General features: G+C 37.8%; 86 protein-coding genes, 8 tRNA genes, 3 rRNA genes and 1 pseudogene (1 of these 98 running past the window's edge). 92 read left to right on the top strand and 6 right to left on the bottom strand.

Translation table 11 applies throughout. The annotated features are described in order from the left end of the window. The 21 genes from ENH66_03585 to ENH66_03485 all read left to right on the top strand — a co-directional run. A partial coding sequence (locus ENH66_03585) for a hypothetical protein (protein HDZ54751.1) occupies positions 1-518 on the top strand: 518 nt, incomplete at its 5' end. Between the two features lie 298 nt (positions 519-816). Continuing rightward, positions 817-1,782, top strand: a complete 966-nt coding sequence (gene murB, locus ENH66_03580; protein ID HDZ54750.1) for a UDP-N-acetylmuramate dehydrogenase — start codon at positions 817-819, stop codon at positions 1,780-1,782. A 490-nt stretch (positions 1,783-2,272) separates the two neighbouring features. Then, the gene (locus ENH66_03575; protein HDZ54749.1) at positions 2,273-2,815 is read left to right on the top strand and encodes an arginine decarboxylase, pyruvoyl-dependent; all 543 of its coding nucleotides are present in this window, start codon (positions 2,273-2,275) and stop codon (positions 2,813-2,815) included. Positions 2,816-2,853: 38 nt separating this feature from the next. Then, positions 2,854-4,011 carry a deoxyhypusine synthase gene (locus ENH66_03570; protein ID HDZ54748.1) on the top strand — a complete coding sequence of 386 codons (1,158 nt, stop codon included), beginning with the start codon at positions 2,854-2,856 and terminating at the stop codon, positions 4,009-4,011. A gap of 28 nt (positions 4,012-4,039) precedes the next feature. Beyond that, positions 4,040-4,207 (top strand): hypothetical protein, encoded by a 168-nt coding sequence (locus ENH66_03565; protein ID HDZ54747.1) that lies wholly within the window; start codon positions 4,040-4,042, stop codon positions 4,205-4,207. A 131-nt stretch (positions 4,208-4,338) separates the two neighbouring features. Further along, positions 4,339-5,193 (top strand): agmatinase, encoded by an 855-nt coding sequence (gene speB, locus ENH66_03560; GenBank protein ID HDZ54746.1) that lies wholly within the window; start codon positions 4,339-4,341, stop codon positions 5,191-5,193. Positions 5,194-5,269: 76 nt separating this feature from the next. Continuing rightward, positions 5,270-7,756, top strand: coding sequence for a preprotein translocase subunit SecA (gene secA, locus ENH66_03555; GenBank protein ID HDZ54745.1), 2,487 nt, complete (start codon positions 5,270-5,272; stop codon positions 7,754-7,756). A gap of 70 nt (positions 7,757-7,826) precedes the next feature. Then, positions 7,827-8,099: a hypothetical protein gene (locus ENH66_03550; GenBank protein HDZ54744.1), complete on the top strand. Its 273-nt coding sequence runs from the start codon at positions 7,827-7,829 to the stop codon at positions 8,097-8,099. A 17-nt stretch (positions 8,100-8,116) separates the two neighbouring features. Continuing rightward, positions 8,117-8,656, top strand: a complete 540-nt coding sequence (gene yjjX / locus ENH66_03545; GenBank protein ID HDZ54743.1) for an inosine/xanthosine triphosphatase — start codon at positions 8,117-8,119, stop codon at positions 8,654-8,656. Positions 8,657-8,986: 330 nt separating this feature from the next. Then, entirely contained in the window at positions 8,987-9,505 is a 519-nt protein-coding gene (locus ENH66_03540; protein HDZ54742.1) for an NUDIX domain-containing protein, read from the top strand. Between the two features lie 37 nt (positions 9,506-9,542). Next, positions 9,543-10,034, top strand: coding sequence for an NUDIX domain-containing protein (locus ENH66_03535; GenBank protein ID HDZ54741.1), 492 nt, complete (start codon positions 9,543-9,545; stop codon positions 10,032-10,034). 174 nt (positions 10,035-10,208) lie between these two features. Then, positions 10,209-11,669, top strand: a complete 1,461-nt coding sequence (secD, locus tag ENH66_03530; protein HDZ54740.1) for a protein translocase subunit SecD — start codon at positions 10,209-10,211, stop codon at positions 11,667-11,669. 80 nt (positions 11,670-11,749) lie between these two features. After that, positions 11,750-12,904, top strand: coding sequence for a methionine adenosyltransferase (locus tag ENH66_03525; protein HDZ54739.1), 1,155 nt, complete (start codon positions 11,750-11,752; stop codon positions 12,902-12,904). 1 nt (position 12,905) lies between these two features. Further along, entirely contained in the window at positions 12,906-13,796 is an 891-nt protein-coding gene (secF, locus tag ENH66_03520; protein ID HDZ54738.1) for a protein translocase subunit SecF, read from the top strand. A gap of 142 nt (positions 13,797-13,938) precedes the next feature. Then, the gene (locus ENH66_03515) at positions 13,939-14,967 is read left to right on the top strand and encodes a hypothetical protein (protein ID HDZ54737.1); all 1,029 of its coding nucleotides are present in this window, start codon (positions 13,939-13,941) and stop codon (positions 14,965-14,967) included. Between the two features lie 99 nt (positions 14,968-15,066). Continuing rightward, on the top strand, positions 15,067-16,371 hold the full coding sequence (locus ENH66_03510) for a hypothetical protein (GenBank protein HDZ54736.1): 1,305 nt from the start codon (positions 15,067-15,069) through the stop codon (positions 16,369-16,371). A gap of 78 nt (positions 16,372-16,449) precedes the next feature. After that, positions 16,450-18,087 (top strand): hypothetical protein, encoded by a 1,638-nt coding sequence (locus ENH66_03505; protein HDZ54735.1) that lies wholly within the window; start codon positions 16,450-16,452, stop codon positions 18,085-18,087. Further along, a complete protein-coding gene (locus tag ENH66_03500) occupies positions 18,084-19,124 on the top strand; it encodes a phosphoglycerate kinase (GenBank protein HDZ54734.1) in 1,041 nt (346 codons plus the stop codon). Before ENH66_03505 ends, ENH66_03500 begins: the two co-directional genes overlap by 4 nt. 440 nt (positions 19,125-19,564) lie before the next feature. Beyond that, positions 19,565-20,725: a hypothetical protein gene (locus tag ENH66_03495; protein HDZ54733.1), complete on the top strand. Its 1,161-nt coding sequence runs from the start codon at positions 19,565-19,567 to the stop codon at positions 20,723-20,725. Positions 20,726-20,750: 25 nt separating this feature from the next. Beyond that, positions 20,751-22,616 (top strand): glycoside hydrolase family 15 protein, encoded by a 1,866-nt coding sequence (locus ENH66_03490; GenBank protein HDZ54732.1) that lies wholly within the window; start codon positions 20,751-20,753, stop codon positions 22,614-22,616. A 20-nt stretch (positions 22,617-22,636) separates the two neighbouring features. Further along, on the top strand, positions 22,637-23,077 hold the full coding sequence (locus ENH66_03485; GenBank protein HDZ54731.1) for a ribonuclease HI family protein: 441 nt from the start codon (positions 22,637-22,639) through the stop codon (positions 23,075-23,077). Between the two features lie 57 nt (positions 23,078-23,134). Here the strand turns inward: ENH66_03485 and ENH66_03480 are convergent, their stop codons facing one another. From ENH66_03480 to ENH66_03470, 3 genes are all read right to left on the bottom strand, one after another. Further along, on the bottom strand, positions 23,135-24,076 hold the full coding sequence (locus ENH66_03480) for a hypothetical protein (GenBank protein HDZ54730.1): 942 nt from the start codon (positions 24,074-24,076) through the stop codon (positions 23,135-23,137). A gap of 133 nt (positions 24,077-24,209) precedes the next feature. After that, on the bottom strand, positions 24,210-24,590 hold the full coding sequence (locus ENH66_03475) for a metallopeptidase family protein (protein HDZ54729.1): 381 nt from the start codon (positions 24,588-24,590) through the stop codon (positions 24,210-24,212). Next, positions 24,587-25,612, bottom strand: a complete 1,026-nt coding sequence (locus ENH66_03470; protein HDZ54728.1) for a magnesium transporter — start codon at positions 25,610-25,612, stop codon at positions 24,587-24,589. The genes ENH66_03475 and ENH66_03470 overlap by 4 nt, the downstream gene beginning before the upstream one ends. A 136-nt stretch (positions 25,613-25,748) precedes the next feature. Here ENH66_03470 and rpsB point away from each other — a divergent pair, with 136 nt between their 5' ends. The 55 genes and pseudogenes from rpsB to ENH66_03195 all read left to right on the top strand — a co-directional run bounded on the left by rpsB (position 25,749) and on the right by ENH66_03195 (position 69,808). After that, positions 25,749-26,594, top strand: a complete 846-nt coding sequence (gene rpsB, locus ENH66_03465; protein HDZ54727.1) for a 30S ribosomal protein S2 — start codon at positions 25,749-25,751, stop codon at positions 26,592-26,594. A gap of 61 nt (positions 26,595-26,655) precedes the next feature. Beyond that, on the top strand, positions 26,656-27,240 hold the full coding sequence (locus ENH66_03460) for an elongation factor Ts (protein HDZ54726.1): 585 nt from the start codon (positions 26,656-26,658) through the stop codon (positions 27,238-27,240). Between the two features lies 1 nt (position 27,241). After that, positions 27,242-27,628, top strand: coding sequence for a hypothetical protein (locus ENH66_03455; GenBank protein ID HDZ54725.1), 387 nt, complete (start codon positions 27,242-27,244; stop codon positions 27,626-27,628). Between the two features lie 95 nt (positions 27,629-27,723). Then, a tRNA-Thr gene (locus ENH66_03450) sits at positions 27,724-27,795 on the top strand. 148 nt (positions 27,796-27,943) lie between these two features. Beyond that, positions 27,944-28,252 (top strand): divalent-cation tolerance protein CutA, encoded by a 309-nt coding sequence (locus tag ENH66_03445; GenBank protein ID HDZ54724.1) that lies wholly within the window; start codon positions 27,944-27,946, stop codon positions 28,250-28,252. Then, positions 28,249-28,704, top strand: coding sequence for an N-acetyltransferase (locus ENH66_03440; GenBank protein HDZ54723.1), 456 nt, complete (start codon positions 28,249-28,251; stop codon positions 28,702-28,704). The genes ENH66_03445 and ENH66_03440 overlap by 4 nt, the downstream gene beginning before the upstream one ends. Positions 28,705-29,220: 516 nt before the next feature. Next, a 16S ribosomal RNA gene (locus ENH66_03435) occupies positions 29,221-30,716 on the top strand. Positions 30,717-31,351: 635 nt separating this feature from the next. After that, positions 31,352-31,900 (top strand): YbaK/EbsC family protein, encoded by a 549-nt coding sequence (locus ENH66_03430; protein ID HDZ54722.1) that lies wholly within the window; start codon positions 31,352-31,354, stop codon positions 31,898-31,900. 20 nt (positions 31,901-31,920) lie between these two features. Beyond that, positions 31,921-32,526, top strand: coding sequence for a class I SAM-dependent methyltransferase (locus ENH66_03425; protein HDZ54721.1), 606 nt, complete (start codon positions 31,921-31,923; stop codon positions 32,524-32,526). A 183-nt stretch (positions 32,527-32,709) separates the two neighbouring features. Beyond that, a tRNA-Ile gene (locus tag ENH66_03420) sits at positions 32,710-32,786 on the top strand. 174 nt (positions 32,787-32,960) lie between these two features. Next, a tRNA-Ala gene (locus ENH66_03415) sits at positions 32,961-33,032 on the top strand. Between the two features lie 53 nt (positions 33,033-33,085). Further along, positions 33,086-35,359: a DUF3352 domain-containing protein gene (locus ENH66_03410; GenBank protein ID HDZ54720.1), complete on the top strand. Its 2,274-nt coding sequence runs from the start codon at positions 33,086-33,088 to the stop codon at positions 35,357-35,359. Positions 35,360-35,533: 174 nt separating this feature from the next. Next, entirely contained in the window at positions 35,534-36,223 is a 690-nt protein-coding gene (locus ENH66_03405; GenBank protein HDZ54719.1) for a hypothetical protein, read from the top strand. A 564-nt stretch (positions 36,224-36,787) separates the two neighbouring features. Beyond that, a 23S ribosomal RNA gene (locus ENH66_03400) occupies positions 36,788-40,380 on the top strand. An 82-nt stretch (positions 40,381-40,462) separates the two neighbouring features. After that, positions 40,463-40,571 (top strand): 5S ribosomal RNA (gene rrf / locus ENH66_03395). Between the two features lie 362 nt (positions 40,572-40,933). After that, on the top strand, positions 40,934-41,347 hold the full coding sequence (locus tag ENH66_03390) for a transcriptional repressor (GenBank protein ID HDZ54718.1): 414 nt from the start codon (positions 40,934-40,936) through the stop codon (positions 41,345-41,347). Continuing rightward, on the top strand, positions 41,316-41,645 hold the full coding sequence (locus tag ENH66_03385) for a hypothetical protein (GenBank protein ID HDZ54717.1): 330 nt from the start codon (positions 41,316-41,318) through the stop codon (positions 41,643-41,645). Before ENH66_03390 ends, ENH66_03385 begins: the two co-directional genes overlap by 32 nt. A gap of 19 nt (positions 41,646-41,664) precedes the next feature. Beyond that, a complete protein-coding gene (locus ENH66_03380; GenBank protein HDZ54716.1) occupies positions 41,665-42,276 on the top strand; it encodes a redoxin domain-containing protein in 612 nt (203 codons plus the stop codon). A gap of 241 nt (positions 42,277-42,517) precedes the next feature. Continuing rightward, the gene (locus ENH66_03375) at positions 42,518-42,805 is read left to right on the top strand and encodes a glutaredoxin family protein (protein ID HDZ54715.1); all 288 of its coding nucleotides are present in this window, start codon (positions 42,518-42,520) and stop codon (positions 42,803-42,805) included. 87 nt (positions 42,806-42,892) lie between these two features. Then, positions 42,893-43,315, top strand: coding sequence for a ferritin-like domain-containing protein (locus tag ENH66_03370; protein HDZ54714.1), 423 nt, complete (start codon positions 42,893-42,895; stop codon positions 43,313-43,315). A 49-nt stretch (positions 43,316-43,364) separates the two neighbouring features. Beyond that, positions 43,365-43,838: a superoxide dismutase, Ni gene (sodN, locus tag ENH66_03365; GenBank protein ID HDZ54713.1), complete on the top strand. Its 474-nt coding sequence runs from the start codon at positions 43,365-43,367 to the stop codon at positions 43,836-43,838. Continuing rightward, on the top strand, positions 43,774-44,151 hold the full coding sequence (locus ENH66_03360) for a hypothetical protein (protein ID HDZ54712.1): 378 nt from the start codon (positions 43,774-43,776) through the stop codon (positions 44,149-44,151). Before sodN ends, ENH66_03360 begins: the two co-directional genes overlap by 65 nt. A gap of 4 nt (positions 44,152-44,155) precedes the next feature. Continuing rightward, positions 44,156-45,361: an NADP-dependent malic enzyme gene (locus ENH66_03355; GenBank protein ID HDZ54711.1), complete on the top strand. Its 1,206-nt coding sequence runs from the start codon at positions 44,156-44,158 to the stop codon at positions 45,359-45,361. Between the two features lie 86 nt (positions 45,362-45,447). Then, entirely contained in the window at positions 45,448-46,119 is a 672-nt protein-coding gene (locus tag ENH66_03350) for a ribonuclease HII (protein HDZ54710.1), read from the top strand. Positions 46,120-46,154: 35 nt separating this feature from the next. Further along, a complete protein-coding gene (locus ENH66_03345; GenBank protein HDZ54709.1) occupies positions 46,155-46,448 on the top strand; it encodes a 50S ribosomal protein L32 in 294 nt (97 codons plus the stop codon). A gap of 4 nt (positions 46,449-46,452) precedes the next feature. Then, positions 46,453-46,875, top strand: coding sequence for a transcription antitermination factor NusB (nusB, locus tag ENH66_03340; GenBank protein HDZ54708.1), 423 nt, complete (start codon positions 46,453-46,455; stop codon positions 46,873-46,875). Between the two features lie 85 nt (positions 46,876-46,960). Further along, complete coding sequence (gene rnc, locus ENH66_03335; GenBank protein HDZ54707.1) at positions 46,961-47,659, top strand: ribonuclease III; 699 nt, start codon at positions 46,961-46,963, stop codon at positions 47,657-47,659. A gap of 23 nt (positions 47,660-47,682) precedes the next feature. Continuing rightward, positions 47,683-47,943, top strand: coding sequence for a GIY-YIG nuclease family protein (locus ENH66_03330; protein HDZ54706.1), 261 nt, complete (start codon positions 47,683-47,685; stop codon positions 47,941-47,943). A 6-nt stretch (positions 47,944-47,949) separates the two neighbouring features. Further along, positions 47,950-48,588, top strand: coding sequence for a 30S ribosomal protein S16 (gene rpsP, locus ENH66_03325; protein ID HDZ54705.1), 639 nt, complete (start codon positions 47,950-47,952; stop codon positions 48,586-48,588). A gap of 506 nt (positions 48,589-49,094) precedes the next feature. Continuing rightward, positions 49,095-49,361 (top strand): hypothetical protein, encoded by a 267-nt coding sequence (locus ENH66_03320; GenBank protein ID HDZ54704.1) that lies wholly within the window; start codon positions 49,095-49,097, stop codon positions 49,359-49,361. Positions 49,362-49,475: 114 nt separating this feature from the next. Continuing rightward, positions 49,476-49,730 carry a hypothetical protein gene (locus ENH66_03315; protein HDZ54703.1) on the top strand — a complete coding sequence of 85 codons (255 nt, stop codon included), beginning with the start codon at positions 49,476-49,478 and terminating at the stop codon, positions 49,728-49,730. Positions 49,731-49,951: 221 nt separating this feature from the next. Next, complete coding sequence (locus tag ENH66_03310; GenBank protein ID HDZ54702.1) at positions 49,952-50,209, top strand: hypothetical protein; 258 nt, start codon at positions 49,952-49,954, stop codon at positions 50,207-50,209. Positions 50,210-50,864: 655 nt separating this feature from the next. Beyond that, positions 50,865-51,191 carry a KH domain-containing protein gene (locus ENH66_03305; protein HDZ54701.1) on the top strand — a complete coding sequence of 109 codons (327 nt, stop codon included), beginning with the start codon at positions 50,865-50,867 and terminating at the stop codon, positions 51,189-51,191. Positions 51,192-51,280: 89 nt separating this feature from the next. Continuing rightward, positions 51,281-51,976: a tRNA (guanosine(37)-N1)-methyltransferase TrmD gene (gene trmD / locus ENH66_03300; protein ID HDZ54700.1), complete on the top strand. Its 696-nt coding sequence runs from the start codon at positions 51,281-51,283 to the stop codon at positions 51,974-51,976. An 83-nt stretch (positions 51,977-52,059) separates the two neighbouring features. After that, positions 52,060-52,145: transfer RNA gene (locus ENH66_03295), tRNA-Tyr, on the top strand. 10 nt (positions 52,146-52,155) lie between these two features. Continuing rightward, positions 52,156-52,227, top strand: a tRNA-Thr gene (locus tag ENH66_03290). A 30-nt stretch (positions 52,228-52,257) separates the two neighbouring features. Then, positions 52,258-52,416: a 50S ribosomal protein L33 gene (rpmG, locus tag ENH66_03285; GenBank protein ID HDZ54699.1), complete on the top strand. Its 159-nt coding sequence runs from the start codon at positions 52,258-52,260 to the stop codon at positions 52,414-52,416. A gap of 8 nt (positions 52,417-52,424) precedes the next feature. Continuing rightward, positions 52,425-52,497: transfer RNA gene (locus ENH66_03280), tRNA-Trp, on the top strand. Between the two features lie 58 nt (positions 52,498-52,555). Next, complete coding sequence (gene def, locus ENH66_03275) at positions 52,556-53,050, top strand: peptide deformylase (protein ID HDZ54698.1); 495 nt, start codon at positions 52,556-52,558, stop codon at positions 53,048-53,050. A gap of 334 nt (positions 53,051-53,384) precedes the next feature. Continuing rightward, on the top strand, positions 53,385-53,864 hold the full coding sequence (locus ENH66_03270; GenBank protein ID HDZ54697.1) for a hypothetical protein: 480 nt from the start codon (positions 53,385-53,387) through the stop codon (positions 53,862-53,864). Between the two features lie 38 nt (positions 53,865-53,902). Next, positions 53,903-55,261, top strand: a complete 1,359-nt coding sequence (locus ENH66_03265) for a hypothetical protein (protein HDZ54696.1) — start codon at positions 53,903-53,905, stop codon at positions 55,259-55,261. Positions 55,262-55,414: 153 nt separating this feature from the next. Next, positions 55,415-56,035 carry a protein-L-isoaspartate O-methyltransferase gene (gene pcm / locus ENH66_03260; GenBank protein HDZ54695.1) on the top strand — a complete coding sequence of 207 codons (621 nt, stop codon included), beginning with the start codon at positions 55,415-55,417 and terminating at the stop codon, positions 56,033-56,035. A 29-nt stretch (positions 56,036-56,064) separates the two neighbouring features. After that, positions 56,065-57,111: an endolytic transglycosylase MltG gene (mltG, locus tag ENH66_03255; protein ID HDZ54694.1), complete on the top strand. Its 1,047-nt coding sequence runs from the start codon at positions 56,065-56,067 to the stop codon at positions 57,109-57,111. 284 nt (positions 57,112-57,395) lie between these two features. After that, entirely contained in the window at positions 57,396-57,941 is a 546-nt protein-coding gene (locus ENH66_03250; protein HDZ54693.1) for a DJ-1/PfpI family protein, read from the top strand. Between the two features lie 228 nt (positions 57,942-58,169). Then, positions 58,170-58,700, top strand: coding sequence for a 50S ribosomal protein L10 (locus tag ENH66_03245; GenBank protein HDZ54692.1), 531 nt, complete (start codon positions 58,170-58,172; stop codon positions 58,698-58,700). Further along, positions 58,681-59,058, top strand: a complete 378-nt coding sequence (locus tag ENH66_03240) for a four helix bundle protein (GenBank protein ID HDZ54691.1) — start codon at positions 58,681-58,683, stop codon at positions 59,056-59,058. The genes ENH66_03245 and ENH66_03240 overlap by 20 nt, the downstream gene beginning before the upstream one ends. A 44-nt stretch (positions 59,059-59,102) precedes the next feature. After that, entirely contained in the window at positions 59,103-59,540 is a 438-nt protein-coding gene (locus ENH66_03235) for a 50S ribosomal protein L7/L12 (protein ID HDZ54690.1), read from the top strand. A 1,368-nt stretch (positions 59,541-60,908) separates the two neighbouring features. Next, the gene (locus ENH66_03230) at positions 60,909-61,580 is read left to right on the top strand and encodes a hypothetical protein (GenBank protein ID HDZ54689.1); all 672 of its coding nucleotides are present in this window, start codon (positions 60,909-60,911) and stop codon (positions 61,578-61,580) included. A gap of 155 nt (positions 61,581-61,735) precedes the next feature. Beyond that, positions 61,736-62,872, top strand: a complete 1,137-nt coding sequence (locus ENH66_03225) for a hypothetical protein (protein ID HDZ54688.1) — start codon at positions 61,736-61,738, stop codon at positions 62,870-62,872. Between the two features lie 101 nt (positions 62,873-62,973). Continuing rightward, the gene (locus ENH66_03220; protein ID HDZ54687.1) at positions 62,974-63,438 is read left to right on the top strand and encodes a hypothetical protein; all 465 of its coding nucleotides are present in this window, start codon (positions 62,974-62,976) and stop codon (positions 63,436-63,438) included. A gap of 58 nt (positions 63,439-63,496) precedes the next feature. After that, positions 63,497-63,928, top strand: a complete 432-nt coding sequence (locus ENH66_03215) for a signal peptidase I (GenBank protein ID HDZ54686.1) — start codon at positions 63,497-63,499, stop codon at positions 63,926-63,928. Between the two features lie 806 nt (positions 63,929-64,734). Continuing rightward, positions 64,735-65,034: pseudogene (locus ENH66_03210) on the top strand (peptidase). A gap of 49 nt (positions 65,035-65,083) precedes the next feature. Continuing rightward, on the top strand, positions 65,084-65,692 hold the full coding sequence (locus ENH66_03205; protein ID HDZ54685.1) for a hypothetical protein: 609 nt from the start codon (positions 65,084-65,086) through the stop codon (positions 65,690-65,692). 262 nt (positions 65,693-65,954) lie between these two features. Beyond that, positions 65,955-66,413 carry a hypothetical protein gene (locus ENH66_03200; protein ID HDZ54684.1) on the top strand — a complete coding sequence of 153 codons (459 nt, stop codon included), beginning with the start codon at positions 65,955-65,957 and terminating at the stop codon, positions 66,411-66,413. Then, positions 66,338-69,808: a hypothetical protein gene (locus ENH66_03195; protein HDZ54683.1), complete on the top strand. Its 3,471-nt coding sequence runs from the start codon at positions 66,338-66,340 to the stop codon at positions 69,806-69,808. Before ENH66_03200 ends, ENH66_03195 begins: the two co-directional genes overlap by 76 nt. 78 nt (positions 69,809-69,886) lie before the next feature. Here ENH66_03195 and ENH66_03190 read toward each other — a convergent pair whose 3' ends face one another. After that, complete coding sequence (locus ENH66_03190; protein ID HDZ54682.1) at positions 69,887-71,875, bottom strand: hypothetical protein; 1,989 nt, start codon at positions 71,873-71,875, stop codon at positions 69,887-69,889. A gap of 156 nt (positions 71,876-72,031) precedes the next feature. Between ENH66_03190 and ENH66_03185 the strand changes: the two genes are divergently transcribed. Next, positions 72,032-72,106 (top strand) — tRNA-Val (locus ENH66_03185). 175 nt (positions 72,107-72,281) lie between these two features. On the opposite strand, the gene ENH66_03180 is transcribed toward ENH66_03185, so the two are convergent. Beyond that, complete coding sequence (locus ENH66_03180; GenBank protein ID HDZ54681.1) at positions 72,282-73,124, bottom strand: mechanosensitive ion channel family protein; 843 nt, start codon at positions 73,122-73,124, stop codon at positions 72,282-72,284. Between the two features lie 223 nt (positions 73,125-73,347). On the opposite strand from ENH66_03180, the gene guaA reads away from it, so the two are divergent. Continuing rightward, positions 73,348-74,946 carry a glutamine-hydrolyzing GMP synthase gene (gene guaA / locus ENH66_03175; GenBank protein ID HDZ54680.1) on the top strand — a complete coding sequence of 533 codons (1,599 nt, stop codon included), beginning with the start codon at positions 73,348-73,350 and terminating at the stop codon, positions 74,944-74,946. Positions 74,947-75,135: 189 nt separating this feature from the next. Here guaA and ENH66_03170 read toward each other — a convergent pair whose 3' ends face one another. Beyond that, positions 75,136-76,314 carry a hypothetical protein gene (locus ENH66_03170; protein ID HDZ54679.1) on the bottom strand — a complete coding sequence of 393 codons (1,179 nt, stop codon included), beginning with the start codon at positions 76,312-76,314 and terminating at the stop codon, positions 75,136-75,138. A 112-nt stretch (positions 76,315-76,426) separates the two neighbouring features. Between ENH66_03170 and ENH66_03165 the strand changes: the two genes are divergently transcribed. The 14 genes from ENH66_03165 to ENH66_03100 all read left to right on the top strand — a co-directional run. Further along, entirely contained in the window at positions 76,427-76,828 is a 402-nt protein-coding gene (locus tag ENH66_03165) for a hypothetical protein (protein HDZ54678.1), read from the top strand. 3 nt (positions 76,829-76,831) lie between these two features. After that, positions 76,832-79,417 (top strand): ATP-dependent Clp protease ATP-binding subunit, encoded by a 2,586-nt coding sequence (locus tag ENH66_03160; GenBank protein HDZ54677.1) that lies wholly within the window; start codon positions 76,832-76,834, stop codon positions 79,415-79,417. Between the two features lie 99 nt (positions 79,418-79,516). Beyond that, positions 79,517-80,239, top strand: a complete 723-nt coding sequence (locus tag ENH66_03155; GenBank protein ID HDZ54676.1) for a hypothetical protein — start codon at positions 79,517-79,519, stop codon at positions 80,237-80,239. A 541-nt stretch (positions 80,240-80,780) separates the two neighbouring features. Continuing rightward, positions 80,781-81,212: a transcriptional regulator MraZ gene (gene mraZ / locus ENH66_03150; GenBank protein HDZ54675.1), complete on the top strand. Its 432-nt coding sequence runs from the start codon at positions 80,781-80,783 to the stop codon at positions 81,210-81,212. Positions 81,213-81,236: 24 nt separating this feature from the next. Beyond that, entirely contained in the window at positions 81,237-82,292 is a 1,056-nt protein-coding gene (gene rsmH / locus ENH66_03145) for a 16S rRNA (cytosine(1402)-N(4))-methyltransferase (protein ID HDZ54674.1), read from the top strand. Positions 82,293-82,309: 17 nt separating this feature from the next. After that, positions 82,310-83,119 (top strand): hypothetical protein, encoded by an 810-nt coding sequence (locus ENH66_03140; protein ID HDZ54673.1) that lies wholly within the window; start codon positions 82,310-82,312, stop codon positions 83,117-83,119. Between the two features lie 55 nt (positions 83,120-83,174). Further along, complete coding sequence (mraW, locus tag ENH66_03135) at positions 83,175-83,273, top strand: 16S rRNA (cytosine(1402)-N(4))-methyltransferase (protein HDZ54672.1); 99 nt, start codon at positions 83,175-83,177, stop codon at positions 83,271-83,273. Positions 83,274-83,355: 82 nt separating this feature from the next. Then, positions 83,356-83,709, top strand: coding sequence for a hypothetical protein (locus ENH66_03130; GenBank protein HDZ54671.1), 354 nt, complete (start codon positions 83,356-83,358; stop codon positions 83,707-83,709). Positions 83,710-83,739: 30 nt separating this feature from the next. Beyond that, the gene (locus ENH66_03125) at positions 83,740-85,434 is read left to right on the top strand and encodes a penicillin-binding protein 2 (protein ID HDZ54670.1); all 1,695 of its coding nucleotides are present in this window, start codon (positions 83,740-83,742) and stop codon (positions 85,432-85,434) included. A gap of 647 nt (positions 85,435-86,081) precedes the next feature. Then, on the top strand, positions 86,082-86,306 hold the full coding sequence (locus tag ENH66_03120) for a hypothetical protein (GenBank protein HDZ54669.1): 225 nt from the start codon (positions 86,082-86,084) through the stop codon (positions 86,304-86,306). A 174-nt stretch (positions 86,307-86,480) separates the two neighbouring features. Continuing rightward, a complete protein-coding gene (locus ENH66_03115) occupies positions 86,481-86,834 on the top strand; it encodes a hypothetical protein (protein ID HDZ54668.1) in 354 nt (117 codons plus the stop codon). 22 nt (positions 86,835-86,856) lie between these two features. Continuing rightward, positions 86,857-86,932, top strand: a tRNA-Glu gene (locus tag ENH66_03110). Between the two features lie 145 nt (positions 86,933-87,077). After that, positions 87,078-88,562, top strand: a complete 1,485-nt coding sequence (locus ENH66_03105; protein HDZ54667.1) for an NAD(P)/FAD-dependent oxidoreductase — start codon at positions 87,078-87,080, stop codon at positions 88,560-88,562. A gap of 195 nt (positions 88,563-88,757) precedes the next feature. Next, positions 88,758-89,706, top strand: the 5' portion of a protein-coding gene (locus tag ENH66_03100) for an HAD family hydrolase (protein HDZ54666.1). The gene runs 1,766 nt beyond the window's last position; only the first 949 of its 2,715 coding nucleotides appear in the window; the start codon lies at positions 88,758-88,760; its stop codon lies off the right edge, out of view.

Genomic DNA, 89,706 nt, shown 5'->3' with positions numbered 1-89,706 from the left:
TTTTCTGGGACAAAAAGGTCTCCTCCTGGAAAGTCCTAAAATCAGAAGTCAACATACTCACCAATGCCGTCACTGCTTATACCTCGCACTTTTCTTTGTTTGCCGTAATGGGTGAAACTAAAGAAAAACCAATTTCTGAGATGACCATCGAGGAACTTAAAGTTAAGATTGTTGAAATCTCAGCCAAGATTGCTCAATTAAAAGCCCAGATAGCTCAACTCCTGGAAAAGGAGGTCACCGAAGAAATCCCAGCTAATTACAGATTCATCATTAATCTTGAATATGACCAGACAAATGATGACGTCAGATACTTACAGATTTTCTTAAAAGCTCAAGGGCAAGAGATTTATCCTGAAGGCATAGTTTCTGGTTGGTTTGGCCCTTTAACTAAGAAAGCCGTTATCCGCTTCCAGGAAAAATATGCCTTAGATATTCTTTCTCACTGGGGACTAACCAAAGGTACCGGTTATGTTGGTCCAAAGACTAGAGTTAAGATGAATGAGATTTTGGGAAGATAAAAATAACTTGACAAAAGGCCTCGGGTTTGCTAATATTTAATCAGTGAGTGTTCCCTTTCAGGGGACTTTACTAAGTCGGTAAAAGACCTTGCTTTGCGAGGTTTTTTACTTTTTTATATACTTTTGATATAGTTAAATTGGGTCAGGAGCCAGCACTCACTAAAGACTTAGCATCGGAGTCAACTCTCCTGGCCTTTTTAATTTGGACGTTTAGAGTTTAGTTTTTAGGTTATTAGGCTTGCTTGAGGTCTCCAAAATTTGTATACAAATTTTGGAGGAAGAGTTAGAATATAAAAAAATGGTAAAGATAAATTATCAGCAGTTAAAAAAAATATTACCGGGATTAAGGAGAAATATTTTGTTGAAAAATTACACTACTTTTAGAATTGGCGGACCAGCTCGATATTTTTTTAAAGCTGAGACAAAAAAAGATTTAATTCAAGCTGTCAAAATAGCAAAAAGATATAATCTACCGTTTTTTATTCTGGGCGGGGGGAGTAATTTGTTAGTTTCTGACAAAGGATTCAAGGGTATTGTAATAAAAATTCAACTTTCAGATTATCGAATTAAAGGCTCAGAGATCCTTACTGAGGCCGGCACACCTTTATCTCTGTTGGTTGGTAAATCAATAGAAAAAAACTTGACCGGTTTTGAATGGGCGGCTGGAATTCCAGGAACAATCGGAGGGGCTGTCAGGGGCAATGCAGGAGCTTTTGGAGGAGAAACAAAAGATGTAGTTAAGGAGGTAGAAGTTTTTAATCTTAAAAACTTAAAAACAGAAAATATAAAAAATTCAGACTGTCAATTTGGTTACAGAGAAAGTATTTTTAAAAAGAAAAGAAATTTTATTATTTTTTCTGTTGTTCTGAAGCTTGAAAAAAACAGCAAAAAGAAAATAAAAGAAACAACTAAGAAATATTTGATTTATCGGAAAGAAAGGCACCCTCAAGAACCGTCGGCAGGAAGTGTTTTTAAAAATATAGGAATAGATAAATTAAAAAGAGATTTTTTGAAGAAATTTCCTAAAGCTAAAAAAGTCATTAAGGGAAAAACTTTACCCGTCGCTTTTTTGATCAATCAATGTCAGCTTGCCGGAAAAAAAATCGGAAAAGCTCAAATTTCAAGGGATCATCCTAATTTTATCATTAATATAGGAGATGCTCAGGCAGAAGATGTTAAAAAATTAATCAATTTAACAAAAAAGAAAGTAAAAAGTAAATTTGGAATAATTTTAAAAGAAGAAGTTTATTTTTTAGGATTTTAGCAGTTGAATAATTAAAATTTTTGTTTTTTTCTTTGCTCTCCAAAATTTTTGCAAGAAAAAAAACTTAGGAGGGCTTGACATCAATTCTTGAAATGAAATAATAAAGTAATAGAATTAACACTTCAAATTTTTTCAGAACTTTGGAAACCACAGTAAAATTTTTTACAAATAGTTGGTCGACTATTTGCCAGTATTCTTAAAATAATATGTTTCTTTAAAAAATGGCAAAGAAAAAAGCTGCAAAAAAGAAAAAGAAAGTTGTTAAAAGAAAGAAACCAAAAAAGAAAGGAAGACGCAGATAATAAAATTTTCTTTTCCTGTCCCTTTTCAAAAAGGGACAGTTTTTTTAATTTTTCCCCATTTTTTTTCTTGCCCCCCAAATTTTTACAAGAAAAAGATTTAGACGGGGGTTGACACAGTTTCTTGAAATGAAATAATAAAATAACCTTTTTTTATTCTTTTAAAAAATTAAAGTATTTTTTAAGAAATTATGATTCCTCAAAAGTTTTTTTTCACAAAGGGAACAGGAGTAGCCAGAGAACAATTAAGCGCTTATGAATGGGCCTTAAGAGACGCCGGCATTGCCCAATTTAATTTAGTTTCAGTTTCCAGTATTCTGCCCCCTGGCTGCAAAAAGATTTCCAGAGATAAAGGAGTGGCTGTTTTAAAACCAGGAGAGGTTGTTTTTTGTGTGATGGCTCGGAACGAAACCAATGAACCAAATAGATTAATAGGAGCTTCTGTTGGTTGTGCCATCCCTGTCGGAAATAAAAGATATGGCTATCTTTCCGAACATCATTGTTTTGGTGAAACCGAAGAAAAAGCCGGAGATTATGCCGAAGACTTAGCAGCCTCTATGTTGGCCTCTACTCTTGGAATGAAATTTAACCCCGACGATGCTTGGGACACCAGGAAACAGGCATATAAATTAAGCGGTAAAATTGTCTATACCTTCAATAGTACTCAAACTACTCGGGGCAACAAAGATGGTCTTTGGACCTCGGTGGTGGCGGCAGTAGTTTTTGTTCCATAAGGCGTTTGGATCCCGTTTATCTAATTAATATGAAAAAAATGAATAACAGACTTTCAAAAAAAGAGAAGCATCTTTCTAAACTCGTTTCTCAATATGCAAAAATAAATCTGAAAGAGTATAGAAAAGTAAGGAAAGCTACCGGTAAGTATAAAACAAAAAAATTAGAAGCCATTAATGTTGATGCGAAAAGTATTTCTGAACTCCTTTCTGCTATGGCAAAGACAGGTTTTCAGGGCAGGAAGCTTGGTGAAGTGGTTGATGTATGGGAAGAAATGATAAAAGACAAAAATGTTACTATCATAATGGGTTACGCTGGCTCTTTGAGCACAACCGGACAGTGGAAAATAATAAATTGGCTGATAGAGCAAAGATTTATAGATGTTTTAGTTTCGACAGGCGCGAATGTATCTGAGGATATTATTGAAGGCATGGGATATTATTATTACAAAGGAAGCCAAAATGTGGATGACGTTAAATTATTAGAAAGCGATATCAACAGATATTACGATGTTTTTGGAGATGATGTGGAGTATCTGGATATGATCAACCTGATAGCTGAATTTATTATGACCCGCAAGGAAGGCTATAATTATTCTACAATGGAGTTCCTGCGCGACTTTGGTTTGTGGCTGAATAAAAGGAAAATAGGCAGCATTATAGGGACGGCAGCTAAAGCAAAAGTCCCTGTTTTCAGCCCTGCTTTGGTGGATTCGGCTTATGGAGACGCTGTATTGATAGCAAAGAGCAGGAAGTTTAATTTGATTCTTGACCAGGCAAAAGATTATGTAGACTTTATGGGTTTAACAAAAAAAGTAAAAGATATCGGAGTAATCTACATAGGAGGCGGTGTGCCAAAAGATTTTATACAACTGCTTGCCGTTTCCTCTCCTTTAGAATACGACGACAAAAAGATTCCTGGCAGACCCGGAGGGGTTTTCAGGCCAGCCACAAATGAATATTTCTACCCTCACAAATATGCAATTCAAATTACTACTGATTCTCCGCAGTGGGGAGGTCTTTCGGGCTGCACTTTCGAAGAAGCTACGAGCTGGGGAAAGGAAGCGGTTGATGCCAAGAAAGCTCAATGCTTTTGCGATGCAACAATTGCTTTACCTATCGTCACCCATGCCTTAAAAGAAAGGATTAAATCAAAAAGAAAAGGCACTGATTTCTCTTCTCTTTTTAAAAAAAAATGAACCTCCACACCATAACGAGCTTTGAATTATGTTCTTTGTTTATATCCTGAAAAGTAGAAACGATGCAAGTTTGTATATTGGATATACTAATGATCTTAGGAAAAGATTAAAAGAACATAATTCAGGTCTCGTTAGGCCAACAAAATCAAAAAGACCACTGTATCCTGTATATTATGAAGCTTATGCTTCAAAATAAGATGCGGTCAAACGAGAACATAACCTAAAACTACGAGCGAAAGCTTTAAGGCAACTCAAAAATAGGATCAAGAGTAGCCTTGAAACATAAGCTCGTTTGGTGTGGGGGTGAAAGGATTTTCTTACCCAGCATTGGAGCCTTATAATTTCGGAGGTTTGGAAAAGCAAAATTACAGAAGCTCAAAAGTAGTTATTATTCCCGTACCTTATGAATCCACAACTTATTACATCTCTGGGACGAAAGATGGTCCTTGGGCAATCATAAATGCCTCCCGCCATATGGAGCTTTATGATATAGAAAAAAAGAAAGACATCAGTAAAATTGGCATTTTCACCTTAGAGGCATTAGAGCCTTCTAAGAACTCTCCGAAAGAAACAACTTTAAGAATTGAGAATGTGATAGCTCGAATTTTAAGCGATGAGAAGTTTCCTTTGATGTTAGGAGGGGAGCACTCGATTACCCTGGGAGCAGTCTCTGCTCTTAAAAAGAAATATTCTGCATATAATTTTTCAGTTTTACAGCTTGACGCTCATGCTGATTTGCGGAATGAATTTGAAGGGACAAAATACCACCATGGATGCGTGATGAGAAGAATATCCCAAGATTTAAAATTACCGATAACGCAAGTTGGCATTAGAAGTATGAGCGAAGAAGAAACCAAATACATAAAAGAAGCAAAAAAGAATAATATCTTTTACGATAAAAAATTTTCTAACGAAGAAGTTGTCAGTACCCTAAAAGAAAACGTTTATCTAACTTTAGACCTCGATGTGTTTGATCCTTCTTTTATGCCATCTGTTGGTACGCCAGAACCTAGTGGCCTTGGGTGGAATGAAGTCCTAGATTTAATCAGAGAAGTTGCAAAAAATAGAAAAATTGTCGGAGCAGACGTTGTTGAATTATCACCCATACCAAGCTTTATTGCCCCTGATTTTTTAGCCGCCAAGCTGGTTTACAAAATTATTAGTTATGTTGTAAATAAATAATCTTTTAAAGCTAAGTAAAAAAGGGGACTTAAAGCCGCCCTTTTTATTTTTGGCAATTTATTATATAATTTATTCTATGAAGATTTTATCTAAAATTTTTGGCGATGCCAATGAAAAATATTTAAAAAAGTTTCAGCCGATAGTAGAGAAAATAAATAGCCTTGAAAGAGAATTTAAAGACCGAGCACTCAACGATTTGAGTGCTCGGACCTTAGAATTTAAAGAAAGATTAAACAAAGGCGAGAATCTTGACGATATTTTACCAGAAGTTTTTGCTTTGGTCAGGGAATCAGCGAAAAGGACCTTAAAACAGCGGCATTTCGATGTCCAGCTGATTGGTGGAATAGCTTTGCATCAAGGAGAAATTGCCGAAATGAAGACCGGCGAAGGCAAAACCTTGGCAGCCACTTTGCCGGTTTATTTAAATGCCTTGGAACAAAAAGGGGTTCATGTCATTACTGTTAATGATTATCTGGCTAGAAGAGATACGGTCTGGATGGGGCAAATTTATCACTTATTAAGCCTGAGTATCGGTTGTTTGAATCATGATCAGGCTTTTTTGTATGATCCTGATTATAAAAAGCCGCAAGAGCAGGAAGAAAAAATCAGGGACGAATTAGGCGGTTTTAAGGTGGTCGAGGACTTTCTAAGGCCTTGTTCTCGAAAAGAAGCCTATTCAGCTGATATTACCTACGGCACCAATAATGAATTTGGCTTTGACTACCTAAGAGATAATATGGTCTATGACTTGAAAAATCAAGCTCAGCGAGGACTAAATTATGCCATCATCGACGAAGTGGATTCGATTTTAATCGATGAAGCCAGAACTCCTTTAATAATCTCAGCACCCGATAAGGAATCTTCTAAAATGTATGGAGAGTTTTCTCAAATCACCCCACTCTTGAAAGGAAACGATGATTATAATATCGATGAGAAAATAAGGGCTGTTATTTTAACTGAAGAGGGGATCGATAAAATAGAGAAAATTTTAGGGCTAGAGAATATCTACCAAGAAAAAGGGATGAGGTATCTGCATCATTTAGAACAGGCCCTTCGGGCAGATTTTTTATTTAAAAGAGACAAAGACTATGTCGTAAAGAATAATCAGGTTATTATTGTTGATGAATTTACGGGTAGACTTATGCCGGGCAGAAGGTGGTCTGGCGGCCTTCATCAAGCAGTCGAAGCAAAAGAAGGTGTTCAGGTACAGCCAGAATCTATTACCTTAGCTTCAATTACTTTCCAGAACTATTTTCGACTTTACAAAAAATTAGCCGGGATGACAGGAACAGCTGTTACCTCGGCTGAGGAATTTGATAAAGTCTTTGGTTTGGAGGTGGTGATTGTTCCGACCGATCAACCAATGATTAGAACCGATCTGTCAGACCGCATCTATAAAACTGAAGAAGGAAAATTTAAATCAATCATTAAAGAGATTAAAACCAAGAATCAAAAAGGACAGCCGGTTTTAGTTGGAACAAGATCCGTAGAAAGAAATGAATATTTAGGGAAATTACTTGAAAAAGAAGGAGTTCCTCATCAGATTCTTAATGCCAAACACCACCAAAAAGAAGGAGAAATTATTGCTCAGGCCGGGAAAGTGGCGGCTATCACCATAGCCACCAATATGGCCGGCAGGGGAGTAGATATAGTTTTAGGAGGTAATCCGTCAAGCCCCGAAGAAGCTCAAAAAGTGAAGGAGCTGGGAGGGCTTCATATCATTGGTACAGAAAGGCATGAGGCCAGAAGAACCGATAATCAGCTACGGGGAAGGTCGGGCAGACAGGGAGATCCGGGTTCTTCTCAATTTTTTGTTTCTCTGGAAGATGAACTTTTAAGAATTTTTGGTTCTGAAAAGATCAAATCTTTAATGGGAATCTTAAAAATTCCAGACGACCAGCCAATTGAAGCCAATCTGGTTTCTTCGGCCATTGAACAGGCCCAATCCAAAATCGAAGGTTTTAATTTTGACGCAAGAAAACATCTTTTAGAATATGATGACGTAATGAATAAGCACCGGGAAACGATTTATAAAAAAAGACGAGAAATCCTTCAAGCTTCTCCTCAAGAATTGAAGGAAAAAATTCTCAGCCAATTTTTAAAAGGAGGGCATTCAAAAGAAGATTATGAAAAGAAAGAAAAAGAAACGGGGGACGAGAAGATGAGGCAGATTGAAAAAATTCTTTCTTTAAGAACCTTAGATATGTTATGGATGAATCATTTAGAGGAAATGGATTATTTAAGAGATTCAGTCGGGCTAAGGGCTTACGGCCAGCGGGATCCTTTAATTGAATACAAAAATGAAGGCCACAGAACGTTCCAGAGATTACTTAGTGAAATCGATTCAAGTATCGCCAATACCATTTTGAAAGTTAATCTCGTCAGGGAACCAGTTTCCATCCCGCAATCTACAGATTATAACTTAAATAGAGAAAAGGCATCAGCCGGTAGTCGATCAACTACGGCCAACAAAAAGAAAATTGGCAGAAATGATCCTTGTCCCTGTGGGGCGAAAAAACCCGATGGCCGTTCAGTAAAATATAAACACTGCCACGGTAAGTAAAAAAAAACGAAGTCCCGTAGCGAAGCAAAGCTTCTGCTACTGGGGTATAAGAAATGCCATGGGAAATAACATGGAAAATTTAGAACAACGAGTCCAAAAAATTGAAGAAAGGAACAAGCGGGTTGAGATAGATAAATCATGGGAAACAAGCTGGACGAGGCGAATTTTATTGACTGTATTTACCTACTTAGCTATCGGAGTTTATCTTTGGGTGATAGAGATTTCTAAACCATGGATTAATGCAGTAGTTCCTGCAGTGGCGTTTATGTTGTCCACGCTCACAATGCCATTTTTCAAAAAAATGTGGCTGAAAAAGAAAGAAAAGCTCCCGCGTGACAGTTAAGAAAGCGAGAAAATGCCATGGGAAGTAAAATTATGAAAATTAATATCGGTTCAAAAAATCAAGTCAAAATAGACGCTCTTAAGGAAATCCTACAGGATTATCCCCATTTGAAAGATGCTGAGATTATTCTTACAGAAGCACTGTCGGAAGTGAACGACCAACCTAAGTCTTTGGAAGAAACTGTATCTGGCGCGACGAATCGGGCAAAAAATGCTTTTAAAGATTGTAATTACAGCTTTGGCATTGAGTCGGGTTTAATGGCAGTACCGAATACAAAGACAGGGTACATGGATGTATGCGTATGTGCGATTTTTGACGGAAAAGAATATCATTTAGGCCTTTCTTCTGCGTGGGAAGCGCCGAGAGAAGTTATTAATTATATACTCAATGACGGATTAGATATGGACGAGGCTGCCTATAAAGCAGGAATAACAAAAAACCGTAAGATTGGATCTGCCGAAGGATTAGTTGGTATTATGACAAAAGGCAGATTGATGAGAAAAGAATATACGAAAGAGGCTATCAGGATGGCGTTAATTCATGTGGATGTGGGATGAAATAAAAATGCTTTGCCCGTCCGTAGTCCTGAGCTTGCCGAAGGACGAAGGGAGATCATGGCCAATGAAGATAATAAAAAAATAGACATGCCCCGTAGGAAACAAGAGGGTTTTCGTGGATAAGACAAGATGGTGCGTTCAATATTAGATTTCCTTGGGACATAGACATTTTCAAATATTTTCCATTCAGAAACCCTTGATTATGTAAATAACAATATCTATCAAACCAGTCGTCGCTCCGCGTCTCCTTGTAATTCCTCCAGAATTAATAAAGATGTCCAAAGGTCTAAATCTAGTAGCAACTAAAAATATTTAATTTCCTAACGGGGCATGCCAGCTAAGAAAATAAGCCTCCAAAACGCAAAAGAAAACAAGTTATTCTATTTTGTTGCCAATGTAGTCATATATCGGGAAAATGACGGGCGTTGTTTGATTTTGAAAAGAAGCGACAGAGAAAAGGTGCATCCGGGAAAATATGGAGTGCCGGGAGGAAAACTCGAATGGCAGGATTTAGACATTGGTCATCCTACCCGTTTAAACGATGATGTGCTTGATTATGAAGCAGCCATCGAGAAATTATTAGTCAGAGAAACGAAAGAAGAAGCGGGTATAGAGATCGATAAAAAGTTATTATACGTAAATAGCGTCGCCTTTATAAGGCCAGATGAAATCCCCGTGCTTCTTGTGAAGTTTGCAGCGAGATATAAAAGTGGCGAAGTTCAATTAGAACAAGGTGCCTTTACGGACTATGTCTGGGTGAACACTGAGGAGGTAAAAAATTACAATTGTATTAAGGGAATCACCGAGGAGATTGCAGCCACGATCAGATTCTTCAAGAAAGCGCAATGATTCCCGTGAGTTATCTTTAAGGAAATTAGAAAGTGCTATGGAAAATAAAAATAAATATCTTCATGAGGTCGCGATTACGGCAATTATCGTAAAAGACGGTAGATATCTCATTACGAGACGTTCGCCAAACAAGGAACGGTTTCCCGGGATGTGGACCTTGCCCGGAGGCAGGATGGAAACCGATGATTATCTTCAATTACCGAAAGATACGGAGCAATATTGGTACAATGTTCTTGAACGAACATTACGCAGAGAAGTAAAAGAAGAAGTAGGAATCGACATAGATAATATCGAATATGTTACAAGCCTTGCGACAATCCACCAAGATGGCAGTCCGTCGCTTGTTATCTCCTGTATGGCAGATTATGTTTCAGGTGATATAAAGCTTCAGAAAGAGGAATCGGATCAATTTGTCTGGGTAGGATTAGAAGAAGCAAAAAAATACAGCCTTATTGACGGAATTTATGATGAGCTGGTAATGGCAGAGAAAAAGAAAAGGGGCGAGAGAGAAGAATGGAAAAGAGCTTAGCTATTTTCAAATAGAAGAAATTGATTTAGAATAAAAAAAACATACCCCGTAGTAGAATTTCGACAGTTCGTCCGGAGGACGGCGGGGTATAGAAAAGAGAGAAAAATCCTCATTATATAAATCATAAACAGAGATTTCGTTTCATTGATTTAAGCCGGAATTTCACTACGGGACATGCCAAAAAAGAAATTAAACTTAATCATTATTTCAATCCTGGTTTTAGCTTTTTTAGCCGGGAATTTGGTCTTCCCAAAATATTTTAATTCTGGAGTCGATTCTCTGAATTCTCGTCTTCGCCAAAGCTTTGGCGAACAAACCAAATTTAATTTACCTTATTTCCCAGAAATATCCTTCAGATTAGGATTAGATTTACAGGGAGGAAGCCATCTTGTTTATGAGGCTGATTTGTCTAAAGTTGAAAAAGAAAGATACGTAGAAGCCATGGAGGGACTAAGAGATGTTATCGAAAGGAGGGTCAATCTTTTTGGAGTACAGGAACCCATTGTTCAGACCCAGCAAGCGGGAGAAAATTACCGGTTGATTGTTGAATTGGCCGGCATAAAAGACGTTGGAGAAGCCATTAAAATAATCGGCGAAACTCCTTATCTTGAATTTCTAGAGCAGAGAGCTAATGAAGAAACTCAAATTATTTTAGATAAGCAGAAAGAATTAGAGGGAAAAGACCCTGAGGAATATCAGCAGATTGAAAATTGGTACCTGGCTTTCCAAAACCCTTATTTTAAACCGACCCAACTTACTGGAAAATATTTAGAAAAGGCTCAGCTTTCTTTTGATCAAACTACCAGTAAACCCCAAATTCAACTTCAGTTTACCGAGGAAGGGACTGAATTATTCGAGGAAATAACCGAAAGAAATATAGGAAAACCTTTAGCTATTTTTCTAGACGGAATGTCAATTGTAGATACAGACGGTGATAATGAAATTACGTTCAATGATTTTTATGCTCCCATTGTTCAAGGAAAAATCACCGGTGGCCGGGCAGTCATTACTGGAAACATGAATATAAGTAAGGCCAAAGAAATTATCCAAAGATTAAATTCAGGGGCCTTGCCCGTTCCTATAAAGTTAATCTCTCAGCAGACAGTGGGCCCTACTCTGGGGGCAATGTCTTTACAAAAAAGCTTGAAAGCGGGAATCATTGGCGCATTAGCTATAATCTTATTTATGATTCTTTTTTATAGATTGCCCGGGGTTTTGGCATCTTTGGCTTTGGGGATTTATCTTGTTTTAATCTTGTCCATTTTTAAACTAATTCCTGTTACTTTGACTTTAGCTGGAATTGGTGGATTTGTTCTGTCAATTGGTATGGCAGTTGACGCCAATATTCTGATTTTTTCCAGAATGAGAGAAGAACTGAGAGAAGGAAAAGATCTCGTTATAAGCATTGAAGAAGGAGTAAGAAGGGCTTGGCCATCAATTAGAGACGGTAATATAACCACCATCCTTGTTAGTTTGATTCTGTTTTTCTTTGGAACGAGCTTTGTCCAGGGATTTGCTTTAACCTTGATATTTGGAGTTTTGCTTAGCATGTTTTCTGCTATTATTATTACCAATCATTTTCTAAAATTCTTTGCCCAGACTAAATTTAGAGGAATAACCTGGCTCTGGAAATAAATAAGTAATCAGCATTTAGCAGACAGCAGACAACAAGTTTAATTTATGTTTACTGTTTACTGTTAATTGTTAATTGAACTGTGAAAAACTTTCTTTTTACTTCTGAATCTGTAACAGAAGGTCATCCAGATAAAGTTTGCGACCAGATTAGCGATGCGATTTATGATGATATGCTGAAACAAGATTTAGACACACATGCTGGAATAGAATGTTTCTGTACAACCGGGCTGATTTTAGTTGGGGGAGAGGCGAAAACAAAAGCGTATGTAAACATTCCGGTAGTGGTGAGGAACGTGTTAAAAGATATCGGCTACGATAAACCTGAGTACGGTTTTTGTTATAATGATGTTGGCGTTATAGTGACCCTACACGAACAAAGCCCAGATATTGCCCAAGGAGTTGAAGAAGGGGCAGGTGAGTTCAAAGAGCAAGGCGCTGGTGATCAAGGGCTTATGTTTGGATATGCATGCAACGAAACACCCCAGTTAATGCCTTTGCCAATTATGTTGGCACACAAACTAACTATGAGATTGGCTGAGGTGCGAAAAAATAAGACTTTACCTTACCTAAGGCCCGATGGAAAAAGTCAGGTCACCGTACAGTACAATAATAGTAAACCAGAAAGAATTGAGACGGTGGTGATAGCTGCGCACCATTCAGAAGATGTTAAGCTGGAAAAACTCCGCGCAGATATAAAAGAATTTGTTATAAATCCGGCGCTAGGAGATATGTTAGACGATGAAACAAGAATCTTTATAAATTCTACAGGAAGGTTTGTGTTGGGAGGCCCCCCGGCTGACGCAGGTTTGACGGGAAGGAAAATTATTACTGATACTTACGGGGGCGTTGGAGCACATGGTGGTGGTTGCTTTTCTGGTAAGTGTATTACAAAAGTTGATAGAAGTGGAAGTTATATGGCAAGATATGTTGCAAAGAACATAGTTGCTGCAGGGTTAGCAGACAAGTGTGAAATCCAGGTTGCATACTCTATTGGGGTTGCAGATCCTGTAAGCATCTTCATTCAAACTTTCGGAACTAATAGAATTTCTGAGGAGCAGATTCTCAAGGCTGTAAGGGAACATTTTAGCTTTAGGCCAGACGATATTATAAAACAGCTAGATCTTAAGAGACCAATATATCGTAAAACCGCTTGTTATGGCCATTTTGGCAGAGAAGAGCCAGAATTTACTTGGGAAAAAACAGATCAAACTAAAGAACTATTAAAATATCTCTAGGATGAACATCCCTTTTATTAAATATCGCAAGTTTTATTATTTTTTTTCCGGAGTTCTAATTTTAGGAAGCATTTTTTCTTTGGTTGTTTTCGGTTTGAGGCCGGGGATTGATTTTACCGGAGGGAGTATTTTAGAAATAGAATACCGGGCAGAGCGCCCTTCAAATCAAGAAGTCCAGGGGAAATTAGCCGATTTGGATTTGGGTTCTATTGTTTTACAGCCAACCGGAGACAGAGCATTAATTTTGAGGATGAAAGATATTGATGAAGAAACCCATCAGGCAATTCTTCAGAGGCTGGGCCAGGTGAAAGAACAACGTTTTGAATCAATCGGACCAGTTATTGGCCAGGAATTAAAACAAAAAACTAAATTTTTTACTGTTTTGGCTCTATTAGCAATTGTTCTTTATCTGACCTTTGCTTTCAGGAAGGTGTCCCGACCCTTATCTTCTTGGCAGTACGGACTCATTACTGTTTTTGTTGCTTTTTTTCATAATCTTTTGATTCCTTTGGGAATTTTTTCTATTCTAAGTCAAATCTATCCGATCCAGATAACCATTCCAATAGTTGTAGGATTACTGACAGTCTTGGGTTATTCAATCAATGACACTATTGTTGTTTTCGACAGAGTGCGAGAAAATCTTTTGAGGGGTAGAGAAGAAAATTTCCAGGACACAGTAAATTCGAGCCTAAATCAAACCTTGGTGAGGTCTATTAACACTTCTTTAACGGCTCTTTTTGTTTTGGTGGCAATCTTCTTTTTTGGCGGAGAAACATTAAAATATTTTTCTTTGATTTTAATCCTGGGAATTATCTGCGGAACTTATTCATCAATTTTTATTGCCAGTCCTCTTTTAGTAACCTGGTTTAACTTTAAACAAAAGAAGAGATAGGGTATTTATAGATGAAGGTGAAGGGGGTTGACCCCCCGCCACTTTTCTGGTAGTCCATCTGGCCAGACGAATTTCACAAAAAGTGGTGGTGGGGTTGATATATTCTACAAATATGGTATAAACATTAGAAAAGGTTACAATTATGTCAAATCCCATTAATTATTCAAAAATTTGTCAGGATTTATTAAGAGATCTTTCACCCCGAACTAAAGAGGTAATTTCTCGACGTTTTGGTTTTAGAACCGGGCAAAGAGAAACTTTAGAATCAATCGGCCAGAGCCATAATATCACCCGTGAAAGAACCCGCCAGATTGAAAAAGACGGACTCTCACGAATAAAGCGAAGAACGGATAGATGCCAGGAAGCTTTTAAATATTTAACCCACTATTTCAAAAATTCTGGCGGCCTAAAAAGAGAAGATATTTTACTTTCTCAACTGGGAGGAAAAAGATTTCAACCAAATCTTTTTTTTCTTCTGAACCTTAACGATCAATTTTATCGTTTTGGTGAAACAGAAGAGTTTTATCCTTTCTGGACTATCGATCAAAAAATCTTAAATTTAGTTCAAGGAACTATTAATTTTTTAACCAAGAAACTTGCAGAAAAAAAAGAGCCTCTCTTCTTCAAACAAATTTATAAAATTTTTCAAAAAGAGAAACCCCTTGATTCTAGGGCCTTTTTGGCTTTCATTGAAATCTCAAAAAAAATTGAAAGAGGGATAGATAATTTTTATGGTCTGAAAGACTGGCCGGAAATAAACCCTCGGGGACTGAAAGATAAGGCCTTTTTGGCTTTAAGAAAAGAAGACAAGCCCCTCCACTTTCGAAAGGTGGCTCTCCTTATTGATCAATTAAAGTTTTATCAAGAACCTGAGAACCAAAAGAGAGCTCTTTCACAAACCGTTCATAATGAACTTATCAAAGACCCAAGATTTATTTTGGTTGGTCGGGGGGTTTACGCTCTTCAGGAGTGGGGGTATGAACCGGGCTATGTTAAAGACATAATCAAGAAACTCTTGGAAGAAAAAGGCACATTTTTGGGCAAAGAAGAAATTGTTAAAGAAGTTTTAAAACAGCGTTTAGTTAAAACAAGCACAATTTTATTAAATCTTCAGAACAAACAATATTTTCTAAAAAATTCTGAAGGCTGCTATTCTATAAAAAAGGCTTAAAAATTGACAAGGTCAATTTATGACCTCCGGTCGCCCACTTTCAGTGGGACCCCCAGGAAGCGTTTAAATTGACAAAGTCAATTTACAAGAAGTTACTACATGCCTGAATCTCTATCCTTTTTTTTAAACTCTGCCCGGCAAATTATTGAAACTTGGTGGTGGTTAGTTCTTCCTTTTCTTTTATTTGGGCCATTTTTGTCTTTTTTTCTTTGGTGGAGAAATACAGTTTGGCTTAGCAAGATTAAATGGGTTTTACTTGAGATTAAACTTCCCAAAGAGACCATGAAGCCAATAAAAGCAATGGAGTATGTGATGGCTGGTTTTCATGCAATTTATGATCCTCCTGACTGGCGGCAAAAATGGATCGACGGCCAATATCCTCTTTGGCTATCTTTAGAAATGGTTGGCCTTGGAGGAGATGTCCGCTTTTTTATTAAAACCCCAGATAGAACACGCGCCCAGATTGAAGCTGCTATTTATGCTCAGTATCCAGACGCTGAAATTACCGAGGCCAAAGATTATGTTAATAATGTTCCTTACGATCTTCCAAACGAGGAATGGGACATGTGGGGCCGTGATCTTAGATTGTGGAGTCATGATGTTTATCCAATTAAAACCTATCCAAAATTTGAAGAAGCCAGAGAAATTAAAGAAGAGAAAAGAGTAGATCCTTTGGCGGCTTTTCTGGAGGGCTTGAGCAGGCTTCGGCCAAATGAGCAGTTGTGGTTCCAGATAATGATTTGTCCTTTTATGGGAGAATTAGACTGGAAACAAAGAGGAGAAGCTTTGATAAATAAAATAGCGTTAAGGCCAGAGAAAAAAGCTCAAAGACCCATGATTCAGGAAGCAGCTGATGTTTTGATTTTTGGACAACCGGCAGGAGAGCGGGTTCAAGAAGAAAGAATGAGCATGCCAGAGATGCAGCTCACTTATGAAGAAAAAGAGAGGGTTAAGGCAATTGCCGATAAAATTGCCAAACCTCCTTTTGAGGTCAGCATGAGAATGATGTATCTTGCAAAGCGGGATATTTTCTTCCCGGCCCCGGCAGTCCAGGCAGTTTACGGGCTTTTAAGGTCTTTGACTGTTATGAACCTTAATAGTTTTGCTCCTTGGGCAAAAACCAGAACAAGAATTATGTTTTTGTTGGTTAAAAGACGAACCTATCTGAGGAAAAGAAGAATGTTGAGGTTTTATAAGAGCCGGGATCCGGCTCCCGGCCACAGATGGTGGCGAAGATATTTCAAAGGAGGCATTCACCCGAGTAAAAAAGGAATTTTTGTTCTGAACACCGAAGAAGTCGCCACTTTATTTCATTTTCCAAGCAAAATAGTAGCTCCCGCTCCCCGTGTTTCCAGGACAGAAGTCAAAAGAAAAGAAGCTCCTCCCGAACTACCCACAGAGTAGGCGTAAATAGTTTAATTAGAGCTTTAAAGACATAGGTGAGAATCAAATTGCAGCTTTTTTAAATGACGAAAAATCATTATGAATAAAATAGATCAGCCAATTCTTTTTGCTGAAACCACTTTTAGGAATATAAGGAAGAAGTTTGGGATTAAACAAGATGACAGAAGAAGACATGTTTATGTTATCGGGAAAACCGGTATGGGTAAAACAGTATTACTTGAGAATATGGCAGCTCAGGATATTCAGAAAGGCCGGGGGGTAGGCTTTGTTGATCCCCACGGAGAGGCTGCAGAAAAGTTACTTGATCTTATTCCTTCTTCTAGAATTAACGACGTAGTTTATGTTAATCCGGCCGATATAGAATGTCCCATTGCTTTCAACATTATGGAGAAGGTTAGTCCCGAGAACCGTCATTTAGTTTCTGCTGGTTTAATGGGAGTTTTTAAAAAAATCTGGCCGGATGTTTGGTCGGCCAGAATGGAATACATTTTAAACAATTCTATTTTAGCTCTTTTAGAATATCCAGGCTCAACTATATTGGGAATAAATCGGATGTTGGCTGATCCGGACTACAGGAAAAAGGTGGTGGAAAGGATTACAGACCCCATAATTAAAACCTTCTGGACCCAAGAATTTGCTCGCTACACTCAACGTTATGAAGTTGAGGCGACAGCTGCCATTCAAAATAAAGTTGGCCAATTTATTTCTGCTCCTTTGATTCGGAATATTATTGGTCAGGTCAAATCATTGCTTGATATGAGGGAAATTATGGATAAAGAAAAAATTTTAATTTTGAATTTATCTAAAGGAAGAATTGGAGAAGATAATTCTAGGTTGTTGGGAGCCCTTTTAATTACCAAGCTGCAGTTAGCTGCTATGTCTCGGGTGGACGTACCAGAAGAAGAAAGGAAAGATTTTTATCTATATGTCGATGAATTCCAAAACTTTGCCACAGAATCTTTTGTTAATATTTTATCTGAGGCTCGGAAATATAGGCTGGATTTAATTTTAGGTCATCAATATATTGCCCAAATGGAAGAAGAAGTCAGAGATGCTGTTTTTGGTAATATCGGAACTTTAATCGCTTTCCGAGTTGGAGCAGAGGACGGTGAATTTTTGGAAAAAGAGTTTCTTCCTGAATTTACCGTTCAGGATTTAGTTAATTTAGCCAAATACAATATTTATATAAAATTAATGATAGATGGAGTAGCCAGTGCTCCTTTTTCGGCCGAAACGCTTCCTCCTATCCCAAAGATGGAAAAATCGAATAGAGAAAAGATTATTAAAGCTTCTCGAGAAAGATACAGTATGCCACGAGATAAAGTCGAGGATAAAATCGGTCGCTGGGTAAGTTCGGTAAAATTATCAGGGATTTCTTCTCCTGCCGCTTCTCAGCCTCTTTATGATGCCCAGTGCTCAAAATGCGGGAAGCGAACAAAAGTTGTCTTTCCTCCTGATGGCAAGAGGCCTGTTTACTGTAAATCTTGCCGAGGAAAAATAGAGAAAGAAAAGGCCAAACCAGAAGAACAAAAAACCCCTCCTCTTTCTCTCGATGAAGTCCTGAAGAAAGAACCAATTTCTTTTTCTTCTTTTAGAAAAGAACAAAAAAATTCTTCTAATACTCCGAGAAAAAGGAAAGAGGTGAATCTGGAAGAATTAAAGAAAACTTTAGGAGAAGCTTTAAAAAAAAGAGAAAATAAAGATTCCCAAGAATGAAGACAGTAAAGGATTTCGATTTCAAGAATAAAAGAGTTCTGGTAAGGTGTGATTTCAATGTTCCCCTGGATAAACAAGAGAACATTTTAGATGACCTTAGAATAAAAGCAATAATTCCTACCGTTAAATACCTGCTCAAGAAAGGGGCAAAAATAATTTTAATGGGTCATTTGGGAAGACCAGACGGTAAGGTGGTAGAAGAATTACGTTTAGATCCCATAGCCGTTAGGTTGTCAGAGTTGTTGTTTCTATCCGTGAAAAAACTAGAAGACTGCGTCGGGAAAATAGTAGAGACAGAAATAGAAAAAATGAAACCGGGAGAGGCGATTTTATTAGAAAATGTCCAGTTTCATCCCGGAGAAAGGAAGAATGATTTAGAATTTGCAAAAACATTGGCTGGTTATGCCGATATTTTTATAATGGAGGCTTTTGGGCAGGCTCACAGGGATTATGCTTCTATTGCCAGTATTTCAAAATATATTCCATCAGGAGCCGGGATTCTTTTAGAAAGAGAGATTAACAATTTAGAGAAACTACTGGAAGATCCCTCAAGGCCATTGGTAGCTATTGTCGGTGGCAAAAAAGTAAAGACAAAAACAAAATTGATTGATAAGATTTCAGAGAATGCTGATTTTGTGCTTATTGGAGGATTAATACAGAAAGAATTAGAAGAAAAAAATATCAAATTAAAATATCCTGAAAAGATTATAAAACCAGTAGATAAAATAGGCGGAGGACAGGATATTGGACCTGAAACCATAAAGCTTTTTCAAGAAAAAATTTCTTTGGCTAAAACTATTTTTTGGAATGGTCCTTTGGGAAGAATCGAAGAGAAAAGTTTTTCTAAGGGGACAGAAGAGATTGCCAAAGCCATTGCCCAAAGCCGGGCCTTTTCGGTTGCTGGCGGGAGAGAGACCGTTGAATTTATCGGAAAACTTGATCTGACAAGTAAATTCACCCATGTTTCTACCGGTGGCGGAGCAATGCTAACTTTTCTTTCGGGCGAGAAATTGCCAGGAATAGAAGCATTGAAATAATCGTTCAGCAATCTGCTTCAAAGGACCGTAGAATTTCCCACCGAGAAATTCTACCTAGTCCTCGGCTCGCTCGTCGCCGAAGGCGACACCGTGGCCGCGAGCCTGTGGATGTCCTTTTCAGCAATTGCCTCACTTAATGGTTTTCGTTTCCTGTAATCAGTTGCCTCGCTTTAGATAAAAAAATAATGGGCCAAAATGGCTTTTTTAGCTCTTCGACAAAAATTCGTATTATTCGTATGTTATTCGCCCTATACCAATCCTCACTTCGTTCGGATGGTACTCCGCACCAATCCTTCGTTATCGCTCAGGATGGTGCGGGGCAGGCGGGACAAGCGCTCGAGGATATGCCCCGCGTGCCCCGTACTTCCGCCGGAGGCGGATAGTATGGGGTACTCAAATCCTGAGGATTTGTAGTACCAGGGTAGATTGGTACCGCGTTTATGGAAATTAAAAATTTAAAAAAAACTGCCGATAGGATAATAATCGCAATAAAAAATAAAGAGAAAATCATTTTATATGGCGATGCTGATTTTGACGGGATAGCATCGGTTATTATTTTAAAAGAGGCAATCAAAAGTTTGGGGGGAAAGATTGAAAACATTTATTTTCCTGACAGGGGAAAAGAAGGATATGGAATCAACAAAAAAGCTTTGGCTTTTTTATCAAAGTCAGCCCCGGCTCTTTTTATTGCTTTAGATTGCGGAATAAGCAATTTCGAAGAAACGGAAATAGCAAAAAAATTAGGTTTTGAAGTTATTATTATTGATCACCATGAAATTTTAGAGAAATTACCCAAGGCTTCTATTATCGTTGATCCCAAGCAGAAAGGCGATAAATCTTTTAAACAAGTTGCTACGGTCTTAATTGCTTTTAAGCTTTCCAAACTTCTTTTAAAGAAGAAGGATAATCAGAGCTTGATTGAAAATTTTTTAGAACTTACAGCTTTAGCCACCATAGCTGATATGATGCCAGAGATTGAAGAAAATAAAGATATTATTGAAGAGGGTTTGAGGCTGTTAGAATCAAGCTGGAGGCCGGGTTTAAAAGTTTTTTTTGAAATAGATTCGATAAAAGATTATAAATCAACGAGACAAATTGCTCAAAAAATTATTTTTGCCGTTAATGCCGGAGGATCCCAGAATCATCTTCACGAATCTTATGCGCTTTTAAGCAGTTCTTCTCAAGAGGAGGCCAAAATCTTAGCCATAAATCTTCTTGAAAAAGCTAAGCAGAAAAAGATAAAAACCCAAGAAATAGTTCAGGAGATAGAAGAAAGGATCTCCGAGAATTTAACGAATATTATTATTTTTGAAGGAGATTCCTCCTGGCCGTCTTTTCTAGTTGGGCCGATAGCTTCAAAAGTTTATGCTTCCTTCCGGAAACCTACTTTTATTTTCAAAGAAAACAAAGAGGAAAGCCAGGGAGCGGTGAGAACGCCAAAAGGAGTAAATGGAGTAAAGGCCATGCTTGAATGCCGGGAATTTTTAAAGACTTTTGGGGGACATCCTCAGGCGGCCGGTTTCAAATTAGAAAATAAAAACCTAGAAAAGTTTAAAAAATGCCTAATTAATCATTTTACTCACCAAGATTTTGAAAAGTAAATCTTAAAGAGCTTATAATAAAGACATGGATCGAGAATCATATTACGGCATTATAGGTAACGGAGAAACTTGCGCCTTAATCTCTCCCACGGGGAGTATTGATTGGCTTTGTTTGCCAACTTTTGACGGCAATATGATTTTTTCTAAAGCCTTGAATCAGAAATTAGGCGAGTCTTTGTATATAGAAATATTAGACGGCGAGGAAAAAATCTTACCCAAAGAGTTTAGTCAGAAATATATTAAGAATACAAATATTTTAGTGACAGAAATAGAATACAGGCCAATAAAGCTAAAGATTACAGATTTTATGCCTTGGAAAGGAATTTCAGAGACTATTCGAGACAAAAGATACATATTCCGGATCATAGAATTACAGAACAAAACGAGGCGGAAAAAGAGCATTAAAATAAGCTTGGCTACAGAAAAGAGGGGAGAGCTGAAAGAGAAAGATTATATTGAAGGCAAGGGTTTTGTTCTTGGAGTTTATATAGAAAAGAATTTTATCGAACTAAGAGCGAGAAAAAGTAGAGAGGTTTTTATGGCGTTGTCTTATGGAGAAACTAGATCTAGGGCAGAATATTTACTTAGTAAGGTTAAAAAAGTTAATATAAAAAACGAACTTGAGAAAACTGAAGATTTTTGGAGAAATTGGTTGTCAAGAGGAAAAAGAATATTGTTCAAAGACAAAGAATATGATGGCATGTATTACCGTTCTTTGTTGGTTTGTAAGCTTTTGACATATCACAAAACAGGAGCTTTTCTGGCCGCTCCCACAGCCTCTTTTCCCGCAGCGTCTACCACGGCCGAAAATTGGGATTATAGATTTTGTTGGCTTCGTGATAGTTATTTTATATCCCGCGCTTTTCTAAAAACAGGCCACTACGAAGAAGTTAGGGATTTGTTAGAATTCTTATATTCTATTCAGGGATCAGATGGTAGTTGGCTGCCACTATATACGATAGAAGGTAAAAGACTTAAAAAAGAGATTATAATAGAAACAGGAGAAGAAATTATGAGGATAGGCAATGCCGCCAGAAATCAACTTCAGCTGGATAATGAAGGCAGCGTTTTATACCTAACATATTTATATTATCTTTTCACCAAAGATAAGAGGTTTCTTCGAGAATACTGGAGAAAGATTACCAGGGCTGCTGATTGGATTGCGCAGAACTACAGGAGACCCGAAAATGGATTATGGGAACTAAGAGAAAGAGAGCACAAAAAGAGAGCCCAATGGGTTTATGGAAAGGTGATGTGTTATGCAGGCATAGAATCTGCATTAAGAATTAGAGAAATTTTAGGAAAAAGGCTAAGACCAAGATGGGAAAGAGCCAGAGATTCTCTTAGGGGCGATATCTTAAAAGAAGGATGGTCAAGTCAAAGAAGGTCCTTTTTACAACTCTATGATAATGATTCCCAGATAGATATCTCTGTCCTTGCCATAGAAGATTACGGTTTTTTAGATCCGCGTCACTCAAAGATGCGCAGAACAGTAAAATTGATAGAAGAAAAGCTGGTGACCAAGGGGTTTGGGGTAAAGAGATTTGAAGATGCGAGCTTACCTTTCTATCTGCCGACTCTGTGGCTTGCTTCCCATCATATAAGAACAGGAAATATACAAAAAGCAAAAAAATATATAGATGCCTGCATAAGATCAAGCACCGACCTGTATTTATGTGCAGAGCATTTCGATCCCATCAAGGGAGAGCAGCACGGTAACTTCCCTCAGGCTTTTAATCACTCAATGTTTGTAGAAATACTGTTAAGTTTAAAGGAAAGGAGATATACTCTTGGATTTTTGAATGTTCTTAATCTTCCCTTGAAAATATTTTTGAATTTTTTTGATAAACTGAAATCCAAAAGAAGATTTTATCTTCGAGTAAAATTATAAACTGTAATTAGTATAATTTTATGAAGAAAATAATAATCTATATAGACGGTGGCTCTCGTGGTAATCCTGGGCCCTCAGCTATCGGAGCTGTCTTTTGTAATCAAAAAGGGCAAAAGATTAAAGAATATTCTGAATATTTAGGAGAAGCGACCAATAACGAAGCTGAATACAAGGCTTGTATTTTCGCTTTGAAAAAATTTAAAGCTCTTTTCGGAAAAAAATTAGCTAAAAACACAGACATTGAGATAAAATCAGATTCTGAGCTTTTGGTAAAACAATTATCTGGCAAGTATAAGATTTTAGATCCTAAAATTCAACTCCTTTTTCTGGAGGTCTGGAATCTGAAACTCGATTTTAAAAAAGTGAATTTCAAATCAATTCCAAGAGACAAAAACAAAGAAGCCGACAGATTGGTGAATGAGGCTTTAGACGCTTCAAAAGCCGTTCAAAAATTGCTTTAAATTACTTCTCGAATTAAAAAGAAGCCTTGATCGTTACTAAATCAAGGCTTTTTCATTTTAGGCTTCGGCTGGTTCTAGCTTACTCCACAACAGCCTTAGCCAACTGTCCAAGTTTTTCAAAAAGTAGGGAGCGTAAACCACCTCAATCAACCGACGGGTATTGTTTTCAATATCTTTCTTCATGTTGCCAGTTCTGATTAGTCGGAAAGGTGAACCAATCTCTATTTGTGTTTTATTATCCTTTGTTAAAGAAGGAAAGATAGGAATAATGGTAGCTTCTTCTTCAAGAGCTAATTTTACTGCCCCTACCGGAAATCTTGCCTGGGCATTGCCAATTCTGCAAATTACTCCACTGTCGTCTTGCCTTGTCATATCGATGGCCAGGACCACAATCCTTCCATCAAGCAAGTGATGAGCTGCATTGGGAAGGATTTTTCCTTTTTTCACTTCTTCATAAACAATATCGCCAAAACGAAGCCTTAGGCGCATCATTAAGTTAAAAAGCCATTTTGGTTTGATAGGTTCAGCTGGAATGTAAACCTTTACCCCAAAAAGAGGAATTACTCCAAACATTTCATCAATCGGTCCTACGTGAGCTACTGCTACGACGATTTTTTCACCTTTCTTATAACGATCAAGCAGAATTTCAGAGTTTTTAGTTTTTATTCTCCTTGCCATCTCTTCCAGGCTTGTAAACTCATTGCCGAGCATAGCCCCCCAGGAGCGAGCCAATGTTCTTGCAAGTTGCCAGGCGATTCGGTTTCTTTCCTTCTCGCTCAAATCGGGACGAATCAATGATATATTGCTTCGAATTCTTTCTCTGCCTTTTTTATAACATAAGAAAATTAAAATCGTGGCGAAAACAGCAAATTTTATTCTAACGCTAAAGGAACGTTTACGAAAAACCAGATAGATTATCCGAACCAATAGAAATAATGATAGACCCTTAAGCAGCTTGATGAACCAGGCAGGCGCTTTCAAAATTCTCACGAGTTTGATCTCCCTTCGTGTTTTTAACGTACAGTAAGAGCTAACTTCCTTATTTTTGTTGTATCATCTTAGAGAAAATCCGTCAATTTAAAAAATGCCTCAGTCTTTGACCGGGGCAAACGATTTTATTAAAGATTTATCTTTATTTCGACTTTCGTTTTTTCTCCAATGTCCTTATTGCTTTTTCATCAAAGCCGAAATGATGAGCAATTTCATGGAGAATAGTATTTTTGAGAATTCCTAAAATTTTATTTTCAAAACGGGCTAATCTTTCGACCGATTCTTGAAAAATAGTGATTTTATCTGGCAGAATATTGCCAAACCCTCGGCCCCAAGTAGTTTTTGGAACTCCTTGATACAATCCCAAAAGAAGATTACCTGCCCTTATTTCACTTTTCTTGAGTTGTTTGGAGGAGGGTTTTTTTTCAATAACAATTGCCACATTTTCCATTCTCTCAAAAATTTCTTTTGGCATTTCTTTTAGAGCCCGACCAACTAATTTTTCGAAATCTTCTTTTTTCATATTGAAAAGAACTTCGTCATTAAAGAGACTATACTGAAATAAATAATGAGAGTTGAAATATCATTGGCAATCGTGCTGAAGGGACCTGAGCCGATTGCCGGGTCTTTTTTAAAGCTTCGTAAGAGCCAGGGAATAATAATAGACAGAGCTACTGCCCAAGTAGTAGAAATAAACATTGATAATCCTAAAATAACTCCGATGAAAGGAGAAGTTTGCCAGAAAAAAGAAATTAAGGTAAACAGTAAGGCACATACTAAGGCAATAAATCCGCCAATCTTGATCTCTTTTGAGAAATAAGTTGTGGTTTTTAACTCAGGATTCAATGTTAGACTTCTAATAAATATTGTCTGACTTTGAATTGCTACAGCATTTGCCATATAAAGCATTACCGGAATGAAGAAAGCGAAAATGATTTGAGCCTCCAAAGTTGTCTCAAAAAACCCCAGGATTTTGGCAGCAAAAATACCGCCCGTTAATCCTACTAGCAGCCAGGGAAGTCGAGCTAAAATAATTATTCTGCTCGGTTGTTTAGTAATATCAAGTATGTTTTCATTAAACCGTTCAACACCGGCAAGTCTTAAAATATCTTCGGTTGCTTCTTTATACAGAATACCCAGAATAATATCAGAAGAAACTACTCCCAATAATTTTTCGGTTTTATCAACCACCGGAATTGCCTTTAAATTATATTTGACGGCCAAGAGGGCAACTCTTTCTTGATCAGTCCGGAGGCGGACTCTTACTAATTTTCTATCCATTATTTCTGAAACTACAGTTTCTTTCGATTTTAGGAAAATTTCTTTGATGGAGATTACACCCTTTAACTTCTGCTCACTATCTACAATATAAATATAATTAATGGTATCCAAATTTTCTATCTTTTTTAAAAGATTCTTTTCTATCTCAGAGATTGTATCGGTAGTCTTCACCACAGGAACCTTAGAAATAGGGAGCATAATGACTCCAGCCATGTCAGATTTTAGATGAGAGCTCCTTATAAATTTTGGAGTTGAGTTTTCCATTAATTTATTATACCCTTGCCTTCTAAAATTTCAAAAGAAACTTAGGAGGGCTTGCCCTCCCAAATTCGCCGCAGAGGTGAACTTAGGAGGGCTTGCCATTCCAAAAAATAGATGCTATCTTAAAAGAACTGTTATTATGGAAAAGATCAAAGAAAATTCAAAAAAGACTAAAGAAAACCCAATAAAAGATATCGAGAAAAAGATAAATCTTAAGAAAAAGACCAAAGAGAATGAATTTAAAATTGATCCCGAAGAGATGCTTCGGGCTGGCTTGCAATTTGGCCACCAGACCTCCAGAACCCATCCCAAAATGAAACCCTATCTATTTGGAGTAAGAAGTTCTATTCATATTTTTGATCTGGAAAAAACAGCAGAAAAACTAAAAGAAACTTTGGGCTTTATTCAAAAGCTGATTCTAGAAAATAAAACCATACTTTTCGTAGGAACAAAAATTCAGGCTAAAGATTTGGTCAAGGAAATGGCAGCCGAAACTGGTTTTCCTTATGTTGTTGAGCGCTGGCTGGGAGGAACTATGACAAATTTTAAAGTGATTAAAGATAGGGTCGAATATTTTAAAGATTTGGAAAGAAAAAAAGAGACAGGAGAACTTGAAAAATATACGAAAAAAGAAAGATTAGAGTTTGATAAAGAACTTCAAAAGCTGAGGATAAAATTTGAAGGAATTAAAGAAATGTCTCGAATTCCAGACGCCATTTTTATTGTGGATATAAAAAAGGATGCTTTAGCCATTGAAGAGGCTAGAAAGAAAGGATTAAAGGTGATTGGAATCTGCGACGCTAATACTGATCCCACTTTAGTTGACTATTCAATTCCTGCCAATGATGACGCTATCTCTTCGCTGAAATACATTTTTGGAAAGGTTAAAGAAGTGATATTAAAGGCAAAGCAAGAAGTAAAGGATAGAGAGCAGAAAGCAGAAAACAAAGAACAAAAAACAGGAAGCAAAGAACAGGAGATTTAATTACAATATTGATTGCCTGCTGTCCACTATCTACTGTTCTCTGTTTACTGTTTTTTTAACTATGGTTTCAATTGAGAAAATTAAACAATTAAGAGAAGAGACCGGGGTTTCTATTGCTGAATGCAAGAAAGCCTTAATGGAAACTAGAGGCGATATCGAGCAAGCTAAAGAAACTTTAAGGAAGTGGGGGGGAGAATTGGCCGGCAAGAAATCAAAAAGAGAGGCGAAAGAAGGAACTATCGAAAGCTATTTACATCCCAACAAAAAAATTGGGGTTTTATTAAATATCCATTCTGAATCTGACTTTGTAGCAAAATCATCTGAGTTTCAGGGATTGGCCCATGAGATTTGTCTTCAAATTGCGGCCATGAAACCTCTTTATCTTAAAGTTGAAGACATTCCAGAAGAATTTATTCATGGTGAAAAGAATATATACCAGGAGCAACTAAAGAATTCTGGTAAGCCTCAAAAAATAATCAATGAGATTGTTGAAGGGAAATTAAACAAATACAAAGAAGAAATTTCTCTTCTTTCCCAGGCTTGGATTAAAGATCAAAATAAAACCATCAAGAGTCTTATTGATGAGCATATTGCCAAATTTGGCGAAAATATTATTATTAAAAAATTCGTAAGATACGAAATATAAAATGGCAGAAATTTTCGCATTAATCGTGTTCATTCTTAGTTTTTTTGGAATGCTGTTAATTTTTTTGAAAAAAATTCCGATCCTCATTTCTTTATCTCCAAACACTCAGGATTCTCAAGAGAATTTATTTCTTAAATTAAAAAATAAAACCCTAGAAATTCGTTTTTTAAAGCCTTTTTCTTCAGAAGTTTTTTTACAAAAAATTCTTTCTAAAGTTAGAATTTTAACCTTGAAAACTGAAAATAAAACTTCATACTGGCTTCAACAGTTAAGAAAGAATGCTCGAAAGGAAAAAGAGATAGAGAATGACAATTATTGGAAAGAATTAAAAAATTCAACCAGCCAAAGAGGCAAAGATTCTCCACGCGATCTGGGAGAAAGTGACTGATGTCAGGATAGTTCAACGGAAGAGCAACCCCGCCCTTTTTGTGCTGAGGTGGCTCAATAGCAGAGCAGCGGTTTTGCCCGCCCCGTAACAATTTTGCCTGGGTAGCTCAATGGCAGAGCAATGGTTTTGTAAACCATAGGTTGGGGGTTCAAGTCCTCTCCCAGGCTATGAAAATTTGTTACGGGGTAAACCGCAGGTCGTGGGTCTGCCTCGAACCAAAGCACCGAAGCACCGAAGCACATAACGCCTTATGGCTCGGTGCTCGGCCGAGCACTAAACTTTTTAGTGCTCTGGTCTCTCCCCCTGGCTCTTCAAATGATTCTTATTTATATCACTTGCAAAAATAAAGCTGAAGCTAAAAAAATTGGATTGGCTTTAATAAAGAGAAGACTGACTGCCTGCTGTAATATTTTTCCGATTGCATCAATCTATTGGTGGAAAGGGAAAGTCATCAAAGACAAAGAAGCGATTTTAATTGTTAAAACTTTAAAAAGGAATTTTCAAGAAATTGAGCGTGAAGTTAAAAAACTCCATAGCTATACTGTCCCTTGTATTCTGGAAATACCCGTAAGAGAAGCTAATCGCAAATATTTAAGCTGGCTCAAGAAAGAGTTACTGAGATGAAAATTAGAAAAGCTACCTTTAAAGATATCCCTCAAATTCATAAGATAGTTAATAGTTTTGCTGCCCAGGATTTGATGCTTCCTCGTTCTTTAAACCAGCTCTACGAAAATATTAGAGATTTTTGGGTCTGTGACAAAAATGAAAAAGTTTATGGCTGTTGCAGTCTTCATATAATCTGGAGAGATTTAGCCGAGATAAAGTCTTTAGCAGTTGTCCCGTCAGAGCAAAATAAAGGGATAGGGACAAAGTTAATTGAGACTGTCTTAAAGGAAGCCGAAAGCTTAAAAATTGAAAAAATTTTTACGCTGACTAAATTAACAAAGTTTTTTGATAGGTTTGACTTTAAAAAGGTTTCAAGGAAATCATTGCCTCGAAAAATTTGGGTAGAATGTATTGATTGCCATAAATTTCCCAATCATTGCGATGAAGTCATTTTGGTGTGTGAACTGTAAAAATTAAGATGGTTTTTAAATAGGAACTTGACCCCCCACCACTTTTTGTGAAATTCGTCTGGCCATCTGGACTACTAGAGAAGTGGTGGGGGGGGTTGACCCTTCGATTGACTCAAGGGTCAAGGCTGAGCCTGCCGAAGCCTTGACAAAGGTCTTTAGAAAGAGCTAAAATGAAAATAGATTGATAGAAGGGATTTAATGATTATGAGGAAACAAGATTTTAGAAAGTAAAATAGAAAATAAAAAACGAAGACACATAACTTAAATCAGGAAGTGTCTTCCTGATTTTTTGTTCGCCGACAGAGAAAAAAAGGAAAGGTCTTTCAAAATTGAAGTCGAACGAGGTGAGACTGAAACCCAGCCCTCTATGCTTTATTTTATTTGAATAAAGTATTTTATAGAGTTTAGAGGGCTGGGTAAATTCACTATCGTTCATTTAGTTTTTTAGAGTTATCCCGATTCACAGAGTGGGTCGAGGCTCGCCCAAAATATTTTGGCGGCTCGACTCTATTCTAATTACTGAGGATTTGATCCTGGTCCAGGATGAACGCTAGCGGCGTGGATAAGGCATGCAAGTCAAACGGCCCCACCTTTCTTTGAAAGATGGGGGAGTGGCGAACGGGTTAGTAACACGTAGATTACTTATCCCTTACACGGGCATAACCCACCGAAAGGTGGATTAATTCCCGATAGTATCGCCGGATGAGGCGATTAAAGGAGTAATCCGGTAAGGGGAAGGTCTGCGGCCTATCAGCTTGTTGGTAAGGTAATGGCTTACCAAGGCTATGACGGGTAGGCGGAGTGAGAGCTTGACCGCCAACATTGGCACTGCGATACTGGCCAAACACCTACGGGTGGCTGCAGTCGAGAATATTGGACAATGCGCGAAAGCGTGATCCAGCGACGCCGCGTGCTTGAGGAAGTTCTTCGGAATGTAAAGAGCTTTTCTCCGTGAACAAGTTTTTATATTGAGCGTAGCGGAGGAATAAGGGGGTGCTAATCACGTGCCAGCAGCCGCGGTAAGACGTGATCCCCAAGTGTTATCCGGATTTATTGGGCGTAAAGCGTCCGTAGGCGGTTTAATAAGTCGAGTGTTAAAAGCCAAGGCCTAACCTTGGAGATGCATTCGAAACTGTTAGACTAGAGGTCGTTAGGGGCTGATGGAACGCACGGTGTAGGGGTGAAATCCGTTGATATCGTGCGGAACACCAAAAGCGAAGGCATTCAGCTGGGGCGATCCTGACGCTGAGGGACGAAAGCGTGGGTAGCAAAAAGGATTAGATACCCTTGTAGTCCACGCTGTAAACGATGGACACTAGCTATTTGGAGTGTCGACCCTCTAAGTGGCGAAGCTAACGCGTTAAGTGTCCCGCCTGGGAATTACGGCCGCAAGGCTAAAACTCAAAGGAATAGACGGGGACTCACACAAGCGGTGGACCATGTGGCTTAATTCGATAATAAGCGAGGAACCTTACCAGGGCTTGACAGACTAGTGAAAGCCTGCAGAAACGTAGGCCTACCCACAAGGACACTAGCCCAGGTGCTGCATGGTTGTCGTCAGCAGGTGCCTTGAGGTGCTCCCTTAGATGGGGTAACCTGCGCAACCCTTACTCTATGTTTCATGTGTCATGGAGAACTGCCTCAGACAACGAGGAGGAAGGTGAGGATGACGCCAAATCAGCATGGCCCTTTGATGCCCTGGGCTGCACACGTGGTACAATGGGACCGACAATGGGTCGCTAAGCCGTAAGGTGGAGCTAATCCCATCAAACGGTCTCTCAGTTCGGACTGAGGTCTGCAATTCGACCTCACGAAGCCGGAATCGCTAGTAATCGCCAATCAGCAACGTGGCGATGAATACGTACCTGAGTCCTGTACTCACCGCCCGTCACGTCAAGCGAGCTGGGAACAGCCGAAGTCCTCACGAAGTGGGGCCTAAGCTGGATTCAGTAAGAAGGACGAAGTCGTAACAAGGCACCGGTAGCGGAAGCTGTCGGTGGAATACATCATTTTACTATTTTTTAAAATAGTAAACCCAAGCGTCGACTAAGGTTGAGAAGCGAGAATTCTCTTCTTAACTGTAAGGTATTGGTCGAAAAGCCTTATAAATTTCGACTGTATCGGGATAGCTCTAAGAAACTGATTCGAGCGTAGCGAAGAATCATCCTGAGCAAAGCCGAAGGATGAATATCAGAGAATCTACGTAAAAAACCTGTCCTCAAAAATTGAGATTGACAAATTTTTAGCGGTATGTTACAATACAATTGTTAAAGAGGTTAAAGTAATATTTTGTTCTTTCAATAAAATTCTGCCAGTTGTTCGGCAAATTGGTCACCAGCCCTCAATTAATTCAGGAGGATAAGAAATGGTGATCAGTTTGCTGGACAACTGGTAGAGTGCGGGAGGTTACTCTCTTTGGGCCATCGAGATGGTGGATACGGTGGGGAAAGCCCGAGGAGGTACCTACCTCAACCTGCCAGTTGTTCGGCGTCACGTGCTGGACGACTGCGGGGCATATGTCGGGAATATACTCGACTTGGAGAAGGTGTTCTTCAGTTGTCCAGCTCCATAGAATACCAAGAGTTACCATTGCGGTAGCTCTTTTATTATGTTTGATTTTTGCTTTCCCGTTTGTTAATATAAATTAATGTCAATTTCAAAAAAATTGCAAAAATTTTTGGATAATAACAAGGTCAAATACGAACCAATCGAACATCGAATAGTTTATACCGCCTTTGATAAAGCCCAAACCTTAAAGATTCCTCAAAAGATTGTCGGAAAAACTTTAATAGTAAAATTTAACCCCATAGGAAAATCTGCGGCTTCTTACGGCGTAGGCAAGAATTATGCATTAGTCTTGATACCAGCCAACAAAAATTTGGACAAAAAGAAACTATTGAAAATTGCAAATAAATGGCAGAGATGTTTAATACCCGACGTTAAGCATAAAATAAAAACTGTTAATTTTGTTAAGGAGGCCTGGATAAAGAAAAATTTAAAAGGCGTGAAAATCGGCGCTGTTCCACCTTTCGGGAATTTATGGAAATTACCAACCTTTATAGATAGGTCTTTAATAAAACAATCAAAGATTATTGTTAATGGCGGCAATTGGAATTGGTCAATAAAAATTAGCCCAGCTGTCTTTAAGAAGGCAATCAGCGATTTTATTATTGGTAGCTTGAGTAAAGCTCGATAAAATGAAGTTTTTTTAATAAAATGGATTTTAGTCAACTTATTGGAACATTTATTCTGGGAAAGATATTCTATTCTGTCTACAAAAAAGAGGCAGAGAGAATGTGTCAAGAATGCGAACCTTTCATTAAAAAAGGTGCAAAAATTTTAGATTTAGGTTGTGGGAGAGGTATAACAACCGAAACTTTTAAAAATTTTTTTCAAGCTAAAATATATGGCGCTGATATTCAAGACCAAAGAATAGTTAATTTTCCCTTCAAGATCATAAATGGTAAAAAATTACCCTTCCCAGATAATTCTTTCGATGTAGTTTTAATAAATTATGTTCTCCATCATACTGAAAATCCTTTAGAGATCATAAAAGAAGCGAAAAGAGTCTCTAAAAATGAGATTATCATTCACGAAGACTTAGAAGAAGAAGGATTATCTAGGATTGTTTGTTGGTTCCATAGAGTTACTTATAAAATTTCAGCATCTTTTCAAAAGAATCCCATCAAATTTCATAATGAAGCGAATTGGGAAGAATTGTTTAATCGGGTTGGATTAAAGACTACTTTCAAAAAAAGAACAACAGTAAAGCTTAGTTGGTTTTACCCGGTACAAAATATCCTTTTTGTTTTAGAAAAATAATTTGGGCACGCTCCGTTAGGAGTTGTGTAGCCTTACGGTAATTTCCAAAGAATTTTTAAAAAATCTAGATCCCACATAAAGAGTATAAAAATCACAGAACTTCTAACGGGGCACGTAGTTCAGCTTGCCCCGCCAGATTTGGCGGGGTGAAGTTAGAACGCTTCTCTGACCCCGCACAGAAATGCGCGTGTAGCTCAGTTGGTGAGAGCGCAGCTCTGATAAAGCTGAGGTCCGTGGTTCGAGTCCACGCACGCGCACAATACGTATTTTATGCAGGGCAAGTGCCGAAGGGGTGGCAGGCGCCTCGCCCCGCACCGAACTTCGTTCTGGTACGGGGTTCGATTCCTGCCATGCCTACCTCGGAAACTTTCGGTTTCCTCGGCATAAACGGTTTATTCCGAGCAGCTCGCAGTGAACTCGCTGTGAACTGAGGAGGGCCCTTAGCTCAATGGTAGAGCACCACATTTGCAATGTGGGGGTTACCAGTTCAAGTCTGGTAGGGTCCACATTTTTACACAGGATAGATTATTTCAAAGGTGATATAATGAGTTAATTTATTATGGCAGACCAAAAAGCTATTGATTATATCAAAAGTGCAAGGGAAAAAGATGGTCTTTCGAATGAAGTGATTAAAAGAAACCTTCTTTCTGTTGGTTGGGAAGAAGAAGAGATTAATGAAATCTTCCAAGCATTAGATGGCGTCAAAGATGGGCCAGTTGCAGAATTTCCAAGGGAAGAAAAGCATAGAACGGATTTGCCTAGAGTAGAAGAGCCGGCAGAGAAATTTTTTAGAGAAAAAGGTTTTATCGAAAAACCAAAGAAACTTCAATTTAATAAAAAATATCTAATACCACTAATAATCTTAGTGGTTTTTATTTCTTTGGTTTCAGCCTCTGCCTTTGTTTACAATCAATTTTTTAGAAAGATTGATCCAATTTCTTTATTGCCCCAAGAGACCGCTCTTTACTTGAGAGTAAAGATTAATCCCGAAAATAAACAGGTCGAAAACTTTAAAGAGCTTTTGAATAAATTTCCTTATTATGAAAAATTCTCTCAGAAAATTAGCGATGGATTTGAAATATTGAAAGAGAAAGAACCAAATCTAAAACATTTTGATTTTACTATTTCAGATGAAATAATATTTGCTATTATTTCTCCTTTCGAAGAAAGAATGGAACAATTTCCTTTAATTTTTATTTTACCCGATCCCGATTTGAAAAAATTAGAAAAGCTGTCAAAAGATATTCAAAACGAGATTGAGAGAAGTGGTGCTTGGAAAATAGAAAAAGAAACTTACAGAGGGAGAATAATCGTTAGGGCAGTGCCTACATATCAATCTAATTTAAGTGGCCCTCGGCTTGAACCCTCCACTACTTTAACCGATGGTCATTTTATTTTAGCCACAAAACCGGAAGATATTAAAAAGATTATTGATATTGCCGAAGATCAAAAGATAATCAATATTTTCAGAGGCGGGAAAGAAAAAAATATTTATTCAAATGCTGCTTATAGAAAAATTAAAAAATATCTACCAAAAAATTATTTAGCTCTTTTCTATGGTGAACTCGATTTCTCAAAAATGATGAAGATACCAGGAGTAATCGGAGTAGTAGCCAAAACAGAAGATTTTTTTGGTCCACTCGCTGATTCTCTGAAAGCAGCCCTGGATTTGCCTTTTTTCAAAAAGAAAGAATCCGAGGAATCTGAAAAAATAGCTATGGCCTGGGCAATAATCGCTGAGAAAAATGAATTAACAACAGAAACATATTCTTTGGATTTAAGAGATAATATTTTTATATCTTCTCAGTTCTCTTTTGAAGAAAGTTTAGCCGGCTTTATTCCGGAAAAAATCGAGAATAAAGAAATTGTTTTTTATGGCGAAGGAAGAAACTTAAAAAGTTCCTTTGAATATTTGGAAGAGACTTTGACCAAACAAATGACAACCGAAGAAAAAAGAGAATATAACGATAGTTTAAAGTTCTTAAGAGAAACTTTAGGCATTGATATAAAAGAAGACATCTTAGCTTTATTTGATAAGAACTATGCCTTCTTTTTAGCTTCTGAACCTACCGGCAAAGAGACGCCAATAGTTGCTTTTATTCTTGAAGTTGATGATGAAAATAAAGCTAAAGGAAATCTTTTAAAAATCAGTATTTCTCCCATTCCTCTTATTTCACTTACTTCTCCCTCTCTTCCTTCTTTATCCCCGGAACAAATTCCTCAAGAAAAAATAGGCTTTAAAAAAGAAATCATTGATGGTTTTGAAATATATTCTCTTCCTGTTTATGAAGAATTTGGCTTAAACTTTTCAATAAAAGAAAGAAAGGCGATATTCACTTTTACTAAAGAAGGATTAATCAGTACTCTTAAAAGCTTAAGTGATTCTAAGCAAAGAAGATTAAAAGACTCTAAGCTTTTTGCTGAACAATTCGAAAAAGTTCCTAAGCACATAACTGGAATTTCTTATTCTTATCCTTATGGATATTTAGGAACATTTAAATGGGTCGCGAATTTTATTCTAGACTTTTATAAACAAAGGTTTGAATCTGCGCTGGGAGGAGGGATTCTTGTTTTCGAGGCCGAAAAACTGCAGACTCCGATTTCCGAATTCTTAGATAAAGGAATTACTCCTTATTTGAAAGTTTTGAAGTCTGTTGGCTCATATTCTTATTCTCCAGAAAGTGGTCTATCCATAAGCAAAGGAAGGTTTATTATTGAAGAATTATCAGTTAAAGAGAAAGAAACAACTGAAGAATTTTGGGAGAATATAGGAGGGTGGGTTGAAGAAAATTTTGGTCCAATTTTTGGTTTTCCTATGGTGCCAATATATTAAAGTTTTCCACAGGACAGCTTCTGATTGTTTGTTATAATATCCTAATACTTCTTAAACTCCGATAGAAGTTCTGTGTTTTGTGCGTATATGAAAATTGTTAGGTAAAACTCTTAAATCTTTCAAACTTCTAACGGAGTAAAGGTCGAATTTTTAAACTCATTTTAAAACAAAACAATGCTTGAAAATTTAGCCCTAAGGACTTACGATTCTTTAGTAGAAATATGGCCAGGCCTCGTTGGTGGAATTATTAATGGCATTATTACGTTGGTTTTTGCTTTAATAATTCTATTCATTGGCTGGTTGATTGCATTAGCAGTTGGTCAACTGGTTACCAGAATTTTAGGTGTCATAAAATTTAATCAATACATTGAAAGAGCGGGCATAAAGGAAGCTTTAGACAAGGCAGAATTAAAGGTGGATGCAGCTGCTTTCTTGGGCACAATCTTTAAATGGATTATATTTGTTGTTGTCTTGTCGGTAGTGGCAGAGATTCTTGGGTTAGTTCAGTTTGCCGGACTTTTGCAAAGTATTTTAGGTTATCTCCCTAATGTCATTGTTGCCGTCTTGATTTTCGTGGTGTCAGTGATTGTGGCTGAGATTCTAGAGAAAATAGTTAGAGCTGTTGTGGAGGGGGTCAAGGTAGGATATGGTTCTCTGGTTGGAGCGATTATTAAATGGTCAATCTGGATTTTCGCGATTTTATTGATCTTGGACCAGTTGAGAATTGGCTCAGATTTGATTAGGATTTTATTTGCCGGCATAATTACCATGTTGGCTGTTGCCGGAGGAATTGCGTTTGGACTGGGCGGAAAAGATGTGGCAGCTGAGATTCTACGAGATTTAAAGCAAAAAATTTTAAAATAGAATCCTAAGCCTGAAATTGAATGCAATTCAAGGGGGTTTGTTCCCTTTGTTTAGTGTTTATAATTTTGAGACTCGTCATCCCAGCCGAAACATATAATTTCTTATGTGTTCGGCTTGGGAGGGCAAGCCCTCCCAAATTCGCCGCAGAGGCGAACGGGAGGGCTTGACAAACCGCTTTGAGTTTCATAAAATAGAATTGTTATGATTAATTTATATCAAACCTTAAATAAAGGAAGCGGATAATTTCTTTGTTTTTTATCTTTACGGAAAGGCCGCTTCCTTAATAGCGGTTTTTAATTTTTGACCGAATCGAGATAACATGATCAGTCACCTTACATTCCTTGCAGTTATTTCGCAATTAAGAAAGAGAAGCGAAGTGGCGACTGATTTATATCTAGGTGATTAGTGATTAGCGTTTAAAGAACGAAGAAAAGAGCAGGACATTAAGCATTGATCGTCTAATCATCTAAACGCTAAAAGCACTTTGTCAATTAAATATGTAGTAGTTATTAATTACTAGCTAAGAGGTTATTTTGCACATAAATTTTATGTGCAAGATAATTGCAATTAAAATTAAGGGCGGATGGAGGATGCCTTGGGATATCGAGGCGATGAAGGACGTGGCGTGGCTGCGATAAGCCTCGGGGAGGTGCTTAGCAACCTTTGATCCGGGGATTTCCGAATGGGGAAACCCAATTTCGTGATAAACGAAATTACCGAGTGCATTAATTATGTACTTGGAGCGAACCCGCTGAAGTGAAACATCTCAGTAAGCGGAGGAAAAGAAAAAAACAACCACTAATATACTCACGAATTAAAATCACTTTTAATTACGGAGTAATTACAAAGAGCCGAGCGACTGATTTGTATTTTCACGAATTTGAATTTGTTATTATTTGTGAAAGATTCGTGTAATTATTAGTGGTACCATTCCCTTAGTAGGGGCGACCGAAAAGGGAGAAGCCTAAACCTTGTCCTGTCTACGACAGGACGGGGGGTTGTAAGAAAGTAACGTCGGGAGTCAAGCACATAATTATTTATGTGCTCGGCTCAAGAGGGAGAACACTTAGACGGAGTTTGGTTAGGAGAATTACCCTGGAAAGGGAAGCCAAAGAGGGTAATAGCCCCGTATCTAAAAATCACTTCGTGCTCCTTGTTATTTGTCTTGAGTACCACGGGAAACGATAGCCCTGTGGGAAGCATCCGTGACTAAAACGGAAAGGCTAAATACTCGATATCACCGATAGTGAACTAGTACCGTGAGGGAAAGGTGAAAAGTAGGGAGGTGATCCCGGTGAAATAGAACCTGAAACCATCTCGCCCACAAAGAGTCGGAGCTCGTCCTACGCTCTTTGCTTCGCGTCGAGCTTCGGAACGACAAGCTATATAAAAATATTGAATATTATATGTAGGGCTTGCCATTCCGTAGCTCCGAACGAAGTGAGGAGCGTAGGGTGGGTGACGGCGTGCTTTTTGCAGAACGAGCCAACGAGTCTAAGTACTCAGTTTAGTCTAAGGGGTTTTGCCCCGAAGGCACAGCGAAAGCAAGTGTTAAAAGCGCAACAATACTGAGTGTTTAGGACCCGAAGCCAAGCGAGCTTACCATGGCCAGGGTGAATCTTTCCGAAAGGCGAGAGGAGGCCCGAACCCGTGAGCCGTGCAATACTCTGGGATGAGCTGTGGTAAGAAGTGAAAAGCTAATCGAGCTTGGTAATAGCTGGTTCTCCCCGAAATAGCTTTAGGGCTAGCCCGAGTTTATACTACCTGCAGGGGTAGAGCACTGAATGGGTTATCTTGGGTTTTACTCAGACAATTCAATCAAACTCCGAATACTGTAGGTATGCGCTCGGAGTCAGACTATGGGGGCTAAGCTCCGTGGTCGAAAGGGAAACAGCCCAGACCTTCATCTAAGGTCCCTAAACTTCCACCTTTACGGTGGATCAGCCGATGAGGCTGAGAGCTAAGTGTTTTTAAGGAAGTGGGGTTTCATTGATAATTAGGAGGTTAGCTTAGAAGCAGCTATCCTTTAAAAAGTGCGTAACAGCTTACTAACTAAGAAGCCCTGCGCCGAAGATTTACGGGACTCAAGCTCGGTACCGAAGATAAGGATGCCATTGTTTTTTGCAGTGGCGTGGTAGGGGAGCGTCTTCTTGGCAGCGAAGCCCAACCGCGAGGAAAGGTGGAGCCAAGAGGAGTGAGAATGTTGGCATGAGTAACCGCAAGGCGGGTGAGAGCCCCGCCCACCGAAAACCTAAGGTTTCCTTGGCAATGACAATCAGCCAAGGGTTAGGCGGACCTAAGACAAACCCGAAAGGGGTAGTCGATGGACAGCCGGTTAATATTCCGGCCCCCGTGTACGTAATTCTAAAAAGGGACGGAGTTCAGTAATTCGAGCAGATTATTGGATTTCTGTTGTTAGTCTAAGATTTTTTCAAGGGCTAACAGGAAGCTGAGCCTCGGCTCAGTGAACTCGAATGAGCGGGCTCCCCAGAAAATCTTTTTAGGAGTTATTTATGTGCTCGGTCCGTACCGTAAACCGACACAGGTAGGTAAGTGTAAGTGCACTAAGGTGAACGAGTGAAAGCTTCTGAAGGAACTCGGCAAAAAAGTAGGCGTAACTTCGGGATAAGCCTTGCCCCGGTGATGAATCGGGGCCGCAGTGAAAGTACCCCTGGCGACTGTTTACCAAAAACACAGGTCCCTGCTAAACTCGTAAGAGGATGTATAGGGGCTGAGGCCTGACCAGTGCTGGAACGTTAAGCTCGCCGGTCTCTGTCCTTTTGGATGGAATGCTGAGTGAGTGAAGCGCCAGTGAACGTCGGCGGTAACTATAACCGTCCAAAGGTAGCGTAATCCCTTGCCAGGTAAGTTCTGGCCCGCATGAAAGGTTTAACGACTAGGGGACTGTCTCCAGAAGCAGCTCGGTGAAAATGCAATACCGGTGAAGATGCCGGTTACCTGCGGCTAGACGGAAAGACCCCGGAAGCTTTACTATAGCTTGGTATTGGATTTTGAGTTTGGATGCGTAGCATAGTGGGGAGGCTTTGAAAGACAGATCTCGGTCTGTCTGGAGCCACCAGTGAAATACCCATCTTCTAAATTCTTTATCCTAATCTGGTTGTTTCAAAAGCAACTGGATACAGTGCCAGGTGGGTAGTTTAAGTGGGGCGCTTGCCTCCTAAAAGGTAACGGAGGCGTTTAAAGGTCGGCTAACCAAGGATGGAAATCTTGGTGATAGGGCAAAGCCAAAAGCCGGCTTTACTGCGAGCAGGATATTGCGAGCAGTTGGGAAACCAGAACTTAGTGAACCGATGGTAGTTATTAGGACCGCCAGAGATCATCAGCTAAAAGTTACTCCGGGGATAACAGGCTAGTAGGGCCCGAGAGTCCACATCAACGGCCCTGTTCGGCACCTCGATGTCGGCTCATCACATCCTGGGGGTGAAGCAGCTCCCAAGGGTTTGGCTGTTCGCCAATTAAAGTGGTACGTGAGCTGGGTTCAGACCGTCAAAAAAAGAATCTTTAGACATCGGGTAGACGCGGCGGCTTTCACGAGTAATCGTGATCGAACAAACCGACTTATATCGGTGAAACCCTTATATTTTTTCCTGTCGGAATAAGGGCAATACCGAGGAAACCCTATTTTTAAACAAAAAACAGGGGTTCCGTAGAGACTTCCGAGCACATAGAATTTTATGTGCTTGGGGATGGAAGTGTTTTAACTTTCCATAATACGTCGGTCCCCAACCCCAATTTTGAAAAATTGGAGCTGGGTGGTGATATAGTCCATACACTTAGTAATAAGTGAGAAACCAAAGCACAAAAAATGAAATTTTTGTGCTCGGTCGAGCATATAAAATATTATATGCTTTGATATGCGTGAGACAGGTTGGTCCCTATCTACCGCAGGCGTTGAACCTTGAGAGGAGTTGTCTCTAGTACGAGAGGACCGAGATGAACCAACCTCTGGTCTACCAGTTGTCCTGCCAAGGGCATAGCTGGGTAGCTAAGTTGGGAAGGGATAAGCGCTGAAAGCATCTAAGCACGAAGCCCACCTCGAGATAAGGGTTCTTAGTTTCCTCAGAGATTATGAGGTTGATAGGATGTAGGTGTAAGTCCTGTAAAGGATTAAGCCGAGCATTACTAATCAAACGATTATATACTCTTAGCTAGTAATTAATAATTGCTAACCCTATGTTACTCGAATCTACGAATAAAAATTTGAGCTCGAGATCTGTATAAGGCGACGATATCGGAGGTGCTCCACCCGATTCCATATCGAACTCGGAAGTGAAATCCTCCAGAGCCGATGGTAGTTCTTCGGAGCGAGAGTAGGTCGTCGCCCTATACATCTCTCGAGATTTTTTATTGCTCAAATCTGTGTTCAATTCAAAGAAAAAGTAGGTCTGCCCTGCAAATGCAAACGAAGGTACTAAGCAAGGAAAGAACATTGCCTGGGGCGGTGCGCGATTCCGCGGCAATTACCCTGTGTCGAAGATTATGGCCCCGGCTCATCCGCCCTAGCTATGATGACGTATTGGCTGTCATCTTCTGTCTGTAGTTAGCAAGGTTTCCGGGCCGTCCCTGAAATTTTTATATTATCTCTACAAAAAACCTGTTTAAGTAGTTTTCCACTTGACAGGTTTTTTCGATGGAGCTATCCTGTAAATAGGAATAATTATTAATTAATAATTACTATTAGTAAATAATATGGTGGTCAGAGCAAAGAAACCAAAAGAACAAGTATGCAGAACCACTTGTCAAAAACAAGCTATTTTAGGTTATCTCAAAAGCGTTACAAGTCATCCTTCAGCAGAAGATGTTTACTCGGTGATAAGGAAAAAATTACCGAGAATAAGCCGAGCAACAATTTACAGAATTTTAAAGGACTTCAAAAGAAGAGGAGAAGCTCAAGAAATTATTTCTAAAGGAGTAGCTCATTTTGATGCTGATATTTCTTCTCACGCTCATTTTATATGTTTAAATTGCGATAAGATTTTTGATATCTTTGAAGACATTTGTAACAATTGTTCTATGTTAAAAAATAAAAGAACAAAGGTCGGCAAAATAGAAAGTTATAAAATCAATTTTTATGGTTACTGCAAAAACTGTCAAAACAAATAATAAATTTATGGCGAGCCCGTTGAACCATTATTGCCACGATTGCCAGGCAAAAATCGATATCAAGAACAAAGAAATTAAAAATGGAGTTCTGCTTGCATTCGAAGATGGGGGAGAAAAATTTACAGTTTTAAAGTGCGATAAATGTTTTAAAGAAAATCCTGGTTTAACTAATTTTAGGAAATGTGAAGTTTATTCAAGGATAGTTGGCTATTTGAGGCCGGTTCAGCAATGGAATTTAGGTAAAAAACAAGAATATAAAACAAGAAAAGAGTATAAATTGCCAAAAGAGCGCTGTTAGGCTAAGACACGTTTAAGATATGAAAAAACCAATAAAAAGCCCAGATGGACAGGAAGGTACTGCTTTTTTTCCTCTAGTGGGAAAGACCATTCCTGATTTAGAATTTGAAGCATTTCATGAGAATAGAGTTAAAAAGATTAGCCTTTCAGATCATAAGGGTAAATGGTTAGTTCTATTTTTTTATCCAGCCGATTTTTCTTTTATTTGCCCGACAGAATTAGAAGAAGCTGCTTATTATTATAAAGAATTCAAAAAATTGGGAGCTGAAATTTTAAGCGTGAGTACAGATACTGTTTTTGTCCATAAAGCCTGGCATGATAATTCTCCAGCTATTAAAAAAATTAACTTTCCCATGCTGGCTGATCCCACGGGAAAGCTCTGTCGGGCTTTAGGTACTTATATCGAAAACGAAGGAATCTCTTTAAGAGCGACTTTTATCATTGATCCTGATAGAATAATTAAAGCTTATGAAGTACACGACAATGATATTGGTAGAAATATACAAGAAATCTTAAGAAAGCTTCAAGCAGCTAAATTTGTTAGAGAGCATAAAGGCCAGGTTTGTCCAGTCAATTGGAAGCCGGGCAAGAAAACTTTAAAACCAGGCCTTAAATTAGTAGGTAAGATTTAACTATAAATTTAAATAATAATCAACGAGAAACTGAAGGTTAAAATATGAGCGTTAAAAACTACAATAAATTTAAATCAGAATGTATTACTTGTAAAATTAAGTTTGATATCTGGGTTTCAATGTCCAGTTTCAGTCTAGAGCAAGAAACAATTATTAAAAGAAATTTCTATTATCATTGTCCAACTTGTAGAGTAATCGAAGAATTTAAAGGACAGTAATAAATAAATTATTTATTCAAACTATGCCAAATGTAACTATTTACACAACGCCAACTTGCCCTTATTGCACGATGGCTAAAGAATTCTTTAAAGACAATAAGATTGAATACACAGAAATTGATGTTTCTAAAGACAGCGAAGCAGCTAAGGCGATGGTTGAAAAATCCGGCCAAATGAGTGTACCCGTAATTACCGTTGGAAACAATGGCGAAGAAAATGTCATCGTTGGTTTTCAACAGGAAGAACTTTCCAGGGCCCTGGGAATTAGTTCATCAGCGAAGATAGACATAGAAGTCGGAGATAAGCTATAATAATTTCGGCCTTACGGAATATTAGTAATATCAATTTATTTTAGAATATAAAGGTCGATTTAATCGCAACTAAAAAGATTTATAAAAATGGAGATAAATAAAGACAAATTAATTGAATTATTAAATAAAGACTTAGAGCTTGAATATTCAGCTGCCATTCAGTATATTCAACACGCTGCCGTAATGACCGGCGCTGAGTTTGGAGACATTATAAAAGAGCTTAGGATTCACGCAAACGAAGAGATTGCTCATGCTATAATTCTTTCAGACCAGATTGATTTTTTAGGAGGAGTTCCTTCAGTTGATGTCGGGCAAATAAGAACCTCTAACGACAACAGAGAAATGCTTCAACAGGATTTAGACGGAGAAGAAGATGCCATAGCAAGGTATAAGACAAGGATAGAGCAGGCAGAACAAATGAAAGAGTTTGCCTTAGCTCAACAGCTTAGGAATATATTGGCCATGGAACAGGAACACGCAATGGACCTAAAGCAAGCTTTAGGAAAATAGATTATCTAAACGAAAAATGTCGAGTGATATTTTAAAAACTACTTCAAGTATGATAAATTTTTTTCCAAAAATTACAGCTCAAGCTCACTGTGATATTCCTTGCTCAATTTATGAGCCCACGCCTGCCAAAATAGCCGCCAAGACCGTTTTAAGAATGGTTGAGCAATTAGAAGTGTTCAGGCCACCTAAAGATTCGAGTGACGCTAAAGCTATACTGCAGTATCATAATACTATTTCCCGTAGGATCGCTATTAAAGAAGAACACGCTCAAATTTGCAAAAAAGAGCTTTACACTTTATGGTCTGATTTTTTTAAGCCAGAGCATCTTGAGAAATTTCCTAATCTGCATGATCTTTTTTGGCAGGCGACAAAACTTTGTTCTAAAAATAAACAGGAAATAAATAAAGGGGCAGCCGAGAAATTAGTTGGGGCCGTTGATGAGATCGCTAAAATTTTCTATGAAGTCAAAAATACTCCAGCAAGATATCGGGCCTACAAAGAGCTCACCGACAAACTTTACTAACCCCGTAAGAAATCTATCTATTTTTAACGGGGTGAAGGGGTTGATTTTTTTAGTTAAAGTTGAAGGAGAGAGCGCTTGGCCGGAACTAATCCCGGAGAAAATTTATTTTGCGACTAATTTATTGAGACTGAAAATCGGCGATTTCGTCGTTTTTAGAAATCCGAAAGATCAAAGAGAAATTTTAATAAAAAGAATAAAATTCATTAGAAAAAGCTTTTATTTTCTTGAAGGAACTCTTCCCTGGTCAAAATCAAGTAAAAATTTCGGGTTAGTCGATAAAAGTTTAATTTTAGGTAAAATAATATCTATTTAATGGAATGGATTACAATAAGAAGTCATTAGAGCTTCATAAAAAGAAACACGGAAAGCTTGAGATAAAATCAAAATTTCCAATCAGGAATCGCCACGACTTAAGCATCGCCTATACTCCCGGAGTTGCTGCTGTAAGTAACGAGTTAAAAAAACACTTTAAAAAGGCCTTTGAGTACACAATAAAAGGAAATACAGTTGCTATTATTTCAGACGGTTCAGCGGTGCTCGGACTTGGTAATATTGGTCCTTATGCCGCCTTACCGGTCATGGAAGGCAAGGCAATACTTTTTAAAAAATTCGCCAATATCGACGCTTGGCCTATTGTTCTGGCTACCCAAAATACAGAAGAGATTATTGATATTGTGAAAGCTTTGGCTCCGGGATTTGGAGGTATTAATCTGGAAGATATAGCAGCTCCGCGTTGTTTTGAGATTGAAAAACTTCTGCAAGATATCGGTATTCCTGTTTTTCATGATGATCAGCATGGGGCAGCAATTGTTATTCTGGCTGCTCTTATTAACGCCGTGAAAGTGGTCAAAAAGCGCTTTGAAAATTTAAAAATCGTTATTCTTGGAGCCGGAGCAGCCGGTACCGCAACTGCCAATCTTTTGTTATGTTTAGATGGTGTTCTTGGGGAACGCTCAATACCAAAAAATGTATGTACTCGGGTGCGAGAAATTATTGTGGTAGATAGACAAGGAATTATTTCTCCTTATGATCGGAAGATGAATCTTTATCGCAAAGCTCTTCTTTTACATACTAATTCTGAGAAGATTAAAGGGGGGATTCATACAGCCCTTAAGGGCGCGGATGTTCTGATTGGAGTATCGGGACCCAATATTGTAACCCAGAAAATGATTCGTTCTATGGCAGAAAATCCCATTGTTTTTGCTTTAGCAAATCCTGTTCCCGAAATTATGCCAGACAAAGCCTTACAAGCTGGGGCCAAAGTGGTAGGAACAGGACGAAGTGATTTTCCTAACCAGATTAATAATGTTCTGGCCTTTCCCGGAGTATTTCGAGGAGCCCTTGATGCTCGGGTAGCACGCATTACAACCGACATGAAAGTTGCCGCCGTCTATGCTTTGGCTAATATGGTCCGTCATCCTTCAAAAGAGCGCATTTTGCCGTCTATCTTTCAAAATAGGGTGGCAGACGTTGTAGCTAAAGCCGTGGAAAAAGCAGTAAAGATAAAACCTAGAAGCCTATAAATATGTCTTCAAAAGAAGCTAAAGGAGAAACTTCAGAGAGCGGTCAGCTGGCCGCCCTTTTTGTTTTAAAATGATATAATGAATAAATGAGAACCCCTTACCTGAAAGAGGAAAAAAGATTATGGAAAAAAGGATACAAAAGGGTGGCCTGTTTAGACGAAGCGGGCCGTGGTCCTTTGGCGGGACCCGTAGTGGCAGCCGCGGTGACATTAAAATCAATTCGGGGAATTGGCGATAAATTGGTGCAAATTCATGAACTCAAGGATTCCAAGAAATTAACATCAGCTAAAAGAGAAAAACTCTACAAGCTTATAACTAAGAATCCAGTAATAGAGTGGCAAACAGCCAGGGTTTCAGAAAAAGTTATTGATAAAATCAATATTAAAAACGCTGCAGAGTTGGCCATGTTTCGAGCTGTCCAGAAATTGAAGCTTCTTCCTGATTTTTTAATCATTGATGGCAAGTTTTTAAAAAATAATGGACTAAAAAATATAAAACACAGGCTAATTATAAAGGCTGATGAGAAAGTATTTTCTTGTATTGCAGCTTCAATTGTTGCCAAAGTTACCCGCGATAGAATAATGCAAAAATACCATGAAAAATATCCTCGTTACGGATTTAATCAGCACAAAGGTTATCCGACAGAGTATCACAAAAGAATGCTGAAAAAATACGGCATTTGTAAAATCCACAGGAAGACATATAAACCAATTGCTAAATTGTCAAATAGTTCAATAGAACTTGATTTTTTGAGTTAACAATGTAACAATGTAGCCATGTAACCACTTTTAATATGGCGGTTCCTAAACAAAGACATACAAAATCTAGAAGAAATAAGCGCCGAATGCATCTTTTTCTTGAAGCGCCAAATTTATCTCTTTGCCCGAAATGCGGCAAAGAGGTTTTATCTCATACCCTCTGTTGGAATTGTGGATTATATAATAACAGAGAAGTAATTGATGTTTTGAAGAAACTGACTAAAAAAGAAAGAAAGCAACGAGAAAAAGAGGAGAAGACAAGAGAGAAAGAAGGAAAAGAGAAGATAAAAGAAAAATCCTTAACTTGGGAAGGATTATCAAAGAAATAGAAAAATGGCCTCTCGACATTTATCACGTTCAATTGCCATACAATCTTTATATGAGTGGGATTTCTCCGGGCAAAAATCCAAAGCCCTTGAGAAAATTGTTGAAAGAAACATTAAAGAATTTGGCCCGGGATTAGAGAATCAGAGCTTTGTCTGGCAATTAATTACAGGAGTTGTCGGGCATCTTTCTCAAATTGACAAAATTATTGGACAGGCAGCTCCTGAATGGCCGATAAATCAGATAACAATTGTAGACCGGAACGTTTTAAGGATTGGACTTTCTGAATTGTTATATGGTAATAAAGAAGAAGTCCCGCCAAAAGTAGCGATAAATGAAGCCATTGAATTAGCAAAGACTTTCGGCGGCGAATCTTCTGGGAAATTTATTAATGGCGTTTTGGGAACAGTTTACAAAGAAATAGAGAAGTAAAATTGTTACATTGTCGAATTGTTACATTGTTACATCGCCGGCTCTTTATATCGGTTTAACAATTTAACAGTTTAGTAATTTAGCAATGAATTTTGTGCACGACTTTTCTCAGCTAGAAAAAAGACTAAACCTTAAATTTAAAAACAAAGATCTTTTAATCCAAGCTTTCTGCCACAGATCTTATTTAAATGAAAATCCAAAATTTCATTTAGAGCATAATGAAAGATTAGAGTTTTTAGGGGACGCTGTCTTGGAATTAATCATTACTGGACATCTTTATCAAAATTACCCCAAAAAATCAGAAGGAGACTTAACTAACTGGAGAGCAGCTTTGGTTAACTCAAAAATGCTAGCCCGGGTTGCCCAAGAGATTGATTTGAACGGTTTTCTCTTGCTTTCCCGAGGAGAAGTTAAAGAAATGGGGAAAGCTCGTCAGTGTATTTTAGCTAACACTTTTGAGGCGTTAATAGGCGCTCTTTATCTTGATCAAGGATACGATGTTTGCCAAAAATTTATTACCAAACATTTAACAGGAAAGCTTCCCCATATCATTGAGGCCGGTCTTTATAAAGATTCGAAATCTCTTTTCCAGGAAGAAGCCCAAGAAAGAACGGGAATTACTCCCATTTATCAAGTTTTAAAAGAGCGGGGGCCAGACCATACCAAGCATTTTATAGTAGGCGTTCTCCTTAATAAAGAATTAGTCGCTGAGGGAGAGGGCTTTTCAAAACAGGAGGCAGAGGAGGCAGCAGCCAAAAAAGCTTTAGAAGTTAAAAAATGGTAATATGCCCCGTTAGAAGCCCGATTATATGGTACGTATATTTATTATCTAGTAAAAAGACTGACCGTTGGTATATTGGTTCAACTAAGGATTTACGAAAAAGAATTTTAAGCCACAATTCAAGTAAAAATAAATCGACAAAATACGGGGCACCATGGAAATTTATATACTGCGAAATTAATCTAAATAAGAAAGATGCCCGAGCGCGAGAAAAGTATCTAAAATCTGGAATGGGCAGAAGATACCTAAAGAACAGATTAAAATTCTTTTTCGCCAAGGGCTTCTAACGGGGTATGTTAGTTATTAGACTCTTAAGAGTTGGTAAAAAAAATCAGCCAGTTTTCAGGATCGTAGTGACAGAAAAAAAGAATGCACCAAAAAGTGGCAGTTTTCTTGAGATTGTCGGTTTTTATAACCCCATAACTAAAGAAAAGAATTTAAAGGCAGAAAGGATTAAATACTGGCTGTCAGTTGGAGCCCAGCCTTCGGGTACGGTTCATAATTTATTGGTAACTGGTAAAATTATTGAAGCAAAGAAAGTTTCTGTGCACAAGAAGAAGAAAGTGGAGGCCGAAAAATCCGCAAAAGAGCCGGCGAAAGAAACCTTAACTAAGAAAGATGAAGCTGAAAGCCCAAAGAAAGAGAAAGATAAAAAACCGGAAGAAGCAAAACCAGAAGACTCCAGGAAAGAGGAGAAACCAGCCGTTTCAGCAGAGGCGAGCCTCGCCCCGAAAGGGCGGGAAGAAAAACCGAAAGAAGAGCCTAAAAAAGAGGAAAAACCAGAAAAGGAAATAAGGGAGAAACCAGCAGAAAAACAAGAGGAAAAATCAAAGAAAGAAAAACCCGAGGAAAAACCGAAAGAGGGAGCAAAAGAAGAAAAAAAAGAGGGAGAACCAGAGAAAAAAATAGAGAGGGAGTCAAAAGGGGAGTGAATAATAAAAATAAATAGGACTAATTAGAAAGCGCCCTAATGATAGGGTGCTTCTTGGTTAAAATGGGGTTCTTGGTCCCGCACCGGCGAAAATTAGTATGGGGGTTGACAAGTTTGATAGGGTATGTTACAATACCATTGTAAGTGAATAAACATGATCTTTTCATACATAGTAAATCTGCTTATTTATTACGTAAATAAGCAGATTGAGGAGAGAGTTAATAATCATCGAATTCGATGATTGGTTATTGCTTTAACAATTGATTGGATAAAGCGCTCTCTTCTCGAGAGCGCTTTATTATTTAGAGGCAGGGAAGTCGCCTCATTGGCGACCTGCCGACGAGGCAAGCACTTTGTAAATTTAATAAGGATTGAAACGATTGTGACGAGAGAATTGGAAGGAAGAAAATTTCTTTCTAATTCTCTTCTCACTATTCCGCAAAATCGGCTTCGGCCAATTGCGGTTCCGGCCACATGCTGGAGAAGTGAAGAGAAAGGAGAATCCAGATGGATTTTTTTGAGATAATGAGGGCGGTGGTGGATCGATTCGTCACCGAGACGAGGCGGGTTGTCGGGGATAATGTTCAGACGAGGGGGACGGCAATACTAAGCTCTATACTCGTCTTCCTCATGGGCGCCGGTGGAATCATGATAGCGAGAGGTTTTGGCAGCCCTATGGTTGCATCAGCATTCTCGATCATCAGCATTCTGGGACTCATGTCCATCGTCGTCCTCTTCCTTTTGCCGGGCAAGCAAGAGGAGAAGCGGCGCTAGCCCGAAATCCCGGGCAATAGTCTCGCCTGAGCGAGACAAGGTAATACTGTTAAGGAGGACCAACAACAACATCAGGTCCTCCGCCACTCAGAGTCCATTAAACCTTAGTGGATTGTGAGTGGAAGGAAATTCAAGAGATTCAAAAGGAGGTGTAGAATGGAATTTCTTCCCGGTATTGCGGCCGCAATCGCGGTCGCGGCGGCAGCGGTGGGAGCAGCAATAGCCGCCGTTGCAGTTATGGCTGTAGTCTCTGAACCCTTCGGGGGATGGAGAGAAGCGATCAAATATCCTCCGGCTCTTGTCGGTTGGATTATAGCAGCCAGTTTCGCGGCATGGCTTGCCGCGAAAATAGTTCTTTTGAATCTGTAAGACGGACAGTCGCTGTTTTTCTTGCAGAGGGGAGGAGGGCTTCATGACTCGAAGCCTCCGTGCAGGACGATGGTGAATCGTTCTCGATGGAGGTCTAGATCTAGCCTTCCTCCCCCCACCAACCCTTTTAAATAAAACTAGTCCTTCCGAAATTTTTCTTGTGCTGAGTTCATCGAAGTACGAGGGAAGCTTCGACGGGAGTAGTAAGAAGGGAGATCTGAATGAAGCATTCTGTCCATGCCCTTGGTGGAGGAGAGACGGAGTTCGAAGAGAGGACTCTTTTCGGCCTTCGCCGGAGAAGGGTTCTCTGTTTAGCGCTTGATCCCGACGAAGACGAAACCATTATGGCAGCCCTGGTAGAAGGGATTATCGTTAACGGGATCCCTTTGCCGTCGGGAACCGCCATGGCGGTTCACCTTGGGGATAAGATCATTCTCCCGGGTGGCAAGGCCTATTTCATGGTTAAACCCGTGGAGTAGGCTGTCTCGTGTCCCACGAGGAGGGAAGATGCGTAATAGTTAGCCCTACCGGCCGGCGGGGCAAAACAACGGCGGGGCCGGTCTCAGTGCTTATTTCCCCGTCTACATAGTGAGGAGGCCTGTCGGTAACACTCATAGCAGGCCTCCTCACAACCCAACTTTATAGCGATGAGAGAATTGGAAAGAAACCCTTCGACCCATTCGATTATACTCAGGGTCGCCCTGAGTTAAACCGAAGGGCGACAGGCTCAGGGTAAACAAATTCTTTCTAGGTCTCTCCTTACTACAAGGAGATAAGGTAGATGAGTTAAATTGTGGCTTCCACGATTTACTCTTGCCAAAATACGAAATGAGTGACCTGCTGCTCGAGAGCCTATCTCACGGGCAGAGGCGCTCTCGTAACAGAAGATAATCTCTCTCTTCGCTATTCTTGCGATTTCTCGCGAGAATAGTTTCTCTGTTATGAGAGCACCTTTGTCCTACAAGATATTGACAAGTATAAAAATATAAGTAAAATAGTAGAATAGTAGCTTTTTACAGTCTTTTTGATTCTCTATTTTCTTGAAGGAAAGAATCGGAAGCAAAGGTCGAGCTACTGACTAAACTGATTGAAACGTTTTAGACGTTTGAGGCGTTTGGAACACAGAAAGATATTATGGCTAAAGTAAATGACAAAGATTTCCTTGAGCACATTGTTAAGTCTTTAGTTGATAATCCTGATGATGTTAAAGTTGACCGAAAGGTTGACGAAATGGGAGTCTTGCTTTCTTTGAAAGTAAACCCAGAGGACATGGGTCAGATTATTGGCCGAGAAGGATCAACTGCTAGAGCAATTAGGAATCTGGTTCGGATTGTCGGGCTAAAAAATCACGCCAGAGTCAATCTTAAAATCGAAGAGCCAGAAGGCGATAAAGCTACTCGAGGAAGAAAAATAACATCAGCTCCGAGCGGAGGAGAAGAGCTGGAAGATTTGAAACTGTAAAATCCGAATAAAAAGGATTTACGACGATAGAAAACGGTGCTACCATATAAATTAAGTAGCGCCGTTTTCGTTTATTTCTCTAATGATTTATGATTAAATTTGATATTATTACTATTTTTCCTGAAATTTTTGATTCCTATTTTCAGGAATCACTTATTAAGAGGGCCCTTAAAAAAGATTTAATTAGAATTAAAATTCATAACTTAAGGAAATGGACAGCTAATCGCCATCAGATTGTTGACGATCGGCCTTATGGCGGCGGAATGGGGATGGTAATGAAAGTGGAGCCGATTTATAAAGCGGTAAAAGATATAAAAAAACTAAAAACTAAAAACTATAAATTAAAAACTGTTTTATTTACGCCTCGGGGAAAGAAATTCAACCAGAAGATGGCCTATCAATTTTCTAAGTTTGACCAGTTGATTTTGATTTGCGGCCGTTATGAAGGCATAGATGAAAGAGTGGCAAAATATATTGCAGATGAGGCAATTTCAATCGGCGATTATGTTTTAATGGGCGGAGAATTGCCGGCAATGGTGGTAGTAGAAACAGTGGCTAGGTTGATCCCTGGAGTTTTAGGAAAACCACAATTTTTGAAAGAAAGAGTACCGGCTCTTCCGGGAAGAGCTGGCAGGGGATTTATTGAATATTTTCAGTATACTCGACCGGAAATTTTCTCGCCCAGGAAGGGAGCAAAATGGCGAGTACCTAAAGTTTTATTATCTGGTGATCACAAAAAGATTATTGAGTGGCGGAAAAAACACAGAAAAATAATCTCGTCCTGAACCTGCTTGCCCTGAGTTTACCGAAGGGATGAAAGATTGAAAAATAATGATTTTTGTGGTAAAATAGTTTTGATTTGATAAAAGGGTAGGTACCTAAGTAGTCAAAAGGGGCTGACTGTAAATCAGCTGGCGTTTGCCTTCGGGGGTGCAAGTCCCTCCCTACCCACTACTTTAGTTATGCCACCCTAGCTCAGAGGCAGAGCAACTCCATGGTAAGGAGTAGGTCGTGGGTTCAAGTCCCACGGGTGGCTCATAATTTAATAAAAATAGATTTCAGATTTATGGCAAAAAAACCTTTTGTTAAATTTAAGTGCCAAGAGTGCAAGAAAATTAATTACTTTGTCCACAGGTCTCGGGGAATAGCCGAGAAGAAGTTGGAATTGAAGAAGTTTTGCAAGTGGTGCAGGAAGCATACTCTGCATAAGGAAGGAAAGAAATAATTATTGATAGGCCCGTAGTTCAATTGGTAGAATGACGGTCTCCAAAACCGTTGGTTCCAGGTTCGAGTCCTGGCGGGCCTGCACTTCGACTTCGTGGAACTTCGCTCAGTGTGAACTAGACTATAATACTAATTTTAAAATGGCTATTTTAGAAATTAAAAAATATCCTGACCCAATTTTACGTAAGAAAGCTCAACCGGTTGAGAAGATAACTGACGAGATTGAGAAGCTTAAAAAAGATATGGTAGAGACGATGATAAAGAATGAGGGAGTAGGATTGGCTGCGACCCAGGTGGGGCAATTAAAAAGGATAATTATTATTCAAACCGAAAAAGACCCTCTCGAGCTTATTAATCCGAAAATTATAAAAAGAAGTAAGAAAACCGAGATTACAGAAGAGGGTTGTTTAAGCTTTCCCGGCCTTCGGTTAAAAATAAAGAGAGCAAAAGAAGTTGAAATTAGCGCTCGAGATAAAGTAGGATTGGAAGTTCAAATTTCAGCTCAGGGTCTTCAAGCTCGAGTGTTCCAACACGAGATTGATCATTTAGATGGAAGATTATTCATTGACAGGCTTAGCTTTTTTCAGAGACTGAGGATAAGGAAAGAACTGAAAGAACTTATGAAAAGATTTTAAAAAGGGGATAAAAACAAGAATCCTTTCTTTTTCTGATTACCCTATATTAGGGTAATTTTTGTTTTTCAGGTTAAATTTCGAGCAAAATAAGAGTAAAAAAATGAACTACCCTTATTACACAGATTATCCACAGGTTGTATTGACAATATTCTCTACGATTATATTATATAGGGTTGCGGCAAAGCCATTAGAAGACAGGAGTAAAGGTTAATTTTCATTCGAAATATCAACCAACCTTGACAAGATCATCTTAGAGATTAAGATTAATGAAACTATCCTAGCCTTTGTTTTTAAAACATTTCGGCAGATAAAAAATAAATTTAAGCTACAATTAATGCCAGAAGAAAAAAATTTCTATCTAACCAAAGAAGGATCAATAAAATTAAAAGCAGAGTATCAACATCTAAGAAAGATGAAATCTCTTATGATTCGAGGAGAATCTCCCAAGGTTTGGCATTCAGAAGATTTAAATCCTGAATATCTTTCTTTTCAAGAAGATATAGCTTTTCTTGAAACCAGGTTGATTGAATTGAATAATATCTTCAAGAACTATCAACTAATAAAGTCTCCACCAAAAGCGAAAAGAGATATTGTTAATCTTGGGGCAACAATTTTAATTGAACTCAATGGTCAAATAGAAGAATTTACCCTTGTTGGAAGCCTGGAGGCTGATGCGTCAAATAACAGAATTTCTGATGAATCACCGGTAGGGAAAGCCCTGATGGGGAAAAGAGTAGGGGAAACCACAAAAATAGTTACCCCGATTGTTAATCATTCCTGTAAAATATTAAAAATAAAATATAATCTACAATAAATAATAATTATCAAAATCCGACTATATCATAAAAAATTATGAAGAGTATTAAAAAATTCAAAATTAGCACAAAAGAACTTTCTCGAAAAGAGAAAGCTCTTTTTCAGAAATTAGTTAAGACGGCTGAACTTATAGCTCCTCTTTATTTAAAACAGAAGAATAATAAATATTTGGGAGCTAATTTTTATCCTCACGATGCTAAGGTTGGGGAGATTAAGAAAGCTGCCAAGAAAGATCCCGCCATTTTGAGTCCTTATACTTTTGTAGAAAGGAATAAATCTGGGAAACTGATAGCTATTCCTTATCACATGAAGTTTAGAAAAGAATTAAAACCGATTGCTAAACTTTTGATCGATGCCGCCGGCCTTTCAGATGACTATAATTTTTCTCAATATCTTATAAGCCGGGCTCATTCTTTGCTTAATGGAAAATATGAAGAGAGTGAGATTTTTTGGCTTAAAGCAGAGCCATTTAAATTGAGTTTTGTTATAGGTCCCCTTGAACGTTATCTAGACAAACTTTTTTTTACAAAATGCGCTTATCAGGCTTGGGTGGGGATTTTAGATGAAAAGCGAACTAAAGAGGCTGAGAAATCTAAAAATATAATTCTAACTGGTCGAAGAAAAATTTTAGCTGGATCAGAAAAAGTCGATATTTCTAAGGTAGGGATAAGGGTTGATAAAACGGCTATTTTCTCTGGCTTAATTGCTGATTTTCTGTTTATTGGAACCAATCTTCCTAATAGCGTTGATTTGATGGAAAAATACGGATCAAACCTTAGTATATTTGATGGTTCTTTAGACTTAAAGTTTAAGAACAGACATTTCCCAATTTTTAAGACAGTTTTTGGCAAAAATTTCCAGAAATCTTATTCTAAAGATCTTCTTCACAAAGGATCTTTAAGATGTATCCTTAGTCACGAGATTTGTCATTCTTTAATACGATATCGAGATGCCGAGAAAAGATTAGGAAGGTTTTTTCCAATACTTGATGAGCTTTATGCTAATATTCTGGGCATTAAGAGTTATGGCCCTCTTTTATTGAAAGGAGTTATTACCCAGAAAGAATTAGAAGCCATTTTGATTATGCATATTTGTTGGAATTTTACCTTGTGGTTTAATTCGTTAAAAAACCCCGAGACTTCACATTCTGCGTTCGGTTCAGCTATAGCTCAAAATTTCTATTTAAAAGAAGGAGCAATAGAGATAAAAAAAGGCATCTCCTGGCCTAATTTTACAAAACTTTTTATTTGTATTGACGAACTTTCTCATATTCTTGAGTATCATTTAGCTATAGGGAATTATAAGGAGGCTAAAGAATTTATAGATGAATATGGTTCTTTTGATATTTTTAAACTTTTCCTTCCCGGATTGAAGAGAGTTTTAAAAAAGAATTAATTATAAATAAGCAATTATCAAGAGTGAGTATAAAAAGCGTTTCAAAGCGTTTTTTTTATTTACCCCGTTAGAGATTTGTTTGCTTTGTGCTTTTTCTCTGCCCTTATAATCTTTAACGGGGTTTATACTAATATTTCATGCTATAATTAGAAAATGTATTTAATAGATTCTTTAATCAGAGAAGGTTACTTAAAAACTCCCGGGATAATTGAGGCTTTTCAGGAAATTAAAAGAGTCGACTTTTTACCGGAAGATATGAAGGACCTATCTGAGATAAACGAGGCTTTGCCCATAGGCTTTTCCCAAACTATTTCCCAGCCCTTAGTGGTGGCTTTTATGTTAGAACATTTACAGCCGGAACTCGGAAATAAAATTTTAGATGTAGGGTCTGGATCTGGCTGGACGACCGCTTTGTTGGCTAATATAGTCGGAGAGAAAGGCAAGGTTTTTGCGATTGAAATAGTGCCAGAATTAAAGGAATTTGGCGAAAGGAATATCTCCAGATACAATTTTATTGAAAAAGGAATAGCTAAATTTATCGTAGCTGATGGTTCAAAAGGCTATCGGGAAGAAGCTCCGTTTGATAGAATTTTAACTTCTGCTTCGGCAAGAGAAGTTCCTCAAGCCTGGAAAGAACAATTGAAAATTGGAGGCAGAATTGTTGCCCCCATTGGTTCTTCAATCTGGTTATTAATAAAAGAATCAGAGAATAGTTTTAAAGAAGTCGAATATCCCGGCTTTACCTTTGTCCCGCTAATTGAAGAAAAAAATTAAGACCACTTGCACAAAATTGATTGAATCTTATGAAAAAAAATTTTCTTTCATTTCTTTTATTTTTATCTCTAATATTAATTTTTATTGGTTTTTTGTGGTACGGAATTTATTCACCAAAAGACGTTAATTCCCAAATAGAAGAAATATTTATAATTAAAACAGGAGAAGGAACAAAAGAAATCTCTTTTAATTTAGAGAAACAGGGCTTTATTAAATCAGGGCCTTTTTTTCGTTTTTATACTCTTTACAAAGGAATCTCAGGAGATCTTCAGGCTGGCGAATATTTACTTTCACCCTCGATGGCTGTTCCCGAAATTACAGAGAAATTTGTTTCAGGTAAAGTGATCAAAAAAGAGATTACTATTATTGAAGGTTGGAATTTAAGAGATATTGGTTCGTATCTTGAGAATAGGGGAATGTTTCAGGCAGAAGAGCTCTTTGAGATAGTTGGTTTTCCCTTGATTGATTATTCAAAAACAACCGATCTGCCAAAGCCAGAAGATTTTTCGATTGAGTTCAGTTTTCTGAGAGATAAGCCAAAAAATTTAGGATTGGAAGGCTATTTATTCCCGGATACTTATCAGACCCAGAAAGGAGAGAGCTTGGAAAGTATTATCAGAAAAATGTTTAATAATTTTGACAAAAAACTGACTCCAGACTTAAGAAATGAAATTTCTCGGCAAAAAAAATCTATTTTTGAAATAATTACCATGGCCTCTTTAATTGAAAAAGAAGTAAGAACTTTTGAAGACAAAAAGCTGGTTTCCGGGGTTTTATGGAAAAGATTAAAGGCGGGAATTCCTTTGCAAGTTGATGCCACTATCGCTTACATTACCGGGAAAAAGACAACCAGAATTTCGAAAGAGGAAACCAAAATTGATTCTCCTTATAATGCTTATAAATACCCGGGGCTTCCCTTGGGTCCAATCTGTAATCCCGGACTTGAAAGCATTGAGGCTGCGTTGTATCCTAAAGATAGCGATTTTTGGTATTATCTGTCTACACCAGAAGGCCAAACCATATTCAGCAGGACCTTAGAAGAGCATAATATCGCCAAAGCAAAATTTTTAAAATAATACCAAAAATCGGTTTCCCCCGTGTAGGAAAACAGTGAGCGAAGTGAGCGTTAGAAATCCTTCGACACTGAGCTCAGGACGAAGTGCCGTGGGTTTCTAAAAGAGGGGGGTCGGGGGAAACCATGTGATCGTGTTTTGGTATTATCTGTCTACACCAGAAGGCCAAACCATATTCAGCAGGACCTTAGAAGAACACAATATCGCCAAAGCAAAATATCTTCAATAACAGATAATAATGAATAACGAATACTATTCTTTGTTTACTGTTTACTATTTTCTGAATTATGCCTAAACCATTAGAAAATAGGGAAATTGCCATGATTATTGCCTTCAGGGAATTTCGAGATGAAGAATATTTTATTCCCAAACAAACCCTGGAAATGGCCGGAGCTAATATTACTACGGTTAGCACTTCTTTGGGTGGGGCCATTGGCAAGATGGGCGGGGAAGTAAAAATAGATTTAACTTTAGATGAGCTCAAGGTTGGTGATTACAACGCCGTTTTATTTATCGGCGGACCGGGAGCTGCAAAATATATTGATGATCCTCAGGCTCGCCAGATTGCCAGGGAAGTTGCTGACAGTGCTATGGTTTTGGGAGCAATTTGTATAGCGCCTGCCATTTTGGCAAGAGCTGGAGTGCTTTCCGGAAAACAGGCCACTGTTTGGTCAAATATAATGGATAAGTCGGCCGTTAAAATTCTAAAGGAAGAGGGCGCCGAATATCATTCAGAACCGGTAGTGATAGACGGAAAAATTATTACGGCCGATGGCCCGGCTTCTGCCAAAAAATTTGCCGAAGCTATAATTGAAGCACTAAAAAAAGAATAATTGGGCTTGCCCTTCACCTTTAGCCAAAGGTGTGGGGGGTTGACAAAAGAATAAGAAAGCTTATACTCAAATTAGTATCCACAGACAGTAGGTCTGCCTCTACGGCAGATAAATCCTACCGAGGATTAAAAAGTTAACAGTTAGCAAATAACAGTTAGCAATTTTGTCTGCGGAAGCAGGCATTTTTTATTTTTTGTTCTCTGTTCTCTGTTCTCTGTTAATTAACTTATGGCCTTAACTAAAGCTCAAAAACAAAATATTATAGATGATTTAAAAGAAAAAATTGATCACCAGAAATCAATTGTTTTTGTCGATCTTAAAGGCCTGAAAGTTAAAGATTTATTTGTTCTCAGAACAAAGATAAAAGAGGTTGAGGGTCAGCTAAAAGTGGCGAAGAAAACCTTGATTAAATTAGTTCTGGAAAAGGCCGGTTTAAAATTAGAGAAAGATTTAAAGGGAGAGATTGCCTTAGTTTGTGCTTTCAAAGATTCACTTTCTCCTCTAAAAAAGACTTATCAGTTTTCCCAAACTAATGAAAATCTAAAGATTTTATCTGGTTTTTTTGATGGAAAATTTATCGACCAGGAAGAGATTATGACTTTAGCCCAATTGCCAAGCAGAGAAGAGTTATTGGCAAGATTGGTCGGAAGCATTTCTAATCCAATTTCTGGTTTAGTAAATGTTTTACAAGGGAATTTAAGAGGATTAGTTTATGTCTTAAAACAGTTAACAGTAAACAGTGAGCAAGGAGCAAACTAAAAATATTTTACTAGAAAAGGCAGATAAATTAGCTTTCCAGGTCTATCAGGTTTCTAAAAAGTTTCCAAAATCAGAACTTTTCGGCTTAACTTCTCAAGTCCAAAGATCAGCACTTTCAATTCCTTTAAATATTATTGAAGGTTTCGCTCGACAGAGACCAAAGGAATATGTGAGATTCTTAGAAGTATCTTACGCATCATTAAAAGAAACAAAATACCTTTTATATTTTGCCCACAGAGAAAAATATATTACAAAAATTGATTACGAAAAAATTATACAATTAGCCGAAGAAATAGGTAAAATCATTTGGTCGAAAATAAATAAACTAAAACAAGGAATAGCGGATAGTAGTAACTAACGAAAATTTTGTTAACTGTTGTCTGTTCCTTGTTTACTAATATTATGGTCGAAGAAAAAAAAGAGGAGTCAAAAGAAGAAAAGAAAAAGGAAGTTAAGGTTCCGGAGAAATTTAAGAAATTAGTCGAAGAAATCGAGAAAATGTCGGTTTTGGATTTGGCCGAGTTAGTTAAAATTTTAGAAGAAAAATTCGGAGTTTCTGCTCAAGCTCCGGTTATGGCTGTAGCTCCCTCAGCAGGTGAGGCCCCGGCCGTAGAAGAAAAATCTGTATTTAATGTTGAGCTGAAAAGCATAGGCAGTCAAAAAATAGAAGTGATTAAAGTAGTCAGAGATGTTACCGAGAAAGGCCTAAAAGACGCTAAAGATTTAGTTGATGCTGCAGCTTCTGCTCCCCAGATGGTTAAAGAAAATGTTAAAAAAGAGGAGGCAGAAGAGATGAAAAAGAAATTCGAAGCAGCAGGAGCCCAGGTTGAATTAAAGTAAATTTTCTTGGAATAATAATACAAGACCCTTCACCTTTAGCTAAAGGTGAAGGGTCTTTTGTGTTTTTCTATTATGAAGCCTTGACAAGGTTCTTTATATTTGATATATTAAAAAATCGTTTTGTTTTCGAAGGTTTTGTATCCTATCAGAAAGGGGGATTAGTATGAAGTAAGAAATTTCGGCCCACAACTCCACGAGAAACCCGCGTTAGAAGCCTTGAAAGGGATCTGTCGGTAATGAGAAGAGCTCAGCGGTCCTGTGACGTCTGTGGTCTTGTGCTGGAGGTGTTCAAGAATCCTTCTGGCCAGAGGGTGGAACGGTGTATCACCGACAACTGCCCTCGCGCTGACAATAAACCAGTTCTACTACCGACGAACGGAAGAAGACCCCGGACACCAGGAAGAATTGTCTCGATGGGGACGAGAGCAACCCATGTGATGCAGGCCGCCGGAGAGGCGACAAGAGGAAGAGGAGGATACCGCCTCTAAAGATAAACGAAAGAATTGTACATTAATATATCCCAAATGGGACATCAAAAGGGACATCTTCGGGTGTCCCTCTTGTTTTAGGATTCTTCGCCCTTCACCTTTAGCTAAATGTGCGGGGTCAAGGCTGAGCCCGTCGAAGCCTTGACAAGGTTTCTTGGTCTGGTAGAAAATAGATATGGGATTAAACCCATTTAACCACCAAACAATGGTAGGTCATTACAGGTAGGACACTTAAAGAATTAAGGAGGGATAAGAGTAACTACAGACTATAATATTGAGAATAGACGTGAAAGGAGGGATAGAGGAGAGCGGTGGTTTTTTCATTTAGTTTAAGATATTTCTAGGAATTAAAAAAAAGAGAGATTTTCTTTGGGCACCGAGTTAGTGTGATTTCCTCCCTAACAAGTGTGCCCAAAGAAAATCTCTCTTGAATAAAGCGAATAATCTGTGGATAACTTTTTATTGACTTAACCGATAAAAAGTGATTATATTATTATAGTCTTGTAAAGTATTTCTGCAACCTATCTAGAGGAGGAACTAGATAGATAAGTAATGCTGTTTTTATATCAGATAAATAAATTTCCTCAATTCACTTCCTCAAATTTTGTTTTTTGTTAGCGGAGCTTAGGCTTCGTTTTTTTTATTTTAAGAAAAGCGAAGCTTGGGCTTTGTCCTGGGCCGTGCCCCGACTCAAAAGAGTTCGGGGCCAAGGTCCCGAACCGAGCATATAACGAGTTATGTGCTTGGGTCGGAGTAGGGTTCAGGTTTAAAAACCAAGCCCTCCCAAGTTTTTCTCAAAATTTGGGAGGATAAATAAAGGTCGAATCATAATAAACCAATTAATAAAAACACAAAAATGAAAAAGAAAATTCTATTAGGTTTGGTTGCTGTCGTGGCCGTAGCTGGTGGAGTAGCAGCTCTTTCAGCTTATGAGGCTCACATCATCAACGTAACAGCCAAGATTGAGAATGCTTTATATGTTGACACGACTCCAATTGACTTTGGTACTGTATTCCCACAGGAATATCTTGAGAAAGAAATTCTTATTTCTTTGAGTGATTCATTTCTAGCGCAAGATAGATTAGATGATGTAAAATATGTCATTAAACAGAAGCCAAAGCCAAAAAATCCTGACAATCCAGTACCAGAAGGATTTGACACTTGGCATGACTATTGTGCCGCAAGCGTTCTTGACCTAGACAACTGTTACCCGACTTTGTGTCCTTATCTTTCGAAACATAAAGCAGAAACTGACAATAGTATGGCAACAGATCAATGTGCCGGAGTACTCGCTGATGGAACTTCATATTATGACTGTGGTATTGATGCTTTCCATAACCCAGACGAAATGGCCTATGGTTATTTAGTTCAGTCAGTAAATGACGACGCTGATCTATGGGTAATTGACTTGGATGTTCCATGTTTTGACGGAGAATGTGCTCAAGACTGGACACATTTTGGTTGGGAACTACCAGCTCAATTAAATGGTGAAGTGTTTGGTTGTGATTTGTGGATTGAAGTATACGATTTTAGTGAATGGACAGGATCATAGGATTAACCTTTGATTGTTAATGGATTCCGCCGGATTCCTTGCCGGCGGAAGGATTAGCGATTAACCCTTCACCTTTAGCTAAAGGTGAAGGGCAGGAAAATAAAAATCTAAAGGTCGAAAAGAAGTTAAAATATTAATTGAAAATTTTAAAAATTATGAAAAAGAAAATTATATTAGGTTTGGTCGCTGTTGTGGCCGTAGCTGGCGGAGTAGCAGTTCTTTCAGCTTACGAGGCTCATGTCATCAATGTCACAGCCAGGATTGAGAATGCACTTTCGGTAGCGGTGGAACACATAGATTTCGGTACTGTGTTTCCTCAAGAATATTTAGAGTTTCCTTTAGAAATTGCTTTGAGCGGTTCTTTTCTGGCGGAAGATAGAGTTGATGACGTTGAATATGTCATCAAACAAAAACCAAAACCAATGCCTATTACAGCACCCACTATTGATGGCGTAATCGACGCAGGAGAATGGGATGAGGCATCAGTAGTAACTGTAGCAAATGGAAAAGGAACTGTTTCCATGATGGCAGATACCAATTATCTGTATGCCGCATTTGATATTCTTGATTCCACAGATGCTCGTTTGGGACAGAATACTAGTGGTAATGATCAGCAGGGTCTTAATATCAATCCTGGCCCTGGTCCATGGGGCAAGCCTTATGACATTGTGTTTCAAACAGGCGCAGATGCTTGCGCGTTTACAACTCCTGTTCCTGATAATCCTTGCGTAAGTTCTGGATTAAGTGATGGCTGGCAAACAGAATGGGTTATAAATGGAACACAAGTGATGAGTTTACCAGGAGACCTTGAAACAAAGACTCTTTTCGGTGGAGGTCGTAGAGTTTCCGAATGGAAGATACCTTTAGCTTCAATAGCTCCAGAAGCAGGAGATGAGCTTAAAATAGGGGGAGCAGCAAATGTAGATGGGACTTATAATCCATATCCAGTAGGATTGGATTGGAATGATGTTAACACCTTTTATGTTCTGTTAATTCCAGCCTATCCTGATTTATGTGCTTATTTGTCAAAAACTCCTGACGGTACTCCAGATAACGACACTGGTGTTCCAGCTTTCCATGACCCAGGACAAGTAGCCATTGGTCGTTTAGCTGAATCAGAGCAGGATATCATAGATAACTGGATCATTGATTTAAATGTTCCTTGTTTTGAAGGGATGTGCGCCCAGGATTGGACTCATTACGGTTGGGAACTTGATCCTGAATTAGAAAGTCAAATTTTTGGTTGCGATTTATGGATCGAAGTGACTGGAATTAGTGAGTGGATAGATTAAGCTTAGTTGATTGTTAATGGATTCCGTCGGATTCCTTGCCGGCGGAGTGATTAACAATTAACCCCCACCTTTTATAAAAGAAATGAAAAAGACATCTCTGTGTGATAGAATGGAATGGTAAAAGGTCGGAGGGAAGAATTAAAAATATTAAAGTGAATATGTCTATAATAAAAAAAATATTAATAGTTATTGGGGTAATTTTATCTTTGATTGTTGTTGTTCAGGTTATCAATGCCGCCAAATACAAAATGGTGATTAATGTGGTGGAAGGGGAGAATATAATGGGATTGAATCCTTTGGCAGATAAATTGGATTTCGGAGATTTATCCAGGAACAACGGCATGACAAGATATGTAACCCTAAAGAGCGGAGGAGGGATTTCAACTTTTGTTGTTGTCTGGCAGTTTGGCGAAATAACTGATCTGGTCAAAGTAAATAAAAACCTATTTACTTTGAAACCCGGAGAAGAAGTGAAATTATCTTTTGAGATTCAAATCCCACCTTCAGCTGAAATAAAACAATATTCAGGCCGGGTTTGGATTTTCAGACTGCCAAAACTATTCTAACCATAAAAAACAGAGACCGGGCCTCTGTCAGCTAAAAATTTAAAGGTTGCGAGGGTCTATGAAAAAGTTTTTGAAAAATATAGCAGGTTGGATTTTATATATCGCCATTTTAGTTGGTTTGGTTTATGGAATTCCTAAGGGTTTAGCTTTTGTCTTAAAAACAGAGCATCCGATGGCTACCATTACTTCTGGCTCTATGTGGCCTTCTTTAAAGAAAGGAGATTTTATCTTAATAAAAGGAATTAATAATAAAGAAGATATTAAAGTAGGAGACATAGTCGTTTATAAAAATCCAAAGGGTTTTACTATCCACAGGATTATACAAATGGATGAGGATACTTTCGTGACTAAGGGCGATGCCAACAACACCAACGATCCTCCCATAAAATACGAAGAAATTATTGGCAAACCGTTAGGCTCTAATCAAAAACCATTTAGAATCCCCATATTAGGAAATATTGGTATTTTCATTGGTCAAAAAATACTATAATGCCAAAGAAAAAATCCCCAACAAGCCAATATTATCAGGAAGTAGAGATTCCGATAAGGATCATTAAGAGCACTAAGAAAGCATTAGATGCAATAGACATGTTAGGTACAGCTTCAAATAAAATAAGACTGGGTTTATCTAAAAGATTCTTGAAAAAGGCCGTTATCTTTGGCTTAATTCTTTTTGCATTTCTTGCCCAAGCTTTTGCGTTATCTGCTTTTGAGGCTCACGTAATTAATGTCACTGCTCATATATGTACACCCTTAGAGACCCGGACAATTGGCTTCTGGAAGAATCACCCCGAAATTTATGTTGATAATAATTATCTGCCTCAATTGCTGGGAGATGATGTAATCGATACACAAGAGAAGGTTGATGAAGTTTTCGAAAATGCTAATGCCGATGAAATGAGAGATATGTTAAAAGCTCAGTTATTAGCAATGAAATTCAATATTGCCCATTTTGGAGTAGGAAATTATGTTGTCGAAAGCGAGAATATAACTATATATGAACTCGTAGTCAGGGCAGATGATATTTTGCGAGACCCTAATTCAACCAGAGAAGAACAGGCGGAAATAAAAAATACTTTAGACTATTTAAATAATCTTGGCCATACGAGACAATGTTTAGGGGCAACTCTTGCGTTTGATACTCCGCAGCCAGAACTAGTTTTTGAATCATTTTTATTAGCAGGAGATAACTTTTTACTAGGAACGCAATCAGCCCAATTAATTAATGATAATCCCGGGGAAGAAGCTCCAAGCGAAGAAATGCCTACCGAAGAACCCTTCGACCCGGCTCAGGGCGAGCCACTAGCAGAGGAACCCCCTGCAGAGGAACCTCCACCAGCCGAAGAGCCTCCAGTTGAAGAAGAACCACCTACTGAAGAGCCTCCAGCTGAAGAACTTCCAGCCGAAGAACCAACCCCAGCAGAGGAACCGTCGACAGAAGAACCGCCAGTTGAAGAGCCTTTAATTGAAGAAGAACCGCCTGTTGAAGAGCCTCCAGTAGAGGAACCCTTCGACCCGGCTCAGGGCGAGCCACCAGTAGAGGAACCTCCTGCCGAGGAATCACCATCAGTAGAAGAGCCACCAGAAGAAGAACCCTTCGACCCGGCTCAGGGCGAGCCACTTGCCGATGAGCCACCACCAGCCGATGAATCTACTTCAGAATCTACCCCAGAACCTAATTAATTTAATAACGAACCTGTTAACGATGAACCTGCTGTTAAGCAATATATTAAAAAAACCAGGAAGGACGATAATTCTACTAACAATAGTAGTTGGTTTCATTTTGGTTTTAGCAAGTTTAGTGGCAGATACTACAAAAGTTTCTGCTCAGATTTTACCAATCTTAGTCCAGGAAGAGAATTTAGATTTTGGTACGGTTTTTCCTGGAGAAGAACATCAGGGCAATTTTACTATTTATTTTGTTGAAGAATACGAGGAAGACGGGATAAATTATAGAATTATTCAAAAGAGAAAACCATTACCGCCAGAACATCCAGAATATCCAAATGGCGGTGATCCGGCAATGCCAGGTTTTTACCGCAACCTTTGCCCTTTTTTAACTAAAGTAAGCATTGAAGGAGAAGGGGATACTGAAAATCAAGCTTTTGTTGGAAACAACGACTTATCTGATGTTTGGATAATCTATTTTGAGGTGCCGGCCATTGTAGGCCATGTTGCCCAAGATCATATTGGTGGAGTTATTGCTTCTAACGGTGAATACGGCTGCGATGTTTCAATTGATATTTTAGAGTGATATCCTGTTGATTTTAAGGGGGGGGGCGACTATTGACGAAAATATTATAGTATATTAAGTTTTATTATCCCGTTAAAGGATAAATTTTTTATAAAAAAGTTTGTTCTTCAGGATATCTAAGGAGGTAATTGTTCTTTATTTGTTCTTTCATAGAGGAGAGAGAAATCATTAACATATAACTCAACGATTAAAAACTAAGCACATTTCACCTTAGCCTTTTTTTGATGTGTTCGAGTTATTTCGTGATTTTATGAACAACTATATGAACGACTTTCTTGTTTTTACCTCCGATGCAAGAACATATTATCTTCAAAAAACTCTTAAATTAATATTTGCTGTAATTTTGGCGGCAGGTCTTGGTTTTACTGTCCTTAGCGTTCCTTCTTCTACGTTAGCTTCCGATAATCCGTATAACGTTGTATTCAACGAGCGGACAACTGACAGCCAAAACAACACTTCAACATGGAGCTATACCGTTGATAAGACGAGTGAGGGTCCCGACCTTTCTCATTGGATTTGGGAGCCCTGTTTTTCTGAATCTGAAGGGGAGCGCGTTGTAAGCACAACTCCAGAGACCCAGTGGGTTGATTCTGACGGATCTACTGGCCATTACGGCGTCAAATGGAACATTGAAGATGGTTTTGAATGGGACACGAATCAGATGCAACATTTACTGTTACTATCACAGGCCAGCCAGCCGTTGATTACATCGGCGCTGTAGCTGTTATTAAGGCCGGCCAAGCAGGAGATCATGATGAAGATCATGAGTATGGTAACCAGCCTCATTTTGATTTAACTGTTCCCGGGCCAAGTTGCCAAGAACCACCCGAACCAACCTATGCTATTTCAGGAATGAAGTTTAATGATGAGAACGAGAATGGCGTCAATGATGAAGAACCAGGCCTCGAAGGTTGGACTATAAACATTGAAGGCCCTGACCAACTTAACGACTCTACTACCACTAACGAAGAGGGTAATTACAACTTCTCTGACTTGTCTTCTGGCAGTTATACGGTTTGTGAAACCCAGCAAGAGGATTGGGAACAAACTTATCCTGCCGATAATAATGGCTGTCATATTATAGAAATAGAAGATGAAGATGCGGACGGAGTAGATTTTGGTAATTATCAGGCACCAATCGAAGAAGAACCTGAAACACTTGGTTCAATAACTGTTTGTAAAATTATTATTGATTCTGAGGAAAATATAGTAGATGGTTCTGAGCTTTTTGGCGCTGAATTTAATATCTCTGGACTTACGCCAGATCCTGAACTTTCAACCGGCTCACCGGCAGGCGAAATACCAACTTCAACATTTACAACTCCATTATTATTCACTGATGATTTAATTGGTGATGATGAAGCTAATGACGCCCAATGTATTACCTACACTGATCTTACCCTGGGCGGTTATTATTATGGAGAGGAAACGAGTCCGGATTCTGGCTGGGAAGAACCTTTATATAATGACCAATTTACTATACAAGTAACAAGCTTGGATGATTTCTTCGAATATGATGATAAGCTCTTTGATGAAGATTATTCAAATGACGGTTCCCGTGATAAAAATGTTGATGGCCACATTGTTTTAACTGAAAACTGGCCAGACAGAACATTGGTGGTTCTTAATCAATATCAAGAGATTCAGCAAGAGTCTTTAACTATTCTTGCCTACAAGGTAGTTTGTGAGAGCGAAGAGGATCTGCCGAATTGGGCTACTTTGGGAGTCCAGTCAGGAAAGCCGGACATAATTACCGAGAACACTGCTCAAGATTATGTGACAGCCAGTAATGGTAAATGTTGGCTTGAAGCTGATTGGGACTTTCAATGGGGATTTAACGGACAAGCCCAAAAGCAGGCAGGCGACCATATTGGTCCAGCTCCCGAAGGAACAGGATGGAATGATTTTAGTTTTTCAACAGGAATAGATATTCCTGCCCAAGTTCAGATTAATGAGATAGAAGAAGGTGTTTCAAAAATTTGGGTTAGAGAGAATCTAAAAGAAAATTATAGTCCTTTTGCTAATTTTTACGGTGGCTTACAAGACGATGTTTCAGCAGAAATGTTATGCCATGATGATATACTGAATTATGATAATTATGACTATATTAGAGCTCCGCAATTAGGAGAAACATATTACTGTATAGCTTTCAATGCTTCCGAAGAAGAAGAGCCAGAAGAAGGCGTTCAACCCGGTGATATTGTCATTAATGAAATAATACAAAATCCAGATACTGTTTCTGATTCGGATGGAGAGTGGTTTGAAATTTATAATACTACCGACAGCGATATTGATCTTGAAGGATGCTTAATTCGAGATGATGACATAAACAGCCATACAATTAATTCTTCTTTAGTGGTGCCAGCTGCCAGCTATGCAGTTTTAGCCAGAAACGGTAATCCCGGAGAAAACGGAGGTATAACCCCGGATTATGTTTACTCTAGCTTCTTTTTGGTTAATACTGCAGATGAAATTATCCTTGAATGCGATGATACCGAAATAGACCGTGTCGAATATGACGGCGGCCCTGACTTCCCGAATCCCACAGGAGCTTCAATGATCTTAGCTGACCCTGTTTTAGATAATAATGTAGGAGCTAATTGGTGTGTTTCTACTTCTTCTTTCGGAGATGGAGACTTAGGGACTCCGGGGGCCGTAAATGATAGTTGTGCAGAAGAACCAGAGCCAGAACCAGAGCCAGAAGACACTATCATTTCTGGTTGTAAATATAATGATATTAATAATAACGGCCAAATTGACCAGGAAGAAGAAAAACTGGGCGGCTGGACAATCGTTTTGGAAAAACAAAACGGCGAAGATTGGGAACAGGTTACCTCTGCTATCACCCCGCAGGAAGGAGACAACCAAGGATGTTATCTTTTTGACGGACTAGAGGCAGGGAACTACAGGGTAAGCGAATCTATGGCGGGTCAGACTGGTTGGATTCAGACCTACCCGGGCAGCCTTTCATACATAGTTTCTATTGATGAAAATGAGACCTTGTCAGATATTGATTTCGCGAATTATTTATCCTGCACAGACAATGATGGCGATGGTTATGCGGTAGAAGGAGGTGATTGCGGTTTAATAGACAGCGATGACAATAACCCGGATGTTAATCCGGGCGTTGAAGAAATTTGCGACAACGGTATAGATGATGATAGTGATGGAAACGTTGATGGAGATGATTCTGATTGTCAAGTAAGTCCGCCTGTCAGTGGCGGAGGCGGTTCGGTTGTAATCTTTGGATTAACTGTATTTAATGAGAAAAACGAGGAAGTCTTAACAGATACAGTTACTGTTACTTGGTTTACTAATATGCCGGCTACCAGCCGAGTTGTTTATGACACCGTTTTTCATTCTACCTTAAATGATTCTCCGAATTATGGCTACGCTTTCTCAATAACTGAAGATGTAAATAAAGTTACTTTCCATACAGTAATAATTATAGGTTTAACTCCAAACACTACTTATTTCTGGCGGGCAATCTCACATAGTTCACCGCCCGAAATTTTAGGCAGAGAGCTGACCTTTACTACTGGAAGTGTTCAAGAAGAAGGTGTTGAAGAAGAAGCAGAAGAAATTCCTCTTGAGGACATAGAAAAAGGACTAAAGGAAATAGGGGATAGGATAGAGACATTAAGAGCAGAGATAGAGATAATTTCTCCTCAGGTTCCAACTGAGACTCCAGTGGTTGAAACCGAGGCAGAAGAGATTGAAGAAGAGATTGAAGAAGAGATTGAAGAGGAAGAAGAAGAGGAAGAAGAAGTTATCACTGCTGAAGCCGAAGAAGAGGGAGGATTAGGTTTCAATCAGTTCTTAGCAGCAATTAGTGGTATCTTCAATCTAAAAGACTTCTCAGGAAATCTCTTTTGGATTTTACTTTTAGCTTTAGTTGCATTGTTTATTTTATTCTACTTAACGAAAAAAGGAATAAAAAAAGAAGATGAAAATACTTGGTTGATATTAATTACTGCTGCAGCAATATCTGTTATTATGGCTTTCCTTATGCAATATTACTGGATTCTGTTTTTTCCAATTATTCTATTGATTATTTTGTTATTTTTCGGTAAAAGAAAAAAAGAGGAAGAAAAGAAAAAAAGACCTTTTTTCTAAGAATATTCAGTAATATCTTGTAAAGTAAAAGCCGGGCTGAGCCCGGCTTTTACTTTATTTTAATCAAAACAATAACTGTCAAAATCCGACTTTATAAACCTTAATTCCGTTTAAAAGATAAATTGTTTTACCATCTTCTGATACTGAAAAATCTTTTAAATTATTGAATTGGTCTGACTGAAATTGTTGCAAAATTTCCCCCTCTTTAGTTGTAATGATGATTCTTTTTTCTGCCGGCTCTAAAATATAGAGATAAGGAAGATTGTCTGCGGTAAAGATTTTAGTTGGCTTTTCAATGTAAGGAAAGAAATTAAACTCAAGTTTTTCTTCAAAGAAGCCCTTGGTGTATTTCTCGATTTCATACCCTTTAGTTAAAATCCAAATTGAACCATCTATTGCCATTGATTTTGCATCAATTGGTTTTTTCGTCGCTAAGCTAAGCCAGAGACTTCCCTGAAATTCAATCCGATTTTCATTGAAAGAATATTTTAAAATTTCTCCCTTTTTATTATCCAGGAAGTAAAGGTTTAACTGAAAAATAGCGAAATCATTGAATTGATAATCAGGATATGGGTCTTTAAGGAAGAAGGCCCGTCTAAACTGATTTTCTTCAAAAGAAAATAATTTATTGGGCCGGGAAAAAAATAGAAGCATACCCTTTTTTTCTAAGGCAGCCGCTAAATTAAATTTGTCTTCAACCTGAATGGCATCAACTCCTTTTTCTTTTGGTTCTAATCGATAAATATCCGCCAAATAAGGATTAAATAAATAGAGTTTTTCTTTAAATCCAACCATTTTCTGGGGAGTAAAATTAACTGTTCCAAAATCAAAAATTATTTCTGGATTATCGATTATTTCCAGTTTATTTAAAGGAATAAGCTGGGATTCAATTAAGTTTTTTAATTGAAAAACTTTATTTTCTACCGGACTGTCAGTTTTATCTAAAGGTAGAATTATGTCCCAGGCCTGTTGATAGAGTGTATTGGCCTTTTCTCTATTTTCCGAAATTAGAGCTTCTTGGGCTGATTGAATCTTTTCTTCCACCTCAACTAAGATAAGCTGAATTTTTTCGATCTCTCCTTTTCTTTCAAGATTCGCCAAAAATCCTCCTACAGTAAGGACGAAAATAAGGATTAAGATTAATAGTGAATTTCTTTTGGAAGCCTGGGAAATACTGACTTTTGGTAATCTTGTAAGCAAATTGAGAACCGGCAGTTTAAATAAGCTGAAGACAGGAAGTTGGAATTTTAGCTCCTGAGGAATTTTTACTTGAATTTGAGAAGGCTTTAATTTCAACAATAACTTTCGAATTTTTTCTTTTGAAAAGAAGTTCGAAATTTGCCAAATTGAAAAAGGTAATATCTTTTTTTCAAGAGTCACCCTTTCTTTAGCAGTTTCTTCTCCAACCAAATCAACTAAAAAGCAAATTCCAGAAATTTCTGAAGAAATAAATTCTTTCTTTTGAAATATCTTTTTGAGTTCTTTTTCTCCGATTTTTTCCAGCTTAGCAATATCTTCTAATAGATTTTCAGCAGCAAAAAAATCAGAGACTTTTTTGGTTAAAATCACTATTCTATCATCGGAAGAAATTTTTCCAGAAACAGTATTGCTAAAAATTTTTAGCGGATATGGTTCTATTTCCTGCAGCCTTAAGGTTTGATTAATATCGGTTATTTGCCCTTCTCTTAGAATAAAAAGTGAAATATCTCCCGTGGTTGTGAAATTGATAGTATTGTCTTTTAAAGAAAGAACGGCAAAATCAAGATTTCCCAGCCAACTAACATTTCCTTTCTTGGTCTCTTCTGCCAAAAATTCATTAGCTTCCTTTAAACATTCTCCGAGAGAGAGTTCCGGAGAACGTTCTGTAACCCGATAATATTCTTTTTTAATTTGAGCGCTTAATTGTTCTAGGAATCTGGTATTCTGAGGTAAAACATTAGAGAGAGTACCTACCATATAAAGCTTGCCCATTTTTCTTTCCCAGATATTTTCCGGCTCAAAAACAAAGCTATCGTAAATGACATCTTCTTTGGCTTTCGGATTAAAATGAAATTCAAAAACTTGCATGTTTTTTATAAGGCATAATGCCTTAATTTATTATATCCTTTACACATAAAAATAAAAATGCTAAAAAATTGGTGAGGGCGTATAGTTCGACCGGTTACCCCATAGCACAAATGTTTCGTTATTTGACTACGGGGCGGGGAGCGTCTTCTCTTTCTTGGGTGAGTAGCTCAATGGCAGAGCACTGCGGTCACATCGCAGGGGTTACAGGTTCAAATCCTGCCTCACCCACAAATTTTTTCCGGGATGGTAAGAAGAAAAAATAGATAAGTCCCGGAAAACAAAAAAAGCCCTCAATCAGGGCTTTTTGTTAAAATTTTTTGGACTTTGGCTAGTTGATAATAATGCTGAATCTTTCTTCTTGTGCTTGCTAAAATTAATTTGTTCCTTAAAAGAAGTATAAAATTATTTATTTTTGTCTAAGCAAAACTTCCATATGAGGATAAGCAAATTCTATATTTTTGGAGCTCTGAATTTTCTTAAATATTTCTTCGGTAATTAAGCTTTCTATTTTTACTCGAGAGTCAGCCGGGGCATGATACCGGACGATAATATCTATTCCGGAGGGTTGGAACGAAATTCTTAAGTATGATTCCTCTGTTTTTTCGATAAAATCTTTAAGGATTTTTTTTGCAGACTGAAGAGCAATTTCTTTCGCTTTCTCCAGATCAGACTCAAAAGTTATAGAGAGCTTTACGTCATCTAAAATAGTTTCTCCCGTTTTTGTGTAATTGATGACATTTTGTTCAAATAACTTAGAGTTTGGAATTAAAATAACTCTTCCCGATTTTTCTTCAGCTTCTATGGTTCCGCCAATTTCTCCAATATGAGTGTGAGATAGGGTTATACCTAATACATCGCCTTTTACCTCGCCGATACTTATTCTGTCTCCGATTTCAAAGGGCCTGTTAATGACTACCATTAACCAGGCAGCAACCCCGCTAATTGGTTTTTGGAGAGCGAAACCCAAGGCAGCCGTTAGAAAACCTGCAGCTAATCCTATTCCACCCAGAGAGCCGGTATAAACCAGAATGGCAAAGATGAATACTATAACAAAGATAAAATACTTGATTGCCCGTGAGAGAATTTCGATGTTTGACTGTTGTTTTTTTGATTTAGTTCTTTTGAGGATCCTTCGTTTTGCCATTCCGAGGAGAATATTAGATAGCGAAATTAAGATTACAAATATTAAAACCGATCTCAGGAGTTTTATACCAGAATCTAAATTGAGATTATTAATGAAGTCAAGCATTTTTTAGATTTTTTGTTACAATAAGGTAAAATAATGGAAAAGCAACCGTATAATAGCAAAAATAAAGCAATTTCACAAGACTTTCTTCATAAATTTCAGAAGGAATACCAATGTGAAGGTCTGTTTTGAAAGGAACGATAAAGTTTCTCAGCATCGTCCGGCCAGGGGAATTGGCTGTCCGAGAGTTATTCTCGGGGCTTTTTAATTATGGTAAAATAAATCAATGATAATTGTTTTGAATTTTGGAAGTCAATATACTCATTTAATTTCTCGAAGAATAAGAGAGCTGGGGTGTTATTCGGAAATTCTGCCTTTTGACTCCAAAGTATCTCAAATTAAAAAGTTTAACCCCAAAGGACTGATTCTTTCTGGTGGTCCTTTTTCTATTTACGACAAAGACGCTCTTTTTCCTACGAAGGGAATTTTTAAACTAAATATCCCAATTTTAGGAATTTGTTATGGCCAGCAACTCATAACTAAAATGCTTGGCGGAAAAGTCAAAAGAGGAAAATCAGGAGAATATGGCAGAGAAACCATCACAATTTTAGAAAAAAGTAATTTACCCCCCACCACTTTTCAAGGAGATAAATTTGGCCAAACAGACCACACGAAAAGTGGTGGGGGGTTATTTAAAGGGCTTAATAAAAAAGAGAAAGTGTGGTTTTCTCATGGCGATTCAGTCATAAAATTACCTCAAAATTTTAAGAGAATTGCCGAAAGCAGGACCTGTAGAATAGCTGCTTTTGCCGATGATGATAATAAAATTTTTGGAGTTCAATTTCACCCGGAGGTTACCCACACTGTCCACGGATTAGATATCCTAAAGAATTTTATTTATGACATTTGCAGGGAAAAGAAAGTTTGGAAAATCGGAGACATTAAAGACAATATTATCGCCAAGATACAGGCACAAATAGGGAAAAAGCCAGTTCTCATAGGAGTTTCAGGAGGGGTCGATTCTTTCGTTGCAGCAGTTTTATTACAGAAGGCAATAGGGGATAATCTTTACGCTGTTTTTATTGATAACGGTTTGCTTCGAAAGAAAGAAGCAGATGAAATTAGAAAAACTTTCAAAAAAGTAGGATTTAAAAATTTTTCCTTCGTTGATTCTTCAAACGAATTTCTTGCTAATTTAAATAATGTTATTGATCCTGAAAAGAAAAGAAAAATAATTGGCAAAACCTTTATAAAAGTTTTTGAAAGAAAAGTTAAAGAAATAGAAAAAGAAGTAAAAATTAAATTCTTGGCTCAAGGAACTATTTATCCGGACCGGATTGAATCCGCCCAACCTTTTAACAAAGCAGCGAAAATTAAAAGCCATCATAATATTGCCTTGCCAAGGAAATTAAAGTTCCAAATTATTGAACCGATTAAGGATCTTTATAAAGACGAAGTAAGAAAGTTGGGAGAAAAATTAGGACTGCCAAAATCCATTATTAAAAGACATCCCTTTCCGGGCCCAGGCTTATCTATAAGAATACTGGGTGAGGTTACCAAAGAAAGATTATCAATTTTAAGAGAAGCTGACAGTATTTTTATCGCTGAATTAAAAAAAGCCAAACTATACGATAAAATTTGGCAAGCATTTGCCTCCTTGCTGCCGCTTAAAAGTGTAGGAGTAATGGGGGATACCAGAACTTATGAATACATCGTTTCTTTGCGAGCAGTTAGTTCTAAAGATGGAATGACGGCCGATTGGGCAAAAATTCCCGGAGATGTTTTAGAGAAAATTTCAAATAGAATTATTAATGAAGTAAAAGGCGTTAATAGAGTTCTTTACGATATTTCTCAGAAACCTCCAGCCACCATTGAATATGAGTAAAACAGGCTTTCCTCCTTCGCTTAAGCTTCCACCTTCAGTAAACTTTCGGCGGACCAGTCGGACGGACAAGTCCTCCTTCGTTTTCATCCTCGCCGAAGCTACGGCGGACAAGGTTGCCTCGGGCTTAAAATTTCAAAACCCATCGTAAGCAAGATGGGTTTTTAAGGTAAAAATTTTTAAGTAAGGTTTTTAATAAAGACGTTTATCTACAATGAGTCCGTTTTGATCGAGTAAATAGAGCGTATCGTGTAGTTTATTGATAATGTCGCTGCCTATATAAATATACCAAGAATTTTTTAGGAAATCTTCGTCTCTGGAATGATATTTAAAACAGCCGTTGTAATTAAAGCGATCTTGGATATAAGATGTACATTGTGAACTATCAGCTACTTCTGGATTATCAGAATAATCTGGGACTGAGCAGCGAGAAACGCGAAGAACAAAATCCTGGCAATATGGGCCAAGATGAGGAATCTCTTCTAAAGTTGGTCTTGGGCATCTTTTCGAAAAAGAGGGATAAAAACTCTGATAATTCAAGAAATAACCAAAACATTTATTTAAACGGAAACCATTCTTAGTTCCTCCCAGAGGATTGGAGCTACTTAATAGGTATATTGTGTCAGATTTTTTAATAAAAATATTTCCTTTAGGTATAAAACCATAAGGACCTGGAAGAAGTTTCTCTCTGCCTTGAGGAATAACAATTTTTCCTTGCCTTCCTTTAATACGCCAACCGGTAATATTGATTTTCTCTTCTTTCTTGAGCCGAGAGCTTAAAGTAATTAAAGAAGGACGAGAGGAGGTTTTGGCCCTTGTTCCGGAAATTTTTACTTTGCCAAAATAAGGAGAGGTATTTATCTTAAAAGTTCTGCTGGCCGGAGTTAAATCAGCTGAATTTTTTGTTTTTGCTCTGACTAAAAACTTATATTCTTTTGGCCCCGGAGGAAGATTTACCGTTCTTTTTTTGGAAGAGGTTTTTACCCAATCATCATCAAATCCTTCGTATTTTGTTTCAAACGATATTCGTTCTTTAGCTCCACCTATCAAGATCTCTCCATCAAATTCAAAAGTAACTTTATTAGTATCTTCTATAATCTCTCCTTCTTCTGGCCCGGAAGTTATATAGGTGTCGATTAAAATAAATGGTTCTGATTTTAGCGGGACAACCGATGCTGTTCCTACAGATTTTATATTTGTAGATTGAGTTTTTAAAGATTTCTTTTGTGAAGTTTTCGTTTGAATCTGAAAACTAGCAAGGTAGTCTCGGACATTTTCCCATTCACCAATTTCCTGAAAGGAAGTCTTTCCAAAAGAGTAAAAAATCGCAATGACAGCAATAATAGTTAAAAAAGCAAAAATAACTCGCATGAGATTATTAGGTTAATTTCGCTTTTTTATACCATTAAAACCAAGCAATAGCGAGTTTTTATTCCTTGGATGCTGTTTTTTTATTTTTTATGTTAATATACCAAAAGAGCTTATGAAAATATCTATCTTAGAGGATAATATAATTTGGCTTTGGTTTTTCTGGTATTTCTTTGAAATACCAAAAGAAATTTTGAAGGGCTGGAGAAATTTTCTCTTGTTTAATTTAAATTATTTTTCCATTCCTTTACTTTTAAAAACCCTCTTTTCTCATTGGAAAAGATATTATTGGATAAGGGGCAGGGGTTTTACTATTGGGGAGTATTTTAATGTTCTTTTGTCTAACTTGATGTCCCGATTTTTAGGGGCTTTAATAAGGATAGCCTTGATTATAGTTGGTTTAATTCTTGAACTTTTTATAATTATTGGCGGATTTATTATATTTCTGGGATGGATTTTATTGCCGGTTTTATTGATCTCAGGACTAGTATTGGGCACACTTTTAATTATTTCGTGACAAATGTTTTATTTTAACTTAGAGGCAGCTAAAATTTTTCAGGCGGTAAAATGGGAAAGACATCCATTTTTTAAGTATGCCAGAAATCTTAAAAGAGTTTCTTTTTACTTTTTTCTTTTTGTATTTTTATTCTTTTTAGCCGGACTTTTGGGACAACTTTTTTCTGATGAAATTCTTTCTTCAGCCTTAGGATTATCAGTAATCTCTTTGGTTTTCTGGATATTTTTCCGTCTTCAAGAAAGCTTTTTTAATGTAAAATTAAAGAAGCCCCGTCTTTATCCTTTAGACTTAAACCTGCAAGTAAAGATTATTGAAGGGTTAATTGCGAAATCTGAACAATACAATTTAGCTGAATTCTTAAGTTTTGAGATAGCCAGGGCAGTTTCAAAATCTAGTAATTTTACTAAATCCAGAAAATTCTCCAAAGTTACTTCAGATCATCTTTTTTATTTTCTTTTAAAAGACAATCCAAAATTAAATTTTATATTCTCTCGAGCTATGTTGAATCTGAACGAAGTTAAGGCGGCACTAAAAAAAGAATTAAAAACAGAAAAACTTTCTCCGGAGAAGGAAACTTCCGGCTATTCCATTGATTTTCAAGAAACAATTTTTGAATCTTTCAGGATTGCCCAAAAAAAAGGACATCAAAGAGTTGAATTGGGGGACATGTTAACTGCTCTTTCTAAGTATAACCAATTTTTTAGGAGGATTTTGATTGAAACTAAGCTTGTATCCCAAGATATTGAAAATTTGACCTGGTGGTTAGAATCTTTAGAAAAAAGATCAGCTTTAGCTGAAAGATTTTGGGAAATAGAAAACTTAAAAAGGAAAGGATCTATTGCCAGAGATTGGGCGGCGGGCTATACGGTTACCTTGGATCGGTATTCAACAGACTGGACAGAAGTAGCGAAAAAAAGAGGTTTTGAAGAAATTATTGGCCATCAGGATGCTCTGGAGGCGATAGAAAGAGTTTTGGCCCGTACAGAGATTAATAATGTATTGCTTATAGGAGAACCAGGGATTGGCAGAAAGAGCATTATTCATGGTTTAACTTTGAGAGTTCTTTATGGCCAAAGTCTGCCGGAATTGAATTATAAAAGGGTAGTGGAGCTGGATCTTACTTCTCTTTTATCGGAGATAACCTCCCTTGAAGAAGTTGAAGCTGTTTTAGATAGAATTTTTAAAGAAGTAGTTAGAGCAGGAAATATTATTCTGGTTATTGATGAGTTTCACAATTATATTGGCCAGCTTGCCAGGCCCGGAATAATTGATATTTCGGGCGCTCTTTCTTCCTATCTGCGTTTACCTTCTTTTCGAATCATAGGAATAACTTCTTTTACTGGTCTTCACAAGTATATAGAGCAAAATCCTTCTCTTCTGAATCTTTTTGGCAAGATTGAAGCTTCTGAACTTTCGGAAACAGAGACGATTTTAATCTTAGAGAGTTTAGTTCCATCATTCGAGAAAAAATATAAAAAGTTCATAAGCTATCTGGCCCTTCGGGATATTATTGTTTATGCTAGTCGTTATATCCAGACAGTCCCTTTTCCCAAGAAAGCAATTGACCTTTTAGACGAAATAATGGTTTATGTTTCCCGTTATATAAAGGGAAAGTTAATTTTGCCAGAACACATAGCTAAAATTGTTTCTGAAAAAACCCAGATTCCGGTGGGAGAGGTAGCAGCTCGGGAAAAAGAAATTTTATTAAATCTGGAAAAACTAATTCATCAAAGGATTATTAATCAAGAAGAAGCAGTTAGGGCAATTTCAGAAGCTTTAAGAAGGGCTCGGGCCGATATTACAGTTAGGAGGGGTCCTATGGGTACTTTCCTGTTTTTAGGGCCCACCGGAGTTGGCAAAACAGAAACCTCAAAGGCGTTGGCTGCAACATATTTTGGGTCTGAGAAGCGAATGATAAGGCTGGATATGTCAGAATTCCAAGCGATTGAAGATATTTCCAGGTTATTGGGTTCGGCCGGTGAAGAGGGGCTCTTAACCACTCCTGTCAGAGAGAATCCTTTTTCTTTGGTTTTATTAGATGAAATTGAGAAAGCTCATCATAATATCTTGAATTTATTTTTACAGATTTTAGATGAAGGTTATGTGACAGATGGTTTGGGAAGAAAAGTTAGCTTTTCAAATACAATCATAATTGCCACCTCCAATGCCGGCTACAAGATTATTTTAGAGGCAATTAAAACCAAGACAGCATGGCAGGGTGTAAAAAAAGAACTCTTGGATTATCTCTTTGCTAAAGGAATTTTTCGGCCAGAGCTTGTTAACCGATTCGATGCCATGGTAATTTTTAGACCTCTAACCCGTCAGAACTTACTTGATATTTCAGAGATTTTGTTTTCAAGGTTAAAAAAGAATTTGGCCAAAAAATATATTGAATTCATAATTACTCCTCAACTAAAAGAAAAAATAGTTGAACTAGGTTATAATCCCATCTTCGGGGCCAGAGAAATGAGACGAGTTATTCAAGATAAAGTAGAAGATGTTTTAGCCGAAGCCATTTTAAGAGATGAACTAAAGAGAGGAGATAAGGTAGAAATAGAACCTAAAGAATTTAAGTTAATAATTAGATAAAACATCACGGGAACAGTTCTCGAGAACAACAATTCACATAGGAATTATCCACTGTTTGGTTGTTTAATGTCGGGTGTTAAACATGTATAATAATGTAACATGCCCTTTATTACGGAAGGTAAAACTAACTTAAAATATATATTAATTGTTGTTGTGCTGGCTGTTATTGTGGGCGGCGGGATTTTAGGTTATCAGTACTTGTCCTCCAAAGCTTTAGCGCCGGAAGGTTGGTGGTCGCCAAAAGAAGAAGCTAAAGTGCCAGGAGTAAAACCCTCCGTAGAAATTCCAGGAGAGGTAGAAGTCCCAGAAGAAAAGGTTCCAGTAGATGAAACAGCCAATTGGAAATTATATACTGATAAAAAATTTGGTTATACAATTAAATACCCAAAGGGTTTAATTGTCGAAGAAAGCCTTTCTGGAGATTTAAGCGACGTAAATTTTTATTTACCCGATTATACGGAAACGGAATTGCAGAGAGGTTATGGGCTTTCCTTCCTAAATACCGCTTTCATGCCCGAAGAGCTCTCCTCTACCTTTAGAGGGACCGTATTAAATAGATTACAACTTATGGGTTTGAAACTTATCTCAGAAAAAAATGTAATCATTGACAATAGAGAAGGGATTTATATAGCAACTGAAATACCTGGGCTTACGCCTTTATACATTATCTATTTACCATTTCCTGAGTTTGTACCAGATTCTGAGCTATACCCTGGGTGGGAGGGGGCTTTAGAAATAGATTTATACTATGGGTTGGCTGAAGGTGAAAGGGAGAGACACTTAGAGGTGGTTGAAAAAATTTATACAAGCTTGAAGTTTTAGAGAGAATAGGAATTTTCTAGGAAAAACATCTTGAGTTTAAAAACTCAAGGTTTTTTATTTGGGTGCCTGCACCGCACTAATTTTTTTGGGTGTGTCCCGCCTTAATTTTGCGAGAAAAACTATGGCGACACTCTCTCCACGGGAAAGGCCTCTTAATTGCGAAGCAATTACAAGGAGGGGCGAAGCACCGACTGGTTTGATCCGATCCCGATCGTCGCGAGAGTTTTATAGAGCTTATATTTCTAAAAACGGGTGTTATTTAGAATTAACGGTAAAATTGGTGCGGGGTGTTAATAACCTGTGGATAAATTATAAGACTCAAAGCTATTTTAAGCAGGGTTATTTTATGTTGACTTGTGGTAATGGAGTGGGGTATAAAGGAAGTGGAATGGAGGATTGTGGATAACTGTGGGAAAACTATATGTAATGGGGGATAACTTCGAGTGAGCGTAGCGAACGAGAACCCCGCCTCCTATGTAATATTTCATTAAGCTTAGAGGGCGGGGTATTAACCGGCTCGCTCCCGAGCTCACTATCTAACATGTTCATAGGCGAATATACATATTCAATTGATGAAAAGAAAAGATTAGCTATACCGGCAAAATTCCGGCAGCTTTTAGGAAAGCAGGCAATTATTACCAGGGGATTAGACAGTTGCCTTTTTCTTTACCCCAATAAAGAGTGGCGAACTTTAGCTCTAAAATTAAGCAAACTTCCTTTGGCTCAGGCTGACGCCAGGGGATTTGCCAGATTAATGTTGACAGGAGCTATGGATGCAAAATTAGATAGTCTGGGAAGAATTCTAATTCCCGATTATTTAAAAAGATATGGTCAACTAACAAAAAAAGTAGTTATTGCCGGAGTTTATAATCGAATTGAAATCTGGGACGAAAAGAAGTGGCAGGAATATAAAAAGAAAACTGAGATGGCAGTAGGTGATATAGCCGAAAGGTTAAAAGAGCTCGGCGTCTAAAATATAATTAAAATTTAGAATTTAATGATTCATATCCCTGTTCTCCAGAAAGAAATTCTTGAATATCTTGACCCAAAATCAAACGAAAATTTTATTGATTGTACGTTTGGCCAAGGAGGACACAGTTTAGCCATATTGGAGAAAAATGGACCCAGAGGAAAAGTATTAGGGATTGAAATAGACCAGGAATTATATAAAAAGTTGAAAGCCACAGGAATTAGGAAACGATTAACTTTAGTTCGAGACTCCTATATCAACCTAAAAGAGATCATTAAAAAAATTAGGCCAATCTCTGGAATTTTGTTTGATTTAGGAATGTCCAGCTGGCATTTGGAAGAGTCGGGTCGTGGATTCAGCTTTTTGAGAAATGAACCCCTGGACATGAGATACAATCCTCAGAATCCTTTAACCCCGTTAAAGGTCAACGGGGCTTGGCGGAAGCACAAAGAGAACAAACCTCTAACGGGGTTAACTGCTGAGAAGATTCTCAATTTTTGGTCAAAAGATGCAATAGAGAAAATCTTAAAGGACTATGGAGAAGAAAGATATGCCCGGATTATTGCCGAAAGTATTATTGAAAAACGAAACATAAGGCCTATTAAAACCACCTTCCAGCTGGCAGAAACCATAAAATATGTTGTGCCAAAGAGATATTTGAGGAACCGTATCCATTTTGCCACTAGAACTTTTCAGGCCTTAAGGATCGCCGTTAATGACGAATTAAATAATCTAGAAAGAACCCTTCCTCAGGCTCTGGAAAGCATAAGGAAAGGCGGAAGATTAGTTATAATTTCTTTCCATTCTTTGGAAGATAGGATTGTAAAAAATTTCTTCAAAAAAATGGCTAATCCTCTCAAAGTTTGCGAAACAAAATTTGAGAAAGCTAAGGAGGGCTTGCCCGCCGACTTGTCCGCCGAAGATTTATCGAAGGCGGGATTGCCTGCCCCGTACTTTCGCCAAAGGCGAATAGTATCGAGGCTTAGAATTTTAACAAAAAAGCCGGTCAGGCCAAGCCCTGAAGAAATTCGAGTCAATCCTCGATCAAGGTCGGCTAAATTAAGAGCAGCAGTAAAAATATAGACATACTAAAATATATTATGATAAAAAAGTTCTTAATAGCTTTACCAGTAATTCTTTTTCTAATCTTCGGTTCCTACTTTTTAGCAATTATGAATATTGGGGTAGGTAGTAGTCCAGAAGCTTTAGCGAAAAAGGGAGATATACTCTATGTTTTTGATAGTGGTGTGCACTACTCTTCAGACTGCTTTTGCGTTTATCATGGGAAGAGTACTTTTCAACCAACCATCTGGCTGATAGACACAAAAAACTGGAAAATTTTAAGGCATATTAAAGTATCTGATTCAGAATTTAATTCCACAAAAAGATGGATTTTGGATAATGAGGAAGAAAGATTGTATTTAGACGAACTGCCATCTGATATGATTTCTTTAATTGAAACGACAGACGAATCTCTTTCAAAGAAAATTTTTTCAGGGGCAATTTACTCTTATGATACAGGAAATGAAATTTTTATTTTTCCATATGGAGTAACCAGAGGGAAACCATATGGGCTATGGCTAACAAGCTTTCCGGTCAAAATTACTGCTGTAAATAGGGAAAGTTATGAAATTCGTAAATTTAATTTATCTGAGGATCCTTTTTATCAATTCCATATAGATTTCGTTCCACATTTTGGTACCTTTGGTGAAAGCCTCTGGGTTGACGCCTCTGACATAGTCTATGTCACTGGACGCAGTCATCGGGGTGAAAAACCTGGAGTTTTATTTGTATTTGATTCTCAAACAGGAAATCTAAAAGCAGCTTTAGAACTTGATTCACCAATCAATAAAATAGTGCGACTAGCTGTTTCCTTAGGAAACTTCTCAATATTACCCCTCTTCTTCTGATAGAAAAAGTGTCAACTTATAAGTCTTAGAAAAGGCTAAGGAAGGACAGCTTCAGATTTTAACAAAAAAGCCGGTCAGGCCAAGCCCTGAAGAAATTCGAGTCAATCCTCGATCAAGGTCGGCTAAATTAAGAGCAGCAGTAAAAATCGTATAAACATATTAACATATTAATACCTAAACATTTAAACATCTTGGATTCTACTTAATACTTGGATGTTTAAATATTCAAATAATGTATGAATAATATTTTAGCTATTAATTCATTTATTTTAACCATCCGTCCTTTTATCCCTGGTTTAAAATGGAAGTTCAACCTTAGAATTTTTTATCTTTTATGTTTTGGTTTAATTGGCATCTTTTTTGTCCTCTATATTTTTCAGATTAATTCAGTTATTCAGAAAACTTATCTTCTCAAAAATTATGAAGCAGAATTTAACTTTCTCTCCGAAGAGACTCAAGCTTTAGGGGTAAAATTTGCCCAAGCAAATACCTTAGAAAATATTGAATCATTGATTAAAGATTTAAGTTACGAAAAGATAGAAGAGATAAGATATATTCAATTAGTAGGATCTCAAGTAGTGACAAAATAAAGTTTCTTTTCTCTTTTCTTGATTTTTTTTATGAAGCAATGGCGGATTAATTTAATCTTTATCTTTATTATTTTTTTTGGAGCGGTAATCATTAGCCGCTTATTTTTTCTTCAAGTTTTAAATCAAGATTATTGGCGGGCCTTAGCCAAGGGGCAGCAAAAAATTTTTTTAAAAATTCCCAGCACAAGAGGGGAAATTTTTTTAAGAGATAAGAATGACAATCTTTATCCTTTGGCAATCAATAAAGAATGGTCTTTGGTTTATGCTGCTCCAAATGAAGTCCAGGATAAAACAGGCATAGCTCAACAATTAAGCGGAATTCTTGAATTAGATCAAGACTTTATTTTAGAAAGATTAAGCAGAGAAACTTTCTATACAATCATAAAAAAGAAATTAACAGAAGAAGAATTAAAAGAATTAAAGGAATTAGATTTAACGGGCGTCTATCTGGAGAAAGAAAAAGGCAGGTTTTATCCTCAAAAGTTTTTAGCTTCCCAAACAATAGGTTTTTTACAAGCAGATGGAGGTGGAGAATACGGAATAGAGGGTTATTATAATGATATTTTAGAAGGCAGGGAAGGTTTTCAAGAAGGAGAAAGAAGTGCTCAAGGATTTTTTTTAGCCTTTGCTGAAAAATTTCTGCCGGCCGAAGGAGGCTCCGATCTTGTTTTAACTTTGGATTATAATATCCAATTTATGGCAGAAAAGTTATTATGGGAAGCTAAAGAAAATTTCGATATCGAGGAAGGGACAATTATAGTTGGAGATACTATCTCCGGTGAAATACTGGCAATAGCTAACTTTCCTAATTTTAATCCTAATCAGTATTCAAAAGTTGAAAATTGGGAAATTTTTCAGAACTCAGCTATTCAAAAAATCTTTGAACCAGGCTCTGTTTTTAAGCCTATAGTCATGGCCGCCGGTTTGAACGAAAAAAAACTGACCCCACAGACAACTTATGAAGATAAGGGATTTGTTAAGGTCGGAGGTTATACAATTTACAATTACGACAATAGAGTTTGGGGTCAAAGAACAATGACCGAAGTCTTAGAAAGATCGATAAATACCGGAGCAGTTTTTGCTGAAAGTCAGGTTGGTCATGAGCTTTTCTTGAAATATCTTGAAAAATTTGCCATTTTCAAACCAACCGGAATTGATCTAGAAGGAGAAGTTTTTTCAGAAAATAAGGAGTTTAAAAAAGGGTATGAAATCAATTTCGCTACAGCTTCTTTTGGTCAAGGAATCGAGATGACACCCATCCAACTTTTTAGAGCCTTTTCAGCTATCACCAACAAAGGAAGGTTGGTGAAACCCTATATGGTGAAAAAGGTTTTAACCAATGGGGAAGAAAAAGAGACACAGCCTGTCATAGCAGGCTCTCAAATTATTTCCTCTCAAACCGCCTCACAATTAATAAAAATGCTAGTCAATGTGGTGGAACAAGGTTATGCCAAGAGCGCGAAAATCCCCGGTTATTATATTGCCGGAAAGACCGGTACTGCCCAAATTGCTTGGTCTGCTTTGGGAATGAATAAATCAGGCTATTCAGACAAAACCATTCAGAGCTTTGTTGGATTCGCTCCAGCCTATAATCCTCGTTTCCAAATTTTAGTTAAACTTAACAACCCAAAAACTAAGACCGCTGAATATTCAGCTGTGCCAATTTTTCACGATTTGGCAAAATATATCATTGATTATTGGCAAATTCCTCCAGATTACGAATAAAATAAAATAGTGTATTCGAATATCCTTATTTTTGGTTGGGGCTTGACAAAACAGAGTTGATATTCTAAAAAGAATATGGGGGGTGGTTGCTGAAAGATTAAGAAAGGAGGTGAAACTATGGAAGCCCTATTCTGGAGCTTGGTAGCGCTAGGCGTTACCTGGATTCTGGCAGACTTCCTTAACAGCCGATTTGTGTATGTTTCTAACATTGCGCATTGGTTGGTGTATCATGGTTTCGCCCATGATTCACAAAGGTGTGCTTGCCATGAAAATAGGGTTAGGACGTCGATCCAGAATTCTCCTGTCCGCTTCTGGTTCAGGATCGGTGTCTTTGCGGGGTGTATCAGTCTTGTTCTCACCCTGCTGCTCCTCGCCTTAGCTTCTGTCATTTCCAGCCTTGCTGAATTGATAGAAGCTATCGGGCGACTTATCGCCTAGCAGTAACTACCACCACAGGCCTCCCTGACTTTGGGTGATTCCGGTCAGGGAGGCTATTTCGAGCTATTCATCAGAAGATTGGTTGAGTTGTCAATTAAAATATTTTGAAAGCTCAACCGATCATCAGAATCGGCCTTTTAATTTCAGGTTTGCCTGATTAAAAGGAATGGCTCTTTCGTGATAGTTGGTCATCTGAAGGAGGTATAAAGGTGACAACACAAGAAGAGGGGATGACAGAAGAAGAGGCCCTAGAAGCGATAGAAAAAAGAGCACCAGTGATGTTTTTATTTAGAGGTAAAAGATATTTGGGCATTTTTATTAGCAAATCCAAAGAGGGATCCTTTCTATTTGAAGGAAGAAACGGAACCGAGTTTATGAGGTCTAAGGTTGACCTCAAGCATGCTCAGATTAGTCTAGTTGGCAAAAAGAAGTAGATCCTAGATAAAGATTTTATCCCCCAAAGCCAGGACCATGTCCTTGGCTTTTTGTTATAATCGTGTTAATTTCAAGATAGAACATTCAATTTCAAATTGTCGATCTCGACAAGAAAGGAGGTAAAAAAAGTGGCTAGAGTTAAATCGACCAAACCCAAGAAGAGAACGAAAACAATGAAAAGAGGTCTGAGACTATTTTCCGTTCCATCTTTAGATAACAACTTTCCACAGAGAACAATTCAGAAGATGGAACAAGTCATTGAAGATATTCTCAGCAATAACCAAGTTTTAGACGAGATAAGCAGCTGGATAATAACACAAGCTATTTTGGCAGCTAAATTTCGACAGGCATCAATTATAGAAAAAAACACAGTAATGATAGTTATTCAGAAACACAGAAAGAAAGGACACCGCCTGGGATTCAGCGAGAGACAAATGCAGGCCATTAATCGTATAGTTTTACAGAAAGACCAGACCGGTCAATTGGAAGATTTTGCTCAGCGACTATTTAAAAAGAGGAAAGAATAGGGGATCAATCCTCTTTTTTTATGGCCCTATCGTCTAGAGGCTTAGGACGCCAGGTTCTCAATCTGGTAACACGGGTTCAAATCCCGTTGGGGCCGCAAGAAAATCTCTAAAAAGGCGGCCCCGTACAGAAGCAGAGGCATAGCCCAGCACCAGAGCATAGCACGGTGCCGGACTAGTCCCGAACTGAACTTCGTTCTATTTCGGGGCTTTATACGGGGTAAATGTTTTGATAGAATAAAGTATATGGAAAAATACGACTACGCTATTATTGGCATGGGAATAGGAGGATTAACAACAGGCGCTTTGCTTGCGGAAGCAGGAAAAAAAGTGATTATTTTCGAACAGCATTATCTTCCGGGAGGTTATGGCCATACTTTTAAACGAGAAGGTTTTTCATTCTGTCCCGGATGGCATTATGTTTGGAATTGCGGAAAAGGCGAGGCAGTCTATAATATGCTAAAAAAATTAGGATTAGAAAAGGAAGTTACATTTGAGAAACTTGACCCAAAAGGATTTGATAGAGTAGTTTCAAAAGGAATCGATTACAAGATTGGCAGTGGATTTGAACGTGAATGTTCGCGATTATCAGTAATGTTCCCCAATCACGGCAAACAAATAAAAAAATACTTCTCTATAATAGAGAAGTTTAATCAACACAAAAACAACGTCGAAAAACTATTATGCTTCGCTTATATTTATAAGTACCTTAAATGGACGCTCCAAAATCTTTTTGACCATTTTCAATTTCCTCCTAAGCTTCAATTAATATTATCGGGTCAAAGTCCAGTTTTTCTTTTGCCGCCTAATAAATTATCTTTAGTTGTTCACGCGTGGGGCATTGCCTCTTATGACTCCGGAGCATACTATCCAACAGAGCATTTTGAAAAGGCGGTAAATGGCTTGTTTAATAAAATCAAAGATAGTAAAAAATGCAGTACACATCTTTCTACAGAAATTGTAAAATTAAATTTAAACGATGATAATACAAGAGTTATTTCAGCAGAGACTAAAAATGGAGAGATGTTTTCGGCAGATAATTTTATTTTCAATGGAGATCCAAAGCTCAGCATGGATTTAATTGGTAAAGAATATTTTCCTGAAAAATTTCAAAAAAAATTAGATTATGATTATTCATCAGGCGTGTTAAGCGTCTTTTTAGGCTTGAAGGATATAGACTTAAGTAAATATATGGGCAAAGAAAATATATTTTATTATTCAGATCCAGATATAAACAGTCTTTATGAGCAGCACTTTGCCCAGGGCATTCCCAAAGAACTGCAGCTCTTTTGCAATGCGCCATCTTTACGTTCAGATGCTTTATGTCCCCCGGGATGTCATCAATTAGTTGCCATAGCTCCTTGCAATTATCAATATTTTGCTGATTTAAGGTCTAAGAGCAGAGCAGAATATATTAAAGTGAAGGAAAAATATGCCGATAAACTTATAGATACAATAGAAGAAAAATTTGTCCCTGGATTAAAATCCCACATTGTTTTAAGAATAGTCGGTACTCCGACAACAAGCGAACATTTTGTTTTTGCGCCTCAAGGAAGCAGTTATGGCACTAGTTTAGATCCGGCTAATGTTAATATAAACCGTCTTAGACATAAAAGTCCCTTCAAAAATATGTATTATATTGGCGCGGCAAGCTTTTTGCCTGGTTTTGCTCCAATAATATCCTTTGCTTCAAATCTCTATGAAAAATTAACAGGAGATAAAGTACAGTAACTCTATATTGCATTTTATTTAATATTGATTTAAGATAAATCTACAAAATTACAAATTTAATTACTAATTCGTTAATTCATAGATTTATGGAATTTTTAAAAAAGATCTCCGCATTTTAAGTTCAAATTTGCGGACATCGACACAGCCGATACCGATTGGCTTTCAAAAAGTCAATTTTTTATTTACAATAAGATAATGATTAAAGAAACATTTTGGCACAATCTCTCAATCAGAGAAACGGGGATAATTCTAAAGACCGATTTGAAAAAAGGCTTAAGCGAAGAAGAAGCAAAAGATCGTCAAAAGAAAGTTGGAAAAAATTTACTCCCCACAGAAAAACCTTTATCAGGTGTTAAGATATTTTTGGAGCAATTTAGAAGCCCCTTAATTTATATTTTAGTTATTGCCGGAGTAATAACCCTATTTTTAAAAGAATATACAGATTCTATTGTTATTTTCGGCGCTGTAATTCTGAACACAATTGTTGGTTTTTTTCAAGAGAATAAAGCTAATCAAGCTTTAAGGGAACTTAAGAAAACAATTATGCCGGAAGCTAAAGTACTCAGAGGGGGAAATGAAAAAGTTATAAATTCATCAGATCTCGTTCTGGGAGATGTTTTTATTTTAGATCCGGGAGACAAGATTCCGGCTGACGGAAGGCTAATCGAAGCTTATAATTTGAAGGTCAACGAAGCCACCCTGACCGGAGAATGGATATCAGCTGAAAAAAAAATAGATATTTTTCCAAAAAAGACACCCTTAGCCGACAGAGATAATATGGTTTATATGGGAACAATTATTGAAGAAGGAAAAGGAAGGGTAGTAGTGAGTGGTATTGGAATCCAGACTGAGGTTGGGAAAATTGCCCAAATGGTTAAAGAGACAAAAGAGGAAAAAACTCCTTATCAAAAAAGATTACTCCATTTCACAAAAATTATCGGTCTCATAGTTATAATAATGTCCATCTTTATTTTTCTTGAAGGAATATTGACGGGTGGAAAATTCATAGAAATGTTTACGGTGGCGGTAGCTGTAGCAGTAGCTGCCATTCCAGAGGGCTTGCCGATTGCCATTACTGTTGTTCTTTCTCTGGGAATGCAAAGAATTTTGAAAAGAAGAGGATTGGTCAGAAAACTTTTAGCAG

It is taken from the genome of Candidatus Nealsonbacteria bacterium (assembly GCA_011050465.1).
Lineage (GTDB): Bacteria > Patescibacteriota > Minisyncoccia > Minisyncoccales > RBG-13-36-15 > RBG-13-36-15.
The sequence above is the reverse complement of the archived record's forward strand: the minus strand, read 5'-3'. Positions and strand labels throughout refer to the sequence as shown.

Bases quoted from the DNA above. Each gene is read 5' to 3' on its own strand.
- murB (HDZ54750.1), top strand. From the start codon at position 817: ATGGTAAAGATAAATTATCAGCAGTTAAAAAAAATATTACCGGGATTA.
- ENH66_03575 (HDZ54749.1), top strand. From the start codon at position 2,273: ATGATTCCTCAAAAGTTTTTTTTCACAAAGGGAACAGGAGTAGCCAGA.
- ENH66_03570 (HDZ54748.1), top strand. From the start codon at position 2,854: ATGAATAACAGACTTTCAAAAAAAGAGAAGCATCTTTCTAAACTCGTT.
- ENH66_03565 (HDZ54747.1), top strand. From the start codon at position 4,040: ATGTTCTTTGTTTATATCCTGAAAAGTAGAAACGATGCAAGTTTGTAT.
- secA (HDZ54745.1), top strand. From the start codon at position 5,270: ATGAAGATTTTATCTAAAATTTTTGGCGATGCCAATGAAAAATATTTA.
- ENH66_03550 (HDZ54744.1), top strand. From the start codon at position 7,827: ATGGAAAATTTAGAACAACGAGTCCAAAAAATTGAAGAAAGGAACAAG.
- yjjX (HDZ54743.1), top strand. From the start codon at position 8,117: ATGGGAAGTAAAATTATGAAAATTAATATCGGTTCAAAAAATCAAGTC.
- ENH66_03540 (HDZ54742.1), top strand. From the start codon at position 8,987: ATGCCAGCTAAGAAAATAAGCCTCCAAAACGCAAAAGAAAACAAGTTA.
- ENH66_03535 (HDZ54741.1), top strand. From the start codon at position 9,543: ATGGAAAATAAAAATAAATATCTTCATGAGGTCGCGATTACGGCAATT.
- secD (HDZ54740.1), top strand. From the start codon at position 10,209: ATGCCAAAAAAGAAATTAAACTTAATCATTATTTCAATCCTGGTTTTA.
- secF (HDZ54738.1), top strand. From the start codon at position 12,906: ATGAACATCCCTTTTATTAAATATCGCAAGTTTTATTATTTTTTTTCC.
- ENH66_03515 (HDZ54737.1), top strand. From the start codon at position 13,939: ATGTCAAATCCCATTAATTATTCAAAAATTTGTCAGGATTTATTAAGA.
- ENH66_03510 (HDZ54736.1), top strand. From the start codon at position 15,067: ATGCCTGAATCTCTATCCTTTTTTTTAAACTCTGCCCGGCAAATTATT.
- ENH66_03505 (HDZ54735.1), top strand. From the start codon at position 16,450: ATGAATAAAATAGATCAGCCAATTCTTTTTGCTGAAACCACTTTTAGG.
- ENH66_03500 (HDZ54734.1), top strand. From the start codon at position 18,084: ATGAAGACAGTAAAGGATTTCGATTTCAAGAATAAAAGAGTTCTGGTA.
- ENH66_03495 (HDZ54733.1), top strand. From the start codon at position 19,565: ATGGAAATTAAAAATTTAAAAAAAACTGCCGATAGGATAATAATCGCA.
- ENH66_03490 (HDZ54732.1), top strand. From the start codon at position 20,751: ATGGATCGAGAATCATATTACGGCATTATAGGTAACGGAGAAACTTGC.
- ENH66_03485 (HDZ54731.1), top strand. From the start codon at position 22,637: ATGAAGAAAATAATAATCTATATAGACGGTGGCTCTCGTGGTAATCCT.
- ENH66_03475 (HDZ54729.1), bottom strand. From the start codon at position 24,590: ATGAAAAAAGAAGATTTCGAAAAATTAGTTGGTCGGGCTCTAAAAGAA.
- ENH66_03470 (HDZ54728.1), bottom strand. From the start codon at position 25,612: ATGGAAAACTCAACTCCAAAATTTATAAGGAGCTCTCATCTAAAATCT.
- rpsB (HDZ54727.1), top strand. From the start codon at position 25,749: ATGGAAAAGATCAAAGAAAATTCAAAAAAGACTAAAGAAAACCCAATA.
- ENH66_03460 (HDZ54726.1), top strand. From the start codon at position 26,656: ATGGTTTCAATTGAGAAAATTAAACAATTAAGAGAAGAGACCGGGGTT.
- ENH66_03455 (HDZ54725.1), top strand. From the start codon at position 27,242: ATGGCAGAAATTTTCGCATTAATCGTGTTCATTCTTAGTTTTTTTGGA.
- ENH66_03445 (HDZ54724.1), top strand. From the start codon at position 27,944: ATGATTCTTATTTATATCACTTGCAAAAATAAAGCTGAAGCTAAAAAA.
- ENH66_03440 (HDZ54723.1), top strand. From the start codon at position 28,249: ATGAAAATTAGAAAAGCTACCTTTAAAGATATCCCTCAAATTCATAAG.
- ENH66_03430 (HDZ54722.1), top strand. From the start codon at position 31,352: ATGTCAATTTCAAAAAAATTGCAAAAATTTTTGGATAATAACAAGGTC.
- ENH66_03425 (HDZ54721.1), top strand. From the start codon at position 31,921: ATGGATTTTAGTCAACTTATTGGAACATTTATTCTGGGAAAGATATTC.
- ENH66_03410 (HDZ54720.1), top strand. From the start codon at position 33,086: ATGGCAGACCAAAAAGCTATTGATTATATCAAAAGTGCAAGGGAAAAA.
- ENH66_03405 (HDZ54719.1), top strand. From the start codon at position 35,534: ATGCTTGAAAATTTAGCCCTAAGGACTTACGATTCTTTAGTAGAAATA.
- ENH66_03390 (HDZ54718.1), top strand. From the start codon at position 40,934: ATGGTGGTCAGAGCAAAGAAACCAAAAGAACAAGTATGCAGAACCACT.
- ENH66_03385 (HDZ54717.1), top strand. From the start codon at position 41,316: ATGGTTACTGCAAAAACTGTCAAAACAAATAATAAATTTATGGCGAGC.
- ENH66_03380 (HDZ54716.1), top strand. From the start codon at position 41,665: ATGAAAAAACCAATAAAAAGCCCAGATGGACAGGAAGGTACTGCTTTT.
- ENH66_03375 (HDZ54715.1), top strand. From the start codon at position 42,518: ATGCCAAATGTAACTATTTACACAACGCCAACTTGCCCTTATTGCACG.
- ENH66_03370 (HDZ54714.1), top strand. From the start codon at position 42,893: ATGGAGATAAATAAAGACAAATTAATTGAATTATTAAATAAAGACTTA.
- sodN (HDZ54713.1), top strand. From the start codon at position 43,365: ATGATAAATTTTTTTCCAAAAATTACAGCTCAAGCTCACTGTGATATT.
- ENH66_03360 (HDZ54712.1), top strand. From the start codon at position 43,774: ATGAAGTCAAAAATACTCCAGCAAGATATCGGGCCTACAAAGAGCTCA.
- ENH66_03355 (HDZ54711.1), top strand. From the start codon at position 44,156: ATGGATTACAATAAGAAGTCATTAGAGCTTCATAAAAAGAAACACGGA.
- ENH66_03350 (HDZ54710.1), top strand. From the start codon at position 45,448: ATGAGAACCCCTTACCTGAAAGAGGAAAAAAGATTATGGAAAAAAGGA.
- ENH66_03345 (HDZ54709.1), top strand. From the start codon at position 46,155: ATGGCGGTTCCTAAACAAAGACATACAAAATCTAGAAGAAATAAGCGC.
- nusB (HDZ54708.1), top strand. From the start codon at position 46,453: ATGGCCTCTCGACATTTATCACGTTCAATTGCCATACAATCTTTATAT.
- rnc (HDZ54707.1), top strand. From the start codon at position 46,961: ATGAATTTTGTGCACGACTTTTCTCAGCTAGAAAAAAGACTAAACCTT.
- rpsP (HDZ54705.1), top strand. From the start codon at position 47,950: ATGTTAGTTATTAGACTCTTAAGAGTTGGTAAAAAAAATCAGCCAGTT.
- ENH66_03320 (HDZ54704.1), top strand. From the start codon at position 49,095: ATGGATTTTTTTGAGATAATGAGGGCGGTGGTGGATCGATTCGTCACC.
- ENH66_03310 (HDZ54702.1), top strand. From the start codon at position 49,952: ATGAAGCATTCTGTCCATGCCCTTGGTGGAGGAGAGACGGAGTTCGAA.
- ENH66_03305 (HDZ54701.1), top strand. From the start codon at position 50,865: ATGGCTAAAGTAAATGACAAAGATTTCCTTGAGCACATTGTTAAGTCT.
- trmD (HDZ54700.1), top strand. From the start codon at position 51,281: ATGATTAAATTTGATATTATTACTATTTTTCCTGAAATTTTTGATTCC.
- rpmG (HDZ54699.1), top strand. From the start codon at position 52,258: ATGGCAAAAAAACCTTTTGTTAAATTTAAGTGCCAAGAGTGCAAGAAA.
- def (HDZ54698.1), top strand. From the start codon at position 52,556: ATGGCTATTTTAGAAATTAAAAAATATCCTGACCCAATTTTACGTAAG.
- ENH66_03270 (HDZ54697.1), top strand. From the start codon at position 53,385: ATGCCAGAAGAAAAAAATTTCTATCTAACCAAAGAAGGATCAATAAAA.
- ENH66_03265 (HDZ54696.1), top strand. From the start codon at position 53,903: ATGAAGAGTATTAAAAAATTCAAAATTAGCACAAAAGAACTTTCTCGA.
- pcm (HDZ54695.1), top strand. From the start codon at position 55,415: ATGTATTTAATAGATTCTTTAATCAGAGAAGGTTACTTAAAAACTCCC.
- mltG (HDZ54694.1), top strand. From the start codon at position 56,065: ATGAAAAAAAATTTTCTTTCATTTCTTTTATTTTTATCTCTAATATTA.
- ENH66_03250 (HDZ54693.1), top strand. From the start codon at position 57,396: ATGCCTAAACCATTAGAAAATAGGGAAATTGCCATGATTATTGCCTTC.
- ENH66_03245 (HDZ54692.1), top strand. From the start codon at position 58,170: ATGGCCTTAACTAAAGCTCAAAAACAAAATATTATAGATGATTTAAAA.
- ENH66_03235 (HDZ54690.1), top strand. From the start codon at position 59,103: ATGGTCGAAGAAAAAAAAGAGGAGTCAAAAGAAGAAAAGAAAAAGGAA.
- ENH66_03225 (HDZ54688.1), top strand. From the start codon at position 61,736: ATGAAAAAGAAAATTATATTAGGTTTGGTCGCTGTTGTGGCCGTAGCT.
- ENH66_03215 (HDZ54686.1), top strand. From the start codon at position 63,497: ATGAAAAAGTTTTTGAAAAATATAGCAGGTTGGATTTTATATATCGCC.
- ENH66_03205 (HDZ54685.1), top strand. From the start codon at position 65,084: ATGAATCTACTTCAGAATCTACCCCAGAACCTAATTAATTTAATAACG.
- ENH66_03200 (HDZ54684.1), top strand. From the start codon at position 65,955: ATGAACGACTTTCTTGTTTTTACCTCCGATGCAAGAACATATTATCTT.
- ENH66_03195 (HDZ54683.1), top strand. From the start codon at position 66,338: ATGGGACACGAATCAGATGCAACATTTACTGTTACTATCACAGGCCAG.
- ENH66_03190 (HDZ54682.1), bottom strand. From the start codon at position 71,875: ATGCAAGTTTTTGAATTTCATTTTAATCCGAAAGCCAAAGAAGATGTC.
- ENH66_03180 (HDZ54681.1), bottom strand. From the start codon at position 73,124: ATGCTTGACTTCATTAATAATCTCAATTTAGATTCTGGTATAAAACTC.
- guaA (HDZ54680.1), top strand. From the start codon at position 73,348: ATGATAATTGTTTTGAATTTTGGAAGTCAATATACTCATTTAATTTCT.
- ENH66_03170 (HDZ54679.1), bottom strand. From the start codon at position 76,314: ATGCGAGTTATTTTTGCTTTTTTAACTATTATTGCTGTCATTGCGATT.
- ENH66_03165 (HDZ54678.1), top strand. From the start codon at position 76,427: ATGAAAATATCTATCTTAGAGGATAATATAATTTGGCTTTGGTTTTTC.
- ENH66_03160 (HDZ54677.1), top strand. From the start codon at position 76,832: ATGTTTTATTTTAACTTAGAGGCAGCTAAAATTTTTCAGGCGGTAAAA.
- ENH66_03155 (HDZ54676.1), top strand. From the start codon at position 79,517: ATGCCCTTTATTACGGAAGGTAAAACTAACTTAAAATATATATTAATT.
- mraZ (HDZ54675.1), top strand. From the start codon at position 80,781: ATGTTCATAGGCGAATATACATATTCAATTGATGAAAAGAAAAGATTA.
- rsmH (HDZ54674.1), top strand. From the start codon at position 81,237: ATGATTCATATCCCTGTTCTCCAGAAAGAAATTCTTGAATATCTTGAC.
- ENH66_03140 (HDZ54673.1), top strand. From the start codon at position 82,310: ATGATAAAAAAGTTCTTAATAGCTTTACCAGTAATTCTTTTTCTAATC.
- ENH66_03130 (HDZ54671.1), top strand. From the start codon at position 83,356: ATGAATAATATTTTAGCTATTAATTCATTTATTTTAACCATCCGTCCT.
- ENH66_03125 (HDZ54670.1), top strand. From the start codon at position 83,740: ATGAAGCAATGGCGGATTAATTTAATCTTTATCTTTATTATTTTTTTT.
- ENH66_03115 (HDZ54668.1), top strand. From the start codon at position 86,481: ATGAAAAGAGGTCTGAGACTATTTTCCGTTCCATCTTTAGATAACAAC.
- ENH66_03105 (HDZ54667.1), top strand. From the start codon at position 87,078: ATGGAAAAATACGACTACGCTATTATTGGCATGGGAATAGGAGGATTA.